A 115,343-nucleotide genomic window follows, 5' to 3' on the forward strand; every position below is an offset into this window, starting at 1 on the left:
CTGGCCAAGGTGATCTCCTACGCACCGACCCGCCGGCAGTCGGCGCTGGTGCTCGCCGACGCGCTGGCCCGCGCCCGGGTGCACGGCCTGCGCACCAACCGTGAGCTGCTGGTGCACGTGCTGCGCCACCCTGCGTTCCTCGACGGTGCCACCGACACAGCGTTTTTCGATACCCACGGCCTGGCCGAACTCTCGGCGCCGCTGGCCGATGCCGAGACCGTCCGGTTGTCGGCGATCGCGGCGGCGCTGGCCGACGCCGCGCACAACCGCGCCACCGCCACGGCCTTGCCCGCGCTCCCCAGTGGCTGGCGCAACCTGACGTCGGGGTTCCAGGTCAAGACCTACCGGGATGACGCCGAGACCGAGCAGCGGATCCAATACCGTTACACCAGAACCGGATTGGCGTTGCCCGACGATCCGGGCGTGCAACTGGTCGCCGCGTCGCCCGACGAAGTGGTGCTGGCGGAGCACGGCGTGGCCACCGGTTTTCGGGTCGCCCGCTTCGGGGACGACGTCTACATCGATTCCGCGCGCGGACCGGTGCACCTCGTCGCGCTACCCCGCTATCCCGAACCGGAATCAGCCGTCGCGCAAGGCTCACTCATCGCACCCATGCCGGGCAACGTCATTCGCATCGGGGCCGAAGTCGGCGCCACCGTCACCGCTGGCCAGCCGCTGATCTGGCTGGAGGCGATGAAGATGGAACACACCATCACCGCACCGAACGACGGCGTCCTCGCCGAACTCAATGTCCAACCAGGCCGGCAAGTCGAAGTCGGCGCTGTGCTAGCACGCGTCGAAGCACCCGAATCAGAAGGGGATTCTCAATGACCGAAACCAGCTTCATCGAAAGCGAAGATCGTCAGGCACTGCGCAAGGCGGTGCGCGAATGGGCGTCCGGTTACGGTGCCGACTACTACCTGAAGAAGGCTCGCGCCCAAGAGCACACCAACGAATTGTGGACTGAGGCAGGCAAGCTCGGCTTTCTCGGGGTGAATCTGCCCGAGGAGTACGGCGGTGGCGGCGCCGGCATGTACGAGCTGTCACTGGTGATGGAGGAGATGGCAGCGGCGGGCAGCGCGTTGCTGCTGATGGTGGTCTCGCCCGCCATCAACGGCACCATCATCAGCAAGTTCGGCACCGAAGAACAGAAGAAGCGTTGGGTGCCCGCCATCGCCGACGGTTCCTTGACCATGGCGTTCGCCATCACCGAACCCGACGCCGGCTCCAACTCGCACAAGATCACCACCACCGCCCGCCGCGACGGCAGCGACTGGATCCTCAAGGGGCAGAAGGTCTACATCTCCGGTGTCGACCAGGCGCAGGCCGTATTGGTGGTGGGCCGGACCGAAGAGGCCAAGACCGGCAAGCTGCGCCCGGCGTTGTTCGTGGTGCCCACCGATGCTCCGGGCTTCACCTTCACGCCCATCGACATGGAGATCATCAGTCCCGAGCGTCAGTTCCAGGTGTTTCTGGACGATGTGCGACTGCCCGCCGACGCGCTGGTCGGCGCCGAAGACGCCGCCATCGCACAGCTGTTCGCCGGACTGAACCCGGAACGCATCATGGGCGCGGCCAGCGCCGTCGGCATGGGACGTTTCGCGCTGGACAAGGCAGTCGAATACGTCAAGACCCGCCAGGTCTGGGGCACTCCGATCGGCGCGCACCAGGGGCTGGCGCACCCGTTGGCGCAGTGTCACATCGAGGTGGAACTGGCCAAGCTGATGATGCAGAAGGCTGCGACGCTCTATGACGCCGGCGACGACGGTGGCGCCGCCCAGGCGGCCAACATGGCCAAGTACGCAGCCGGCGAGGCCTCGACGCGCGCGGTCGACCAGGCCGTGCAGTCCATGGGTGGCAATGGGCTGACCAAGGAGTACGGCGTGGCCGCCATGCTGACCGCATCCCGGCTGGCGCGGATCGCGCCGATCAGCCGGGAAATGGTGCTCAACTTCGTCGCCCAGACCTCGCTCGGTCTGCCCCGTTCGTACTGATGGACACCCTCGTCGAGTACGCCCGCGACGGTGCGGCCGCCAGGCTGACGCTGAACTCGCCGCACAACCGCAACGCCCTGTCGACCGCCCTGGTCAGCCAACTCCACGACGGCCTGCGGGCCGCCGCCCAAGACCCGGCGGTGCGGGTGGTGGTACTCGGCCATGCCGGTGGCACGTTCTGCGCGGGCGCCGACCTCAGCCAGGGCGCCAGCGGCGACCCCTTCGACCTCGCCGTGGCGCGGGCACAGGAGATGACCAACCTGCTGCGCGCGATCGTCGCCTCGCCGTTGCCGGTGATCGGTGCCATCAACGGGCACGTGCGCGCAGGGGGGTTCGGTCTGATCGGCGCGTGCGACATGGTGGTCGCGGGACCCCGCAGCACCTTTGCCTTGACCGAAGCCCGGATCGGGGTCGCCCCGGCGATCATCTCGCTGACGTTGCTGCCGAAACTTTCCGCCCGGGCGGCAGCCCGCTATTACCTCACCGGTGAAACGTTCGGCGCCAGCGAAGCCGCCGAGATCGGGTTGATCAGCCTGGCCGCCGACGACGTGGACGCCGCGGTGGCCGGGCTGGTCGCCGACGTCAGCCGCGGGTCTCCGCAGGGTCTGGCGGCGTCCAAGGCGCTGACCACAGCCGCCGTGCTCGAGGGGTTCGACCGCGACGCACAGCGCCTCACCGAGGAATCGGCCCGATTGTTCGTCTCCGAGGAAGCCCGCGAAGGCATGCTCGCATTTCTGCAGAAACGCGCGCCGAGCTGGGCTTCTTCGTCCTGAGACGGCGTTTCGCAGCGGACGAACGTTGCAGTTTAGCCAACACCTCTTGCAGCAAAATCGTGAAGTCGTAAGCTCGCGGGTGAGATGACCAACCCAGCCCAGCATGACGTTCAAACCTCGCGCGACGATATGGCGCGCGCGGCCGACACCGACCGCATCCAAGTCGCGCAGCTGCTGGCCTACGCGGCCGAACAGGGACGCCTGCAACTCAACGACTACGAAGATCGGCTAACCAAGGCCTACGCGGCGACGACCTATCAGGAGCTCGACGAACTGCGCGCCGACCTGCCCGGTACGGCAGTGAGCTCGCGCCGCGGCGGCAAATGCAATCCGGCGCCGTCGACGTTGCTGCTGGCCATCATGAGCGGCTTCGAGCGCCGCGGCCGGTGGAACGTGCCGAAGAAGCTGACCACCGTCACATTCTGGGGCAACGGTGTGGTCGATCTGCGTTACGCCGACTTCACCTCCACCGAGGTCGAGATCAGGGCGTACTCGATCATGGGCGCGCAGACCATCCTGTTGCCACCGGAGGTCAACGTCGAGATCGACGGCCGGGGGATCATGGGCAACTTCGATCAATCGGTGGTCGCCGGGGGCAGCCCGGGAGCGCCGAACGTGCGGATCCGCGGGTTCTCCTTCTGGGGCGGCGTGGGAATCCGGCGCAAGGCGCGCAAACCGCGTAAGTAATCCACAACGCCATTTCGGTATCCACACGGGCCACTCCTGGTGAGTGGTCCGCTGTTTTGTGCTCTGCCAATCTTTCGCCCAAAGTCACCTCGGCAGACGGGCAGATATGGCAGAACAACTACGGGCGATTCCCGACGAGCTCATCCGGGTCGGCACCGCGCTGGCCGACCACGGTCAGGTGTTGTGGAACCTGCAACAGGTGTGCCACCGCGACGCCGACGGTGCCCAGGCGGGGTGGGTAGGTTCCTCGGCTACCGCCTTATCGGCGTTGCTGGACCATTGGGCGGCGGCCAGCGATGTGCACATCGGCCGACTCGGCGAACATTCCGTCGGCTTGCATGTCACCGCCGCCGGCTTCGCCGAGTCCGAGCAGCACAGCGCTGCGCGCCTGGCCGGCCCGTCGGCGTCATGACGGTCACCCTGGCCGACGTCGACCGCTGGGATCCCGAGGCGATCCGGACGGTGTTCGATGCCGCGATCCGCCGCGCACACGGCACCCGCACCGCATCGGCCGCGGTCGCGGAGATGATGGGGCTGCTCAACTTCGGCGGTGTCGCCGCCGAAGCCGCGCAGGCGGCTACCCAGCACACCAACGTCGTCCTGGACGACCACGCCGGCGCTTGCGAAGCTGTCGCACGGGCGGCTGAACAATCCGCCGACGAAGTGACCGGCATCAAGTCTCGGCTGCGGGCGATGCGCGACTTCGCAGCGGAAAACCAGCTGGCCATCGACGACCAGACCGGCGCGGTCCTGCCACCGTCCAACGTGTATTCGCGGTCCGCCGCAGAACTGCAACGCATATTCGACGCAGCGCTGCGGCTGGCCGAAGATCTGCGCACCCTGCTGGCGGCCGCCGAGCTCGCCGACGAGGATCTGGCCGCGGCGATCCGCGGCACCGACGGCGACCTCTCGCCGACTCAGATCGACGCGCAACTTAGCCACCAGCTGCCTGCGGTCCCTGCGGTACCCCCGGACCACAGCACCGCCGATCAGGTGAGCCGGTGGTGGCATGCACTGCTGCCCGGCCAGCAGGATCAGGTCAGGGAATGCCTTCCGTCCGCCATCCGCAACCTCGACGGTATTCCGGTCGCTGTCCGCAGCCGGCTCAACAGGACTGAGCTGCAACACGAAATCACCCGGCTGGGGCAGGGATGGTACGACGGGGCCGGATACTGGCGCACCGATCCCGAGAAGCTGGCCGACCTGCAAGCGCTGCGGCACACCCTGGAGACCGTTCCCGAGTCCGGTCTGATTCTGCTGGACACCACGGGGATTCCGGGGAAGGTGTTGGCGGCGGTCGGAGTCGGCGATGTCGACAACGCCGAATGCGTGGGGGTCATGGTGCCCGGCCTGAACTCCAGAGTCAGCGCCACTGCCGCAGATTTAACCAATCAGGCTGCCCTGCAACGGGATAAGGCGCGCGACTTGCGGGCCTCGGCACACCGGCGCAACCCCGGTGCTGTCGCATCGATCGCCTGGTTGGGTTATGACGCACCGGACAGTCTGCGGGATGTGACGCACGACTGGCATGCCCGCGACGGTGCGCGCCGGTTGAACAGCTTCTACCAGGGCTTGGCCGCGGCGAGCAACGTTGCAGACCAACACATCACGGCGTTCGGGCACTCCTACGGCTCGCTGGTCACCAGCCTGGCGTTGCAGCAGGGTGCGCCGGTGAGCGACGTGGTGCTCTACGGTTCGCCCGGGGGTGAGCTCAGCAACGCCTCGCAACTCGGTGTGCAACCCGGTCATGCCTACTACATGATCGGTCGCGAAGACGTGGTGGCAGAGACCATTCCCGGCTTCGGCGCATTCGGCGCCGGGCTGCAGGACGTGCCCGGCATGGTGCCCTTGTCGACGGCCACGGGGGTAGCGCCGCCGAACGCGTACGGCGACGGGCAACTGCACGAGCGGGCCTACGGTCACTCGGATTACGGCCGGCTGGGCAGCAACGGGCAGCTGCGGATGAGTGCCTACAACATGGCGGCGGTGCTGGCCGGTCTGCCCGACGACCTCATCCGGCCACCCGCGCTGGGCCCGCGCTAGTCAGCGGCGTCGCCGCGACCGCAGGTAGTCGCCCACCACGGCGGCCCCCAGCCCGTCCAGGTCGGGCACCACGACGCGACCCTCCACCCGTCGGGCAACCTGATCGATGAAGCGGGCCAGGCCCGGATCGCTGCCCAGCCGGAAGATGGTGACCTGCGCACCCAGCCGGGCCATGTCGTCGAATCCGCGCACCGTGTGCGCGATGGTCCGCGGATGCGGCGGGTAATCGAAGAAGACCGACGTGCCCTCGCCGCCGAGGTCCTCCAGGTGTGCGGTGGGTTCGCCGTCGGTCACCACCAGCAGCACGGGTTGCGCGTTCGGGTGGCGGCGCAGATGACGTCCGGCCAGGGCCAGCGCATGATGCAGGTTGGTGCCCTGTTCGTACACACCCTCCAGGCCGGTCAGCTCCGCAGCGGTGACGGTGCGGGCATAACGGCCGAATGCGATGATCTGCAGGGCATCCGAGCGGAACCGGGTGGACACCAGATGATTCAGCGCGATAGCCGTCTGCTTCATCGGCAGCCAACGATTCTCCATCACCATCGAGAACGAGGTGTCCACCAGCAGCGCCACCGCGGCCTGGGTGCGGGTCTCGGTCTCGGAGATCTCGACGTCGTCGACGGTGATCTTCAGCGACGGGCGGGCACCGTCCAGCGTGTGGGTACCCGCTTGGCGCAGTACAGCATTGGTGAGGGTGCGGGGGATGTTCCACGGCTCGGTGTCCCCGAACTGCCAGGGCCGGGTCCCGCCGGTCAACTCCCCGGCCGCCCCCGCACGCCGGTGGTCGCGCTCGCCGTGCCGACCGGAAAGCTGTTGCGCCACATCGCGTAACGCGGTCTCACCCAATCGGCGCATCGCTTTCGGGGACAGCCGCCACTGTCCGTCGGTACCGCGATCCAGAAAGCCCTGGTTGAGCAGCGCGCGTTCGAGTTCGGATAACGTCCGGGCGTCGAGGGCAGCTTCCTCACCCAGTTGCCGGGCCAGCGCGTCGAGGTCGACGTCGTCCATCGTGGCGCCGGGATAGGCCTGCGACAGCTGCTCGGCCAGTTGTTCGAGCTCACCGATGTCAGCCAGCGCCTGGGCCCCCTCACCCATGCCGAACGGGTTGTCGCCGGAGAACTGCTGGGATCCGGTCCAGTCTTCGCCCGGACGCGCGGCCTGCAGGTGGGAGTCCAGGCGGCTCAGTGCCTGCATCAACGACGGTGAGCCGAACGCCTGCTGCGCCAACGCATCCAGCTCGTCGCGCTGCTCTTGACTCAAACTGTTGCGGAATCGCTGCGCAGCGGCGGCCCGTTTTGCCAGCGAGTCCAGCAACTCGTCGACGTCCTTCGGGTTCTCCGGAAAGAACTCGCCGTGGGAGTCCATGAAGTCTTGGAAGTCCTGCTGGGTGTCCTCACCCCGAGAGTGCTTGTCCAGCAGGTTGTTCAGATCGTCGAGCATCTCGTTGACGCGCTGGCGGTCCTCGTCGGTGGCACCGGCCAGCGCCTCCTTCATGCCGGCGAACCGCTGGTCCAGCATCTCGCGGCCCAGCAGGTCCTTGATCTGCTCGTACTTCTGCCGCGCCTCGCCGCTGCGCCAGTCGTATTGGGAAAGTTCCTGGACCGCTTTGGCGGGCGACGGCGGCAACGCCTCCAGTTGCAGTTCGCTGAACCGGGCGTCGTCGTCCAGGGCGCGGGCCAGCTCCTTGCGCTCGGCGAGCACGGCCTCATCCAAGAGTTTCTTGATGTCCTGCAGCGTGCCATCTAAGTTATTGCGCCGCAGCAGATCCCGGCGGCGACGATTCGCTTCGGCGGCCAGCCGGTCGGCACCCCGCATGTTCTCGGTGCCGCGACGCAGCAGCTCGGACAGCGCCCGTCGCGGCGAGGTGCCCGCCATGACGTCCTGCCCGATCGCTTCGAGCGCCTCACGCAGATCCACCGGCGGAGCCAGCGGGTCGGGCCCGCCGGTGTACGCCGAATACCGCGCGGAGTGCCCGCTGCTAGCCATAGACGGTCTGCCCTTCCCCGGACACCTTGTCGACCCGCTTGGCCAGGTACAACGCCTCCAGAGCCAATTCCAATGCCGCCGCGCGCTCCCCTTCGGATTCCGCGCCCAGTTTCGCTGCGATCTTGTCCACCACCGGCAGGCCCGGCACGGCGGCCAGCACATCCTTGGCCGACACCCGCTCACCCGTCGTCACCGCGGAACCGCGTTCGACGGCGGTCACCAGGGTGGCGACGTCGATACCGCCCAGCACCCGCGACGCAGTGTCGGCGGTGGCGCGACGCAGCAAGTGCTCCAGCACGGCCTGTTCGCGGCCCTCCTCGCCGGACTCGAATTCCAGCTTGCCGCGCAGCACGTCGATCACGGTGCCCAGATCGACCACCCGCGCCACCGGATCGGACTCGCCCAGGATCGCCGCGCGGTGCCGGGCCGCGGCGGCGACCGTCTCGGCCGCTGCGATGGCGAATCGGGCGGAGACGCCGGAGCGCTGATCGACCGAGCTGGACTCGCGCAGATACCGCGCGAACCGGGCGATCACCTGCAGCAGGTAGTCGGGAACCTGCGCGCTCAGGTGCGCCTCCTGGGCGATCACGCCGATCTCGGCGGACAGTTCCAGCGGATAATGGGTGCGGATCTCCGCACCGAACCGGTCCTTGAGCGGGGTGATGATGCGGCCGCGGTTGGTGTAGTCCTCGGGGTTGGCGCTGGCGACCACCAGGACGTCGAGCGGCAGCCGCAGCGTGTAACCGCGGACCTGGATGTCGCGCTCCTCCATCACATTGAGCATCGACACCTGGATGCGCTCGGCGAGGTCGGGCAGCTCGTTGACCGCCACGATGCCGCGGTGTGCGCGCGGGATGAGGCCGTAGGCGATGGTCTCGGGGTCGCCCAGGCTGCGCCCCTCGGCGACCTTGATCGGGTCGATGTCACCGACCAGGTCGGCGACGCTGGTGTCGGGGGTGGCCAGTTTCTCGGTGTAACGCTCGCTGCGGTGTTTCCAGGCGATCGGCAGATCCTCACCGGACTGGGCAGCCCGCTTGATCGACTCCGGGGTGATCGGGGTGTAAGGGTGCTCGCCGAGTTCGGCCCCGGCGATCACCGGCGTCCACTCATCGAGCAGACCGGTCAGCGCGCGCAGCAGGCGGGTCTTGCCCTGGCCGCGTTCGCCCAACAGGACGAAGTCGTGGCCGGCGATCAGGGCCCGCTCCAACTGCGGAATCACGGTGTCGTCGAAACCCAGAATCCCGGGCCACACGTCGTCGCCGTCGGCCAGTGCGGTCAACAGGTTCTCGCGGATTTCCTGCTTGACCCCTCGCTCGCGATGACCGGAAGCGCGCAGCTCGCCGACGGTGCGGGGCAGATTGTTCGGTGAAGTCACCTCTCCACGCTACGGCGGTGCGATGGATTCGGCACAGGCGCGCTGGCCGGAATGCACTGAAGGCCCTAGACGGACGACAAGGGTTCAGTGCGCGAAATGGCGCGCCCCGGTGAGGTACAGCGTGATCCCGGCGTTGGCTGCCGCGGCGGTGACCTCGTCGTCGCGCACCGAGCCGCCCGGATGCACGATCGCCTGGACGCCGGCGGCGGTCAGGGTCTCGAGGCCGTCCGGGAACGGGAAGAACGCATCGGAGGCCGCCACCGCGCCCCTGACCCGATCGCCGCCGCGTTCCACCGCGAGCCGGGCGGCGTCCACCCGGTTGACCTGACCCATGCCGACGCCGATGGTGGCACCGCCGGCGACGATGACGATCGCGTTGGACTTCACCGCCCGGCAGGCCCGCCAGGCGAAAACCAGGTCGGTCAGTGTGTCCGGCTCGGCGGGATCCCCGGTGGCCAGGGTCCAGTTGTTCGGGTCGTCGCCGGGGGCGTCGAGCTGGTCGCGCTGCTGGATCAGCAATCCACCGCTGATCGGCCGCAGTTCGTGGCCACCGGCCAGCGGTTCGGAGGCCACCAGCACCCGGATGTTCTTCTTGCGCGTCAACACCTCCAGGGCACCCTGTGCATAGGCGGGCGCCACGATCACCTCGGTGAAGATGGTGCTGACGTATTCCGCCATCTCGACGCTGACCTCGGTGTTGGCCGCGATCACGCCGCCGAAGGCGCTCAGCGGGTCGCATTCGTGGGCCTTGCGGTGCGCATCGGCGACCGACACATCGGAGATGGCGATGCCGCAGGGGTTGGCGTGTTTGATGATCGCCACACACGTTTGTTCGTGGTCGAAGGCGGCCCGCCAGGCCGCGTCGGCATCGGTGAAGTTGTTGTAGGACATCTCTTTTCCGTGCAACTGCTCGGCCTGCGCCAGACCCGGCCACGCCGCCGGGTCGGAGTACAGCGCGGCCTGCTGGTGCGGATTCTCGCCGTAACGCAGCGTCGCCTCGCGCTGCCAGTTGCGGGCAAAGAAATGCGGGAATTCCTGCGCGGGCTCCTCAGGCGCCAACGTCGACTGCATCCAGGTCGCGACGGCGATGTCGTATTCGGCGGTGTGCTGAAATGCCAGCGACGCCAACTTCTTACGCTCACCGAGGGTGAATCCCCCGGCGCGGACCGCGGCCAGCACACCGTCGTAGCCGCGTGGATCGGTGACCACGGCGACGCTGGGGTGATTCTTGGCGGCGGCGCGCACCATCGACGGACCGCCGATGTCGATCTGTTCGACGCACTCGTCTTCGGACGCCCCGGATTCGACGGTCTGGGTGAAGGGATAGAGGTTGACGACGACGAGCTCGAAAGCCTGGATGCCCAGTTCGGCCAGTGCCGCCTCGTGCTGGGGCTTGCGCAGATCGGCCAGCAGCCCGGCGTGCACCCGAGGGTGCAGCGTCTTGACCCGGCCGTCCAGCACTTCCGGGAAACCGGTCAGTTCCTCGACCCGCGTCACCGGAATCGCTTTATCAGCAATGGTTTTCGCCGTTGATCCGGTTGACACGATTTCGACACCGGCGGCCGCGAGACCTTGGGCGAGGTCGATCAGGCCGGTCTTGTCGTACACGCTGATCAGTGCGCGACGGACCGGTTTCTTGCCGATGCTCATGTTGTGCTCATCCCTAGGGTCGCCTTCCTCGCCGTCACCGTCACGCCGCGTGTCGCTATTGCGGCCACCACGTCCACCAGCAGTCGCCGCTCCACGACCTTGATCCGTTCGTGCAGGGTCTCCGGATCGTCACCGTCGAACACCTCGACGGGTTGCTGCGCCAAAATCGGTCCGGTGTCCACGCCGGCGTCCACCAGGTGCACGGTACAACCGGTGATCTTGACACCGTATGCCAGCGCTTCGGCCACACCGTGTGCGCCCGGAAAGGCCGGCAGCAACGCGGGGTGGGTGTTCAGGGTGCGCCCGTTGAACCTCGAAAGAAATTGCGGTCCAAGGATTTTCATGAATCCAGCGGACACCACCAGGTCTGGGCGGTGGGCAGCGGTGGCTTCGGTGATCGCCGCGTCCCAGGCATCGCGGCTCGGATAGTCGCCGACGCGCACGGTGAACGACGGTACCCCGGCGTCCGCGGCGACCCCGGTGGCCCGGCAGTCGCGATCCACCCCAACCGCCACGACGCGCGCCGGGTAGTCACCCTGGGCCGCATCCAGCAGAGAGTTGAGCAGCGATCCGGTCCCGGACGCCAGGACTACCAGCCGCGCCGGTGCACTCGGGGGCACACGGAGCGGTTCTGGCACACGGCGACAATACTCAACTCTCGCGCGGCTGTTCCTGTCGCTCCTCGGCGTCCTCGTCGCTGGGCGTTTCGTCCTCCTCGGCCAGATCGGCCGACTCCCCCGGCTCCAGATCGTCGTCGAACGATCCCAGCACCGGTTCGGCCACCGGTGTAGGTCTGGGCCGTCGCGGGCGCCGCCTGATCCCGCCGGCCATCACCACCGTCATCGCACCAACGACCACGAACCAGAAGAGCGCGCCGAGGAACAGGCTGCTCAACTCCACGCCGACGTCGCCGAAATTGCCCAACCGGCCACCCCCGCCGTACCCGAGCACCGTGATCGCCGATGCCCCCACCAGCGCGGCGACCAGCAATTTGGCGATCGCGGCGACCAACGGCAGCGCCCGGCGCGCGCATTGCTGCCCCAGTGCCACCCCCGAGGCCGCGCCGATGATCAGCAGCGCAACCCACACCGGCCCGAGGCGGGGGGTGGGCACGGCGGCCAGGATCGGCAGGGCCGGCACGTCGCCGCCGAACACCGTGAAGGAGCTGAAGGTCGCGTAGCCAATGTGCGCGCTGGACCCGACCGCGATCGCCGACGCGCCGACAATGACGTTGGGGGCGTACAACAGTGACAGCACCGTCAGATTGAACTGGCCCCAGATGGAGTCGGTGATTGCGAACAGGTCCTGCATGGTCGACCAATGGACCACCAGCGAGCCCGTCGTCACCACTCCGGACAGGCCCAGCAACGCCAGCACCCCGGCGACCGCGGCGCGTAGCGAATCGCCCAGCCATCCCGGCAACGGGGAGGCGGCCAGCGCTCGTCGTCCCACCCGGGACCACACCCCGATCGCGGCCCCGATGGCATGCACCACCAGCACGCTGGTGAACGCGCGCAGCGCGCTGGGCGTCTGCAGTTCGGTGAGCACCGAGGACGCGTCGTGGATGACCGCCAGCGCGATGGCCGTCATCAACAGCGGCCCGCCCAGTGCTGAGGCGATCACCCACCGCACCACCAGGAACGACGAGTATCGCGTGGTCGCCCGCGCCGTGGTGCGAGCCGTCCCCCACACCATCAACAGCGCCGGCAGCAACGGCATGACGCCAAGCTCGCGGCCGGCGATCGAGATCGGCACCTGGTGCACACCGAGCCACATGCTGGCGACGGCGCCGAGCGCACCGGTCATGTCGCTGTTGGCGATCAACAATTCCAGCAGCGTGACCGCGGCGATGACGACCAGCGCCACCACGGCGGGCGCAAACGCGACCCTGGCCAGGTCACGTGCCTGACGGGCACCCGCGGTCCGGTTGTCCTCGCTTGCCGACACCCTTGTCACTCTTCGCGCGCGAACCGGGCTGGGCGCGAGAGCGCAGGCTTAGACCGGTGCCCCACCAGGCGACTGCTGACCCTGCCCGTAGGACTGCGGTCCGCTGGGGGGGTTGGAGTAGTTGACCGGCGCTGAACCAGCCTGCGATCCGCCGCCGGCGCTGACCGGAGGTGGCGGGCTGAAGCTGGGGAACCCGGTGGGCGGTGTGTGACTGGCCGGCGGCTGGTGCTGCGGCTGGGACACCACCTGGGTGGCCTGCTGCGCCGGGAAGCCGCCGGACTGCGGGTTCGGTCCCGAGTAGCCGCCGTACTGCGACCCGTACCCGGGCGGCTGCGCCCCCTGGGCCGAGTTCGGCGCGGACTGCTGTGCACCCGGCTGACCGTAGTACCCGCCCGGCTGACCGCCGTACTGGCCATACTGTCCGTACTGCTGGTAGCCGCTGAACGGGTCATACTTGGGCCGCGGAGTCGGCGCGGTGATGACGCCCGCTTCCAGCAGCAGCGCGGCCACGGCCGCCACCGCCTGGAACACCACGCACGCCAGCACGATCCACAGGGCCCAGCCGGCGGAGTAAGAGTCCGGCCGACTGAACGTGAAGGAAATGACCATCAGCACGCTCACGACCGAGAGCACCGCAGATATCGCGACGTAACTCCTGGCCTTGGGTAGCAGTCCCACTCCGGCCAGCAGCGCTGCCACCACGGCCACCGGTACCGCGTAACCGACGTCACCGGACACGTCGCTGCCGATGCCGCCCATTTCAGACTTGAAGGTGAAGATCGGGCCGAAGCTGAAGAAGTAGGCCAACAGACCCAGCGCCGCCACCGCGATGGACAGGTACAGGCCGAGCTTGCTTTCCGCCGGGGTGGCGGGCTCGGCCTGCCCGGACGCTGCGGCCGGGGCGCCAGAACCGTAGGGGCCGGCTGGCTGGCCGGGCGGGTAGCCGGGGCTACCAGGCGATAAGGTCATGGACTCCTCCTGTTGCTTCCGGTGCCTTCGGCTGCCGGGCGGCGTCGGTGCGCATGCTGCCGTGCGACGCCATTCGATCAACCACGCTAGCGCACCCCGGAAAGTTAATGCCCGTAGCCGCGCGCCGCTGTCGGCCTGCATCTGCGCCGAGACGGCAGGGGCGGCTGCGGACAAAATTAGAACACGTTCTAAATTGAGGCATGGACTACGGCCTCGTTCTGTTCACCAGCGACCGCGGCATCGCCCCGGCGCCCGCCGCCAAACTCGCCGAGGAACACGGATTCCACACGTTCTACGTGCCCGAACACACCCACATCCCGATCAAGCGCGAAGCGGCCCACCCCACCACAGGCGACTCCTCGCTGCCCGACGACCGCTACATGCGCACGCTGGATCCCTGGGTGAGTTTGGGCGCGGCATCGGCGGTGACCTCCCGCGTCCGGTTGTCAACGGCCGTCGCGCTGCCCGTCGAACACGACCCGATCACCTTGGCGAAAAGTATCGCCTCGCTGGACCATCTGTCCGGCGGGCGGGTCAGCCTGGGCGTCGGCTTCGGCTGGAACACCGACGAACTTGCCGACCACAACGTGCCGCCCGGGCGTCGGCGCACCATGCTGCGCGAATACCTCGAGGCGATGCGGGCGCTGTGGACTCAGGAAGAAGCCGAATACGACGGCGAGTTCGTCAAGTTCGGTCCGAGCTGGGCGTGGCCCAAGCCGGTGCAGGCGCACATTCCGGTGCTGGTGGGCGCAGCGGGCAACGAGAAGAACTTCAAGTGGATCGCGCGCAGCGCCGACGGCTGGATCACTACGCCGCGTGACGTCGATATCGACGAGCCGGTGAAACTGCTCCAGGACACGTGGGCTGCTGCCGGGCGTGCGGGGGCGCCACAGATCGTCGCGCTGGACTTCAAGCCGGACGCCGAGAAGTTGGCGCGCTGGGCCGAGCTGGGCGTCACCGAGGTGCTCTTCGGCATGCCGGACAGCGACGAGGCCAAGGTTGCCGCGTATGTGGAACGGCTGGCCGGGAAGTTGGCTTCGTTCTGACCCTTGCGATCGATTTCGCGCCGAGCGTCACACCAGCGCGACCCCAACGCCGAACGTCACACTGGCGTGAGCTCTCCCGCAAGCGGCGGCGCCCCCACGATCGGTTCGCGGGCCGAGCGTCACGCCAGCGTGACGCCGCACGCCGAACGTCACGCTGGTGTGGCCCCCACAAGCGGCGGGGCGCGCCCGCGATCGGTTCGCATGCCGAGCGTCACGCCAGCGTGACGCCGCACGCCGAACGTCACGCTGGTGTGGCCCCCACAAGCGGCGGCGCCCCCGCGATCGGTTCGCGGGCCGAGCGTCACGCCAGCGTGACGCCGCACGCCGAACGTCACGCTGGTGTGGCCCCCACGAGCGCCGGGGAGGGTGGGATCGAGCGCCGGGGAGCCGTCAGCGCGGCAGGCAGCGGTTTCCGTAGTCGAACGACTTCACCTGCACGGCCGACCCGAGGGGTTCGCCGTCGGTCAGCAGCGAGATCAGGTCGTCGTCTTCGGTCGTCGCCAGGAAGCGGCTGCCGTCGCTGACCAGCCGGCCGATAACAATCCCGGTCAACCGCCCGTTGTCGCGGCGCACTGTGTAGGTCTCGACGGTGCCGACGCCGTCGGCGTTCTCGGTCACCGGCACGCGGGGCGCACCATCGATCTGCGCCTGTAGCTCCGCGCTGCGATCCGCACGCCAGGGTCCCGGCGCGGTGGAATAGATCCCGACCGAATACTTGCTCTGAATGCCACCGTTGGCGCCGACGAACCCGAATTGTCCTGGCGCGCTTCGCATCCGCGCGACCGTCTCGGCCACGCCGTGCATCGAGTAGTTGTTGCCGGCGCCGCCGAAGAACGGCAGTCCACCGGTCAGCGTCAGGCCACGCGGGTCGTCGGGGGCGATGCCCAGTCCGTCGCAGATGTTGAAGACCGGCACCGCAAAGCAGCTGTACAGGTCGAACGTCGCGACCTCGTCGACGCCGATGCCGGCCACGTCCAGCGCCTCGCGGGCGGCCAGCACCGCCGACGGCGCGTGCCCGAGGTCCGGACGGTCGAGAAACGGCGGCGCTTCCAGGTCCGCGTGACCACGCAGGTACACCCACTTGTCTTCCGGCACACCCAACCTGCGCGCCGCCCCGACCGACATGAGCAGCGCTGCCGCGCCCTGGTTCACCTGGTCGCGGGCGACCAACAGTCGCGGATACGGCTCGGTGATCATCCGGTTGCTGTCGGTGACCGTGATCAGTTCGTCGACGGTCCGTTCCACCGGTGAAGCCGAAAACGGGTTCGCCGCAGCAACTTTGGTGAACGGCGCGAACAATTCCCCGATGCGGCGCAGATACTCGGCCGGGCTCAGCCCGGTGCCCGCGCGGCGGGCGTTCTCCATCAGGGCGTACTGGGTCGGTGCGTCGACCAGACCGTGGATCACCATGTAGCGGTTGATCAGCTTTTCGATGCCGGACCCGCGGTCCTCCAGGTCCCCGTCGATGGTCTCGCTGAAGTCCGGCTTGTCCTCGCGGTCCGCGAAATACCGCAAGGTCGACGTCGCGTCCGACCCGAAGATGAGCGCGACCTCCGAGCGGCCGCCGGCGATGTCACCGGCCAGCTCGGTGATCAGGTGCTGAGGCCCCTGCCCGCCGATGATCTCCAGGATCGCCCGCCGCGGTTCGGCGCCGACCCGCTTGGCCACCGACCGGGGGTAGTTGTTCGATCGGCCCAGCGGGGCGGTGGCCACCGGTCCGGAGATCTCGAACTGCCGGATGGCCGCGATCGTGTCGATCTCGGCGGCGACAGCCTTCGCGTCGCAGTCGTCCAGCGCAGCCTGCGCCGCGGCGGCGGCCAATTCCACCGGCGACATCGCCCGGTAATCCGGATCGTCGATGCGCTCGGCAGCCTGCCCGACGCCGACGACGACGGGCGTCCGCGGATCAAGATTCATAGATCTACTATCTACCGCAGTGCCGAGCAGACGCAAAATCGCCCCGGAGCACATGTTCCAGGGCGACTTTGCGTCTGCTCGCCGGCAGTTCTCGCGCCAGCACGGGCGCCAGCGGGTGCTACAGGCTCTGCAGGATCTCCCGGGCCAGCGCCGCCGTCTCCGACGGTGTCTTACCGACCTTGACCCCGGCCGCTTCCAGCGCTTCCTTCTTCGCCGACGCGGTACCCGAGGAACCGGACACGATCGCTCCCGCGTGACCCATCGTCTTGCCCTCCGGCGCGGTGAATCCCGCGACATAGCCGACGACCGGCTTGGTCACGTTGGCCTTGATGAAGTCGGCTGCCCGCTCCTCGGCGTCGCCGCCGATCTCACCGATCATCACGATGAGCTTGGTGTCGGGATCTTTCTCGAACGCCTCGATGGCGTCGATGTGGGTGGTGCCGATCACTGGGTCACCGCCGATGCCGATCGAGGTGGTGAAGCCGAAATCGCGCAGCTCGTACATCATCTGGTAGGTCAGCGTGCCCGACTTGGACACCAGCCCGACCGGCCCCGGCCCGGTGATGTTGGCCGGGGTGATGCCGACCAGCGACTGTCCGGGGCTGATGATGCCCGGGCAGTTGGGGCCGATGATGCGGGTCTTCTGACCCTTCGCGACGTTGTACGCCCACGCATAGGCGCTGTCCTGCACCGGGATTCCCTCGGTGATGACCACCAGCAGCGGGATCTCGGCGTCGATGGCCTCGGTGATCGCGTCCTTGGCGAACTTCGGCGGCACGAAGATGATCGAGACGTCCGCGCCGGTCTTCTCGATGGCCTCGACGACGGTGCCGAACACCGGCAGTTCGACGTCGTTGTCGTCGGCGTCCTTGTGCGCGACGGTGGTGCCGGCTTTACGGGCGTTGACGCCGCCGACGATCTGGGTACCCGCCTTGAGCATCCGCGCAGTGTGTGTGGTGGCCTCGGCTCCGGTGATGCCCTGGACGATGACCTTGTTGTCCTTGTTCAGGAAAATAGCCATGGGTCGGTTCTCCTCTGCTCAGGCGTTCGCCAGCTGGGCGGCTTTGTCAGCACCGGCGTCCATCGTCTCGGCCTGGATCACCAACGGGTGATTGGCCTCGGCCAGGATGCGCCGACCCTCCTCGACGTTGTTGCCGTCCAACCGCACCACCAGCGGCTTGTTGGCCTCGTCGCCCAGGATCTCCAGCGCCTTGACGATGCCGGTGGCCACCGCGTCGCAGGCGGTGATGCCGCCGAAGACGTTGACGAAAACGCTCTTGACTTCGGGGTCGCCCAGGATCACGTCCAGTCCGGCTGCCATCACCTCGGCCGAGGCGCCACCACCGATGTCCAGGAAGTTGGCCGGCTTGACGCCACCGTGCTTCTTCCCGGCGTAGGCAACGACATCCAGCGTCGACATCACCAGGCCGGCACCGTTACCGATGATCCCGACCTCGCCGCTGAGCTTGACGTAGTTGAGGTCGTGCTGCTTGGCCTTGAGCTCGAGCGGGTCGGTGGCCTCGCGGTCCTCGAACTCGGCGTGACCGGGTTGGCGGAAGTCGGCGTTGGCGTCCAGCGTCACCTTGCCGTCCAGCGCCAGGATCTTGTCGTCGGGAGTGCGTACCAGCGGGTTCACCTCTACCAGCGTCGCGTCCTCGCCCACGAACACGGCCCACAGCTTCTCGATCGTGACGGCCGCGGCGTCGAGCACCTCAGCGGGCAGGTGCCCCTGCTCGGCAATGGACCGCGCGAAGTCCCGGTCGACGCCCTTGACTGCGTCGACCGCCACCTTGGCGAGTCGGTCGGGCTTGGTCGCGGCGACCTCTTCGATCTCCATACCACCTTCCACCGAGCACATGGCCAGGTAGCTGCGGTTGGCCCGGTCGAGCAGGAAGGACAGGTAGTACTCCTCGGCGATGTCGCTGGCCTCGGCGACCAGCAACTTCTTCACGATGTGGCCTTTGATGTCCAGGCCGAGGATGTTCTTGGCGTGCTCGTAGGCCTCGTCCGGGGTGGCTGCGTACTTCACACCCCCGGCCTTGCCGCGGCCGCCGGTCTTGACCTGCGCTTTGACCATGACGGGCTTGCCGACTTCCTCGGCGATGGCGCGCGCGCCCTCGGCGGTGTCGGTCACCCGGCCTTGCGTACCGGGCACCCCGTGCTTGAGGAACAATTCCTTGGCTTGATACTCGAACAGATCCATGGGCGTCACTGCCTTTGCTCGGCTAACTTGCTAGTCCACTAGGGCGGCGGTGGCCCCAAATCGGCACCGCGCCCGGAGGAACTGTATCGACACCCGAAATGGTCTCCGCCGCCGCATCCACCGCTGTGGCGCAGGTCACCGAATGTATCCTCGCCCGAAACCGTGATCCAAGTCACAATTTCGACGGGATTCCATACCGAGGTTGCTAGTTTTACCCCTCAGCCGTTACCGTCTCATGGTCCAGATAACGTTATGGTCACGATCCGAGGACATCCCAGCTTTGTCCCAGCACCGAATTTCCCGCGCTGCCAGCGCAGTAGCGGCTCGCCCGTCCCGGGACCGCTGGCTGCGTCACCACCCCAACGAAGTCACCGAGATCATCCCGTTAGATGGCTTTGATGAACTCGACGACATGGAACTCGCCGATCTCGACGAGCTCGACTTCGGGGAATCCGAGTTCGACGTGTCAGAGCAGCTGCTGCACGCGCCCGAGCTCGACGATCTGGATGACACCGACGACCTGACGCCGCTGTGGCTGGCCGCTCCCGTCACCGAGGTGCTCGCCCGGGTCATCATCCCCGCGCCGGAGCCGGTCTCGGTCCGGTCGCTCACGACGGACGTCCCGTCGGTTCCGCGCCGGGGCGGCAGTCACCGCAAGCAGCCGACCAGCGCGGCCAAGGGTCGGCTACTGATCGGCGCGATGGCCGCCGGTGCGGCCGCTGCTGCCACGCACACCGCACTCACCCAATCCGAGACGCCCAACATCGAGACGGTGCTGACCGCGAATGCGTCGTCGATGTCCGGCGGGTCCGGGGCGACCGCGCCGCGGGGCGCCCAGGTGATCGCCGCTCAGCCCGGCAACGTCAGCGTGCACAACGAGGAATTCGCCCGCGGCGTGGCCTTCGCACAGGAACGCGCCCAGCGTGAGGCACGGCTGCAGCAGCCGCTCTACGTCATGCCGACCAAGGGAATCTTCACCTCCAATTTCGGCTACCGCTGGGGTGTATTGCACGCCGGCATCGACCTGGCCAATTCGATCGGCACCCCGATTTACGCGGTCTCCGACGGTGTCGTCATCGACGCCGGACCGACCGCGGGCTACGGCATGTGGGTCAAGCTGCTGCACGCCGACGGCACCGTCACCCTGTACGGCCACGTCAACACCACGTTGGTCAGCGTCGGGCAGCGGGTGATGGCGGGTGACCAGATCGCAACGATGGGCAACCGGGGGTTCTCCACCGGTCCGCACCTGCACTTCGAGGTTCACTTGAACGGCTCTGAGCGCATCGACCCGGTACCGTGGCTGGCCAAGCGCGGGCTGTCGGTCGGTAATTACGCCGGCTGACCGGTGAGCGCGCCGACCGACCCTGCCGGACGCGAACCTCCCGAACAGCCACGAACCCGGATCATTCGCCGCGCGCCCACCGAGCCGCTGCCGGTGGTGCCCGACTCAGCGCAGCCCACGCAGATCATCCGGCGTGCGCCATCCTCCGGTGCCGCCGCGGCCCCGGTGGACCCCATTGCCGCGCTGCCCGGTCTCCCGCAGCCCAGCCCCCGTACTGCGGTCGCGGCCGGCGCCGTGAGCATCGTCAGCGGATGGGCCACCTCGGTGGTGGCCACCGACCTGATCGCCGGCTGGTGGCGCACCGACCGGCTGTTCTGCATCGCGGTCGGGTTCCTTGCCCTGGTCTTTGCGATCACCACCGTCTCCGGGGTGATCGCGCTGCTGTTGCGCCGGCCGGTCGGGCGTCACCTGATCACGGCCGGAGCGGTGGTCGCGCTGCTCACTTACCTCGGCGTGTTCATCGCGGGCGCCCGGGTGGCGTGGTTGGTGCACGCGCTGCCGCTGCTGCCGGTCGCCAGCGCGGTCCTGGCGGCACTGCCGGAGACCAAACGGTGGACCGACTGAGCTTCAGCAGCGACGAACGTCTGGCCCGCCGGTGGCCACCGGCGGCAGCCGTCACCTGAATCCGGTCTGTTTCCCCGGGGCGGGTCAGAGCTTGCCGATCGGGGCGTGGTTATGCATCAGCTTCACCCGCCCGGCACTGCCGAAATCGATCAACGACATCGCCGATTCGCCGGTGCCGGTCACCTCTTCGACCCTGCCCAGGCCGTACTTGTCGTGCGTCACCCGGTCGCCGGGCTCGAGCACGATGAGCGGGCGCTTGCTCGCACCCGAGCGGGTCGGCGCGGCACGCGGCGTGCCGAACCGGCCCGCACCGCTGACCGGCGCGCTGAACGACGGCTTAGGCGCGGTTCGTCGCCAGTCGATGAGCTGCTGGGGAATCTCGCGCAGGAAGCGCGATTCCGGATTGAGCATCGGCTGCCCCCAGGACGAGCGGACGATGGCCCTGCTCAGGTAGAGCCGCTGCCGGGCCCTGGTGATCCCGACGTAGGCCAGCCGGCGTTCCTCGGACAGCTCGCCCGGGTCATCCAGCGCCCGCATGTGCGGGAACATGCCGTCCTCCCAGCCCGTGACGAACACCACCGGGAACTCCAGCCCCTTGGCGGTGTGCAGCGTCATCAACGTGACCAGACCCGCGCCGTGCTCGGGGATCTCGTCAGTGTCGGCGACCAGGGAGACCCGTTCCAGAAAAGCCGCCAGGATTCCGGTGTCCGGCACGTCCTCGTCGTCGGTGTCGCCTTCGGCTGCCAGTGCCGCCGCGTTTGCCCGATCGATGCTGAATTCGTGTGCGACGCTGACGAGTTCGTTGAGGTTGTCCAACCTCGCGAGCTCCTGCGGATCGGTCGACGACTCCAGCTCGCGGCGGTACCCGGTGCGTTCGAGCACCGCCTCGACCAAGTCGCCGAGATCGTCGTCGAGGTGCCCCCGCAGCTCGTCGAGCAACTCCACGAAGCCGGCGATGCACTTCTCCGCGCGGCTGTTGAGCATCGGCACTTTGCCCGCGGCCGCCGCCTGCAGTGCGTCGGCGAAGCTCGCGCCGGTGTTCTCGGCGTACACCGCCACACACGCCTCGGCGCGGTCACCGATGCCGCGGCGCGGGGTGTTCAGGATGCGCCGCATGCTGACGGCATCGCCGGGATTGTCCAGTACCCGCAGGTAAGCGACGATGTCGCGAATCTCCTTGCGTTCGTAAAAACGAACTCCCCCAACGACTTTGTACGGAATCCCGGCGCGGATGAACACCTCTTCCAGGGATCGCGACGAGTTGTTGGTGCGGTAGAAGACCGCGACGTCGTTGTAGGTGATGTCGCCGCGGTCGGCCAATGCGTCGATTTCGTCGGCGACGAACCTGGCCTCGTCGTGCTCGTTGTCGGCGACGTAACCGACGATCAGTTCACCCTCGCCGGCGTCGGTCCACAGCCGCTTCTCGCGGCGCCCCGTGTTGCGGGCGATCACCGAGTTCGCCGCGGACAGGATGTTCTGCGTCGAGCGGTAATTCTGTTCCAGCAGAATCGTTCTCGCGTCCGGGTAGTCACGTTCAAAGTCTTCGATGTTGCGGATGGTGGCACCGCGGAACGCATAGATCGACTGGTCGGCATCCCCGACGACGCACAACTCCCCGGGTGGCACACCATCCTCGGTGTCGCGACCGACCAATTCCCGCACCAGCATGTACTGCGCGTGGTTGGTGTCCTGGTACTCGTCGACCAGAACGTGGCGGAACCGGCGTCGGTAGTACTGCGCGATGTCGGGGAATGTCTGCAGCACCGCGACGGTCTCGCCGATCAGGTCGTCGAAGTCCAAGGCGTTGGCCGCCCGCAGCCGTCGCTGATACTCCCCGAAAACCGATGCCACGGTGCGGGACAGGTCGTCGGACTCGTCGGTGAGGTTGGACACCGCCTGGTGCGGATCGATCAGCTCGTTCTTGAGGTTGGAGATGGCGTTGGCCAGCAGCCGGGGCGAATACCGCTTGATGTCCAGGCCCATGTCGCGGCCGATCATCTGCAGCAGCCGGCGGGAATCGTCGGCGTCGTAGATGGAGAAGTTGGAGTTGAGCCCGTCGATCAGCGATGCCTGGTTACGCAAGATCCGCACACACGACGAGTGGAACGTCGACACCCACATGTAGCGGGCCCGCGGACCGACCAGGTTGACCACACGTTCACGCATCTCGGCGGCCGCTTTGTTGGTGAACGTGATCGCCAGGATCTGACCGACGCTCACACCGCGCTCAGCGACCAGGTAGGCGATGCGGCGGGTGAGCACCGCCGTCTTGCCCGAGCCGGCACCCGCGACGATCAGCAGGGGCGAGCCCTCATGGACCACCGCCTGGCGCTGTTGCTGATTGAGACCGTCGAGCAGTTGCTCGGCTTCGGATTTTGCGTCAGTCGCGTGCACACTCATGTCCGTCCAAACTTACCGCCGCTGCCCGACACCCACGCCCTTCCCGCCACGAATTGCCGAGTTTTTGCGTGCGTGCGGCCATTGGTGGCACACTCGGTTGGTGCTCAACGTGCAGCCCCGATTTTTCTACGGGTACCCGTCAGCGGTGCCCGTGGCGTAGCTGCTTTCGCAGAGCCCCGTGGTCCGCTTCGGCGATCGGGGCTCGTCTTTCGTGTGAGGCCCGAACCGGATGAGACCAGACCCACCACCTCACGAAAATGCGGAGATAGCAGAAATGAACACCGAGACCATCGATACCGCAGAGCTCGATATCGACGAATTGCGCGAAGAGATCGACCGGCTCGACGCAGAGATCCTTGCCGCCGTCAAGAGACGCGCCGAGGTGTCCCAGGCGATCGGCAAAGCCCGGATGGCATCCGGCGGCACTCGGCTGGTGCACACCCGGGAGATGAAAGTCATCGAACGCTACAGCGAGTTGGGTCCGGAAGGAAAAGACCTCGCGATGCTGCTGCTGCGTCTGGGCCGGGGACGACTCGGCCACTAATCGGTTACTCCTGCCGTTACATTCGGCAGTTTGCTGATTTGCCCCGGTAAGCTCCGCCGGACATGGCTGCGTCGTCAAGAGCTGCACTTTCACCGTTACGTCGGCTGATGTCGCTATCAGCCGCAGCGTTGCTCGCCGTCACGGGTGGGCTCTCGGCCAGCACGGCAATCGGTTCCGCTTGGTCCCGCCAGGGTCAACCGATCGAGTACCTGATGGTCCCCTCGCCGTCGATGAATCGCCAAGTCAAGGTGGAGTACCAGGGCCGGGCAACCGGCGGGAGCTCGCACGCGGTGTATCTGCTCGACGGGATGCTGGCCCGCGACGACTTCAACGGGTGGGACATCCACCTGCCGGTATTCGAGTGGTTCGGCCAGTCCGGCCTGTCGTTGGTACTGCCCACCGGTGGCATGGCGAGTTTCTATTCCGACTGGTACCGGCCGGCGGTCGGCAACAAGGGCACGTGGACCTACAAATGGGAGACTTTCCTGACCCAGGAGTTGCCGGCCTGGTTGGCGACGAACAAAGGCACCAGCCCCACCGGAAACGCCGTGGTGGGAGCCTCGATGAGCGGCTCAGCGGCATTGATCCTGGCCGCTGATCACCCGCAGAACTTCGTCTATGCCGCGTCGATGTCCGGTTTCCTCAACCTGTCCGCCGGCAATTGGCCCACCTTGCTCACCGCCGCCCAGCTGGGTGCCGGCGGCTTTCGCTCCGACGCCATGTGGGGGCCCGCCGGTGACCCCGCGTGGGCCGATCACGACCCCACGGTCAACGCCGCCAAGCTGGCCGCCAACAACACCCGCATCTGGATCTACACCGGCAACGGTGGCGAGTCAGACCTGGGCACCAAGCTGGACGCCAGCCTGCTGGAAAGCGCTACCCGTATCAGCAACAAGGTCTTCGCGGCCCGCTACAAACTCAAGGGCGGCCACAACGGCGTATTCAATTTCCCCGCCAACGGCACGCACACCTGGCAGTACTGGGGAGAGCAGTTGCAGGCGATGCTGCCGGATCTGCAGCAGGTGCTGGGCAGCTTCTAATGGATCGGACTTTCCCACCCTGGCCGATCAAGGGCGAGCCATCTGAGGTCGCGCGATGAATCACGCTTTTTTGCAACGCCTTCAGGTCGTAGACAACAATAGGGACTAATCAACCGAACTGCCGGCCGGCCGTGCAGCAGACCGGACGCATCGAGGAAGACGGTACTGAGACCATGCAGTTGATTAAGTCTCGAATCAGTAGTAAGCCAGCGTCTATTGGGCTTGGGGTAGACGGTCAAGGTATCTACGTCGGTTGGAAATCTGATGTCGTCGCCATTCTTCGAAATGCTGCGGACCCAAACGACCTATTGACCGAATTGAACGATCGCACTAATAACTTGGAGGGCGTTGTGGCGCATCCTTTGGATGCAGCCATTGTTCTGGCCAGCCTCCTTCCTGGGGCACCGCCTTCGAGTGCTCGCCCAGCACTGCTGAGTTAGACGGAGCTACTCATCAGGGTCGATGCGTGCACTGATTGCGGGTTTTCTATTCCGCCGTTTCAAATGTCCGCTCTCGTCGCTCGGCCAGCAGCTGCGTCTTGAGGTTGGTATCAGCAGATGCGTTCGATGCGTGCCAGCACTCGCGGTGACGCTTCGGCTGGCGAGACGTGAGACAGGAAATTGGTGGGACAGTTGTTCATCGCCCACGACGGACTCACCAATCTCGCCTGCGATGCGGTACTTATTTTCTGCGACGTCGACGGGGTAGGTCACTAATAATCTACTGGCAGGCTACCTACGAGCGTGCGTGCGACAGCCGAACTGAATGGTTGACTAGGGTCGACTTATGACCTCCGCGCCATCAGACATCACCGCCACCCCGGCCTGGGACGCCCTGCGCAAGCACCATGATCAGATCGGAGAAACCCACTTACGGCAGTTCTTCGACGACGATCCGGACCGCGGTCGCGAGCTCACCCTGACGGTGGGAGACCTCTACATCGACTACAGCAAGCATCGGATCACCCGCGAGACGGTCGGACTGCTGATCGACCTCGCGCGCACAGCCAAGCTCGAGGAGCGCCGGGACGCCATGTTCGCCGGTGAGCGCATCAACACCTCGGAGGATCGGGCGGTGCTGCACACCGCGCTGCGGTTGCCGCGTAATGCCGACCTGATCGTCGGGGACCAGAACGTGGTCAGGGATGTCCACGAAGTGCTGGACGCGATGGGCGACTTCACCGACCGGCTGCGCAGTGGGGACTGGAAAGGTGCCACCGGCGAGCGGATCCGCACCGTGGTCAACATCGGCATCGGCGGTTCCGACCTGGGCCCGGTGATGGTGTACCAGGCACTGCGCCACTACGCCGACGCGGGCATCTCGGCCCGCTTCGTCTCCAACGTGGATCCCGCCGACCTGGTCGGTGTACTGGCCGACTTAGCCCCTGCCACAACACTTTTCATCGTCGCGTCGAAGACCTTTTCCACTCTCGAGACGCTGACCAACGCGACGGCGGCCCGCCGCTGGCTCACCGACAAACTCGGGGATGCCGCGGTGGCAAAGCATTTCGTGGCCGTGTCCACCAACAAGCGTCTCGTCGACGAATTCGGGATCAACACCGACAACATGTTCGGGTTCTGGGACTGGGTGGGTGGCCGCTACTCGGTGGATTCCGCGATCGGGTTGTCGGTGATGGCGGTGATCGGCCGAGAAGCGTTCGCGGACTTCCTGTCCGGATTTCACATCGTCGACGAACATTTCCGGACGGCACCGCTGGACGCCAATGCGCCTGCGCTGCTTGGGCTTATCGGGCTGTGGTACAACAACTTCTTCGGCGCCCAGTCGCGGGTGGTACTGCCCTACGCCGATGATCTGGCGCGGTTCGCGGCCTATCTGCAGCAGCTGACCATGGAGTCGAACGGCAAGTCGACGCGCGCCGACGGCACTCCGGTCACCACCGACACCGGCGAAATCTATTGGGGCGAGCCGGGAACCAACGGCCAGCACGCGTTCTACCAGTTGCTGCACCAGGGCACCCGACTCATACCTGCCGACTTCATCGGCTTCAGTCAGCCCCTCGACGACCTGCCGACAGCAGAAGGCGACGGCAGCATGCACGATCTGTTAATGAGCAACTTCTTCGCCCAGACCCAGGTCCTGGCATTCGGCAAGACGGCCGACGAGATCGCTCAGGAGGGCGCCCCGGCCGGGGTGGTGCCGCACAAGGTGATGCCCGGCAACCGGCCGTCGACCTCGATCCTGGGCACCCGGTTGACACCGTCGGTGCTGGGCCAGCTGATCGCGCTCTACGAGCACCAAGTCTTCACCGAGGGTGTCATCTGGGGCATCGATTCCTTCGACCAGTGGGGTGTGGAACTGGGTAAGACGCAGGCCAAGGCGCTGATCCCGGTACTCACCAGCAACGAATCCCCGGCCAAGCAGTCGGACAGCTCCACCGACGCGTTGGTGCGCCGCTACCGCGCCGAGCGGGGCCGCGCGGAATAGCGATTCGCCTGCTGTTGCGCCGAGTGTGCATCCCACGACGCGACACGCCGCTCAGGTGTCGTGGATTGCACAGTGGGCCTCAGAAGGGTCAGGCGAAGCGCTTGGTCAGCGGTGGTGGCATCACCCGCAGCAGCTGGACCAGCGGTACCCACGGCCAGCGCGGCACCACGGCGCGGCCCGGCTCGCGTTCGATGGCGGCGACGAGTGCCTTGACGCCGGTTTCGTTGTCCACCATCAACATTGTGCTGTTGGATTTGGCCGTCATCTCCGACTCGATGTAGCCCGGCTCGATGGAGGTCACCCTGATGGGACCTTTGGCGTACTCGGCGCGCAGCGACTCGCCCAGCGACGTCAGCCCAGCCTTGCTGGCGCAGTAGGCGGCTTTGACGCCCGGCACACCGCGGTTGCCCAGCACCGAGGAGATGAGCACCAGGTGACCGGATCCGCTCTTGTTGAAGATCTCCAGCGCGGTCTCGATCTGCACCAGCGCGGCGATCAAATTGGTCTCCAGCGTCGCCTTGTTCGCCCACACCTTGCCCGAGCCCAGCTTGGCGCCCTTGCCGATACCGGCATTGACGATTACCCGGTCGATACCGCCCAGCGCGTCGCTGAGTTCGGCGAACACCTTCGGCACCTGTTCGTGGTCGTTGACATCCAGCGCCGCCAGCGCGATCTTGACCGACGGATACTGCTGCGACAGTTCGGCTTTCAATTCCTCGAGCCGGTCGGTGCGGCGGGCACACAAGGCCAGGTCGCGGCCTTTGGCGGCGAAGGCGCGGGCCATGCCGGCGCCCAGGCCGGAGCTGGCTCCGGTGATCAGGATTCTCTGGCGAGTCACCCGGGCAGCATATCGGGGCTATTTGAGCAGCCGGGACATGCGCCGGTCGGCCAGCACTTTGCCGCCGGTCTGACAGGTCGCACAGTATTGAAAAGACTTGTCCGCGAACGACACTTCGCGCACGGTGTCGCCGCAGACCGGGCAGGGCAGTCCGGTGCGGGCGTGTACCCGCAGCCCAGAGCGCTTCTCTCCTTTGAGCATGGCAGCGCCCTGCCCGACGGACCGGCTCACCGCGTCGGTGAGGACGGAAATCATCGCGTCGTGCAGGACGGTGAGCTGCTCGTCGGACAGTTTCGCCGCGGTCGCGAACGGTGAGATCCGCGCGACGTGCAGGATCTCGTCGCTGTAGGCGTTGCCGATGCCGGCGATCACCTTCTGGTCGGTGATGACGGTCTTGATCCGCCCGGTGTTGCCGGCCAGGATGCGGGACAGGTCATCGGGGCCGAGTTCGAGCGCATCGGGTCCGAGTGCGGCGATCTGCGGCACCTGCCGGGGATCGTTGACCAGCCATACCGCGAGCCGTTTCTGGGTGCCGGCTTCGGTGAGGTCGAAGCCTGGCGCCGTACCGGGGGTGCCCAGATGCACCCGCAGCGCGATCGGCCCCTTGCCCGGCCGTAACGCAGCCGCGGCCAGTTTGTCCGACCAGCGCAGCCAGCCGGCCCGCGACAAATGCGTGATCAGCCAGAGGTCGCCGGCCTGCAGGCCCAGGTACTTGCCCCACCGGCCGGCGGTGACGACGGCGCGGCCGTGCAGCGCGTTGACGGGCGGATCGAAGGTCTTGAGCACACTCAGCGCGGCGACGTCGACCCGGCCGACGGTCAAGCCGACGGCATGCCGGCGCAGATGATCAGCCAGCGCTTCGATCTCGGGGAGTTCGGGCACCGGTCCAGTGTGCCCCTACAGGGGCGCGCCCGGTGTTCCGGCGGTCCCCGAAATCAAACCCATATTGCCGCCGGCAGCCGGCGGGTTGCCGTGACCGCCACGGCCGCCGTTGCCGTACAAGCTGGCGTTGCCACCCTGGCCGCCGCTGCCGTTGGCGCCGGTGTTGCCGATATACGTCGTGCCATTCACCGTTCGCTGGCCCGGGACCCCTCCCTTGCCGCCATCGCCGCCATCGCCGCCGTTGCCGATCAACCCTGATGCCCCACCCGCGGCGCCGGAGCCGGCGAGGCCACCATTGCCGGGCACGGGAGTGATGGCGGCGCCGCCCGGGTTGCCCCCTTGTCCACCGCCTCCACCGAATCCGCCCGCACCGCCGTCGCCGAGGAAGTAGCCACCCCGGCCGCCAAGTCCGCCGTTGCCACCGGCACCGCCGTCGCCTCCGTCGTAAGACGTCGCACCGACACTGACACCGGCCGCACCGAGGCCCCCATTACCGCCGGCACCTCCCCTGCCAAACAACCCGGCGTTGCCTCCGGCTCCGGCCCTCAGACCGGCCGATCCACCATTGGCACCGTCAACTGCCGGAATCCCGCTGGTGTTGGCGCCGCCACCAGCACCGCTGTCCCCGCCTCGACCGCCGTTGCCGGATAGCCATCCGCTTTGACCACCGTCGCCGCCCAGGCCGCCGGTCCCGCCGGTGCCCGCCACCGCGGAAGGACTGTGACTTGTGGCGCCGGTTGCCTGCCCGCCGGCACCGCCGGCCGCCCCACGGCCACCGTCACCGAAGAACAAGCCGCCGCGACCACCGGCCCCACCGTTGCCGCCGACGCCGCCGTTGGCTCCAGATCCCCCACTGCCGCTGCTGAACTCAGTCGCGTTTCCCCCGACGCCGCCAAGTCCGCCGCTGCCGCCGTTGCCCCACAGCCAACCGCCGGCACCTCCGACGCCACCGTTGCCACCGGCCAGGCCCGCCGAACCCGCAGTGGCACCGTTGGCACCCGCTCCACCGGCTCCCCCTGACCCGCCGTTGCCGAAGAAGCCAGCTGAGCCGCCGTTGCCACCGCTTTGGCCGGCCGCGCCGATCGCACCGTTCCCGCCGTTGCCCCAGAGGATGCCGCCGTCCTGACCGTTGGCTCCGGGGGTGGCGCCGTTGGCGCCATTGCCGATCAGCGGACGGTTCAGCAACGCCATCGTGGGCGCGTTGACAGCGCCGAGCACTTCCTGCTCCGCGGTCTGCAACACATTGGCCGCCTCAGCGGCCGCGTACTGCGCCGCACCACCGCTCATCAACTGGACAAACTGCTGGTGAAACTGCGCCGCCTGGGCACTCAGGGCCTGGTAAGCCTGGGCGTGGGCACCGAACATCGCGGCGATGGCCACCGACACCTCGTCCGCGCCGGCGGCGAGCACGCTCGACGTGGGGAACGCGGCAGCCAGATTCGCCTGGCTGATTGTCGATCCCACACCGGCCAGATCGGACGCGGCTGCCGCGACCAGTTCCGTGGCAGCGTTCACAAACGACACAAGCGGACCTCCTCAACCGATCCGCATGCTACGGCGATCAAGGATGATGTGTGGGCCGATTCGCCTGAATTCGTTCGCGCTTAACAGAATTCGGCGCCACATCGTTCGCTTTGCGAACTAGGTCTGACCCGGCTGTCCGTTCTGGCCGAACAGCGCGCCACCAGTGCCAGCCCGGCCACCCGGCTGCCCATTGGCGCCGTCGCCGCCGTCACCGCCGTTGCCGATCAGCTGTGCATTACCGCCGCTGCCGCCGCGTCCGTCCGGACCGATGCCCACCGGGCCGGCGTTGCCCCCGGCACCCCCGTCGCCGTAGAACAGACCGCCGTCGCCACCGTTTCCGCCGTTACTGCTCGAAGCCAGGACGCTGCCGCTGCCCGTGGTACCGCCGGCGCCCCCCGCGCCGCCGCGACCGACCAACGCGGCGTCTCCACCGTCACCGCCGTTGCCGCCGGGCGCCGCGAAGCTGGGACCGGTACCGAAGAAGTTTCCGCCGTTGCCGCCGCCGCCGCCGTTCCCGGCGCTGCCGAACAGGCCGGCCGAGCCACCGTCACCGCCGAAGCCGCCGCGGGCACCGGAACCGGAAAGCGACGGATTCGTAGCCAGCCCGCCGGTACCGCCGGTCCCGCCGCGGCCGCCGTCGGCGCCGTTTCCGTAGAGCCAACCACCCCTGCCACCTTGACCACCGAGCGCGCCCTCGCCGCCGTCACCACCGGTGTTCGTGCCGAGTGCGCCGTTGCCGCCCAGCCCGCCGTTGCCGCCGGCACCACCGTTACCGAAGAAGCCGGCGTCGCCACCCCTGCCGCCCAGCACGCCGGTGTTCGAACCGCCATGCGCGCCAACAAGTACCGCGGGGCTGTTGTCCAGGCCGTTGCCGGCGTCGCCGCTGTTGCCACCCGCGCCCCCGTCACCGGAGAACAGGCCGGCCCGCGCGCCGTCGCCACCGGAACCACCGGCTCCGGCTTCGCCCCCGAATGAGCTGGACGTCAGAGCGCCGGTGCTGGCGCCGCCCTTGCCACCATCTCCTCCGGCGCCGCCATTGCCGACCAGCAGTCCCGCGCGACCGCCGACTCCACCGTCACCGCCCTGTCCCCCGTTGTTGCCTGCGCCGGACGGGCCGGCATCGCTGGCTTGGCCGCCGACACCACCGGCACCACCGGCTCCGCCGGCGCCGGTGAAGAACCCGCCGGCACCACCGGCGCCACCGTCACCTGCCGCACCACCGGCTTGACCAGGGGCGCCGATTCCGCCGTTGCCGCCGAAACCGCCACTACCGCCCGCGCCGTAGAGCCAGCCGCCGGTACCGCCGGTGCCGCCGGTGCCACCAGCCACGCTGGCGACTCCGGTCATTCCGATCCCACCGGCTCCGCCGCGGCCGCCGTTACCCAACAAGCCCGCGTTTCCGCCATTGCCACCGCTCTGGCCGACGCCACCGGTTGCACCGTTGCCGCCATTCCCCCAAAGGATGCCGCCGTCCCTGCCATCGGCTCCGGCGGTCGCGCCGTCCGCGCCGTTACCCACCAGTGGACGGTTGAACAGCGCCATAGCCGGTGCGTTAACAGCACCGAGGACGTTTTCTTCGAGGGACTGTGTGCTCACGTTAAGGGCTTCAGCAGCGGCGTATTGCGTCGCTCCGCCGCTCATCAGTTGCACGAACTGCTCGTGAAAGAGCGCCGCCTGGGCACTGAGTTGCTGGTAGGCCTGGGCGTGCGCGCCGAAGAGCGCGGCGATCGCCGTGGACACGTCATCGGCGCCGGCAGCCAGCACCGACGCTGTGGGCGCGGCCGCGGCCGAGGTGGCGGCGTTGATCGACGAACCGATGCTCGCCAAGTCCGTTGCCGCAGCAGTGACCCACTCCGGCTGAGCGAACACGTAGGACATACGCCGACCCTTCTCAACCCTACGACGAGCCCGCGATTAGGCACGTGTTTAGCACACTAGAGGGGATCGTAACCCGTCACCCGGAATCCGGAGCACGTGTTCTTGCCGACACGTCAAATTCGCGGCAGGAAATCCGCGACGCACCAGCCGGCGCAGCTGTACAGAAGTGTCGACGGGGCCTTGCACGCCAACGGCTAAGCCGGTTGGCCGGGGGGCCGCAACAGATAGGTATCCATGATCCAGCCGTGCCGCGCTCGGGCCTGCGTGCGCTGCTCGACGATGCGCGCGCCCACCTCGCCGACGGGTCCCGCCATCAGCATCTCGTCCGCGGTCCCCAGGTACGCGCCCCACCAGATCCAGGTGTCGGGCGCACAGGTCTGGAACGAGCAGTCCGCGTCGAGCATCACCACGGCCGCACCGGTCAGCCCGTGGGCACGCAACTGCCGACCGGTGGTGACGAGCACCGGTTCGCCGACGTCGTTGAGCGGAATGCGGTGACGCGCGGTGAGTGCCTGTATCGCGGTGATGCCGGGTATCACGTCGTAGCTGATCTGCACCTCGGCGGCGACGAGATCCAGGATGCGCAGTGTGCTGTCGTAGAGCGACGGATCACCCCAGGCCAGGAAGGCTCCGACGCCGTCGGGCTCCAGTTCTTCGGCGATGGCAGCCGCCCAGAGCCGGGCGCGCGCCGCGTGCCAGTCCGACACGGCGGCCCGGTAGGCGGTGGCGGTGGATCGCCGCGGATCCGGCAGCTGGACGAACCGATACCCGGGCTCGCGGATGAACCGCGCGCAGATCTGCTGGCGCAGCGCGACCAGGTCGCTCTTGACCTCTCCCTTGTCCATCGCGAAGAACACCTGGGTGTCGTTGAGCGCCTCGATTGCCTGGACGGTCACGTAGTCGGGGTCGCCGGCACCGATCCCGATCACATGGATGTGCCGACTCATGCAGCTCAACCTAATTGAGACCGCGCGCCATCTACCGGGGACCGTCGGTACCCGGTACCGTGGGTATTGACTAGAGAATGTGATCTGCCTAACGTCTGAATCAGCCCCCGGCCACCGGGACACGAAGGGACGCCAACGATGACCACTGCGGTGCGACCAAGCGGACCGAGTCGCGAAGAATTCTCCGAGCGTCTGCTCAAAGGGTCGGTCAAGAAGTCTTACGAACCGGTCGTCGACATCGACTGGGACGCTCCCCTGGACCCGGACAAGTTCTTTCTGCCCGCCAAGCTGGTGTCGCTGTACGGCACACCGATGTGGGAGGAGATGTCCCGCCAGCAGCAGATCGAACTGTCCCGTCAGGAACTGGTCAACACGCTATCGGCCGGTATCTGGTTCGAGAACATGCTCAACCAGTCGCTGCTGCGCACCATCCTGCACGAGGACCCCACCAGCCGGTCCACGCATTACAAGCTGACCGAACTGGGCGACGAAACCCGCCACATGGTGATGTTCGGCAAGGCCATCGAGCGTATCGGCGCAAAACCGGTGCGGCCCACCCGGTTTCATCGCTACATCATCAATCTGCTGCCGCTGGCGTTTCAGCGCGGCTCGATGCTGTGGGTGGCCGCGCTGATCGGTGAGGAGATCTTCGACTCGCTGCAGCGGCAGATGATGGACGACCCCGAACTGCAACCGATCATCCAGCGGCTGATGCGGATTCACGTCACCGAAGAGGCCCGCCACATTCAGTTCGCGCGCGACGGTGCCCGCAAACGGGTTGCCGAGATGCCGCGGCTCAACCGGTGGTTCATGGCCAACATCAACGGTCTCGGCGGATATTTCTTCAACTACCTGTTCAGCAACCGCGTGCAGTACGCGCGCGCCGGCCTGGACGTCAAACGGGCACGACACCTCGCCCGCACCAGCGCACACCGCCGAGAGGTTCAACAGGCCGGATTCGCGCCGCTGGCAGCGTTTTTGACCGAGGTAGGCCTGATGGGCCCGATCGCGCGCCGCGGCTGGAAACGCAGCAGGTTTCTGTGACACTGGTCGTCGGAGCGGGCGCCGCCGACCTCGCCTCCACGCTGCACACCGCCGGTCTCACCGAGGTCGCGACGCTCGAGGCCGAGATCTCGCATTCTGAGTTTCACGACGACGCGTGGGTGCTGCACACCGCGGCCGGCGAGCACGTCCGAGCTGATGTGGTCATTGCCACGAACCCCCGTTTGTTCGTCCCGTGGGTGCCGGACATCAATGGCCGCAACGACTTTCAAGGCGAGTCTTTCCATGCGGCAGCCTGGGACCCCCGGTTCCGCCCGGCCGGCAAGTCCATTGCACTGGTGGGCACCGACTCCTGGGCCGCGCACCGCCTCAGCCAACTTGTCCGAGCCGCGGGAACGGTGACCGTGTTCGCGCACGCGCCCCGGCGCATGGTCTCCAGCGCCCGGCCCTGGACGCCGCCCTGGCGCCGCCGCCCACAGCCCGGACCACCAGTGGTGACGTCGGCGATCGACGCCATCACGGCGACAACCATCCGGACCCGCGACGGCGTCGAGCACCCGGTCGACGCGATCATCTACGGCACCGGATTCGCAATCGGTGACCAGGCGGCGGTCGGTGAGTCCGTCCGCGACAACTGGGTCGACGGGATGGAACCCTTCCACGGCGTGGCCGTGCGCGGTCTGCCCAACTACTTCTTCCTCACCGGGCCGGACACCGCGGCGCAGGCGCGCTGCGTCGCTTCCTGCCTCGACGTCATGGAGCGCACCGGCAGCCGTCGTATCGAGGTGCGCCGTTCCAGCCAGCAGGTGTTCAACGAGCGGGTCCAACTCGCTCCGGCCCAGCCCCCCGCGGTGCTCGGAGCGTTCGACACATTCGACTTGTCGTCGAGCGCACCCGACTACGAGGACACCTACGACGGCGCCGCGACGCTGGAGATCGGCGGCGCCCGCTATCCGGTGCGCGTCCGCCTGGTCGGTCACCTCGACCCACTCGACGGCAACTACCACTGGCAAGGGACCGTGCTGGACGCGGTGCCCGACTCCCTCACACGGGCGCGGGCGGTCACGCTGAGCGTTGGCCAGCACAGCGTGCCCGCCCGCATCGTCGAACAGACACCCTGGGGCACCCACTCGGTCGCCGGCGTGGGCACACCCCCGTACGCACTGGCCTGAGACTCTGGGCGTCCTACCGGCGATTCGTGGGCCGGGGATTGACTGTCGGCGACGCTGGGTAATTAGCCATAGGTGTGCGCGCTGGGCAGCAACGATGAGTTCGGCGCAGCAGCGGTCGGGCGCCAGGCACGACATAGCGAGGCGGACCGGTTTCGCACCGGATACTGCTTCGCGGTCTTCGATGTCCGACCCGTTCCCCTTTCGCAATGGGGGATGTTTACCCGAAGATGGAGCTCTCAATGTCGCGGCAAGGCCGGTGACGTGGGGGACCAGTAGACGGCGGGGAAGGTGTTCAAGGAGCGGGACATGGAACCGGATGACATGGCGCAATCGGCACGCGACCTGAGGGTCCGCTGCCAGGGAGGGACCATATGAGTTCGGTGGCGAAATCGTCCAACTCCCTCGCGGTGGTATCTCGGGCCGAGGAATCAGTGGTGTTGTTGACCGCCGACGGCGTGCTCGACGCCAAGAACACCGCCGAGCTGCGTGACGCGGTCACCAGAGCCACCCTTGACGTGCCCACCGCGGTCATCGTCGACGTCAACGCCCTGCAAGTTCCCGACGAGGCAGGCTGGTCGGTGTTCACCAGCGCGCGCTGGAATATGGACGCCCGCCCCGACGTGCCGATCGTGCTGGTCGCCGCGAACCGCGCCACCCGCGAGGCGCTCGAGCGCAGCGGAGCGGCCCGCTTCATGCCGGTCTATCCGACGGAGAAGGGAGCCACTAAGGCCGTCACCCGACTTGGGCGCCGCAAGCTGCACCACGCGCAGGCGAAGCTGCCGGCCAATCTGACCAGCCTTCGCGAGTCTCGCCAGCTGGTCCGCGAGTGGCTCACCAACTGGTCGAAACCGGGACTGATCCCCGTCGCACTCGTGGTGGTCAACGTGTTCATCGAAAACGTGCTGGAACACACCGGCAGCGAACCGATGATGAGGATCGAGTGCGACGGCCAGGCGGCGACCATCGCGGTGTCCGACACCAGCACCGCGCCCGCGCTTCGCCTGGCAGCCCCGCCCAAAGGTATCGATGTGTCCGGTCTGGCCATTGTCGACGCGTTGTCGCGTGCCTGGAGCAGCACGCCGACATCGACGGGCAAGACGGTCTGGGCGATCATCGGTCCCGAAAACCAGCTCTGAGATGCGGTTCAGTTACGCGGAGTCGTTGACCGACCCGCAGTTTTACATTCCCCTGGCCAAAGCAGCGGAAGCAGCTGGCTACCACAGCATGACCATTGCCGACAGCCTCGCCTACCCCTTCGAGTCGGACTCGAAGTATCCGTACACGCCCGACGGCAGCCGCGAGTTCCTGGACGGCAAGGAAATCGTCGAAACCTTCGTGTTGACAGCTGCTTTGAGTGCGGTGACGACGACGCTGCGGTTCAACTTCTTCGTCCTGAAGTTGCCGGTGCGGCACCCGGCGCTCACCGCCAAGCAGGCCGGTTCACTGGCGGTGTTGAACGGCAACCGGCTCGGTCTGGGCGTGGGCACCAGCCCGTGGCCCGAAGACTACGAGCTGATGGGTATTCCATTTGCCAAGCGCGGCAAACGAATCGATGAATGTATCGAGATCGTCCAAGGCCTGACCACCGGCGACTATTTCGAGTTCCACGGCGAGTTCTACGACATCCCCAAGACCAAGATGAGTCCCGCACCCACTCAACCGATCCCGATCCTGGTGGGCGGACATGCCGACGCCGCGCTGCGCCGGGCTGCCCGCCTGGACGGCTGGATGCACGGCGGCGGCAGCGATCCCGACGAACTGGACCGACTCATTGCCCGGGTCAAACAGTTTCGTGACGAAGCGGGACAGACTGGACCGTTCGAAATTCACGTCATCTCGGCGGACGCCTACACCGTCGACGGCATCAAACGACTGGAAGACAAGGGCGTCACCGATGTGATCGTCGGGTTCCGCTGGCCCTACGTTGAGGGACCCGACCCCGAACCGTTGCAGACCAAGATCAAGAACCTGGAGAAGTACGCCGAGAAAGTGATGTCGAAAGTCTAAGTTTCACAACGTATCCCAATTTGGCGCCCGCTTCTCGCGATGCGCCTTGGCCGCTTCGGCAGGGTTGTTGGTAAAGCCGGTCAGGATCTGGGTGCGGTTCTCGATCTCGATCGCATGCCGCAGGCTCGGTGCATCCAGTGCCGCGTTCAGGCCGATCTTGGTCTGCCACACACCGAATGCGTTGTTGCCGGCGATCTCGCGGGCTTTGTTCACAGCGGCGGCCATCAGATCCTCGGCGGGCACCACCTCGTGCACCAGCTTGATGCGGTACGCCTCGTCGGCGTCGATCATCCGCCCGGTCAGCATCAGTTCCCGCGCCACCCCGGCACCGACGATCTTCGGCAACAGGTAACTGGTGCCCATGTCCATCGAGGAAAAGCCGGCCTTGATGAAGGCGGAACCGAATCGTGCCGTCTCCGAAGCGATCCGGATGTCGGAGTGCAACGCGAACGCCAGCCCACCGCCCACCGCGACGCCGTTGACCGCGGCGATCACCGGGATCGGCAGCTCGTAGAGACGGGTGAACAGGTCCGCCAGGCGCACCTGCGCGTCGTAGCTGACCTTGAAACCCGGAGTCGACGGTTTGACCTCGGTCCACGCTTCGCCGGTACCGCTCAGGTCGGCGCCGGCGCAGAAACCGCGCCCGGCCCCGGTCAGGATCGCCACCCGGTGCTCACCGCTGCTCAGGACATCCAGGGCGTGGTCGGTGGCGTTGATCAACGACCCGTCGATCGCATTCAGCAGCCTGGGCCGGTTGAGGGTGACACAGGCGATGCCGTCGTCGATGGTTTCCAGCAGCACTGCGGGTTCGGATGCCATACCGGAACGGTAGGCGACTGCTGAGGAGTCCCGGAACCGGGCCTGTTTTCCTGGATGTCGCTAATTCTGCCGCTTGGCCAACCACTCCGCCTGCATCGCGAACAGCCCCAGCAACTCGGGCTGCGGGGTGTCGGGATCGAGTTCGCAGTACCGCCGGAACATGTTGACCACGATGCGTTCGGAGTCCAGCCACGACGCATACTCGCCGAGGTCGACGGTGTCGATCGCTTCGGCCAGTGACAGGCCTTTCCCGTGAGCCGCGTCGGCCTGCTCGATGAGGTGCACGAAATAGCCTCGCACGCCGCGGATTCCGTCCGGGTCCGTGATCGGACCGTGCCCCGGCACCACCACCGGCGCATCCAGCGCAATCATCGCGTCACATGCCGCGATCCAGTTGGCGATCGGCCCGGCCCACACGATCGGTGTGCAACCGATGAACAGCAGGTCCCCGCCGAACAGCACACCGGCGTCGGGCACGTGCACCACCGAGTCGGCGGCGGTATGCGCGGGCCCCAGGTTCAACAGATCGACCCGGCGGCCACCGACGTCGATGCTCATCGAACGGTCGAAGGTCTCGTCGGCGTTGCGCACAGCGATGCCACTGAAATCGAAGTGGCCGAATCGATCTCGGGCAAACGACGTTGCGACCGGTCCGAGGTCTGCCAGCTGGATACCCCGGAGCCGGTCGGTGCCTGTTTCCTGCGCGATCTCCTCGGCGGTGCCGCGCGCCGCGATGATCCGGACCGCGGCGTCCAGTAGCTGATTGCCGTGCGTGTGGTCCCCGTTGGAATGGGTGATCAGCGCATCGGTGATGGGCGCACCGTCGGTGATGGGCCGCATCGCCGCGAGCATCTCCCGGGTCAGACTCAGGTCGAACAGTGTGTCCACCAACAGCGACGCGCCGTCGCCGGCCACCAAACCCGCGTTGCTCCAACCGTATCCGCCGTCGGGCAGGGTCCAGGCCCACACCCGGTCGCCCACCTGGTGCAACCCGCGCACGTAGGGCACCTTCGCCGGTGCCGGGTTGACCCGTTGCGGGCCGGGGGCCGTCGCCGGATTGAGCCGCGGCGCCAGCGGATACGGCGCCGGCGAAGCCCGCACCGTCTGCCGGGTCTCCCCCAGCGCCTGCACCTGCAGCCGCACCTCATCCCCGTCGCGCAGCCAGCCCGGGAAGCTCGGCTTGGTCAAGTGCTCGACGAGTGTGCACGTCGGCACCGTGCCCGAGCCGATCACATCACCCGGGCGCAACGGCACACCGCGCGAGATGTAGGAGATGACCTCGCCGAAGGTCCAGTCCATGGTGCCGGTCGATCCGGACCCGACGACGGTGTCGTTGACCAGCGCCGTCACCTCCAGGTTCAGTCTGCCGTCCCGGCTGAAAGGGGCCAGCTCATCGGCGGTGACCAGGTACGGGCCCAACGTGACACCGCTGTCCTTCCCCTTCGCCTGCCCGATCCGCAGTTGCCCCTCGAACGTCTGCAGGTCGCGTGCGGACCAGTCGTTGAAGATCAGGTAGCCGACGATGGCCTGTTCGGCCTGCTCGACGGTCAGGTCCTTACCGGCGGTCCCGATCACCGCGGCAATCTCCAACTCGAAGTCCTGCCACACGCTCCCGGGAGCCATCGGTGCGTCGTCATATGGGCCCAGTACCGTTGCCGGACAGGCGAAGTAGAACGCCGGGATGCGATACCAGGTGTCCATCAACACCCGGCCGCCGCCGGTGGCCTCCTGGCAGTTGCGCATGTGGTCCAGAAAGCACAGCGTGTCGCGGATCGACGGTGGGCGCGGGATCGGGGCTGCCAGCGACACATCGGTCAGAGCCACGACATCCGTCGGCGAACGCAGCGCCGTCTCACCGGCCGCATGCAGACTACCGCTCTCGAGCAATGCCAAAAGCGTTGCCCCCGAGGGCAGTGCGTGAATATCTGTCCCGGAGAGCACCCCGACGCGTTCGTCATCTCCGTCCCGGTAGGTCACCCACTTCATTCGCGCACCACCTCACTTGGTTTCTTGTCCGGTCGCAACCCACGCCAGCTCGATTGCCGCAACCGGTTGTCCGGAGTCCACTCGCTGTAGCGCACTTCGCCCACCAGCACGGGTTCGACATAGGTCACCCCGCGTGCCTCCCGGGCCGGAAGCTTCGGGTGGAACGGTGATTCGTCGGTCTGCAGGGGCGCCAGCGTCTTCTTCAAACTTGCCAGCTCGAGATCGGTGAATCCGGTGCCCACCCGTCCGGCGAACTGCAGTCCGTCCGGACCGGGAATTCCCAGCACCAGCGCCCCGATCCCGCTGCTGCGTCCCCCCTCCCCGACCCGCCAGCCACCGATCACCACTTCCTGGGTGTTCCAATGCTTGTCCTTGATCCAGGACGCCGAACGGCGGCCCGGCTGATAGCTCGAGTCGCGCCTCTTGGCGACCACACCTTCCCACCCGTGCCGGCGGGAATAGTCCAGCGCCTCGGCGCCGTCACCGGGCAACAACGCCGGAACGATGAGATCCCCTGCACTACCCAGGGTTTCCAGCAGCTTGCGCCGGTCGGCGTACTTGGCGCGCAACAATGAACGCCCGTCCAGGTAGAGCAGATCGAAGGCCCAGAATTCGATTCTGGTGGCGCGCACCCGGTTCTGCATCTCGTTGAAGCTGGGCACTCCCGCATCGTTGAGTGCCACCACTTCGCCGTCCAGCACCACGTGGTGGTCAGCGAGATCTGCTGCCAGTGCGCGTAATTGGGGGTACTCGTGCGTCATGTCCCGACCGCTGCGCGAGCGTAGCCGCAGCGCACCGTGCTCGGCGTCGACCAATAACCGGTAGCCGTCCCACTTACCTTCGAATGCCCACTGGCCCGGTTTGAGACCTGCCACCGACCCGTGGGTGGCGAACATCGGTGCCAGCCCGTCGAAATCGAAGACTTTCTGGTCCTTCATCCGGTGCGCCAGCCACTGGTCACCGTTGGTCTGGATCAGTGCGTACCGGCCGGAGATCTTGCTGCCATGCAGGTTGACGATGACTTCGTCGTCCAGGAACTTCTCCGCCTCATAGGTGCCGGAGTCCCAGATGACCACCTTGCCCGCGCCGTATTCCCCTTTCGGGATGGAGCCCTCGAAGCTGCCGTACTCCAGCGGATGGTCTTCGGTGTGCACCGCCAGATGGTTCACCGACGTGGTCTCGGGCAGGTTCTTCGGCACCGCCCACGACACCAGGACGCCGTCTCGTTCCAGCCGGAAATCGTAGTGCAGCCGCCGGGCATGGTGCTCCTGGATGACGAACGTATTGTCCTGTCCGATAGCCGGTTTGGCGCGCGGCACCGGCTCCGGGGTCTTTGCGGCGTCGCGCATGCTGCGGTACTTGCTCAACCGGTCCGGCAACGGGACATCGGCATCCAACTCGGCGAGCAGGTCGCCGTCGCGGGCGACGCGCTCCAACACCTCGTCGTACCGCAGCTGCCGCAGTTCGGGGTCGTCCAGTTCGTCCCAGCTGCGGGGCGCGGCGACGGTGGGCTGTTCGCGGCCACGCAGTGAGTAGGGCGCGATGGTGGTTTTCGAGCCGCTGTTCTGACTCCAGTCCAGAAAGACCTTGCCCGCCCGCACGTTCTTGGCCATCACCGAGGTGACCAGCTTCGGCATCGACTTTTCCAATTGCTGCGCAACACGTTTGGCCAGAACCGTGGCCCCACGACTGCTCACCGGCTCGGCCAGCGGCGCATACAGGTGCAGGCCTTTGCTGCCGCTGGTCAGCGGGTGGACGGTGAGCCCGATGTCAGTCATCAGCTCCCGCACCGCGCGAGCCACCTCGGACAGTTGGGTCATCGTCACCCCCGGGCCGGGGTCCAGATCGAACACCAGGCGGGTGGCCGGCCCGGGTTTGAATTCTTCAGCGCCCTTCCGCGTCCATTCGGCGACGAACCGCCACTGCGGCACGTGCACTTCCAGCGCCGCCTGCTGCGCGATCCAGGCCAGCCCGTCCGCGCTGTCGATGATCGGGTATGTCGTGGTACCGGACCGGTGGGTGACACTGGCGCGCGGCAGCCACGCGGGCGCCGACGACGCCAGTTGCTTTTCGAAGAACGCCGGCTCGTCGACGCCGTTGGGCCAGCGCTTGCGGGTCGCCGCTCGCCCGGCGATGTGCGGCACCATCACCTCGGCGATGCTGGTGTAGTACTCGAAGATGTCCTGCTTGGTGGTCCCCGTTGCCGGATAGAGGACCTTGTTGGCATTGGTCAGCTTCACCTGCTGCGCCGGTGCCGAACCCATAGAGTCAACGTAACCTGTCCGACATGGGGCACGGCACGTGAAGGGCCTCGTGATCGGCGAAGCACTCATCGACATCGTCGCGGGGGCGAATCGCACCGAGCACGTCGGCGGCAGTCCACTCAATGTCGCCGTCGGATTGGCCAGGCTGGGACGCGGTGTCGACTTCCTGACCCACATCGGCGATGACCCGCCCGGCCGTCGAATCGCGGACTACGTCAAAGCTGCTGGGGTGCAGCTGGTTTCGGGCAGCGTCGACGCGGCCAGGACGTCCACCGCGGTGGCCACGATCGGCGCGGACGGGTCGGCGACGTATTCGTTCGACCTGGATTGGCAACTGTCGGGCACCCCACCGGTCCCGCCGCCGCTGTTCGTGCACACCGGCTCCATTGCCGCCGTGCGCGAGCCGGGCTGCCTGGCGGTGGCCGCGCTGCTGGATGCCTACCGGGTCTCGGCCACCATCACCTTCGACCCGAATGTTCGGCCGTCGTTGATCGTCGACCGCGAGCAGGCCAGAGACCGCGTCGCCAAGTTCGTGCAGCGCAGTGACCTCGTCAAGGTCAGCGACGAGGACCTGCATTGGCTCGCACCCGACCGTTTACCGCGGGACACCGCGCGCGGCTGGCTGGCCTCCGGACCCGCGGTGGTGGTGGTGACCATGGGCGCGCAGGGCGCGCTGGCGCTGTGTGCCGCCGGCGAGGTCGCGGTGCCGGCGCGTCCGGTGCAGGTGGTGGACACCGTCGGCGCCGGCGACGCGTTCATGGTCGGCCTGCTCGACTCACTCTGGGAGCACGGGTTGCTGGGCGGGGACCGGCGAAATGCCCTATACCAGATCGGACTCGACGCGCTGACATCGGCTCTCGATGCGGCGGCCCTGAGGTCGGTGCTGGCCATCGGGCACGCGGGCGCGCACTGAGCAGGCATGCCCACCTGACGCGGGTGGCCGTCAAGTAGCGGCATACTGGCCAAATGCGCTCCATTTGGAAGGGCTCGATCGCGTTCGGGCTCGTCAACGTCCCGGTCAAGGTGTACAGCGCCACCCAGGACCACGACATCAAGTTCCACCAGGTGCACGCCAAGGACAACGGCCGCATCCGCTACAAGCGGGTCTGCGAGGTGTGTGGCGAGGTCGTCGAATACGGCGACATCGCGCGTGCCTTCGAATCCGACGACGGTCGGTCGGTGGTGATCACCGACGATGACATCGCCACCCTGCCCGAGGAGCGCAGCCGCGAGATCGAGGTACTGGAATTCGTGCCGGCCAGCGAAGTCGACCCGATGTTGTTCGACCGCAGCTATTTTCTGGAGCCGGACTCCAAGTCATCCAAATCGTATGTGCTGCTGGCGAAAACGCTCGCCGACAGCGACCGGATGGCGATCGTGCACTTCTCGCTGCGCAACAAGACCCGACTGGCCGCGTTGCGCGTCAAAGACTTCGGTAAGCGCAACGTCATGGTGATCCACACCCTGCTGTGGCCCGACGAGATCCGCGACCCCGACTTTCCGGTGCTGGACAAGGAAGTGGAGGTCAAGCCGGCCGAGCTGAAGATGGCCGGTCAGGTGGTGGAGTCCATGGCCGACGAGTTCGACCCCGATCGCTACCACGACGATTACCAACAGCAGTTGCAAGAATTGGTCGACGCCAAACTCGAAGGGGGGGAAGCGTTTACCGTCGACGAAAAGCCCACCGAGCTGGACGAGACCGAGGACGTCTCCGATCTGCTCGCCAAGCTGGAAGCCAGCGTCAAGGCGCGCTCGGGTGACAGCACGGCTACGGCCAAGAAGTCGGCAGCCAAGAAGACGCCCGCGAAAAAGACGGCGGCCAAGAAAACACCGGCCAAGAAAGCCCCCGCCAAGAAGGCGGGTTCCAAAGCGGCTTCGAAATCCTGATAGACCTTGACCGGCACGGGGTCACCAGTGACATCCTGAGTTCACCTTCAGAGGGTCGGCTGTTCACATAAGCCCGTCGCGTGCTGCCGGCCCTGAGTCTGCAGAGGAGTTGCCGTGAAGTTCACCCGATCTGGCGTCGCACTCAGCTTGCTGGTGGTCAGCGCACTGCTGCTCGCCGGTTGTGGCGGCAGTTCCAACAAGGCGACGTCGTCGGGTTCGGCAACTCCCGTCGTACCGGTGGACTGCGGCGGCAAGAAGAAGATTCTGGCAGCAGGATCCACGGCACAGAAGAACGCGATGGAACAGTTCGTCTATGCGTTCATTCACGCGTGTCCGGGTCACACCCTGGACTACAACGCCAACGGGTCGGGCGCCGGGATGGCATCGTTCATCGGCGGCCAGACCGATTTGGCCGGTTCCGACTCCCCGATGAACGCCGACAAAGGTGAGCCCGACCGCGCGCGGGAACGCTGCGGTTCGCCGGCCTGGGACATTCCCGTCGTGTTCGGCCCGATCGCGGTCACCTACAACATCAACGGCGTCAGTTCGCTCAGCCTGGACGGTCCGACCATCGCCAAGATCTTCAACGGCGCCATCACCAAGTGGGACGACCCCGCGATCAAGGCGCTGAACACCAACACCGCCCTACCCGCGACGCCCATCCACGTCGTCTTCCGTGCCGACAAGTCCGGCACCACGGACAATTTCCAGAAGTACCTGGACGCGGCGTCCAACGGCGCCTGGGGCAAAGGCGCCGGTCAGGTGTTCAACGGCGGCGTCGGCGAAGGCGCCAACGGTAACGACGGCACCTCGCAGGCCATGAAGCAGACCGACGGTTCGATCACGTACAACGAGTGGTCCTTCGCCGAGGGCCACCAGCTCAGGAAGGCCCAGATCATCACCTCGGCCGGCCCCCAGCCGGTGTCGATCAGCGCGGAGACGGTCGGCAAGACGATCAGTGGAGTCAAGTTCAAGCCCGGCAGCGACGAGCGCGACCTGATCGTGGATACCTCGTCGTTCTATCTGCCGACGACACCCGGTGCCTATCCGATCGTGTTGGTCACCTACGAGGTCGTGTGCTCGAAGTACCCCGACACCCCCACCGGGCAAGCGGTAAAGGCGTTCATGCAGGCCACAATTGGCGACGGCCAAGTCGGTCTGGACGAATACGGTTACATCCCGCTGCCGGAATCGTTCCGCTCGAAACTGGTGCCGGTCGTCAACGCGATCGCGTGATCGGCCACCGCGGCGACGGACCCCGGCTCAACGACGTTGCATCCGAACGGCTTTGGCCATCTGCCGCGTATGTCGGCCATGGTCGGCGCCATGCCCCGCCGCCGGCATTGTCCGGGTCCGTTACGCACTCGTGATTCGAAATTCACGTCGAGTCCCGAGATTGTGTTGTGTGCCTGCTCTCCTAGGATTTACCGTGTGTTAACCATCAGTTTGGGTGCGACCTGCGCTGACCGCGTCCGAATGTCGTCGCTGCCGTAGCGGTCACGCCGCCGGGTGGCCGGGGAAGGGAGCAGCGAACGGTGACCAGTACCGGGTCGGAATCGCGGGTGGGGTCGCAGTTTGGGCCCTACCAGTTGGTGCGTCTCATCGGTCGCGGCGGCATGGGCGAGGTGTACGAGGCCGAGGACACCCGCAAACACCGCGTCGTCGCGCTCAAGTTGATCTCGACGGCCTACTCCGACAACCCGGTCTTCACCGCCCGGATGCAGCGCGAGGCCGACACCGCCGGCCGGCTGACCGAGCCGCACATCGTGCCGATCCACGACTACGGCGAGATCAACGGTCAGTTCTATGTGGAGATGCGCCTGATCGACGGGGTGTCGCTGCGCTCAATGCTGACCCAGTACGGCCCGCTGACCCCGGCGCGGGCGGTGGCTATCGTCAAGCAGATTGCCGCCGCGCTGGACGCCGCCCACACCAGCGGCATCACCCACCGCGATGTCAAACCCGAGAACATCCTGATCGCCAACAACGACTTCGCCTACCTGGTGGACTTCGGCATCGCCCGCGCCGCCCACGACCCGGGCCTGACGCAGAGCGGGATGGCGGTGGGGACCTACAACTACATGGCCCCGGAACGGTTCACCAGCGACGAGGTCACCTACCGGGCTGACATTTATGCGCTGGCCTGTGTGCTGGGCGAGTGTCTGACGGGTGCACCCCCCTACCGGGCGGACAGCGTCGAACGACTGATCGCCTCGCATCTCATGGAGCCGGTGCCACGGCCCAGCGTGCTGCGGCCGGGTCGCGTGCCGGAGGCGTTGGACCAGGTGATCGCCAAGGGCATGGCCAAGAACCCCAACGAGCGCTACTTGACCGCCGGGGATCTGGCCAGCGCCGCCCACGACGCGCTCACCACGCCCGAGCAGCGCCAGGAAGCCACCATCCTGCGGCAGGGCGACAACCAGACGCTGATCGCGCCGGTCGTGGACCCGAGTTTGAACGGCGGCTGGAACAGCCAGAGCGGCGCAGTTCCGCAGTCGTCGGGTGCGCAGACCATGCACTCACCTGCCCCCGGCTACCACACCGGAGGAGAAACCCAGCGCACCCCGGTTCCGCCGTTCCCCACCGGCGATCAGACACTGCGGACCCCGGTTCCGCCGTTCCAAAGCGGCGATCACACCCAGCGGTTGCCGGCCGCCCAGTATCACAGCGGGGACCAGACCATGGCCCAGCCGTTGCCGTCGAATGCCGGCGGCTGGCCTCCCGCCCCGGCCGGCAACTCCGAGCAGTTCACGCAGGCCGCCCCGGTGGGAGCGGGCTGGGCAAGCCAGCCCGGAGCCGCCGCCGGACGCGGCGAGAGCGGCCCGCCTGCGTACCACCAACCGTCCGGCCCCCATGCCACCACGACGCCACCCCCGGCCGGCAAGTCGCGCAAGCCGCTGATCATCGGCGCGGCGGCGGCCGCGGTCCTGTTGGTGGTGGCGGCCGTCACCGGGTTCCTGCTGTTCGGAAAGGACGACGGCGGGGCGGGCGGCGACTCGGGGCAGGCCAAAGGCCAGGTCGTGATGCCGTTCAACGGCCTGAATTTCCGGTTCGCGCCGGGCGGGGTTGCCGTCGACCCGAGCGGCGCCGTCTACGTCACCAACCAGACCATGTACGGCAAGGTGGTGACGTTGCCCGAAGGCTCGTCCTCACCGACGGTCAAACCGTTCAACGGGCTCTACGAACCCCAGGGCATCGCGGTGGATGCCTCCGGGAAGGTCTACGTCAGCGACTTCAACAACCGGGTGGTGTCGTTGTCGGCCGGCTCCAACAACCAGGTGGTGGTGCCGTTCAAGGGCCTGAGCTACCCCGAAGGTGTGGCGATCGATGCTCAGGGCAACGTCTACGTCGCCGACCGCGGCAGCAGCAAGGTGTGGAAGATGCCGGCCGGTGCCACTGAGCAGGTCGAGGTGCCGTTCAACGGGTTGAAGAGCCCCGACGGGGTGGCGGTGGACAGCGACGGCAACATCTACGTCACCGACACCGACAACCATCGAGTGCTGAGGTTGGATGCGGGGACCACCAACCAGGTGGAGTTGCCCTTCACCGGGTTGACCGCGCCGTGGGGGATCGCGGTCGACGGTGCCGCCAACGTCTACGTCACCGACCACGACAACAACACGGTGCTGAAACTCCCCGCCGGCGCCACCACATCGGTGGAGTTGCCGTTCACCGGTTTGAACACGCCGTTGTCGGTCGCGGTGGACAAGAAGGGCAACGTCTACGTCGCCGACCGCGGCAACGGCAGGGTGCTGCGCATCGCGCAGTGACCGATCAGGCTCGCCTGGTGGAAAGGAACCGCACCACCGCGGCTACCACGTTGATCACCGCAACGATGATGATCAGGGTGAGCGCGGCTCCCCAGACCCGCAGAAATCCGGCGCGCTGGGGATTGGTGAGCTCGGTGTAGATCAGCAGCGGCAGCGAGGCCATGTTGCCGCTGAAGATGTCGGTGTTGATCGATCGGGCGTACCCGACCAGCACCAGCACCGGCGCGGTCTCCCCGATCACCCGGGCGACCGCCAGCAGCACGCCCGACACGATGCCGGGCATGGCGATGGGAGTCACGATCCGCACGATCGTCTTCCACTTCGGAACGCCCAGCGCGTAGCTGGCTTCGCGCAGTTCGTCGGGGACCAGCCGCAGCATCTCCTCGGTGGAGCGCACCACCACCGGCAACATCAGCAGCACCAGCGCCAACGACACGGCGAATGCGCTCTGCTGAAATCCCAGGGTCGCGATCCAGAGGCTGAAGATGAACAGGGCCGCCACGATCGAGGGCACCCCGGCGAGCACGTCGACCATGAAGGTGGTTACCCGCGCCAGCCGGCTGGTGCCGTACTCCACCAGGTAGACGGCCGTCATCAGCCCGAGCGGCACCGCGATGACGGCGGCCATCCCGGCCTGCACCAATGTGCCGTACAGGGCGTGGTAGACGCCCCCGGTGAACTCTTCGGGCAGCACACCGCGCAACGAATGGGTCCACCATTGCGGACGGATGACTGCGTAGTAGCCGCGGATGACCACTACCCCGAGCAACCAGATCAACGGCACCAGGGCGATCAGGAAGGAGGCAAAGAAGAAGACCGTCGCCGCAGAGTTCTTGACCCGACGCGCGGTGCTCAACGGGCGGAAGACGACGGCCTTGACCGGCCGCTCGAGCGCGTCGGCGCTGAGCTGGCTCATCCGTTGACCTTTCCGCCGGCGATGGCGCGAGCGGCGGCGTTGACCAGGAAGGTCAGCACGAACAGCGCAAAACCCGCGGAGATGTAAGCACCGGTAGGCAGCGGCCGGCTGAATTCGGCTGCCGCCGAGGCGATCTTGGAGGCAAACGTGTGGCCGCCGTCGAACAGCGACCAGTTGCCCGGGCGGGCACCGGCACGCAGGATGACCAACACCGCGACGGTTTCTCCCAAGGCGCGGCCCAGCCCCAGCATCGAGGCGGCCACCACGCCGCTTCGACCGAACGGCAGCACGGTCATCCGCACCACCTCCCACTTCGTGGCACCGAGCGCCTGCGCGGCTTCGATCTGCATCAGCGGTGTCTGCCGGAACACCTCGCGCGACACCGACGTCACGATCGGCAGGATCATCACGGCAAGCACGATGCTCGCGGTGAAGATCGTGCCACCGCCGGCCAGCGACACATTGCCCTGCTTGAACAGGAAGAGCCACCCCAGATTCCGGTTCAGGAACCTCGCGATCGGCTCCAAATAGGGCGCCAGTACGGCGATGCCCCACAACCCGAAGATGATCGACGGAACCGCCGCCAGCAGATCCACGATGGCGCTGAACGGGCGGGAGAGCCGGTTCGGCGCGTACTGGGTGACGAACACCGCGATGCCGACGGCGATCGGCACCGCCAACGCCAGCGCGGTGACCGAACTGAGCACGGTGACCATGAACAGGTCCCGGATACCGAACGCCAGTTTGCGGTCGCTGGCGGTGTCGAACTGCGCGCTGGTGAAGAAGTTCACCGTGTTCACCCGCAGCGACGGAATCGCCTTGATCAACAGAAATACCGCGATCAGCACGATCGCCACCACGATGGTGGACCCGGCGGCCGCGGCGGCCGACTTGAACAGACGGTCGGCCCGCCGCGCCGCGCGAGCGTTCACCTCCGCTAGCGCTTCTTTTGCCAGCGGGGCTGTGGTCATGTCAACTCAGCTCAGGAGATGGCGTTGACGGCGGTCGACAACCTCGGCTTGAACGAGTCCGGGATCGGGACATACCCGTTGTCCGCCAAGCCATTCTGGCCGGCACCGATGGTCGATTGCAGGAAGGCCTTCACCGCCATCCCGACCTGAGCATCAGGGTACTTCGAGCAGACGATCTCGTAGGTGGCCAGCACGATCGGGTACGAACCCGGCTGGGTCGGCCGGTAGAACGAGATCGTGTCCAGCACCAAGTCGTTACCCTGGCCCGCGATCGTGGCTCCGGCGATCGTCTTGCCGACCGATTCGGTGCCGATGGTGACCGGATCCGGACCCGCCGACGTGATGATCTTGGCGATGCTCAGCTGCTGGGCCTGAGCAAACGACCACTCGACGTAGGAGATCGAACCGTTGGTGGTCTTGACCGCCTGTGCGGTGCCGTCGTTCTTGGCCGCACCCTCACCGACGCCACCCTTGAATGCCTTGCCGGCGCCCTTGCCCCAGGCACCGTTGGAAGCAGCGTCCAGGTAACGCTGGAAGTTGTCCGTCGTTCCTGACTCGTCACTGCGGAAGACGACGTGGATCTCGGTGGCCGGCAGGTTGGTCCCCGAGTTGAGCGCAGCGATCGCGGGGTCGTTCCAGGTCTTGACCTCGCCGCTGAAGATCTTGGCCAGGGTGGGCCCGTCCACGTTCAGCGAACTCACGCCGTCGAGGTGGTACGTGACTGCGATGGGCCCGAACACCACCGGCAGGTTCCACGCCGGGGATCCGCACCGCTGCTGCGCCGCGGCCGCTTCATCCTTACTCAGCGGCGAGTCCGAACCGCCGAAATCGGTTTGGTTGCCGTTGAATTCACTGATGCCGGCGCCCGAGCCGTTGGATGTGTAATTCAGGGTCTGGCCGGGACATGCCGTTTCGAAGGCTTTACCGAAGCGGGTCATCGCGTTGTTCTGCGCGGAGGAACCGCTGGCCTTCAGCGCCTTTTTCCCGCCGCAACTGACGTTGCCCGAGGACGAGCTCTGGCCTCCCCCGCCTGCGTTGTTATTGTCGCTGCCGCACGCCGACAACACGAGTGAGCCTGCGGCCAGGACACTCAGCGCGGCACCAAATCGGTTGAGTTTCAATCCAGTTCCTAACGGTAGTGATGAAACATATCAGATGCCGCCCACCCGTCGCGGCTCGCAATAACCCCTTTCATTGCAGCCTTTCAGCTACATTAACAACAGGTTACGCAGGGTGAAAGAGTCGATGATTCCCGATCCTCGGTATCCGGCCACGTCATCTTCACCTGTGACGCCGGTTGTTGTGGGCCGCAACGGTATTGGCAGCCCGAACGCCCGATACCGCGCCACCGGCCGCCGGTCCGAGCCGCTGTGCGAAACTAGAACCTGTTACAGAACTCCGCCGACGTGGTGGCGAGCCCGCCGTGGCGGCCGACAGTGAAACGAGACCGCAGTGATCCTCGACAGCTTCCGCCTCGACGACAAGGTCGCCGTCATCACCGGCGCCGGACGCGGTCTGGGTGCGGCCATCGCACTGGCGTTCGCCGAAGCCGGAGCCGATGTCGTCATCGCCTCACGGACTCAGTCCCAACTCGACGAGGTCGCCGAGCAGGTCCGCGCCGTGGGTCGCCGCGCGCATGTCGTCGCCGCCGACCTCGCCCACCCCGAGGACACCGCGCAGTTGGCGGCACAGGCGATCGACGCGTTCGGGAAACTGGACATCGTCGTCAACAACGTCGGCGGCAGCATGCCCAACACGCTGCTGACCACCTCGACAAAGGATCTCCGGGACGCCTTCACGTTCAACGTGGCCACCGCGCATGCGCTCACCGTTGCCGCGGCGCCATTGATGCTCGAGCACTCCGGTGGCGGCAGCATCATCAACATCACCTCAGCCATCGGCAGGCTGGCCGGCCGCGGTTTCGCGGCCTACGGCACCGCCAAGGCCGCGCTGTCGCACTACACCCGGTTGTCGGCGTTGGACCTGTGCCCGCGCATCCGGGTCAACGCGATCGCGCCCGGGTCGATCCTGACTTCAGCGCTCGACGTGGTGGCCGGAAACGACGAGCTACGTACGCCGATGGAGCAGGCCACACCGTTGCGCCGGCTCGGCGATCCTCTCGACATCGCCGCTGCCGCAGTCTATTTGGCCGCACCAGCCGGCAGCTTCCTGACCGGCAAGACGCTGGAGGTGGACGGCGGTCTGACCTTCCCCAACCTGGAGATCCCAGTCCCGGACCTGTGACGGGTAACCCGGGCCAGCCCGGCCGCTGGCTACGCCCGGCTGGTTTCGGATACCCTCACTTTTTTATTCGGTCATGTGGATCAAGAAGGGGTGGTGAGTTGGCGCAGGTAACAACCACCCCGGGCAAGGCGAGCTGGTACCTGCTGGGTCCGGCGTTCGTTGCCGCGATCGCCTACGTCGACCCGGGTAACGTCGCCGCCAATGTCAGTTCGGGCAGCCAGTTCGGCTACCTGCTGCTGTGGGTCATCGTCGCGGCCAACGTGATGGCCGGGCTGGTCCAGTACCTTTCGGCCAAACTCGGCCTGGTGACCGGGCACTCGCTGCCCGAGGCGATCGGCCAGCGGATGGGGCGGCCGGCCCGACTGGTGTTCTGGGCACAGGCTGAGATCGTGGCCATGTCCACCGATGTCGCCGAGGTGATCGGCGGGGCCATCGCGTTGCGCATTCTGTTCGGTCTGCCGTTGCCGCTCGGTGGGCTGATCACCGGCGTGATCTCCCTGCTGTTGCTGATGATCAAAGACCGACGGGGCCAGCGCCTTTTCGAGGTGGTCATCACCGGGTTGTTGCTGGTGATCGCGCTGGGCTTCACCGCCAGTTTCTTCGTCGCCACCCCGCCGGCCGCCGACGTGCTGTCCGGGTTGGTGCCGCGCTTCCAGGGCACCGAAAGCGTGTTGCTGGCCGCAGCCATCCTGGGCGCCACCGTGATGCCGCACGCGGTGTACCTGCACTCCGGACTGGCGCGCGACCGGCACGGCCAACCCGACCCCGGCCCGCCCCGGCGCCGGATTCTGCGCATCACCCGCTGGGACGTGGGTGTGGCGATGGTGATCGCCGGCGGGGTGAATGCCGCCATGCTGCTGGTGGCCGCGTTGAACATGCGCGGCCACGGTGACGTCGGGTCCATCGACGCCGCCTACGCCGCGGTCCGCGACACCTTGGGCCCGAGCATCGCCGTGCTGTTCGCCCTCGGGCTGCTGGCCTCCGGTCTGGCTTCCTCGTCGGTGGGCGCCTACGCCGGGGCGATGATCATGCAGGGTTTGCTGAACTGGTCGGTCCCGATGCTGGTGCGCCGCCTCGTCACGGTGACTCCCGCGGTCGCACTGCTCGCGCTGCACGTCGACCCCACCCGCACCCTGGTGCTTTCCCAGGTGGTGCTGTCCTTCGGCATCCCGTTCGCGGTGCTGCCCCTGGTCAGGCTCACCGCCGACCGTGGGCTGATGGGTGTCGACGTCAACCACCGGGTCACCACCGTCATTGGCTGGGTGGTCGCAACGATGATTAGTCTGCTCAACGTGGTGCTGATCTATCTGACGGTGACCGGCTGAATGCCGGTCCGCCGGCACCCCTACTTCGCATACGGATCCAACCTGTGCGTACAGCAGATGGCGGCACGCTGTCCCGACGCAGGCCGCGCACAGCCGGCAGTGCTGTGCGACCACAACTGGTTGATCAACGAACGCGGAGTGGCCACCGTCGAGCCGCGGGCCGGCGGCGAAGTACACGGCGTGCTGTGGTGGCTGTCCGACTATGACCTGGCGCGCCTGGACAGCGCCGAAGGAGTGCCGGTGCGCTACCGGCGGGACCGACTGACCGTGCAGACCCGCGGCGGACCGGCACCGGCCTGGGTGTACATCGACCCGCGGGTGACGACCGGCCCGCCGCGGCAGGGCTACCTGCCGCGCATCCTCGACGGCGCCGTCCACCACGGCCTGCCGCAACATTGGATCGACTTCCTGCGCCAGGTTTCTTCGGACTAGATGGAGGTTATTGGTGGCCAAGGATTTTCGCTTCGGGTTGAGCATGCGTTTCTTCAAGTCCCGCGATGCGCTGGTGGACACCGCCCGGCGTGCCGAAGATAACGGATTCGACATCCTCTGTGTGCCAGATCACCTCGGCGCCGCAGCACCCTTCCCGACGTTGACCGCGGTCGCCATGGTCACCACCAGGCTGCGGTTGAGTATGTACGTGCTCAATGCCGCCTTCTACAAGCCCGCCCTGTTGTCGCGCGACCTGGGTGGGCTCGATCTGATCAGCGGGGGGCGGCTCGAGGTGGGCCTCGGAACCGGTTACGTGCGAGAGGAATTCGAGGCCGCCGAGTTGCCGTATCCCAGTGCCGGGGCACGGGTCGATTACCTCGGGCACATGACGAGGTATCTGAGCGAGCACCACCCGCAGATGCCTATCCTGATCGCCGGCAACGGAGACCGGGTGTTGACGTTGGCCGCGCGGCACGCGCACATCATCGGGCTGACCGGAGCCCGGGTGCGCGATGTCGAGGACCCGTTGGCCGAACGGGTCGAGTTCGTCCGTGCCGCGGCCGGCGACCGCTTCGACTCGCTGGAATTGAATCTGGCGGTCACGTCGATGCCTCGGGACGGCGAAACTCAACCCGACTTGGCGATGACGCGCCGGTACACACCGGGCCTGTCCGACGAAGAACTGCTGGCGTTGCCCTCAGTGCTCAGCGGGTCGCCACGCGAGATCGCCGACACGTTGCGGCAATACCGCGATATCTACGGAATCACGTCTATTACCGTGCAGGACAACAACATTGAGAACTTCTCCAAGGTGATCGACGAATTGCGCTGACGCTGCACGGCCATGACCGCCGTCCCCGACCGTGGATATCGCGGCACGACACGCCGAGTCGGCGGCGCGCCGTTCACGCTGGGCGCCGCCGCGGCACGAAGTTGCCGTGGAATCCCTGCGGGATGTGCTGGGTGAGTTGGGCGCTGGCGATCGGGCCACGGCCGGGGTCCCTGGCGTCGAAGATGACCAGCCGGGACACGTGTTGACCGGCCTGGTACTCGACGGTCAACAACCAGCCGTCGTCCTCGCTGTCCGCCTGCGGACGGGGCACGAAAACCGGTTCGCAGAAACTGTTTCCGGGCCCGGTGGCGGTGAACGTCGTCTCAGTACCGTCGTCGAGGTCGAGTTTGGTGACGGAGTCGTACAGCGACGACAGCTCCCGGCGGGTGTTGAGATATGCGTAGCGGTACGGGCGGCCCTCGCGGTCCGGATGGTGACGCGGAAACTCACAGACGCTGTTGCTCAACCTATCTCGGATGACGCGGCCCGACCTGGTGAGACGGAACCGGGTGAATTCCGACGGCGACCCACGCAGCGGCGTGGTCTGGAACCGCGCGATGCTACGCAATAGGCGCGGGTTCTCGTAGGTGATGACGTCGACGACGACGTCGTCGCCGTCGTCGTAGGCGTTGCTGAGGTGAAATTGCAGCACCGCCGGTGTGTCGATGTGACGGATCCGGCCGCCGTCGCGCGGCACCAGGATGAAGGCGCTTCCCCGTTCCGGCCGGTAACACAACGCATCGCCGATCGGCTTGCGGCCCAACCCGATGTCCAGCAGATTGGCGACTATCGGCGAAACCAGGAAGACCAGGTAGCGCTGCGTGATGGCGAAATCGTGCACCATCGCCAGATAGGGCAACCGGGCCGATCGCTCATGTCGCAGGGCACCTCGCGGATCGGCGCGGTAGATGCGCAGGTGCGGCCGCGGCAGGAATTCGACACCGAAGTTGAACATGTCACCGCTGTCCGGACAGACGCTGGGATGCGCCGAGAACGTCGCCATCGGGCGTAGTTGCCCGTCGAATCGGCATACCCCGACCGTCTCCAACGATTCGGGATCGATCTCGTAGGGAGCGCCGCCCTCCCACAGCGCATAGATGTGCCCGGCATGCTCGATCACGTTGGTATTGGCCAGGTTTGGTGGCGTCTTCGCAATATTCGCTCGCCAACCGCCCGGCGCTGCGGTGCCGAGATGGGTGGTTCCGGACCTGCCCCGGTAGTGGCGGGTACGCACGTAGCGGTTTCGATAGTGGACACCGCCGTCGCCAATGGTGAAGGCGGAGAGCATGCCGTCGCCGTCGAAGAGGTGGTGAAGTGGTCGGCCGGCGTGGTCCTCCCAGCGTCCGGGACCGTTGCGGTACAGGGTGCCACGCAGGTCCGGAGGGATGGTCCCCTCGACGTCCTCCACCTGGTAGTCGTATTCGGTGTACTGCGGTTCGCTGACGCCGAGACTGAGCAGGTCTGCGCTGGACAGCGCTGCGAGTCGGTCGGTGGCCTGCGCCTTTTCACCTGGTGACAGCGACGCCAGGTAGCGGCGCAGCGCCGGCAAGTCCGTCAGGTCGAGGTCGGGCGTCTGCGTCGAGTTGACCACCAGGCAGACTCCTCGCTGCTAGTTACTGAGACTGATGTCGACGTTAGTCTCAGCAGGAGTGGCCGTCAACAGTCCGCCACCGGTGTCCTGCGGTACAAATACCGGTGATGGCCTCAACCCGTTCGTCCGAATCCCTGCGACAGGCGACGCTGGTATTGATCGCCGAAAGCGGCATCGATTCCCTGACCCTGAGCCAGGTGGCTGCGCGCGCGGGCGTCTCCCGCGCCACCGCTTATCGCGAATTCGGCGACAAAGACGGATTGATCTCCGCGGTGGCCCAGCACGAAATTCAGCACATGGCCGTCGATGTGATGACCAGGGTCGGTACGGACGCGGATCCGATGACGATAGTCTCGTCGACCGTCCTTGCGGCGCTGCGGTACCTGCGAGACCACGCCGCCTTCAGCTATGTGCGCGACCACGAACCGCACTGGTTGCTGCAGGCAGTGCTTCGGATCGGCGACGCGAGGCTGAACGTCGTCCAGACGGTAGCTGCCACCGTGGCCCCGGCGATTGCCGCCACGGAATACCCGCGTCCCTTATTGCCGGCCATGCAGGCGGCCGAAATCATCGTTCGCACAGTGCTTTCACACACGCTGATCGAACGCAGCACGCTCACCGACGACGAGGTCGCCGCCGCGGTGACACGCGCGATCACCGTCGGTTGAACCGGCCCGGTTCGTCGCCGGCGGTGTCTGAGGTGGGGACGGGCTGCGCCGACCCGGCAGCGCTACGACGCCCGCTGGCGGTACGCTGAGGCCGCACGCCGCGACGCGAACGTCGCGGAGTGCCGCAACGCAAATCGATCAGTCGGGCGTTTGCCGCCAGTCCGACGGTCGCCCCGCCCTCGTAGCTCAGGGGATAGAGCACGGCTCTCCTAAAGCCGGTGTCGCAGGTTCGAATCCTGCCGGGGGCACCAAATGTCGGTATCGCGTTGCGCGACAGGCGCTAACGTGTCGAGGTCCGCGCCTCACCGGGCTTGTTGCGGACGCACCGCCCGACGCCGCCGAGCGCCCTGACGGCTGACCGCCTCGGTACTCACCGTCCCCTGGACACGATGCGGCGACCTGCGCTGCTGCGGAGTCGCGGACCGCCGCCTGCGGGACCCACCACTCTTGGGAGTCTGCACTGCCACCGGTGCCGCCGGAACGAACGGCCGTAACGGGGCAACCTCACCCACCAGGGCATGCACCGGCGCGGAATCAACGGTGACTTGTTGCGGCCGTACGTCGATACCCGCCTTACGCATCAACAACTGGTGTTCTCTGCGCTGTTCAGGAAGCACCACGGTGACCACGTCGCCGGCGTTGCCGGCGCGCGCGGTACGACCGGAGCGGTGCAGATAGGCCTTGTGGTCGGCGGGCGGATCCACATGCACGACGAGTTCCACCGCGTCCACGTGCACGCCCCGCGCTGCGATGTCGGTGGCCACCAGGACGCGCGCCGCGCCGGTGGTGAAAGCTGCCAGGTTGCGGTCCCGCGCAGGCTGAGACAGGTTGCCGTGCAGGTCAACTGAAGGCACGCCGGCCTCCGTGAGCTGCTTGGCCAGTTTCCGGGCCTGATGCTTGGTCCGCATGAACAACACCCTGCGGCCGTTGCCGGAGGCAAGTCGATGCACGAGCTCTCTTTTGGCTGTCACGCCGTCGACGTGGAACACGTGATGGGTCATGGCTGGTACCGGCGAGTCGGCAGCATCGACACTGTGTGTCACCGGGTTGCGGAGGAATCGCCGGACGAGTTTGTCGACGTCGTTGTCCAGCGTCGCAGAGAACAACATCCGGTGGCCGTCCGCCGGCGTCGCGGCCAGAATGCGCGTGACGGCCGGCAGGAAACCCAGGTCGGCCATGTGGTCGGCCTCGTCGAGCACCGTGACCGCGACCGCATCGAGACTGACCAGCCGTTGCTTCATCAGGTCTTCGAGTCGGCCCGGGCACGCGACGACGATGTCGATGCCGCCCCGTAGGGCTGCCACCTGCCGGCCTTGGGGCACCCCACCGAAGATCGTGGTGACCTTCAGTCGGTGTGCGGCTGCCAACGGTTCGAGGACCGCGGCGATCTGGGAGGCCAATTCCCGGGTGGGCGCGAGCACCAGTCCTCGTGGTCCGCGGGACGGGCGCTGCTGGGCCACTCGCTCCACCAGCGGAATGGAGAAGGCCAGTGTCTTACCGCTTCCGGTCTTGCCGCGACCGAGCGCGTCCCGACCGGCCAGCGTATCGGGAAGCGTCGCAACCTGAATGAGAAACGCAGTGGTGATGCCGCCGGCCGCGAGCGCGCGGACAATCGGCTCGCCGACACCGAGGTCGGCGAAGGATGGAGTTGTCGTCATAGGAGAGTGCTTTCAGAGTCTTCGGTTCGGACCGAGGTGGCGAGATTGCCGGTGGGCAAAATCGATCGCCGCAATAGCGCCGAAGCGGTTGCCCGGCAACTACGTTCAAAGCTTCGAGGGCTGGATGATTGGATAAACCCAGTTTCGCCAGCGAGAGAACGGTCTACGACGCGCAGGCGATTGGCACGTCAGACGGTTAACTGCACGCTATCACGATTGCCCACGCCCGGCCTGCGGTAGGTAAGCATTGTCACAGCCGGTCCGCTCAGTTGGCCGGGACCGATTCGACGGCGTCGTCGCGCTGGTCATCGCGATAACTGCGGCTGTACAGCACGCTGGCGACCGCTACCGCGACGCAGGAGGCCGCCGGTATCAGCAGGGCGTGCACGCCTATCCGGGCGCCGAACAGCAGCCCGATCACGCCACCGGCGAGAAACAGCAACAGCGTGGTGGACAGGATCGCCGCCTTCCACTTGTCGATTCCGTGCTCGCGACTGCGGCCGAGCAGCAGCCCGAGGTCGGTCACGGTTCCGGTGAAATGGGTGGTGCGCACCGACATTCCGCGGATGCTCGATGTCAAACCGTTCTGCAGGCCGAGTGCCGCGGCCGCCAGCATCGCCTGCACGGACGCGGGCTCGATGGGGGTCGCGGCAATGAAATCTTTGATCGGGCGCAACTCCACCCCCACCACGGCGAGCACCAGCAGCACCGCCTCGAGAATGAGCAACACGGCATGCCGTCGACCGGTGAGAGCCTGGGTGGGCGCCAGCAGCACCCCCGCGAGCGTGGCGCCGCCCAGGAATCCGACCAGAATGGCGGCCAGGATGTAGCCCTCGTAGAGCCACGGGTTGGCGGTTTTCATGCCCAGCTGGGTCGTTACTGCTGTGAGATTGCCCACCGGGAAGGCCAGGATCAGCAACGCCACCGCGTTGACGAAGCCGGCGATCAGCGCCAGAACCGCGGTGTAGCCCAGCGTCAGCCCACGCGGCGGCGACCCGGACTCCCGGGTTTTGGACTGCGGCATTACCGATGCATACCCGGTGATGCCGTCCGGTGAAACACCGCCGCCTGGCGAACTCGCTAGCCCAGGGACGAAATCATAAGCCACCCTTGTGTTTTCGTCGCAGGTATTTCCTCGACCTCAGGGTCGACCTAGGCGGCCCGACCGACCGGACGCGGACTGCCGACGTTCAACTCGCCGGCGATGGTCCGCACTGCTCGGCGCGGGAAATCGTTGGGCAACGAGAGCTTGAAGACCTTCTTCCACGCCGACGCCACCTGACGCGGCAGGCTACCGGTGGTGTAGGTGAGCCCGTAACGCTCGAACAACTCCTGCACCTTCGGTGCGATCTCCTGGTAGCGATTGCTGGGCAGGTCGGGGTACAGGTGGTGCTCGATCTGAAAGGACAGGTTGCCGGTCATGAAGTGCAGGAAGGCATTCCCGCTGATGTTCGCCGAACCCAGCATCTGGCGCAGGTACCACTGACCGTGGGTTTCGCCGTCGATGGACGACTTTTCGTAGGTCTGCACGCCGTCCGGGAAGTGCCCGCACATGATCACCGAATGGGTCCACCAGTTGCGGATCAGGTTGGCGGTCAGGTTTGCGGTCAACGTCGTCACCGCTGCGGGTCCGGACAACAGCGGGTGCAATACATAGTCGCGGGTCAGGTGCTTGCGCACTTTGGCCAGCACCTGCCTGCCCTGGCGGCGGAACTCGTCCTTGTCGCTGCGGCCTTGCAGATACTTGCCGATCTCCAGATCGTAAGCGGCGATCCCGTATTGGAACAGGCAGGCGTTGATGAAGTTCCACAACGGCTGGGCCAAGTAGAACGGCTTCCACCGCTGATTCTCGTCGACCCGCATGATGCCGTAACCGAGGTCGTGGTCCTTGCCCAGCACGTTGGTGTAGGTGTGGTGCACCTCGTTGTGCGAGTGCTTCCACATGGACGCCGGCGATGCGTTGTCCCATTCCCAGGTGGTGGAATGAATCTTGGGATCACGCATCCAATCCCACTGTCCGTGCATCACGTTGTGTCCGATTTCCATGTTCTCCACGATCTTGGAAATCGCCAGGCCGGCCGTGCCGATCACCCAGGCCGGCGGAAACAACGAGAACAACAGTATTGCGCGACTGGCGAGTTCGAGTCTGCGCTGACCGGTGATGACCCGGCGGATATAGGCGGCGTCCCGTTCGCCGCGGCTGGCCAGGATGTGTTCGCGGATCGCGTCGAGTTCGCGGCCCAGCTCCTCGATGTCGCGGTCGGACAGGTGAGCGGTCGGGTCGGTCTGGGACACAGTCATATTGGCTCCTCTAAAGTTCGAGCTCGCAAGCGCCGGCGGCAGCTGACACGCAGGTCTGGACCTGCACCCGGGATCCGGGGTCGCCGCCGTCGTCGGTGGCCATGGTGATCGCGCCGTTACGCAGATCGCGTACGGCACCCTTGTTGAGGGGGACGACGCAGCCGAAGCAGATGCCCATCCGGCACCCGGAAGGCATCAGCTCTCCGGCCCGCTCCCCGGCGTCGAGCAACGTCTGGGAACCGTCGGCCTGCACGACCCTGCCGCTCTTGGCGAATGTGACGGTGCCACCTTCTCCGGTGGCGACGACGGCCGGGCGGAATCGTTCGATGTGCAGCCGGTCGGGGATCCCGTCAGCGGCCCAACGCTGCTGGATCGCGTCGAGCAACCCGGCTGGACCGCACGCCCAGGTGTGGCGCTCGGATAAGTCCGGGACCACCTCGGCCAAGCGCGCCACGTCCAGCTTTCCGTCGGTGTCGGTGTGCCTCTCCACCAAGCGAATTCGGCCCTGCCGCGCCAGCATCCGCAGATCCCAGCCGAAGATGACGTCGTCGGCCGTGGGTACCGAATGCACCACCACGATGTCGGGGCTGCCGTCACCGACGTCGGCCATGTTGCGCAACATCCCCATCACCGGTGTGATGCCGCTGCCCGCGGTCAGGAACAGAATCTTGGCGGGCGGCCGATCGCCGAGGGTGAAATCACCGGCAGCCCGGTCGAGGTGGATGACGGTGCCGACGGTGGCGCGCCGCACCAGATGGTTGCTGACGACGCCACCCGGGATGGCCTTCACGGTGATCGCGAAGCAGCCGTCCCGCCGGTGAATCGTGGAGGTCAGCGAGTAGGCCCGCCACTGTCGCACGCCGTCGACATCGACCCCGACCCGCACGTACTGACCGGGCAGGTGCGGGCGCCAGCCCCGACCGGGCTTGATCACCAGGCTGGCGGCGTCGCGCGTTTCTGGGTTGATCGCGACGATCCGACCCCGCAGCGTCGTAGCCGAGCGGAGCGGGTCGATGACGTCGAGGTAATCGGCCGGGACCAGCGGCGTGGCGAGCGGCATCGCGATCCGCTCGGCAAACTTCATCACCCGCGAACGCAATGCACCGCCGACGTTGGGTCGAAGCGCCGTGATTGTCATGACTCCATCGTCGTTGTGCCTAGATGTAAAGTCTTGACTCACCTGAATGAATATTCAGGACATATTTGTTCGAAAGGAACAATCTTGCCGGATCTGTCCCCCCGGCTGACCGGGCTGCACCTGGACGAGCCCGTGGTCAGAGCGTTGGAAGCGACGTTGCCGGCCATGGCCGAGCGAACAGTGACAGCGATCACCATTGAAGTGCCCAGTTATGCTCGCGCGTTCAGCGGGCGGATGGGCCAGAACATCGAGGACGCGGTGCAGACCTCGCTGGGCGTCTTCCTGCGCCTCGCGACCCGGGCAGACGACGCCGATCCCGGTCCGCCGCTGTCGCCCGCGCTCGATGGTGCCTATGAGCTCGGTCGCGGGGAGGCGCGCCAGGGCCGCTCGATCGATGCCCTGCTGTCAGCTTTCCGGGTGGGCGCGCGGGTGGCCTGGCGCGAGTTGTCCACGACCGCAGTGGCAGCCGGTGTGCCCGCAGACACTATCGCCAGATTCGCCGAGTTGGTGTTCGCCTACATCGACGAACTGTCCGCGTCCAGCGTGTCCGGCCACGCCGACGAACTGGCGACATCGGGACGCGTTCGACAGCGCTACCTCGAACGGCTGGCCCAGGATCTGCTGGTCGGCCAACCCGAGTTGACGCTGCTCGCCGACGCGGAGATGGCGGGCTGGCAGCCGGCCGACACGCTGACAGCCGTGCTGCTGCCGCAGACCCAGACGCGCGGTCTGGCCGCGCAGTTCGGCCAGTCGACGCTGCAATTGTCCGAGGACCTGCCCGGGGTGGACAGGTCAGAAGCCCTGGCAGTGTTGCTGGTGCCAGACATGGCGGGAATCCAGCGACGTCACCTGCTGTCGGCGGTGACGAACCGCAGGGCCGTGGTGGGGCCGGCGCGACCGTGGCATCGCGTCCAGGTGTCCTACCAGCGCACGCTGCAGGCCCGCACGCTGGTGAGCACCCACACCGCGGTCGACACCGACGACCACCTGGTGGAAATCGTGCTCGGCGCCGACCCGGAAGCTGCTGACGATCTCAGCGCCCGCGTCCTGGCACCGCTGTCCGGGCTGTCGCCGAACACCGCCGCACGGCTCACCGAGACGCTCCGTTCTTGGGTGCTGAACCAGGGTCGGCGCGAGGCGATGGCCGCCGATCTGTTCGTCCACGCCCAGACCGTTCGCTATCGGATGACCCAACTTCGCGAACTGTACGGCGACCGGCTCAGCGACCCCCGCACCGTGCTGGAGCTGACCGTCGCCCTCGGCGGACACGCGTAATCCCTTGCCATAGCAGCAGATACCAGCGTTCCGCCTCGAAGGTCGGCAGACCAACTGCACCGGCACCCCGATGCGAGTTCGTTAGCCAGAGAAATCACCCAACATGTTTGTCAATCGACATTGCTGGCAATGACCCAAAAGAGGTGGGCATATCGGCCGGCCAATATGCCCACCGAGGTCCCGTCGGTTCAGCCCGAGAGCCGACGGGACCGCTTTAATTTTCGGCCCCTTCGTCGGGTCGGGCGAAGCCCCGATCAGGTCCTGCACGCGGGAGTACCGTGCCGGTATGGACGGTGTCACCGGCGTGTGGGTTCTGGGCGGCTACCAGAGCGACTTCGCTCGCAACCTCACCCGGGAGCGGCGTGACTTCGCCGCCCTGACCGCCGAGGTGGTGCGCGCCACGCTGGCTGCGGCGCGGTTGACGGCGGCCGACATCGGCGTCGTGCACGTCGGGAACGCATTCGGCGAGATGTTCGCCGCCCAGGGCCACCTGGGTGCCATGCCGGCCACGGTGTGCGACGGGCTGTGGGACACACCCGCCTCCCGGCACGAGGCCGCGTGCGCCTCAGGCAGCATCGCCGCCCTAGCGGCGATCGCCGACCTGCGATCCGGGGCCTACGACACCGCGCTCGTGGTCGGGCTGGAATTGGAAAAGACCGTTCCGGGCGATACCGCCGCGCAGTATCTCGGCGCGGCGGCCTGGACCGGGCATGAAGGGGCCGGGGCGCGCTACCTGTGGCCCTCGATGTTCGCGCAGGTCGCCGATGAATACGACCGGCGGTACGGGTTGGACGACACGCATCTGCGGGCACTCGCCCAACTCAACTTCGCCAATGCGCGTCGCAATCCGAACGCCCAGACCCGCGACTGGGCCGTCCCGAACCCGATCACCGACGACGACGAATCCAACCCGGTGACCGAGGGCCGGTTACGCAGGTTCGACTGCAGCCAGATGACCGACGGTGGCGCGGGTGTGGTGCTGGTCAACGATGCCTACCTGCGCAAGCACCCGTCGGCCCGGCCGATCGGGCGAATCGACGGCTGGGGGCATCGCACCGTCGGCCTGGGACTGCGGCAGAAGCTGGACCGTGCGGCCGAGGATCCCTACGTGCTGCCGCACGTGCGGTCGGCGGTGCTCGACGCGCTGCGCCGCGCACAGGTGAGCCTCGACGAGGTCGACGGGTTCGAGGTGCACGACTGCTTCACACCTAGCGAATACCTGGCCATCGACCACATCGGGCTGACGGGGCCGGGTGAATCGTGGAAGGCGATCGAGAACGGTGACATCGAGATCGGTGGCCGGCTGCCGATCAACCCCAGTGGCGGCTTGATCGGTGGGGGGCACCCGGTCGGGGCGTCCGGGGTGCGGATGTTGCTGGACGCCGCCAAACAGGTCAGCGACGCAGCCGGCGACTACCAGGTGGAAGGCGCGCGGAGATTCGGCACCCTCAACTTCGGGGGCAGCACCGCTACCACGGTCAGTTTCGTTGTCAGCAGAGGCGTTTGACGATGGATGTGGACATCGTCGGGAAATATCTGTCGACGCTGCCCGAGGACGATGACCACCCGTACCGCACGGGTCCGTGGCGACCGCAGACCACCGAATGGGATGCCGACGACCTGACTGTGGTCGAAGGTGCGATTCCCCGCGACTTGGACGGCATCTATCTGCGTAACACCGAGAATCCGTTGCACCCGGCGTTCAAGACCTATCACCCGTTCGACGGCGACGGCATGCTGCACGTCGTGGGGTTCCGCGACGGCACCGCCTTCTACCGCAACCGGTTCATCAAGACAACCGGATTCCTCGCAGAAAATGAAGCGGGTGAACCGCTTTGGCCCGGACTGGCAGAGCCGGTGCAGTTCGCCAAGCGGGAAACGGGTTGGGGTGCAAGGGGGTTGATGAAAGACGCGTCCAGCACCGATGTGATCGTGCACCGCGGCGTCGCGTTGACCAGCTTCTACCAGTGCGGTGACCTGTACCGGGTGGACCCCCGCTCGGGAAACACGCTGGGCAAAGAGAACTGGAACGGCGCCTTCCCGTCCGACTGGGGGGTGTCGGCACATCCCAAGGTGGACAGCACCACCGGCGAACTGCTGTTCTTCAACTACAGCAAGCAGGATCCGTATCTGCGATACGGCGTGGTCGACGCGAACAACGATCTGGCTCACTACGTCGACATCCCGCTGCCCGGCCCGCGGCTCCCGCACGACATGGCGTTTACCGAAAACTACGCCATCCTCAACGATTTCCCGCTGTTCTGGGATCCCCGGTTGCTCGAGCATCAGGTCCACCTGCCGCGCTTCTACCCGGACATGCCGTCGCGGTTCGCCGTGATACCACGCCGCGGCGACACTGCCGACATCCGCTGGTTCGAGGCCGACCCGACGTTCGTGTTGCATTTCACCAATGCCTACGAGGACGGCGACGAGATCGTGCTGGACGGCTTCTTCGAAGGGTCTCCGCAACCGCTGGAGAGCGGTGCCGGGCCAAGCGGCAAGTGGGAGAAACTGTTTCGCTTCCTCGCCTTGGATCGCATGGAGGCCCGCCTACACCGGTGGCGGTTGAATCTGGTCACCGGCCAGGTGCGGGAAGGTCCGCTGTCCGAGTCGATCACCGAGTTCGGGATGATCAACGCCGACTACCTGACCCGCGACTACCGCTACGTGTATGCGGCCAGCGGCAAACCCGGTTGGTTCCTGTTCGACGGGCTGGTCAAACACGATCTGCGTACCGGCAATGAGGAGCGGTTCGACTTCGGCGACGGTGTGTACGGCAGCGAAACCGCCATGGCACCACGGGTGGGCGGTGCCGGTGAGGACGACGGGTACCTGGTGACGTTGACAACCGACATGAACGCCGACGCATCGTATTGCCTGGTGTTCGACGCGGCCCGGGTCAGCGCCGGACCCGTCTGCAAACTCGCACTGCCCGAACGTGTTTCCAGCGGCACGCATTCGACGTGGGTGGCCGGCGCGGAACTCCGCCGGTGGGACGATGTGGAGTCGGCAGCATCAGCGATCGGGCTGTGAGCCTCGTCGGGTTCTCCTGCGAATCGGTGATGTCACCGCCGGACTACCGTTCGGACCGACCCCCCAACGTCGCCGCGACCACCGCCCACAGTGCGCACACCACCGCGCCGGCAGCAGCGCCCGCTGCGACGTAGAGCCCGTACTCGGCCGATACCTGCGCGCTGACATTGCGCTGGTAGTAAAGCACCAGCGAGCCACTGATGAGCAATGAAATCACAAGTGCTGCAACCGAAGCCGCCCGCGCCGACAAATCCCGGCCAACCATCGCACCGGCCACCAACAGCGCCGAGGCCAGCAACACGATGAGCTGGCCGGCGCCGAATCCGCGCGGCAGCTCCAGGCTGCCGTGGGTGCCGCCGATCGCGTTCGCCCAGCCGCCGCCGTTGACCTTCGTCGTCAACCACGGCATCCAGGTGCTGGCCGAGAGCACCACGGCACACAAGGCCACCATCCAGCCGGGGCGCGGGCGGCGACTCATGGGTGCGAGGTTATCTGACGCGATCCGCGCCGCCGGGTGTCAGCCCTGCAGCGACGACAAGTTGAACCCTGCACCGGTGTGGTCGGTGACAGCGGCGAGTCGCCCGTAGGGAGTGTCCTCGGCCGGCCGCACCACCGCCCCACCCTGGTCGACGACCATCTGCAGGGTTTTGTCGACATCCTCCGCGCCGAAGAAAATGCTCCACTGCGACGGCGTGCCCGCGGGCAGGACCGCAGCGCCGTCCATCACACCGAGCAGCTGTTGATCACCGAACCACGCGGTGGTGTAACGGAATTCGTCGGTGTCGCTTTCCTGCTGAGTGTGCCAGCCGAAGACCTCGCGGTAGAAGTCGACGGCGGCGCGATAGTCGCGGGTGGTCAACTGATGCCAGACCGGAGCGCCGGCCTCGCCGATCACCTCGAAACCGCGGTGCTCGAGGGGTTGCCACAAACCCAGGGTCGCCCCCGACGGGTCAGTGCCCACGGCCATGAAGCCCTGGTCGGGCACCTCCATCGGTTCCAGGCATCCCTGGCCACCGGCGGCCTTCAGCGCCGCGACGCCGGCCTGGATATCGGCGGTGTGGAAGTACGTGGCCCAGGTGTCGGGCATCTGCAATTCCGGGTTGTTGGCCATCATGCCCGCTACCGGGCGACCGTCCTTGGCGGCGTTGATGTAACCGCCGTAGTCGGGTCCGGCGGACTCGAAGGTCCAGCCGAACACGGTGCCGTAGAAGTCCTGGGCGCGGTCGACGTCCGATGTCGTCAGGTCGATCCAGCAGGGGGCGCCCAGCGGGGCGTCGGTACGGGTTGGCACGAGTTTCCTCCTCGGTCGGTTGGGGGTCGCAAGTAGTGACTCGGCCCGACCCGGAAACTCATCGACAGCTCAGCGCTGCGCGACTCGATCGCCGTTCATACCCGGGTCGGGACGGGTGAACACCCGGACGAAATTCTGCAGCGAGTCCCGGATGTCGCTGCGCAGTGCCGCAGCCACCACCATGCCGATCGGTCCGAACAGTGCCGGGCCGCCGAGGTGCACGTCGAAGCTGACCACGGAGGTCCCGTCGTCTTTGGGTGCGACCTTGGCGATCAGCTTGACCTTCACACCGCCCACGCCGTCACCGTTGAGCGTCATGCCTTCCGGCGGCTTGTAGCGCACGATCGTCCATTTGATCCGGTTGGTCATCCCTTTGACCTCGACGTAGGACTCGAGGACCGTGCCCTTCTCGATCACCTCGGGCAGCTTGCTGCGCCAGACCTTGTGGATGGTCAGCCAGTCCTTGTACCGCGTCAGGTCCGAGGCGTGCCGCCACGCCTCGTCGGGCGAAAGCGGGACGTCGATGGCCCCGGAAAGTTTCGCCATCTGCCGCTAGCCCTGCCGGCCGCCGGGGCCGGCCGCCTTCTTGGCCCCCTCCTGCACCTTGTGGATGGTGTCGGAGTATTTGTGCTGCGTCTTTTCGTTCACGAAATCGCCGGCCTTGTCGATCACGGTCTCGACCTTGTCGGCGTTCTGCGACAGCAGGTCCTTGGCTTTGTCGATGAATCCCATGCCATTTCCCTTTCCCAGGGTCTCCTACCCGGGGAAACCCTGATTCGCCGGTCCACCCTACTTGCCGCCGCTATCGATGCCACACCTGCGGTTTGACGCCGAGGATCCGGGCCCGCAGCCACCAGATCGCCTCGATTGCCGCCGCCCCCAGCGCACCGATACCCAGCGCTCTGGTCGTCGCCCAGAGATTCGAGGGATCGAGGAAGAACTTCTGCTGCGCCCACGGCAGGCTGAAGATCAGCACGTAGGCCAACGCCGAAACGATCACCAGCGCCAACCGCCACCATTTATAGGGTCGCGCCGCCACCGCGAGCACCCACACCGCGGTGACCAGCAAGGTGATCAACGCCGTGGTCGACGCTTGGTCCTGCTGTACCCCGGTCGCGTGGCGGCCGTGATAGGCGGTCAGATACGAGGTGAAGGTCGCGATTCCGACCACCAGGCCGGACGGCAACGCCGACGTCACCACCCGCCGAACGAAACCCGGGTAGGCACGCTCGTCGTTGGGCGCCAGCGACAAGATGAACGACGGAATGCCGATGGTGAACCAGGCCGCGATCGTGACGTGAATCGGTTGGAACGGAAACAGCAGCGGATCGGCCCCCAGCGGCTTGGCGAGCAGGCACTCGATCCCCACGAGCAAGGCCAGCAGCGCCGAGTACACCGTTTTGGTCAGGAACAGACTGGCCACCCGCTCGATGTTGCCGATCACCCGGCGGCCTTCGGCCACCACATACGGCAACGTCGCGAACCTGTTGTCCAGCAACACCAATTGGGCCACCGCGCGTGCCGCGGGACTGCCCGCTCCCATCGCTACGCCGATGTCGGCGTCCTTGAGGGCGAGCACGTCGTTGACCCCGTCGCCGGTCATTGCCACGGTGTGCCCGCGTGTCTGCAGGGCGTGCACCATGGTGCGCTTCTGGTCGGGCCGGACCCGGCCGAAGGTGGTGTGGGAATCCAGCGCGTCGGCCAGTTCAGCGGGTTCGGAGGGCAGGCGACGGGCATCCATCGTCTCGCCGTGCAAGCCGAGTGCGCCGGCCACCGCGCCCACCGACACGGCATTGTCGCCGGACATCACTTTGACCGTGACACCCTGGGCGGCAAAGTATTCCAAGGTCTCGCAGGCATCCGGACGTACCTTCTGCTCCAGCACCACCAGCGCAGCCGGGGTGACGGCGCCCGGCGCGTCAGGATCGTTCACCGCGGTGGCGCTCGCCCCCAGCAGCAGCACCCGCAAGCCCTGCCCGCCGATCTCCTCGGCCCGCGCGGCGGCAGCCGAATCCGGTTCGAGCAACACATCGGGCGCACCGATCACCCAGTCGCCGTGGTCGCGGTAGGACACCCCGCTCCATTTCGTCGCGGACTTGAAAGGCGCTGTGGCCGTGGCGGTCCAATTCGGTGCGGTGGGATACGCCTCGGCGATCGCCTGCATGCTGGCGTTGGGGCGGGGGTCGGCCGCGGCCAGGGCGGCCAACACCTCGTCGAGGCTCTCCCCGGCGGGGTCCAGCTCTTCGACGTCGGCGACCCGCATGCCGTTTTCGGTCAGCGTTCCGGTCTTGTCGGCGCAGACGACGTCGACCCGGGCCAGCCCCTCGATGGCGGGCAATTCCTGGACCAGGCACTGCCGCCGGCCGAGTCGGACGACGCCGACCGCGAACGCGATCGAGGTCATCAGCACCAGACCTTCCGGCACCATCGGCACCAGCGCTCCCACGGTCGCCAGCACGGACTGGCGCCAGCCCACGTTCGTGGTGAACATCTGCGTGTAAATGGTGAGCAGGCCTGCCGGTATCAACAGGTAGGTGATGAACTGCAGAATTCGGTTGATGCCATTGCGCAGTTCGGATTTCACCAGGGTGAACTTGCTGGCCTCGGCGGCCAGGCGGGCAGCGTAGGCATCGCGGCCGACCTTGGTGGCGCGGTAGGATCCGGTGCCGGCGACGACGAAACTGCCCGACATCACCGGGTCTGCGGGTTCCTTAACGATCGGGTCCGCCTCGCCGGTCAACAGCGATTCGTCGACCTCCAGGTTGTCGGCTTCGAGGATTTCGCCGTCGACCACGATCTGGTCGCCCGGGCCGACCTCGATGACGTCGTCGAGCACCACCTGGTCGGGAGGGATCTCGCCAGTCCCAGACTGCCTGCGCACCAACGGCTTTGCCTGACCCACGATGGCCAGCTTGTCCAACGTCTGCTTGGCGCGGATCTCCTGGAACATCCCGATGACGCTGTTGGCGACGATGAGCAGCCCGAACAGCCCGTTGATCACCGAGCCGGTCACCAGCACGATGGCGAACAGCACACCCAGGATGGCGTTGATCCGGGTGAAGACGTTGGCCCGCACGATGTGCGCGATGCTGCGGGTGGCGCGTTCCGGGATGTCGTTGCTGCGGCCGTCGTTAATCCGTTGTGCCACTTCGGCATCGGTGAGTCCGGCGACGGACGGCGGGGCGGTCATCTGTGGAAGGTTCCGAGTTTGTCGGAGTCGTAATACTCCAGGTTCAGTTCGCCGCCGGTAAAGGTGGCCTTGGAAATCGTTCCGGGCAATGCGTTTTCGTTCGAGAGCCCGAAGGTGAAGATGTCGCCGTCCCAGTGCGACAGGTCGTATGTCTGGTTCTTCGACCCCAGCATCAGCTGCAATCGGCCGTCGTGATCGGTCACGGTGGCGGGCCCCCAATAGTCGCTCGCGTACACCCCAACGTACTCGCTCAGCGGCCGGGCCGGGGCAGGGCTGACCGGTGGTTGCTTACCGACCAGGGAACCGTCCGGATTGTTCATCGGGGCGAGTTGCTGACGGTACAACGTGGCCCAATCCTCCCGCACCTGGCCATACTGCACGAGATCCATGAACTCGGCGGTGAGCGCCTCCGGCACGCCGTACGGGGCCGCGTTGGTCAGGGCGACGATGGCGATGTCCTCGGCCGGCAGCGCTACGAAATTCGTTGCGGCGCCGAGTCCGAAAGCGCCGGAATGGCTGTACTCGGTGCGCCCCGACGAGGTCACCGACACGTTGAATCCGTATCCGTAGGCGCCGGACCGTGCCTTCGGGTTCCGCGCCTTGGTCGAGATCACCTGCGGGGTGTACGCGGAGAGCAACGCTTCGGGCGAGGCGATCCGTTGCCCGTTGTAGGTGCCGCCGGCCAGCAGCATGGTCAGCCAGCGCGCCATGTCGTTGACCGAGGAACTCACCCCGCCCGCCGGGGTCTGGGCATCGGGGTCGCGCTGGAAGCGGGCCTCCCATTTGTCACCGACCTTGAGGTGGCCGACCGCCCGGTTGGGGCGGGCCAGGAAATCGGCGAACCGCGAACTGGTCGACTCCATGCCCAGGGGCCGGTAGAGCACCTCGCGGGACAGGTCTTCCCAGGACTCACCGGCCGCAGCGGCTACCGCGCTGGCGGCGGCGGTGACACCGAAATTGGTGTAGGCGTAGCTGTTTCGAAACGACGCCAGGGGCAGGTACTTCAGTCGTTCCAGCACCTGCCGACGGTCGTAACCCAAGTCCTCCAACGCATCGCCGGCGTGATCGGGCAGCCCGGAGCGATGCGAGTACAGGTCAGCGACGCTCACGTGCTCGGTGACGTAGGGGTCGCTGAGCGCGAACCACGGCAGCTTCGAAACCACCGGGGTGTCCCAGGTGATCGAACCGGTGGTGACTTCGTGCGCCACCACCGTCGCACCGACCGACTTCGAGATCGAGGCCAGCTGGAACACCGTGTCGGCGTCCACCCTGTTCTCCGGGCTGTCCGGTCTGCCGGCATCTCTGATACCGAAGCCCTTGGCGTACAACGTCTTTCCTCCGTGCACGATGGCCACCGCCAACCCCGGGATACCGCTGTTCTTCATCAGCTCGGCCACCAGGCCGTCCACCCGGGCGACGGCTTCGTCGATGCGGCTGGCCGGGATCTGCAGGCCCGAGAATTCGTTGGGGGGCACCTGGGGCAGCGGAGACGAGGGGTTGGCCGCCGGCTGCCCGGGCCCGCATCCGACGAGAGCCGCCATCAGCAGTACGACTGCGGCTGCCGCCGCGCGATTCGTCATGGCCGCACACTAGCCCGACGACGATGCGCGCCGGCCACGGCGCACATCACTTACCGACTCAGAGCCGCCACCACGGGTTGAACCGCACCGGCGAGACCGTGTCGATCCGCTGTCCCGGGTTGGGTACCGCAACCTGAACCCCATCGGGCTCGGCCGCTTTGAGTACCCGCTCGACCGGCTCGGACCACGGATGCGGCGCCAACCGGAACGTCCCCCAGTGAATCGGCACCAGCAGGCCCGACCCGGAGTCGGTGACATCCAGATGGGCCCGCACTGCCTCTTCGGGGTTCATGTGGATGTCCGGCCACGCGGTGTTGTAGGCACCGATCGGCATCAGAGTCAGGTCGAACGGTCCATGCTCGGCGCCTATTTCGGCGAAGCTCTTGGTGTAGCCGGTGTCGCCACCGAAGTAGGCACGACGTGATGGCCCGACGAACGCCCACGACGCCCACAGGGTGTTGTTGCGGCTGAGGAAACGCCCGGAGAAGTGCCGCGCCGGCACGCAGACGATGGTCAGCTCGTCGACCTGGGCACTCTGATTCCAGTCGAGTTCGACGATGCGCTGCTCGGGGATGCCCCAGGAGCGCAGGTGTGCGCCGACACCGAGCGGTACGAAGAACGGCGCCCGCTGCATGCGGGCCAGCGCGAGCACGGTGTCGATGTCGAGGTGGTCGTAGTGGTCGTGGCTGATCACCACGGCGTCGACCGCGGGCAGGCCTTCCACCTGCACCGGCGGCGGATGCAGCCGTTGCGGGCCCACCAGATCCGACGGTGAACACCGGTCGCTCCACACCGGGTCGGTGAGCACGCGGTAACCGTCGATTTCCAGCAGCGCCGTCGAGTGACCGAACCAGCTGACCGCCAGCTGCGCCGGCTCACCCTGATAGATGGCGGGCGAGGCCAGCGGGATGGGACGCGCGGGGCGGCTGTGCACGCGCGCTCCCACCAGCTCCCAGGCGATCTGACGCAGCTGTTCACGGTTCATGACGTACAGCGAGCCGGGGTCGATGTTGACGAAGGCCCCGTCGCGGTAGTTCGGTGACCCCGCTGCGGCGGCTTCGAGGGCCGCGGGGTCGGCGCCCAACGCCGAGGGTGCACCGTGCAGGGCCCGCATCAACCAGCCACCTGCCGCCAGCGAGGCGGTGCCGGCGGCCAGTCGCAGCGCCCGGTTCGTCATGTCCGTCAAGCTCCCTGGAATTTCGGTGGCCGCTTCTCGATCCTGGCCACCTGCGCCTCGATCACATCCTGGCTGGCCCAGGCCTTGTCGAAGAGTTCCTTGTGCTCCGGTGAGGGTTGCTCGATGGAGCCGTCGTCGTTGAGTACCCGCTTGGCATGCTGGATAGCCAGCGGTGCCAGTCCGGCGATTTCGGCGCCCCACGCCTGCGCGTCGGCCACCGTGCCGATCCGGTTGGCCATTCCGGTCTGCAACGCGGTGTCGGCGGTCAGCTTCTCCGCGGTCAGCAGCATCGACCGGGCCCGTCCGTGGCCGACCAGCGACGACAGCCGTCGGATGCTCCAGTTGTCCAGCGCCAGACCGTATTTCGAGGTCGGAAATTGAAAGAAGGCATCCGGCGCGACCACTCGCAGGTCGCATTGCATGGCCAGCTGCAGCCCGGCGCCGATCGCGGGGCCGTTGATGGCGCCGATCACCGGGATCAATGTGGCGTCCATGACCCTGTGCAGCTCGACGAGCCGGTCGGGATAGTCGGCGGCGAAAGCGTCGCCGGACAGGTCGGCGCCCGCGCAGAAGGCGGACCCCTGGCCGGTCAGCACGATCGCCCGTACCGACCCGTCGCCCGCCTTGAGCAGCGCCTCGCGCAGCTCCTCGACGAGCTGGGAGTTCAGCGCGTTACGCCGGTCCGGCCGCTGCAGCTCAATGGTCAGGACGGCTTCGGTCCGGGTGATACCGATCATGGGCACCACGATATATAGCCTCATCTGTGTGAGCCGTATCACGACCGATCAACTGCGTGATGCGGTCCTTGACCAGGGTTCGTTCCTGAGCTGGGACAGCGCTCCGCCTGCATTGCCGATTCCGCCGGCCTATGCGCGTGAACTGGCCGAAGCCCGGTCGAAGTCCGGCCGCGACGAGTCGGTGTCCACCGGCGAGGGACGGGTGTTCGGACGCCGGGTGGCGGTGGTGGTCTGTGACTTCGACTTTCTGGCCGGCTCGATCGGGGTGGCCGCGGCCGAACGGATCACCTCGGCGGTAGAGCGGGCGACCGCTGAGGGGCTGCCGTTGCTGGCGTCGCCGTGCTCTGGTGGCACGCGCATGCAGGAGGGCACGGTCGCGTTCCTGCAGATGGTGAAGATTGCCGCCGCCGTCCGCCTGCACCGGCAGGCGCGGTTGCCGTATCTGGTCTATCTGCGCAATCCGACGACGGGTGGGGTCTTCGCGTCGTGGGGCTCGCTGGGCCATGTCACGTTCGCCGAACCGGGTGCCCTGATCGGGTTTCTCGGCCCGCGGGTGTACGAGTTGCTGTACGGCGAACCGTTCCCGCCGGGCGTCCAGACCGCGGAGAACTTGCAGCGCCACGGCGTGATCGACGACGTCGTTGCGATCGAGGACTTGTGCGCCACCCTGGACAGGGCGCTGACGGTGATCGCCGATCCAGCCCAACCGCCGCCGGCGCGCGAACCCTGCGAACCGTTGCCCGATGTGCCCGCCTGGGATTCGGTGCTGGCCTCCCGCCGCCCGGACCGCCCCGACGTGCGGGATTTGCTGCGACACGGCGCCACCGATGTGGTGCCGCTGTCCGGAACCGGCCGGGGTGTGGCGACACTGTTGGCATTGGCGCGGTTCGCCGGCCAGCCGGTGGTGGTGCTCGGTCAGCAACGAACTCAGGGCGGCAGTGGCAACGCCGTCGGACCGGCATCGCTGCGGGAGGCCCGGCGCGGTATGGCGGTAGCCGCCGAACTGCGTCTGCCGCTGGTGCTGGTGATCGACACTGCCGGGCCCGCGTTGTCCGCCGAGGCCGAGCAAGGTGGACTGGCTGGCCAAATTGCGCAATGTTTGGCCGAGCTGGTGACGCTGGACACCCCGACGGTGTCGGTGTTGATGGGCCAGGGCAGCGGCGGGCCGGCGCTGGCGATGGTGCCCGCCGACCGGGTGCTGGCCGCGCTGCACGGCTGGCTGGCACCGCTGCCGCCGGAGGGTGGCAGTGCGATCGTCTTCCGCGACGTCTGCCATGCGCCGGAACTCGCGGCAGCGCAGGGAATCCGGTCAACTGACCTGCTAGCGGCCGGGATCGTCGATGCCGTCGTACCCGAGCACCCCGATGCCGCCGACGAGCCGGTGGAGTTCGCGAAGCGGCTCTCGCGCGCCATCGCCGTCGAAGTGCACGCGCTGCGCGCGGTTCCCGACGCGGAGCGGCTGCGCGGGCGGTTGCGGCGTTACCGGCGCATCGGTCTGCCCGAAACGCGCTGACGCCAGCGGGTTGGCGGTCCGCTCATCACCGCGAGTGGCACAGGGATAATACAGATCACGTGTGGCACCGTATTCGTCAAGTAAGCAGATCGAGGAGAGGTTGAGTTGCCGACGTCAACCACCGCCGCCAAGACGCCGCGGGTAACCAAACGGCGTGCCGAGACCCGTGCCCGGCTGATGGACGCGGCATTCCGGGTGTTCGCCGATAAAGGCTACGGCCACGTGACCATCGAGGACGTGTGCGAAGCGGCCGGTTACACCAGGGGTGCCTTCTACTCGCAGTTCGACAGCCTCGAGGAATTGTTCTTCCTGCTCTATGACCAGTGGGCGGTCCGCACCGCCGACCAGGTCAGCGCCGCCATGGAAGGTACCGATCCCGTCAACGACCTGCCCGGAGCCGTCGAACGCATCGTGGACACCCTGCTCTTCGAACGTGACTGGCTGCTCATCAAGTTCGATTTCCTGCTGTATGCGGCCCGCAAGCCTGAGCTCGCGCACCGCTGGGAGAAGCATCGGGCGCAGTTGCGCCACGTCATCGAGGAGCGGATGGTCGCCAATGGCATCCCATTCCACACATCGATCGACAGCGTTGCCGACGCCGCACGCGCCATCGTCGCCGCCTACGACGGTGTCACTGTCCAGCTGCTGCTCGACAGCGACCCGTCGGCCGCACGCGCCTGGCTCACCCAGCTGATGAACGTCGTCCTGACGCGGTAGCCGACAGCGCGATGACCGGTCCGACCAACGACAGCGTCATCATGAGAAACGCGACCAGGGTGCCCATGGTGATCAGGCCGTGGCGCACCGCGTACGCCCCATGCCCCAGCAGCACCACCCCGGCAAGGTTGGGGATGACCTCCAGCACGGCCCGCCACGGCGCCGCCAGCGATTCGCTGCGGCGAATGGACTCATGTAGGTAGTACAGCATTATCGTGGCCGAGACCACCAACCCCAACGGCCAATACAGTGCCAACAGGCACCCCGTCACCACGGCGGTTTGCAGAACGTCGGCGGTGACCCGCGCGTGCGCGTCGAGCCGACGACGAACGGCGAACATCACCGTTTCGGACACCGCCAATGCGGTCGCCGCCGTGCCCAGAACCCACAGCCCACGGTGGTCGAGGTGTCGCACCGGTCCGTCGACCGAGGATCGCGCTATCAACGGAATCCCCACCGCCGCAACCAGAATGGTGATCACACCGGGCAGGGTCGGCCGCCACGGTGCGCGGTTCCGAAGGTGGCCGGCGATCCGGCGCCACCCGTCGGACACGGCGCGCTGGCCGACCGGCGACGGAGGCGGTGAGGCATTCAGCACGTCAGTCACGACGAATTCGTCTCCAGATCCCGTTTGCGCAGCGTTGACCGAAAAGCCAAGCGGATAATCGAGTTTCGGTCGCAACGCTGGATGTCGAGACCTGCCAACAGGATTCGATGATGGCATGTCGGTTGACGAACGGCGGTCGCTGCGCGGCGTCGAATCCGTAACAGTTGCCTGCCGAGTAGCTGCAACACCGGCGCGTGATGCGGGCTGTTGCGCCCGATCCCGCGATAAACTCGCGCCTCCCACCGCGGTCACCGACAATCAGGCAAGATAAACCCATGGACACTGGTGTCAACTCACCGCGGGTCTTGGTCGTCGACGACGATTCCGATGTGCTCGCCTCCCTGGAGCGCGGTCTGCGGCTGTCCGGGTTCGAGGTGTCGACGGCCGTCGACGGCGCCGAGGCCCTGCGCAGCGCCACCGAAACCCGGCCGGATGCGATCGTGCTCGACATCAACATGCCGGTGCTCGACGGCGTCAGCGTCGTCACGGCCCTGCGCGCCATGGACAACGACGTGCCGGTCTGCGTGCTGAGCGCGCGCAGTTCGGTCGACGACCGCGTCGCCGGCCTGGAAGCCGGCGCGGACGACTACCTGGTCAAGCCGTTCGTGCTGGCCGAGCTGGTGGCACGGGTGCGCGCGCTGTTGCGTCGCCGCGGCGCCACCGCGACGTCCTCGTCGGAAACCATCACCGTGGGCCCGCTGGAGGTGGACATCCCCGGCCGGCGGGCCCGGGTCAACGGGGTCGACGTCGATCTGACCAAGCGGGAGTTCGACCTGTTGGCGGTGCTGGCCGAACACAAGACCGCGGTGTTGTCCCGCGCGCAGCTGCTGGAGCTGGTGTGGGGTTACGACTTCGCTGCCGACACCAATGTCGTCGACGTCTTCATCGGTTACCTGCGGCGCAAGTTAGAGGCCAATGGCGGCCCGCGTCTCCTGCACACCGTCCGGGGAGTCGGGTTCGTCCTCCGGATGCAGTAGGGCCCTGCCGTTGTTGATGAACATCCTGTCGCGGATTTTCGCCCGCACACCGTCGCTTCGGACCCGGGTGGTGGTTGCGACAGTGATCGGCGCCGCGATCCCGGTGCTCATCGTCGGCGCCGTGGTGTGGGTGGGCATCACCAAGGACCGCAAGGAACGGCTGGACCGCCGGCTGGACGAGGCCGCCGGTTTCGCAATCCCCTTCGTGCCGCGCGGACTCAACGAAATTCCGTCCTCCCCCGACGACCGGGATGCCCTGATCACGCTGCGTCGCGGCGACGTGGTCAAGTCGAACTCCGACATCGAACTGCCCAAGCTGCAGTCTGACTACGCCGACACCTACATCCACGGGGTGCGTTACCGGGTACGCACCGTCGAGATCCCCGGTCCGGAACCGACGTCGATGGCCGTCGGCGCCACCTACGACACCACCTACGCCGAGACCAACAACCTGCACCGCAGAGTGCTGCTGATCTGCAGTTTCGCGATCGGTGCGGCGGCGGTGTTCGCCTGGCTGCTGGCGGCCTTCGCGGTGCGACCGTTCAAGCAACTCGCCGAACAGACCCGCTCGATCGACGCGGGCGACGAAGCGCCGCGGGTCGAAGTGCACGGCGCCAGCGAGGCCGTCGAGATCGCCGAGGCCATGCGCGGCATGCTGCAACGGATCTGGAACGAACAAAACCGGACGCAGGAAGCGCTGGCGTCGGCCCGTGACTTCGCCGCGGTCTCCTCACATGAACTGCGCACCCCCCTGACGGCGATGCGGACCAACCTCGAAGTGCTGGCCACCCTGGACATGCCCGACGACCAGCGCAAGGAGGTACTGGGCGATGTCATCCGTACCCAGTCGCGGATCGAAGCCACCTTGAGCGCACTGGAGCGGCTGGCTCAGGGCGAATTGTCCACCTCCGATGACCACGTGCCGGTGGACATCACCGATCTGCTCGACCGCGCCGCGCACGACGCCACCCGCAGCTATCCCGACCTCGAGGTGTCCCTGGTGCCGTCGCCCACCTGCATCATCGTCGGCATGCCGGCCGGACTGCGGCTGGCGGTGGACAACGCGATTGCCAACGCCGTCAAGCACGGGGGCGCTACCCACGTGCGGGTGTCGGCGGTCAGCTCGCGGGCCGGTGTGGAGATCGCCATCGACGACGACGGCAGCGGCGTGCCGGAAGAGGAGCGCCAAGTGGTGTTCGAACGCTTCTCCCGCGGCTCGACAGCATCGCATTCGGGCTCCGGGCTGGGCCTGGCCCTGGTGGCGCAGCAGGCCCATCTGCACGGCGGGACAGCATCTTTGGAGAGCAGCGCGATGGGCGGTGCCCGCCTGGTGCTGCGACTGCCCGGGCCGAGCTAGTCTTTTCGCGCGCTGTTGCGACCCGGCAGGAAAAACGCGCGCTTGGCGAAATCTTCGTTCTCGAACCAGACTTGGGCGACGAGTTCGTCGTAACCCGGATCATCGGGTCCGTAGAACAATCGAGAATCGGTGCGGCCCTTCACCAACCAACCCTGCGGCCCGGACCCGTCGGGTTCGGCGCGCATCGATCCGGGACCGTAGGGCGCGTAGGGCACCAACGGCGTCTCTACCGTCGCCGCATCACTGACCGGAATCTTCTCCGTCGCAACATCTTTCGCGACTGAGACCCGTCGCGTCGGATCTTTGGGCCTGACCTTCTTCGGCGGCAGCTTCTTGCCCGGGACCTTGGCGCCGGGAACCTTCTTCACCGCAGCCTTTTTGGCGGGCAGTTTCTTCGCCGGCCTGTTCGCGGCGATCGGTATCCGTTCGGTCACCGCATCGGCGGAAACCGGTCTGCGCTTCTTCGGCGGCGCTTTGGCGGCAGCCTTTCTCACCGGCCGCGGCCCGGCGACCGGAATGCGCTGTGTCGGGGCATCACTGGCCGAGACCTTGGCGGCCGGCTTGCGCCCTGGACCCGACGTCGGGTCGGCGAACACCCACGCCGGCATCTGAATCCTGGCCGGTCGCAACAACAACGCCAGGGTCAGCATCATGCCGAGCCCGAATGAGGCGGCGGCCGGCCACCAGTGCAGCTGGCCGCTCACCTTTTCGCCCCGATCTCCGACGACTCGGGCTCGGCGCGCTGCGCGGACTCGGCCGGCCGGACCGGCTCCGGTTGGATAGCCGGCTCAGCAACGGTCTCGTCCGGCCCTTCGGACTTGAACAGCAACGCGATCCCATAGGCAACGGCCGAACCGGCCACAAAGGCGACCAGGCAGACCAACCACTGGATCACGAAACCCATACCTGATGCCCCCTAGCCGACCACGATCTCGGCGCGGCGGTTCTTGGCCCGCCCCTCGGGAGTGTCATTGCCCGCGATCGGATTGGCCGAACCCAGGCCCTTGACGGTGACGCGGGCGCGGGCGACGCCGTTGGCGATGATGTATTCAGCGACGGCGGTGGCGCGCTGCGTGCTGAGCGGGATATTGATGGCCTCGCTGCCGGCGTTGTCGGTGTAACCGTTGACGGTCACCTTGGCGTCCGGACACGCTTTGAGCTTGTCGGCCACCCGGATCAGGATGTCGTTGTCCTCCGGTGTCAGACTCACGCCGTCGTTACCGAAGGCCAGCGGGCCCCCGGTGATGGCGTTGATGGCCGCCTGCACGTCGTTGCAGGACGCGGCCGGAGGGGGCGCGGGAGCAGGTGTGGCGGCACCCGGGGCGGTCGGCGTGATCTGTCCCCTGGTCACAATCCTGTTGGCGACGTTGACATCCGGCCAGGTACCGGCCGCCGCGCGCGCGACCGCCTCCTTCTGCGCGGGCGATGCGGCCGTACCGGTCAGCGTGACGGTGTCCCTTTCCACCTTGAAGGTGAGATCGGGGATGGGCGCCCCCGCGGTGAAAACCGGCTCTGCGCCGCCGAAGTCGAGTGCGTGCGTCAGCGGGTCGATGCGGATCTGATCGACCACGTTGACTCCCGGTGTCAACAATGCCTTGAGTGCCCTCATCAGGGCAGCTTTGGACGCGTCGTCGGGGCAATCGCCGATCAGCGTGATGCTGTTGCCGCTGCGACTGATCGTGAGCAGCGACAACTGCAGGCTCGGGGCCATCGTGATGCTCCCCGACGGCTTGGTGATCGTGGGCAGATCGCCGGCGGGGCCGTTGACGGCCATCGGTCGCTCGTATGCCCCGTAGCTGATCAGGGCGAGCAGAAACGGCAGCAGCGCCAGCGCGATCAGCCAGGGCCGCAGCAGTTGTTGTCGGCTGAACGGCCGGGTCGGCTGGGCCTGCTGCTCGGGCTCGACGGCCGTGGGCGATTCGTCGACCCCCACCTCTGAACCGGCCATCGCTCCTCACTCGTTCGCGCTCTTCCAGGCGATATGCAGCCTACCGAGTCCGAGGCCGTTCCCGAGGCAACGTCGGGCAGACTGTAGCAATGGCCACCGGAAGCACACCGCCGAACGCGCACATCGGTGACCGGGGTTGCGCCAACCGGTAGCCCGATGGCTGAGGCAACCGAACACGATGTCGTCATCGTCGGCGGCGGGCACAACGGCCTGGTCGCCGCCGGATACCTGGCCCGGGCAGGCTTACGGGTGCAGGTCCTGGAAAAGCGTGCACACGTCGGTGGCGCCGCCATATCGGCCCGGCCCTTCGACGGTGTCGACGTCCACCTGTCGCGCTACTCGTATCTGGTCAGCCTGCTGCCGCCGCGCATCCTCGAAGATTTGGGCGCACAGGTACGGCTGACTCGACGCGCGTACTCCTCCTATACCCCCGACCCCGCCAGCGGCGGTCGAACCGGCCTGCTCGTCGGGGCACCCGGCGGCTTCGACGCGATCGGCGCCGGGCGCGACGAGCAGGGGTTCGACGCGTTCTATCGGCAGTGCCGACTGCTGACCCAGCGGCTCTGGCCGTCGTTGCTCGAACCGCTGCGCACCCGCGCCGAGGCGCGCCGGCTGGTGCTGGACGGGGGTGATCGGGACGCCGCGACCGCGTGGCGGGCCATGGTCGACGAGCCCATCGGGCGGGCGATCGCCGACGCCGTCGACCACGACGTCGTCCGCGGAGTGGTAGCCACCGACGCTTTGATCGGCACTTTCGCCCGCCTGGACGAGTCCTCACTGCAACAGAACGTCTGCTTGCTGTATCACGTGCTGGGCGGCGGCACCGGAGACTGGGATGTCCCGGTCGGCGGCATGGGCGCGGTGTCCTCGGCGCTGGCTGCTGCCGCCACCGGTCACGGAGCTGAAATACTCACCGGCGCAGATGTTTTCGCTGTCGACCCGGACGGCGAGGTGCGCTACCGGAGCCGCGGGGACCAGTGCGTGGCTCGGGGCCGGTTCGTGCTCAGCGGGGTGGGTCCGGCGGTGCTGGCCGACCTGCTGGGTGAACCGCGACCGATGCTGGCGCCCGGTTCCCAGGTCAAGGTCAACATGGTGCTGCGCCGGATGCCGCGGTTGCGCGACGAGCGCGTCACCCCGCAGCAGGCTTTCGCCGGCACGTTCCACGTCAACGAAACCTGGTCCCAACTCGACGCCGCCTACCTGCGGGCGTCGAGCGGCGAGTTACCCGACCCGCTGCCGTGCGAGGCCTACTGCCATTCGCTGGCCGATCCGAGCATCGTGTCGCCGGCACTCCCGGGGGTGCAGACCATGACGGTATTCGGTGTGCACACCCCGCATTCACTGACCGCCGATGCCGGCGCGCTCACCGAAGCCGTGCTGGCATCACTGAATTCCGTTCTGGCCGAACCGATTCAGGATGTTCTGCTGCCGGATGCGCAGGGCCGACCGTGCCTGGAGACCACGACCACCGGCGACTTGGAGCGGACACTGGGAATGACGGCGGGCAACATCTTCCACGGCGGATTGTCCTGGCCGTTCGCCGACGACGATGATCCGCTGGACACCCCGGCGCGCCGGTGGGGGGTCGCCACCGGGCACGCGCGGATCATGCGGTGCGGGTCCAGCGCGCGCCGCGGCGGGGCGGTGTCGGGCATCGGCGGGCACAACGCCGCGATGGCGGTGCTTAGCGAGTGGGCGGGCGGCTAGCGGCCGTCGATGGCGGCGTAGTCGCGCTCGGTGTAACCGGTGTAGATCTGGCGCGGACGGCCGATCTTGCTGTCGCCCTCGTCGTGCATCTCGCGCCAGTGCGCGATCCAGCCGGGCAGCCGGCCCAGGGCGAACAGCACGGTGAACATGCGGACCGGGAAGCCCAGTGCCCGGTAGATCAGGCCGGTGTAGAAGTCCACGTTCGGGTACAGCTTGCGCTCGATGAAGTAGTCGTCGGTCAGCGCCGCCTCTTCCAGCTGGATGGCGATGTCGAGCAACGGGTCCCCGCCGAGCTTGGCCAGGATCTTGTCGGCCTGGTCCTTGACGATGCGGGCGCGCGGGTCGTAGTTCTTGTACACGCGGTGGCCGAAGCCCATCAGCTTGACGCCCGCCTCGCGGTTCTTGACCTTGCGGACGAACTCGCCGACGTCGTCGCCGCTCTCCTTGATCTGTTCGAGCATCTCCAGGACGGCCTGGTTGGCGCCGCCGTGCAGCGGGCCCCACAGGGCGTTGATGCCGCCCGAGATCGACGTGAACAGGTTGGCCTGCGACGACCCCACCAGGCGCACCGTCGACGTCGAGCAATTCTGCTCGTGATCGGCGTGCAGGATCAGCAGCATGTCCAGCGCCCGCACCACTTCGGGGTCTGCTTCGTAGGGTTCGGCGGGCAGCCCGAACGTCATCCGCAGGAAGTTCTCCACCAGCGTGAGCGAGTTGTCCGGATAGAGGAAAGGCTGCCCCACCGACTTCTTGTACGCGTAGGCGGCGATGGTGGGCAGCTTGGCCAGCAACCGGATCGTCGACAGTTCGACCTGGGTGTTGTCCGTGGGGTCCAGCGAGTCCGGGTAGTACGCGGAGAGCGCGTTGACCGTGCTGGACAACACCGGCATGGGGTGCGCGTTGCGCGGGAAGCCGTCGAAGAACCGCTTGAGGTCCTCGTGCAGCATCGTGTGCAGCTGGATCTTCTGGGTGAACTCGGCAAGCTGGTCGCTGGTGGGCAGCTCACCGTAGATCAGCAGGTAGGAGACCTCGATAAAGGTCGACTTCTCCGCCAGCTGGTCGATCGGGTAACCGCGGTAGCGCAGGATCCCGGCGTCCCCGTCGATATAGGTGATGGAACTCTTGCAGGCGGCGGTGTTGACAAAGCCGTTGTCGAAGGTGGTGTGACCGGTCTTGGAGAGCAGTGAACCGAGCGCAATGCCGTCGGCACCTTCAGTGGCGTGGACGACCTTCAGGTCGATATCGCCACCCGGGTACTTCAGAGTTGCGGTGTCGTCGGTGTCGCCCACGAGAACCCCTTTGCGCTCAGGCTGATATGGCTGCCCGCCCTAGGTGCGTGCAGGTGCACTAGGTGCGTATAGGTGAAGGTAGTCGTTCTCGCGATGGCGTGCCTGCCCGGGGTCGGGTCTGCAGGTCTGGCGGCGGGCCGCGCCCGGATGCCGCCGTCGCCGTCCCCGCCTTTGACGCCGAACGTCACGCCAGCGTGGCACTCGGCGTCGAGCGTCACCCCAGCGTGGCGCCCGGTTGGCCTCCCGGCGTCCGGTACCTGATGAACGCCGGCGCGATCAGGGCTGCGATGACGACCCCCACCACCACCAGTGCCCCACCCCCGGCTGCGGCCGCGGTGGTGCCGACGGCCGCCGCAGCGGCGCCGTGCAGCGTGTCGGCCAACCGGGGCCCACCGCCGACCACCACGGCGAACACCCCCTGCAGCCGGCCCACCACATCGTCGGAGGCCGCCTGTTGCAGCATCGTCGAGCGGAACGCGGCCGATACCATGTCAGCCGCACCGCCAAAGGCCAGGAACGCCAACGCGATCCACAGCATCGGGCCGGCCCGCCCGTGCGCCATGCCACTGGTGAGGCCGAAACCCACCATGGCAAGACCCCAGGCGACGATCGCGACGACGATGGTCAGGCCCTGGCGCCGGACCCGGGGGAACCAGCCGGAGAACACCCCACCGGCCACCGCGCCGACGGCGATGGCCGCCGACAGCAGCGCCATCGCCGAGCCCCCCTCGATGGGACCGCCGAAGCTCTCGTGGGCCAGCTGCGGGAACAGTGCCCGTGGCATGCCGAAGATCATCGCGATCAGGTCCACGACGAAGGACATCAGCACCACGGTGTTGCCGGCCAGGTAGCGAAAACCGTCCAGCACCGCACCGAGACCCCAGCGTCGGGTCTCGTCGACCGCCACCGCGGGCATGGGCGCCAACCGGACGGTCGCCCAGATCGGCAACAGACAGGTGATCGCATCGATCAGATACAGCGCGGACAGGTCCACCCAGTTCAGCAGCACCCCGGCCAGCATCGGACCGGCGATCGCGCCGAACTGGCTCACCGTCATGTTCAGTGCATTGGCGGCAGGCAGCTGCTCCCCCGCCACCATCCGCGGAATCGCCGCCGAGCGTGCCGGCGAGTTCACCGCGAAGAACGCCTGCTGCACCGCCAGCAGGCACAACACCACCCAGACGTCGTTGACTGCCAGCGCGGCCTGCAGCCACAGCAGCAGCGACGCCACCGCCAGCCCGCAGGAGGCGACGATCAACAACACCCGGCGATCCATGGCATCGGCCCAGGCACCCCCCAGCAGCCCGAACACCACCAGCGGTACCAACGAGAACAGCCCGGCCAGTCCCACGTACGCGGAGTTCTGCGTCAGCGCGTAGATCTGAACCGGGACCGCGAAGATCGTCAGGTTGGCCCCGATGACGGTGGGGATGCCCGCCACCCAGAGCCGGCGGAAATCGCGGGTGCGCAGCGGCGCGGTGTCCGCGAAGAGGGGCATCGCCGACGAGGGTATCCCGCCCCAAATTGAGGTAGTCGACTACCTAAGCAGTCCCCGCTGTGCCGAGCCAGTCTGGGACTACGCGATATCCACTCACTTCGACGCAGGGGTACCGACATGTCGTTTGTAATCACGTCAACCGAGCTAATGTCATCGGCTGCAACGGATTTGGCCAGGATCAATGACGTGCTGCGCATCGCCAGCACGGGTGCGACGGCCCAGACGACGGCGCTGCTGTCCGCGGGCGCCGATGAGGTGTCAGCGGCCGTCGCCGCGCTGTTTTCCACCCACGGCCGGCAATACCAGGCGATCAGCGCTCGCGCAGCAGCCTTTCACGACCAGTTCGTGCAACTGATGAACGTGGGGGCGGGGCAGTACGCGGCGGCCGAAGCCGCGGCCGCCCAACAGCTACCGGCGGCGAGCGTGCAGGAGACCCTGCAACAGTTGCTGGCCAATCTGGGCCTGGGCAACAAGGGCACCGGCAACCTCGGCAACGGCAACACCGGCGACGGCAACTTCGGGATCGGGAACAAGGGCAGCCAGAACATCGGCAGCGGAAACAACGGCAACGCCAACTTCGGCAGCGGCAACCTCGGCAGCCGAAACGTCGGCATGGGAAATCTCGGTGACGACAATTTCGGTTTCGGCAATATAGGGTCCTCGAGCTATGGGCCGGGCAGTCACAACGTCGGGATGGGCAACACCGGCCACGATAACGTCGGCATCGGCAACACCGGCACCGGAAACCGGGGCGGCGGCAATACCGGGAATTTCAATATCGGCGGCGGGAACACGGGAAACAACAATCTCGGCTTCGGCAACTCCGGCAACAACAACATCGGTATCGGGCTGCGGGGCGACAACCAGGTCGGAATCAACCTCGCCGGACTGCTGAACTCGGGCAGCGGCAATATAGGTTTCGGAAACTCCGGGACCAACAACATCGGATTCTTCAATTCGGGTAGCGGCAACGTCGGCATCTTCAACTCCGGTACCAACATGGGGGAACTTCCGGGTCCCCACAGCAATTTCGGCATCGGGAACTCCGGCGGGGGCAATTTCGGCATCGGCAACTCGGGTGCCCTCAACACGGGCATCGGTCAATCGGGACTCATCAACACCGGGATCGGAAACTCCGGCGGCTACAACACCGGTGCCGGTAACTCGGGTTTCGCCGACACCGGTTTCTGGAATGCGGGCAGCTACAACACCGGTAACGGGAATTCGGGTGACACTAATACCGGCTTCTGGAATTCGGGAAACGTCAACACCGGCGTCGGATCCGCGATCAATACCGGCCTGATCAATTCGGGCTTCAACAACACGGGCACGAATGTCTCGGGCATCGGTAACACCGGCGACCAGATGTCGGGCCTGCTCAACACCGCCAGGGGCAGCGCCGCCGCGAACAACGGCGTGTCGGGCATCTCCAACCTGGCCACCGGCGGGTCGGACGTCGACGGCCGGATGTCCGGATTCTTCAACACCGCCTTCACTGCCGCAATTTCCGGCAAGCCCGCCGGCTACTACAGCGGCTTCACCTCGGGCCTGTTGAACTTCGGCACCGGGCTGGCGGGACTGTTCAACCTGGCCCGCCTCTAGATTGGCGATCCTTTACCCGACCTTGACCGCGCGTTGAATCGTCTTACCGACGATGGTCAACATGACTACCCTTCAAGGCGTGGAACTGGGGGTTTTGGGGCCTCTGCAGGTCCGGCAGGGCGGTACTCCCGTCATGATCCCGGGCGCCAAGCCGCGCGCCCTGCTCACCATGCTGGGCCTGCGCAACGGCTCGGTCGTTCCTGCGGACACGCTGATCGAGTTGCTCTGGGGCACCGCTCCGCCCCGCACCGCCGCCAAGGCTCTGCAGACCCACATCTCTGCCCTGCGCCGCGCCTTGGGCGACGGTTTCGTGCTCACCGAAGGGGCGGGCTGGAAGCTCGCCGAAGCGGCGGTCGACGCCGCGACTTACACATCGGCCGCCCGACGAGGTCGCGACGCCGCGGCCGCCGGCGACAGCCGCCAAGCGGTGGTCCTGTTCGAGGAAGCGCTGGGCCTGTGGCGCGGTGTCCCCGAGCTGCCCGACGGCCGGCGCGGCTTGTCGGAAAAGACGCGGTGGCTGGAGGGTCACTCCGCGCTGGTCGAGGATCGGGCGGACGCGCTGCTCGCGACCGGTCGCGCCGCGGAGGTGGTCGGCGACCTGGAGGCGGCAGTCGCCGAGGCACCGCTGCGGGAAAAGCGATGGTGCCAGCTGATGCTCGCCCTCTACCGTGCCGGCCGCCAGGGAGAGGCCCTAGGCGCGTATCAGCGCGCCCGGTCGTTGCTGGCCGACGAACTGGGCGTCGACCCCGGCCCGGAGCTGCGCCGACTCGAAGCGGCCATCGTCGCTCAGGACTCATCGCTGGATATCCCAGCCGCCCAACAGGTTTCGTCGGTGATGCGGGCTGTGACCTTTCTGCTCACCGACATCGAGGGATCGACCGCAGCCTGGGAAGCAGATGCCGCCGCCATGGCGACAGCGCTGGCCCGCCACGACGAGTTGATCGAACAGGTCGTCACATCACGCGGTGGACGGCTGATCAAGACCCGTGGCGAGGGTGACGCAACCTTTTCGGTCTTCGACCGGCCGTCAGCAGCCGCCGCCGCTGCCATCGAGATGCAAGAGGCGATCGCGCGGGAGCCCTGGGCGCTGGCTGAGCCGATGCGCATCCGGATCGCGCTGCACACCGGCGAGGTCGAGCTTCGCGACGGCGACTACTTCGGCAGGGCGGTCAACCGAGCAGCGCGACTGCGGTCGTTGGCCGCGGGCGGGCAGATCCTGTGTTCGGGTGCGGTCGCCGAGCTCGTCATAGACACGCTGGCCGACGACGTGTCGCTCGCCGACCTGGGCATGCGGCAACTGAAGAACCTGGCGCGTCCCGAGCATGTTTTCGAGTTGCGGTTCGACGCCGATACCAGCACTCCCGAACCTGCGGTGACGCCGCTCCAGCGTCCCGCTCTGCCTGCAGTGTTGATCGGGCCCGGACCGTTCGTGGGCCGTGGCCCGGAATTCGAGCAACTCGTCTCCGCGTGGCCGACCCACGCCACGCATGCGGTGTTGATCGCCGGTGAACCGGGTGTCGGCAAGACCCGCCTGGCCGGCGAATGGTCCCAACGCGCACATGCAGAAGGTGCGGTCGTGCTCTACGGGCGGTGCGACGAGGACCTTGGCGCGCCCTACCAGCCGTTCGCCGAAGCACTACGCGCACTGGTGCCGTGCGTCGGCGCGCGGCGGCTGCGCGGTTTGCGCGGTGTTGAGGCACTGCTGCCGTTGGTACCCGGACTGCCCGACGTCATGGCCGATCTGGCTGCCCCGCCCCGGGCGGACCCGGACACCGAACGCTACGCACTGTTCGACGCCGTTGTCGCGCTACTCGAAATCGCTTCCGCCGCAGCGCCGGTCGTCCTGATTCTCGACGATCTGCATTGGGCGGCCAAACCGACATTGCTGCTGCTGCGGCACCTGCTGCGCTTCGGCGACCACGCCCGCGTCCAGATCGTGGGAACCTACCGCAGCACCGACCTGGACCGCTCGCATCCGTTGGCGGCCATGCTGGCCGATCTGCACCGCGATGGCACCGCCAGCCGGCTGAATCTCGCCGGGCTCGACGAGAACGACGTGACCGCCTACGTCGCGGAAGCCGGCTACGACGACGAGGAACTCGCCCATGCGCTGGCCTCCGTCACCGGCGGCAACCCGTTCTTTCTGATCGAGGCGCTGCGGCACGTCGACGAGAGCGGTGGCGTGTGGGATCAGAGCACGCTGCCTCAGGGAGTGCGAGAAGCTGTGAGCCGCAGGCTTTCCCGGCTCTCGATGGAAACGAATAAGGCGCTGTCGGCGGCGGCGGTCGTCGGCAGCCGGTTCGCGTTGGATCTGGTGGAACACGTGGTCGGCGACGATCTCATCGACGCGTTCGACGAAGCATCCAAGGCCGGCATCGTCATCGAGGAAACCGGCGGCCACTACCGGTTCAACCATGCCCTGGTCCGGCAGTCGTTGCTGGCCGAGCTGGCGTCGGTACGACGCATGCGGCTGCACCAGCGCATCGCGGTGACCTTGGAAAGCCAGGCCGGGGGTGACGATGAACTGCTGGCGGAGTTGGCGCACCACTACTTCGAATGCGCCTGGGCGGGAAACGCAGCCAAGGCGGTCGAGTACTGCCGGCGGGCCGCGGACCAGGCGATGACCCGGCTGGCCTACGAAGGTGCGGCCGACCTGTACGACCATGCGCTACACGCGCTCGAGGAGATTGACGACGAACTTCCCGACCGAGACGACCAGGTTGCCACGCTGCTGGTGGCGCGGTGTGAGGCCCTGCTGGCTGCCGGCGATGTCACATCGGCGGCGGGTGCGGTATCTCAATTGCAATCGGCGACAACAGATTCAGCTCGACTAGCGGCCTGGGCGACGTGTTTCGACGGCCAATTGTCGATGCTGATACACCCTGAGCGGCTGGATGAGGTCGAAGCCGCGCTGGGTGCTGCTGCCGAGAGGCTGGCCGGCCTGGACGACGCCGCCGGTGAGGCCAACGCCCACACCGTGCGGGCCGGGTGTCTGGCCCGGCTCGGGCGCATCGCGGACTGCGAAGTCGCCTTGGACAACGCGCTGAACGCCGCGCGGCGCGCCCGTGAGCACCGACGGGTGAATGCCGTGTTAGCGGGAGCGCCGCTGGCCGCGTTGTGGGGCCCCAACCCGGTTCCACGGGCGGGCGGACGGTGCCTCGATGTGGTGCGGCTGCTGCGCATCACCACCGACTCGCCTGCGGTCGAGGCCACCTCGACACAGTGTCAGGCCGTGTTGGAGGCGTTCCGCGGCCGCGCTGCCGCCGCGCGGCGAATGATCGACTCGGCCCGACGCGCGGTCACCGAGCTCGGCTTGCGTCACGCCCTGTGTGAAGTCGAACAGTTCGCCGGCATCATCGAACTCGTTGCCGACGAACCCGGCGCGGCCGAGCCACTCTTTCGTAAGGCTTACAATGGTTTTCGCCGTATGCGTTTGGAAGCTGACACCGCCGAAACCGCCGCACTGCTCGGTCGCACCTGCCTGGCACTCGGCCGAGAGGCCGAAGCAGATGAATTGTGCCGCGAGAGTGAGCGCCTGGCCGGGCATGCGCTGAAGGCGTCGATCGCGTGGCGGACGTTGCGGGCGCACCTATTGTCACGCGACGGTGAGCACGACGAGGCCCGGCGGATGGCTGAGAGCGCGGTGACGCTGGCCGAACGCACCGACGCGCTGGTCGACCACGGCGATGCATGCCTGACGTTGGCGAGGGTTCTGAGCGTCGCCGGTGATGTCGCAGGAGCGCGATCTGCCGCCGAACGAGCGGTCGGCCTGTACGAACGGAAAGGCGCTGTAGCACTTGTCGAGACGGCTCGGCAACCGCTCGGGATTCGTGACCCCTCGTCGGCCTTGGGAGCACTTGAAGCATCGGGCAGCGAGCCTGACAACGAATGCGTACGCGTCGCACGCCGAGTCGCGGACGCTGTCGATCGTGAAGCTTGGGACGACGCGGACCAAGTGTTTGCGCCCCAGGTAGTCGTCGAGAGCCGTCCCGCCCACATTGAACTCGTAGAACCGCAGCCAGGGCCGGAAACCGCTGCTGCTCGCGTATGTCGTTGTATCAACTCATATCTGCTAGCCGGTGACCTGCCATCGGTTGCAGATTCGTTGGCTGATGACATCACCCAGGACGATCGCCGGAAGGTCATCGGCTCCGGACTCCGTCAAGGCCGCGACGCCGTGATGGCCGAGATTGTGATAACCGCTCCGGCAGTCAAGAGAATGACGACCGACACCATCGCCACCCGGGGTGAGCGCCTGGTACTCAATCGCGTCCGATCCGCGTTCCGCGACGACGAACCGGACGCGTTCGGCATCGACGTCCTCGCCGTCGTCGAGATCGACGCCGACGAGCGGGTGTCGGCACGCACCGTGTTTGACCTCGACGACTTCCGCAGCGCCACCGCCGAGCTCGACGCGCGGTATCTCGCCGGGGCAGCGGCACGGTACGCGCACACCTGGTCGGTAATCGCGGCGGCATGCAACGCACTCAACTGCCACCAGGCACCACCGACGACAGCAGATTGGATCAACGTCGACCACCGAGTGGAGGCGGCGTTCGGACCCGGTGACCTGATCGACTACTTCGGCGCCGGGAAGGACTTCGAGCAGGACATCAATATCTATGTCCAGGAGGTGCATTCGCTGAGCAACGACGGTGCAGTAATCACCTACGCGGCGCAGGAGACCTCGCGAGAGGGTCTCAATGCCGAATGGCGAGGCATTGCACTGCTACTCGTGGATGGCGAGATGATCAGGCGTTGCGAGGTCTTCGACGAGATCGACCTTGTCGCCGCAGACGAAAGATTCAAACAGTTAGACCGACCAGTTCGGCTATCCGAAAACGCGGCCAGCGCAATGCATGAGCGCATCGAGGTGCTCTTCGCCGCCCGCGACTGGGACGCGCTGTCCGATCTCATGGCCGACGATTGTTCTTCCGACGATCGGAGACGGGCGTTGAACTCCGGCACCCGATCCGGCCGCGATGCCCTGGTCACCGAGATTGTCAGTCTCACCGAAATCGGTGTGAGAGCGATGACTTCGGATGTCATTGCTACGCGTGGAAATCGCCTGGCGCTCAGCCGGGCGCAGACGTGGGGACGCGTCCGGTCACCGGCGGCGTTCCACACCGACGTTCTCGACGTGCTGGAGGTCAATGCCGAGGGCAAGTTCTCGGCACGGGTCGTGTTCGACCTCGACGACTTCGATTCCGCACTCGCTGAGCTCGATAAGCGCTACCTGGCGGGTGAAGCGGCCCGCCACGCGCAGGTCTGGTCGGCGGTCAGGCGAGGTTTCGCCGCACTCAATCGACGGGAACTGTTCGCGACGACTGAAGATTGGGTCAACATCGACCACCGGAGCGGAACATCGATCGCGCCCGGTGAGATGACCGCCCTTCTCGAAGTCACTAGGAACCTCGCCTCGGACATTACCTATTTCGTCGCGACGGTAGATCGGTTGACCGACGCCGGTGCGGTCGTGACGCACATTTCGCGTGAGACCACCCCAGGGGGATTCCAGGCCGAATGGCGGGTTGTCAGCGTCATTACCTTCGACGGTGACCTGGTCAACCGCTGCGAGGTCTTCGACGCGGACGACCTCGACGCCGCACTGGCACGCTTCGATCAACTGGTCCATCGGCCGCTCCGACGCCTGGAAAATGCCGCGAGCCGAATGGGTGAGCGCTTCCTGACGCTCTTCGCCGCGGGTGATTGGGACGCAATAGAGCGGCTGCTGGCTGACGATTTCGCCAACGATGATCGACGCCGAGTTGTGGGCAACGCAGTTCAGGTCGGCCGAGAGGCGCAGCTAGCGAGCATGCGGGTGGTCGCCGAGCTGTGGTCGTCGAGTGTCACACCAACCGTCATTGCCACTCGCGGCGAGCATCTCGTCCTCGATCGCCTTTGCTTCTCGCGCCGCGACGATGAGGCACCGGGGTTTCTCACCGAGGTGCTCGGCATTCTGGAGATCGACGGCGACGACCGGATCATCGCCGCCGTGTTCTTCGACCTCGACGACATCGACGCCGCCGTCGCCGAACTCGACGCACGATATCTGGCCGGCGAAGCGGCCACCCACGCAAATACGTGGTCAGTGATCGCCCGCAACTTCGCCGCGTTCAATAGACACGAGCTCCCCTCGGTGACACCGAACTGGGTGAATATCGACCACCGCCGAGCACGAGCATTCTCGCCCGGTGAGCTCTTCCCCTACGTCCGCGCCACCTGGGAACTCACGCCACAAGCCAAGATCTACGCCCATGCGGTGCATCGCCTGGGTGACTTCGGCGCGGTCCTCACCCAGGCAACGTATGGGACGTCGCAGGCCGGCTTCGACGTCGAGTGGCGAGAGGTCACCCTATTCACCGTCGACGGTGACTTGATCAGCCGCTGTGAGATTTTCGACGAGGTGGACCTTGACGCCGCGCTGGCCGAATTCGATGAGCTATGCCGTCCCGCACCGCAACTGGAGAACGCAGCCAGCCGCGCGCTTAGGCGCTATTTGGCAGCATTCGCAGCCCGTGCGTGGCAGGTCCTGCCGCAATCCCTTACGGAGGACTTTTACATCGACGATCGTCGGCGTGTGGTGAACGCCGGGATCCGCCATGGTCAAGAGGCCGAGATCCAGGATATGCGGGCGGCTGCGGACGTCGGTATGGCATTCACGATCCGCGGTGTGGTTGCGACTCGCGGCAATGACCTCGCCCTACTACGCGTTGAAATCACCGGACGTGATGCTGAGACTGTGAAATACGATGTGCTACAGCTTATTCAGATGCACAAAGGCCGGGCGAAGGCAGCGGTCGTATTCGATGCTAACGACTTCGATGCGGCGGTGGCCGAACTCGACTCCCGATACCTCGCCGGGGACGCAGCTTCTTACGCACTTGTGTGGCAGACCATCTCCGGTACCTATGCCTCCGTCAGACGCGGTGAGCTGCCCACGCTGACCGCCGACTGCGCAAGTGTCGACCACCGCCGGGGGGCCGCGTTCGCTTCCGGCGAGTTGAGTGAATACACCAGCAAGGGTTGGGATCTCGACCGACCAATCCGGCCTCATATCGTGGCTGTACATCAGCTCAACGAACTGGGTGCGGTCGTGACTTATGTGGCACACGGAAACTCACCTGCGGGCTTTGAAGCAGAATGGCGAGAAGTTGCCCTGTCGACGGTCGAGGGCGACAAGGTGAATCGCTGTGAGCTTTTCGACGAAACAGACCTGAAGGCGGCGCTGGCTCGGTTCGCGGAATTGCACCGCCCCGCATGGCGCCTCGAAAACTCGGCCAGCCGGGTGAACGGACGGCTCTGGGCGTACTGTGCCGCTCGCAACTGGGATGCGGTGGCCGCGACACTATCCGTTGACTATGCCCACGACGATCGACGTCGAATGGTGGGCGCCGGGACCATCCGCGGTCGGGATGCCGGAATGCGCGATATGAAGACGATCGCTGAGATCGCGGTCCACTGGGACGCCACGGCGAACATGTTCGCTGACGACTACTGCAACGAAGACCGCCGCACGGTCGTCAATGCCAATGTTCGACACGGTCAGGACGCCGCAATCGAAGATCTTCGAGTCGGCGTCGAGGTCGGATTACTGACTGACATCGCGGCTCCGATCATCGCCACCCGCGGAGACCGTCTTGTCCTCACCCGCATTCGTGCCTCAGGGACCGAGCGCGCTGAGATCCAGCTCGACGCACTGCAGGTCGTCGAGCTCAACGCGGACGACCAAGTTGCCGCCGTCGTCATCATCGATGGTGACGATATGGCCGCTGCAACAGCGGAACTCGAAGCGCGATTCATCGCCGGCGAAGCTGCTGCCCACGCGCACACTTGGTCGGTGATCGTCACAGGTTATGCCGCGCTCAACAAACACAAGATCTCTCCGGGGCTGTCGCGTTGCGTGACCATCGATCACCGGGTCCACAGCACGTTCGAAGGGGATGATCTGAATGCGTATATCCGTAGCGGGTGGGACCTCACGCCCAACATGGAGATATACGTCGAGTCGGTGCATCGACTCGGCAGCCTCGGAGCCGTTGTCACCCACACCGCCTGCGGGACATCGCCGGACGGCTTCAGTGCTGAGTGGCGAATGATTCAGCTTCTGCAGGTCAGCGGCGACCGTGTGCACCGTTGTGAGCTGTTCGATGAGGCTGACCTCGACGTCGCTCTCGCGAAGTTCGACGAATTGCACGCACGGGCGCAAGAACCGCATAACGCCGCACACCGAGTGGCTGAGCGCTTCGTCGCGAGTCACGCAGCTGGCGACCGGAACGCCATGGCGGACATGCTTGCCGACAACTTCGTGAGCGACGATCGCCGTCGGTTGGTGGGTTCGGGAATACGGCAGGGCCGGGATGCCCAGATGGCAGACGTGCAAGCCGTCGCCGACCTGTCCCTCACAAATGTAGCGTCAACAGCGATAGCGACGCGTGGCGAACGTCTGCTCCTCGTACGCAACAGATTCACCGACCGCGCACCAGGACCCGAGGCTGACCTCACCGAGGCACTCAGCGTCATCGAGATCACCATCGACGAGCGGGTTTCCGCGTTGATCACCTTCGACGTCGACGACCTCGAGGCCGCCGTCGCCGAACTGGATGCCCGCTACCTGGCAGGCGAAGCCGCCGCACACGCTCACGCGTGGTCAGTCCTCACTCGGGCGTACGAATCACTCAATCGGCGCGAAATTCCGGCGACAGCAGACGATTTCGTGGATATTGACCACCGCAACCTGGCGCCGGTCGGGCCTGGTGACCTCAAGGCTTACCTTCGCGCTGCGTTGAATGAAACGGCGCACAACCGCATCTACGTCGAGACGGTTCATCGGTTGACTGAGAACGGCGCGGTCGTCACTCACGTCGCCAGCGGGACTTCGGCTGCGGGCTTCGAGGCCGAGTGGCGCATTAGCGACATCTTCATGGTTGAAGGCGACCTACTCTGCCGTTGTGAGATGTTCGACGAGGCAGACCTGGACCGAGCGCTGGCAAAGTTCGATGAACTCTCGCGGGGCACACCACTCGGCGAAAATCCGCCGCGCGAATGACACCGATCCGGTTCGCAGTTCACCGGGTCAGGGCTGCAACCGCTCCACGACGCCGCCGGAGATCCGAATCCTGTTGTGCACCCGGTCTTCTCGCCCTTGCCAGAACTCCACCACCTGGGGCGCGATCAGGTAGCCGCCCCAGTTCGGCGGCACCGGGATGTGCTCGGTGTCGGCGAATCGCGCTGTCACTTCCGCTAGTTGGTCGAGCAGTGCGGCGCGCGAGGCGATGGGCTTCGACTGGTGCGACGCCCAGGCGCCCAGCTGTGACCCGCGCGGCCGCTTGGACCAGTAATCGGCGGTGGTCTGCGGCGCGACCTTGCTGACCGGCCCGCGGATATGAACCTGCCGTCCCAGCAGATACCACGGGAAGGTCGCCGACGCGTAGGGCGTCGTCGCCAGCTCGGTCCCTTTCGCCGAGTCGTAGTTGGTGTAGAAACTGATCCCGCTCTCGTCGGCGTTCTTGCACAGCACCGTCCGGGTCACCGGGCGGCCCTCGGCGACGGTGGCCACCACCATGGCATTGGCCTCGGCAACCCCGGCCTGCCACGCGTCGTCCATCCACCTGCGGAACAAGGCAAGCCAGCCCTCGGCAAGCCAGTCCGCATCCAGGTCAGGGCTGCCGTCCTTCTCGGCGGACCCGTACTCCACCCGCATCCCGGCCAGCGACTGCCGGTCTGATTCTGTCACCGTCCCAACGCTACTCGGACGTTGTTACCGGCCGGTAGGAACCGCCCAGGCCAGTAGTGCAAGAATCTGCCCATGACTGTGGTTCCAGAAGATTTCGTCCCAGGTCTGGAAGGCGTCGTGGCCTTCACGACCAAGATCGCCGAGCCGGACAAAGACGGAGGATCGCTGCGCTACCGCGGCGTCGACATCGAGGATCTGGTGGGCCAGGGGGTCCACTTCGGCGACGTCTGGGCGTTGCTGGTCGACGGTGAATTCGGCCACGGACTGCCCCCGGCCGAGCCGTTCCCGTTGCCGATCCACACCGGTGACGTGCGGGTCGACGTGCAGGCCGGCCTGGCCATGCTGGCGCCCATCTGGGGGTACAAGCCGCTGCTGGACACCAACGAGCCGACCGCTCGCGACCAGTTGGCCCGCGCATCGGTGATGGCGCTGTCCTACGTCGCGCAGTCCGGTCGCGGCATTTACGTGCCGGCGGTCCCGCAGCGCCTCATCGACGAGTGTTCAACAGTCACAGCACGTTTCATGACCCGGTGGCGCGGCGAGCCGGATCCCCGACACATCGAGGCCATCGACGCTTATTGGGTGTCTGCTGCCGAACACGGCATGAACGCCTCGACATTCACCGCGCGGGTGATCGCATCCACCGGCGCCGACGTGGCAGCGGCGTTGTCCGGTGCGATCGGCGCTATGAGCGGCCCCCTGCACGGCGGTGCGCCGGCCCGGGTGCTGCCGATGATCGAAGAGGTCGAGCGCACCGATGATGCCCGCGGTCTAGTCAAGGGCATCCTGGACCGCGGCGAGAAGCTGATGGGTTTCGGACACCGGGTCTACCGCGCCGAGGACCCGCGCGCCAGAGTGTTGCGGGCGACCGCCAAGCGGCTGAACGCACCCCGCTACGACGTCGCGGTGGCGCTGGAGCAGGCGGCCCTGGCCGAGTTGCGGGAGCGTCGGCCGGACCGCCCGATCGAGACCAACGTCGAGTTCTGGGCGGCGGTCATCCTGGACTTCGCCGAAGTGCCGGCCAGCATGATGCCGGCGATGTTCACCTGTGGTCGCACCGCAGGATGGTGCGCCCACATCCTCGAGCAGAAGCGACTCGGCAAGCTGGTCCGCCCGTCGGCCATCTATGTAGGGCCGGCGCCGCGCCGAGCCGACTCCGTGAACGGCTGGGACAAGGTCCTCACCACCGTATAAGCGCTGCCCGCGGTTGGTAAGTCCGACGAGTTGTCGGTGCTCGGCATTAGCGTCGCGGATGCGCGATGAGTTCTGCCGGCCCGCCCGGTCAGTACATGTGAGCCCGAGCGGGCAGTACCCACCACCAGAGGAGTGACCACATGGCCATCACTGTCGAACCTGCAGTGTCCCCCCATCTCGTCGTCGACGACGCCGCGGCCGCGATCGACTTCTACGTCAAGGCTTTCGACGCCGTCGAGCTCGGCCGGGTGCCCGGCCCGGACGGCCGGCTCGTGCATGCCGCAGTGCAGATCAACGGCGCCACGGTGATGCTCAACGACGACTTCCCGGAGATGTGCAGCGGCACGTCGGTGACCCCGAAGTCACTGGGCGGTACGCCGGTCACCATCCACCTCACGGTCAACGACGTCGACGCGAGGTTCCAGCAGGCACTGGAGGCCGGGGCCACGATCGTGATGCCGCTCAGCGACCAGTTCTGGGGTGACCGCTATGGCGTGGTCGCCGATCCCTTCGGGCACAACTGGTCGTTGGGTCAGCCGGTGCGGGAGGTCAGCTACGACGAAATCCAGCAGGCGATGACCGCGGAGGCCGGCTAGCCGCGTTCGCGCAGTCGCCGCAGCAGGCCGGACACCCGAGACCGCCGCGCCCGCGGTGCGGTGGCAGCCACGGCGAGCATCTCGGCGACATCGGTGAACTTGGCGCGCGGACGTCCATCCTCACCGCCGCGGGCGACCTCGGCGGCGTCGATGGCGCGCCAGCCCGCGGAGTCGACGACGTCGGGTTGGCGGTCAGCGACCAGCCGGTCCAGTGCCGACGGTCCAGCGACGGGGTCGGTCAGCTTGCCGGCATTGAAATCGGCCACCAGTGCCTGCACGGTCTGGAATGAGCACGATTTGTTGGTGCCGATGAACCCGGTCGGTCCGCGCTTGATCCAGCCCGCGACGTAGGCGCCCGGAACGGGCCGGCCGGTGCCGGGGTCGATGACGCGGCCGCCGTCGCTGGGCACCACGGCGGCATCCTGGTCGAACGGCAGATCGCGAATGAGCTTGCCGCGGTAGCCGATCGACGTCAGCACCAAGCCGGCGTCGAGCCGACGGACCTCGTCGGTGCCGGTCACCCGGAACTCCATCCCGGTGGCGCGCTGCTCGCCGAGCACACGCTGCGGCGTCAGCCCATAGGCCAGCCGCACCCGCGGTCGCGACGCCGGCGCTGAGCCGTCACCCCGTGTGCGGAGGATCTCCAGCTTGGCCTTGGTCAACGGGTCGGACACCGTGGCCAGGTCCGCGAGCACCCGTCGATGATCGTCGGGATCGAGGACCACATCGCAGGACTCGGTGAGCCCGACCAGCTCCGGCAGCGTGAACGCCGATTCGGCGGGTCCGCGGCGCGCCACGATCACCACCTCGCGGACCGCGGACTTGCGGAACCGCTTCAGCGCGTGATCGGCGATATCGGTGTGGGCCAGATCGTCCGGATCGGCGGTCAGCACCCGTGCGACATCCAGAGCGACGTTGCCGTTGCCGACGATCAACACCCGCTCATGGCTGAGATCGACTGGCAGATCGGTGTACTCGGGGTGCCCATTGATCCACGCGACCAACTCGGTCGCGGTGCCGGTGCCCGGCAGACCCATCCCGTCTACATCGAGCCGCCGGTCGTCGGGCGCACCGACCGCATACAACACGGCGTGATGGTGCGCCAACAGCTCGGCGTGACTCACGTGCGTGCCGACCTCGACGTTGAGGAAGAACCGGAAGCGGCGATCGCCGGCCACCCGGTCGAACAGCCTGGTGACCTTCTTGGTGTGCTGGTGGTCGGGCGCGACCCCGGCACGCACCAAACCATAAGGCGTGGGCAGCTTTTCGAACACATTGACCCGGACGTCCGGCTGGATCAGCAACTCGTCGGCAGCGTACATCGCCGCCGGCCCGGACCCGACAATGGCCACCGTCAACGGCTTGCCCTGCGCGCGCACCTCAGCGGCCGGGATCACCGGTGCCAGCTTCGAGGTCGGCGGCAACTTCTCATGCGCAGGGCGTTCCGGATAGAACGACGCGTTGATCGCCACGAACGGCAGTTGCCGCACATCGAGCTTGCTGTCCGGGACGATCGCGCCGACCGGGCAGGCACTGACGCAGGCGCCACAGTCGACGCACGCCACCGGGTCGATGTAGAGCATCTCCGACGTCGCGTAGCCCGGTTCGTCCGGGGACGGGTGAATGCAATTGACCGGACACGCGAACACGCAGGACCCGTCATTGCAGCACGACTGGGTAATCACGTGCGGCATAAGCAAACTCGCAGACAGTTAGGCAGCGGGCACAGCGGCCAGGTGCTGACGCTGCGGCTCACTGCGATAGCGCGACGGCTTGCCGTTGATCTTACAGATCCGCCACATCAGCCGGGCCGAACGGTTCTCCATCAACCCGGTGTCGTATGCCAGCATGCGGACGTCGGAGAACATGTCGCGCAGCCACTTCCGCGATTCCGGCGACCGAAAGAACAGTTCCTTCTTCACCGAACGCGGAATGTCGAACTCCTGCCAGAAGGCTTTGGGCGGGATAAGAATGGCGTTGCACAGAATCCGCATGGTCAGCGGGAAGTACAGCGACACCCAGAACTTCTGCCAGCGGGTCAGGTGCGGCAGCCGTCGGCGCAGGAACTCGTGTGCGAACGAGATGTGTCGCGCTTCCTCGGCGACGTGAATGGCCATCACCCGCTCCATGATCGGGTGCAACGCCTTGCCTTCGCGCAGCACCTGCTTCTGGGTGTGGTCGATGGGCTCCTCACCGGCGAGCACCCCGATGAAGAAGGCAACCGGCAGTGGGCCGGCCACCAGCGGGACGAACGGCGAGAGCCACTTCAGCCGGCGCGGCATGCCGGGGACATCGGCGCCGACCCGGTTCACCATCTCCTGGAACATCATGGTGTGGTTGCACTCTTCGACCGATTCGTGCAGGCAGTACCGGTACTCCGGGGACCCGTTGGGCACCCAGAAGGTGTAGGTCATCAGACCGCGGATCAGGATGGACTCGAAGTGCAGGCCCACCTTCGCCACGTTGGCCTGACGCCACATGCCGATCTTGATCTTGGTCTCGTCGGACTGGGCCCGGTACCACGGGTGACGGCCCAGCGGGTCCGTCGCCGGGAGGATCCACCGGGGATCGTTGTCGGTGACCGCGAACTCCGGTGACTCCCAATCGATGTCGGTGTACGGGTTGAAGTTCCGCCGCACCGACCCCTCGGACAGTGTGGCGAGCATGTCCACGTACTCCGTGTCGTCGCGCACCTCCATATTGCGGCGCCAACGTCGAACCATGCGCGTCCTAGCCTTCAAAGCCATGAAAAGCCTCCCCAACGAGGTTGCATTCGGACGTGTAATTAATACGGTACCGCCGGTACTGGGAATTATCCAGACTTCATCCGCCTGCTGTGGCCCAGCCCGCTTGCACCCAGCGACTGTGTGCTAGCTCACATCAGCGCCGTCACCAGGCGTTATGTCCCCCGCGTCGTCGGGAGCCAGACCCTGCTCACTACCCTGATCTCCATGGCCGACCAGACTTCTCTCGAGATTCCCGACGACCTCAAGCCACGCGACGGACGGTTCGGCTGCGGGCCCTCCAAGGTGCGGCCCGAGCAACTTCAAGCGCTCACCGGCAGCGCGGCAGCCCTATTCGGCACCTCGCACCGCCAGGCGCCGGTCAAGAACCTGGTGGGCCGGGTCCGCAGCGGGCTGGCCGAACTGTTCACCACGCCCGACGGGTACGAGGTCATCCTGGGCAACGGCGGCGCCACCGCATTCTGGGACGCCGCGGCGTTCGGATTGATCGACAAACGCTCGCTGCACCTCACCTTCGGCGAGTTCAGCGCGAAGTTCGCCGCTGGCGTCGCCAAGAACCCGTTCGTCGGCGATCCGATCATCGTCAAAGCGGACCCGGGCAGCGCGCCTGAACCTCAGTCCGACCCGTCGGTCGACGTGATCGCCTGGGCGCACAACGAGACGTCGACGGGCGTCGCGGTACCGGTGCGCCGACCCGCCGACTCCGGAGATGCGCTGGTGGTCATCGACGCCACCTCGGGCGCGGGCGGACTGCCGGTCGACATCACCGACGTCGACGCCTACTACTTCGCGCCGCAGAAGAACTTCGCCAGCGACGGCGGCCTGTGGCTGGCCGTCATGAGCCCGGCTGCGCTGGCCCGCGTCGAAGCCATCGCCTCTTCGGGTCGCTGGGTGCCCGACTTCCTGTCGCTGCCGATCGCGGTCGAGAACAGCGTGAAGAACCAGACCTACAACACCCCGGCGATCGCCACGCTCGCCCTGATGGCTGAGCAACTCGACTGGTTGCTCGGCAACGGCGGCCTGGACTGGGCGGTCAAGCGCACCGCTGACTCCTCGCAACGGTTGTACTCCTGGGCCGAGGAGCGATCGTTCACCACTCCGTTCGTCGCCGACCCGGCGTTGCGGTCGCAAGTGGTGGGCACGATCGACTTCGTCGACGACATCGACGCGACCACAGTGGCCAAGACGCTGCGGGCGAACGGGATCGTCGACACCGAGCCGTACCGCAAGCTCGGCCGCAACCAGTTGCGCATTGCGATGTTTCCGGCGGTCGACCCCGACGACATCAGTGCGCTGATCGCCTGCATCGACTGGGTTGTGGAGCGGCTCTGACCCGCGCCCGCGTGTCAACGAGGTTAACGACGTCTGGCGCACTAGAGTGCGCAGCTGACGGGTCCGTCGCTGACCTGCACGGAGCCTGCGAGGAGAAGCCATGCGGGAACTCAAAGTGGTTGGGCTCGATCCCGACGGCAAATACGTCCTCTGCGAGGGGGCCAGCTCCGCCGAGAAGTTCAGACTTCCGGCCGACGACCGCCTACGGGCCGCATTGAACGGGGAAGAGCTGCCGGTCGAGCAGCCCGCGCTCGACATCGACGTGACGAACATGTTGAGCCCCAAGGAGATTCAGGCCCGAATCCGCGCCGGCGCCTCAGTCGAACAGGTCGCTGCCGCATCGGGATCCGACATCGCGCGGATCCAGCGATTCGCCAACCCGGTGTTGCTGGAACGTTTCCGCGCTGCCGAACTGGCAACTGCCGCCCACCCGATCCTGGCCGACGGACCCGCCGTGCTGACGCTGCTGGAGACCGTGACCGCCGCGCTGGTGGCGCGCGGCCTCAACGCCGACCGGCTCAGCTGGGACGCCTGGCGCAACGAGGACAGCCGCTGGACGGTGCAGCTGGGCTGGCACGCCGGACGGTCGGACAACCGTGCGCATTTCCGCTTCACCCCCGGGGCGCACGGCGGTGTGGTCAGCGCGATCGACGACGCGGCCAGCGAGCTCATCGACCCCGACTTCAAGCCGCGGCAGCTGGCGCCGGTGGCGCATCTGGCCTTCGAGCCCACCCCCGAGGCCGCGCAACCGGAACCGGCCGCACCCAGTGCACCGGTCGCACCGGAGACACCCGCCGACCAACCGACCGGTAGCCGCCGGGGCAAGCCGGCCATCCCGGCCTGGGAGGATGTGCTGCTCGGGGTGCGATCAAGCGGGCACCGCTAGCCCAGGCCGCCCAGCAGCGTCACCGCGATCAGTGCCAACCAGGCGCCGACCACACCGGTTCCCGCGCCCAGCACGAACCATCTCAGCACCAGAGTCCGCCGCCATCCCCAGAACGTGGGCGCCAGCCCGCCGACCGCCACGATGTTCAGCCCCACCGCCAGCAGCGGATGCACCCGCAGCAACCCGAGGCTGAGCACCACGATCGCGGCGCCGGTGACCGCGGCGACAAATGCGGCCACCCCTAAACCCGTGCCCCACGGGACGGATTCGTCGGTCATGCAGGCAGCCTAACCCCCGCTCGGCGCCAACCGGATCCGCTCGTAGAACGCCAGTGCCGCCGCGGTCGCGACGTTCAAGGAGTCGGTGCCGCGCGACATCGGGATGCGCACCCGTGCGTCGGCGATGCGCAGCGCTGCCGACGTCAACCCCGGCCCCTCGGCACCGACCAGCAGCGCGACCGGCTGGTTGGCGACCGCAGCCATGGCCTCGGCCAGCGGACGAGCATCGCGGTGCGGCGTCAGCGCCAACACCCGGAAGCCGCGTTCCTGCAGCCCGACGAGGTCGGCGGGCCACTGCGCGGTGCGGGCATAGGGCACCAGCAGCGCGTGCCCCATGGAGACCCGGACCGCGCGGCGATAGAGCGGATCGGCACAGCCGCTGCCGAAGATCACCGCGTCGACGTCCAGGCCCGCCGCATTGCGGAAGATCGAACCCAGATTCTCGTGATCGTTGACACCTTCGAGCACGGCGACCGTGCGGGCGCCCTCGACGACGTCACCGACGCTGGCCTCCGCGACGCGACCCGCAGCGGCAAGGACGCCGCGGTTGAGGTGGAATCCGACGACCTGGGCCATGACGTCCGGGGTAACCCGGTAGTAGGGCGCCGCGGTGCCGGCCAGATCGTTTTCCAGTTCGACCAGCCGGCGATCGGTGCCCAGCAACCCGCGCGGAGTGAATCGCGAGGCCAGCATCCGTTGCACCACCAGCACGCCTTCGGCGATCACCAGGCCTTTACCGGTCGGCAGGTCGGGACGACGATCCACGCTGTTCAGGTCGCGGAAATCGTCGAGGCGTGGGTCGTCGGGATCGGTGATGTCGCGGACGTCGACGTCCGGGGCCGTCACGGGCTTTCGTCGACCAGCGCCGACATCAGGTCGGCGGCATTGCGCAGGACGTCCTTCTGGCCATCGTTGAGGGTGCTGAGCCGATCGGCCAGCCACTCCTGACGGGCCCGCCGCGCCGCTTTGACCAGCTCGGCACCCGACTCGGACACCGAAACCAGCACCTGGCGACCGTCGACCGGGTGCGGGGCCCGATCCACCAGCCCCTCGTCGGCCAGCGAAGCGATGACCCGGGTCATCGACGGGGGCCGCACGCGTTCGCGAATCGCCAGCGCACCGGGGGTCATCGCACCCTCGTTGGCCAGCGTCGTCAGCGCCGACAACTGGGACAGCGACACCGGCGACGACGGATTCCGGAAACGAAGTTGGCGTGACAACCGCATGACTGCCAACGACAAGTCGGCAGCCAACCGCGCATCCCTGTCAGGCACAGCGCGAGGTTACAACGGAACCCGGGAAACGTGAACGAGAAACGACGAACCCGGCGCTGACGGACCCCACACCCTCGACAGGGTCCGGATTGCCCGACGCGTTATGTTGAGACGCGATGAGCACCGAGACCGATCCGCAGCCGCCGCCGTTGCCACCGGCACTGCTCGAGGTCTGGCCGGTCATCCTGGCCGGTGCTCTGGCCTGGGCCATTGCCGCGGGTGTGGCCTTCGCGGTGCCCGGCGTAGCGAGTTGGCGACCGATCACCGTGGCCGGCCTGGCCGTGGGAGTACTGGGCACCAGCATCTTCGTGTGGCAGCTGGCAGCTGCCCGACGCGGCGCTCGCGGCGCCCAGACCGGGCTCGAGAAGTATCTCGAGCCGAAATAAGACACACCCTCGGAGGACAAATGGCCAGCCCGCTCTTGCAGGCACAGATCGACATCGACGCGCCGCCGGCGAAGGTATGGGAGCTGATCTCAGATTTCCAGCGGATGCCGGAGTGGAGCCCCCAGTGCCGGTGGATGCGGCCGTTCGGACCGCTGCGCGTCGGCACCCGCACCCTGAACATCAATCGCCGCAACCGGTTGTTCTGGCCCACCACCAGCACGGTCGTCGACGTCGTCCCGGAGCAGCGGCTGGCATTCCGGGTCGATGCCAACCGGACCATCTGGAGCTACGAACTCGAGCCGCAGGGCCAGGGCACCCGCCTCACCGAGAGTCGGCACGCCGAGAACGGCGTATCTGCGTTCTCGAGCATGACCGTCAAAGCCCTGCTCGGCGGCAACACCAGCTTCGAACGGGAATTGGTCGAGGGTATGAACACCTCGCTGGCCAAGATCAAGGCCGCCGCCGAGAAAAGTTAGTCGGATTGGTCGCCGGTAGCGGCAGGCGGGTCAGCACCGGGCTCAGCAGCGCCGGCAGGCTCCTCCGGTACGACCGGCTCGTCCGGCACTGACTCCTGCGGCACGACGGGCTCCTCGGCGTCGGCGGGCTCTTCGGCGACGACCGGCTCGGCCGCAACGCTGGCGGGCTCGGTCACCGGCTGCTCCGATACCTCGAGGACGCCGTCGTCGAACGGCTCGTACAGCGGCGAACCGGTGCCCGCCGGGGTCGGCGTGTCCGAGTGGGCGCCACACCCGTAGAGCTTGTCCACGACGTGCCCGTCAGCGGACAGTTCGTTGCCGCACACGCCGAACATCGAGCCCAGCGACCCGGCCAACGGCAGGAAGAAACCGCAGTCACGGCACACCCGCTTGGTGGACCGCGACATCGCCGAGTCGGGTCCGTAGTCACCCTCATGCCAGCGTTCAGCGGCATCCGCGCGACCCCACGGGCTCATCAACCAGCGTCTGCCCAGCCCGAGCTCGACGGCAACCTCGTCCAACTGCGGGTCACCGGTGGCGGTGTAGCCGGGCACCAGTCGCGGGTCGTCGTTGACCGGCGCAAGCAGGTCACCCGGACCCAGATCGCCGGGTCGCACCCGTTGTTCCCACGGCACCCACTCCGGCGCCAGCAGCGCCGACGGTCCCGGGATCAGCACCACCTCGCTGATCGTGGCATGGTCGGCTCCGGGATAGCTGGCGACGACGACAGCCCACTGCCAGCCCTGGTAGCCGGGCAGATGGGCCAGGAAGCTGTGCGTTGCGGTGTTCGGATCCTCGTAGCTGACACCCAGGTACTCGCCGACAGCCGTTGACCCACTGAACTCGGCAACGGCGGCGCGCGCCTGATCGACGGCACCCGTGAGCACCCCGGCAAGGTCCTCCGGCCATGCCGCCACGGTCACGGCACCGGCACCTTGCCCGGTCTCCTCAATGGGTCCGGTCACACTCTCCCCTCTCTGCGACACAGCACTAATACTGCCGGAAGACACGTCCGGCCAGCCACACCGGTTGGCTACACCAGCAGTCCGCATAGGACAGAATTGAACCGTGTCTGGACGGCGGCGTGATCATCCGGGCCGGGTGGCCCCACCTCCGGGCCGCCGGACCCACAGCGACCCGGGCGGCGCTGGGCAACATCCCGGCATGGCGAACTACCCGGCGGGCGATGTCGACCCCCGCCGCCCCCGCCGCCCACCACCGATGCCCAGCTCCAACCGTTATCTGCCGCCGCTGGGCGCCGAACCACCACCCGGACGCGACATCCCGCCCGAACCGTCGCGCGGTTTCGCCAACGGTGAGCGCATCACCGTCACCCGTGCCGCGGCGATGCGCAGCCGCGAAATGGGGTCCCGGATGTACTGGATGGTGCAGCGGGCGGCCACCGCGGACGGCGCCGACAAATCCGGTCTGACCGCGCTCACCTGGCCGGTGATGGCGAACTTCGCCGTCGACTCCGCCATGGCGGTAGCGCTGGCCAACACCTTGTTCTTCGCGGCAGCCACCGGCGAAAGCAAGTCGAAAGTCGCGCTGTACCTGTTGATCACCATCGCGCCGTTCGCCGTCATCGCACCACTGATCGGACCGGCGTTGGACAAGCTGCAGCACGGCCGGCGCGTCGCGCTGGCGATGTCGTTCGCGCTGCGGACCGCTCTGGCGCTGGTGCTGATCATGAACTACGACGGCGCCACCGGCAGCTTCCCGTCCTGGGTGCTCTACCCCTGCGCACTGGCCATGATGGTGTTCTCCAAATCATTCAGCGTGCTGCGCAGTGCAGTGACACCCCGGGTGATGCCGCCGACGATCGACCTGGTGCGGGTCAATTCCCGCCTGACCGTATTCGGCCTGCTGGGCGGCACCATTGCCGGCGGTGCCATCGCCGCCGGCGTCGAGTTCGCGGGTACGCACCTGTTGAAGCTGCCCGGCGCGCTGTTCGTGGTCGTCGGGATCACGATCGCCGGCGCGCTGCTCTCGATGCGGATCCCCAGCTGGGTCGAGGTGACCGCCGGTGAGGTCCCCGCCACGCTGAGTTATCACCGCGACAGCGACACCGCGCGGCGCAGCTGGCCCGAAGCCGCGAAGAAGCCCGGCGGAAAACTCCGACAACCGTTGGGCCGCAACATCATCACTTCGCTGTGGGGCAATTGCACCATCAAGGTGATGGTCGGTTTCCTGTTCCTGTATCCAGCGTTCGTCGCCAAGGCGCACGACGCCGACGGATGGGTGCAGCTGGGAATGCTGGGGCTGATCGGCGCTGCGGCCGCCCTGGGCAACTTCGCCGGCAACTTCGCCAGCGCACGATTGGAACTGGGCCGCCCGGCCGTGCTGGTGGTCCGCTGCACTGTGGTGGTCACCGCGTTCGCGCTGGTGGCCGCGGTGGCCGGGAACCTGGTCCTGGCCGCCGTCGCCACCCTGGTCACCTCCGGGTCGAGCGCCATCGCGAAGGCATCGTTGGACGCGTCGCTGCAGCACGATCTACCCGAGGAGTCGCGCGCATCGGGATTCGGGCGCTCGGAGTCCACCCTGCAGCTGGCCTGGGTGCTGGGCGGGGCGGTCGGGGTGCTGGTGTACACCGAGCTCTGGGTAGGGTTCACCGCGGTCAGCGCCCTGCTGATTCCGGGGCTGGCGCAAACCATCGTCAGTTTCCGGGGACGTTCGCTGATCCCCGGCCTCGGGGGTAACCGGCCGGTGATGGTGATGCAGGAAGGGACGCGTCACGGCGCGGCAGGGATGCCGCAGTGAAGCCCCGGGTCGTCGCAGTGCTGGCAATCGTGGCCATGCTGGCCGCCGGGGCAGGTGTCGGAACGTTTCTGCTGATGCGCCGTCAGGGCCCCCACTTCCCCACCGTCAGCGCCTATTCGAACGGACACCTGACTCGGGTCGGGCCGTATATGTATTGCAATGTGCTCAACCTGGACGACTGCCAGTCGCCGCAGACCCAGGGCGAACTGCGGGTGAGCGAGCGACTTCCGGTGCAGCTGTCGGTGCCCGAAGCCATTTCCCGCGCACCCTGGCGCCTGCTGCGCATCTATGAGGACCCCACGAACACCACCACCACACTGTTCCGCCCCGACACCCGACTGGCGCTGACCATCCCCACCGTCGACCCGCAGCGCGGCAAACTGACCGGGGTGGTCGTGCAGCTGCTGACGCTGGTAGTGGACAACGGGGAACTGCGGGAGGCCCCGCATGCGGAATGGTCCATCCGCCTGGTCTCCTGAGGCAGTTTGGGATCGATGTCTCCAACACGTTGCGCTGCATGCCTTTTGCGCCGTCGCGCGCGCATGTTCGAGCACAGTTGCGTCGGTACGACGGTGCGGTCGCCGTGCGGCAGATGAGCGGGTTGCTGCTCCAGTGGTGGCGCGAGGGTGATCATTTCGACCAGCTGAGTTCGCACCTCGAGGCGCGCGGAATGACCCGCGCGATTCGCGCCCGCGTCTCGTTCATAGCGGGATCGCTGAGCCTGGTGGCGATCGGATCGATTTGGAGTCCGGTCGGGCCGCACGGGACCGTGCCGATCGCGCTGGCGCTGATCGCCGGCGTCTGCGCCGCTGCCAACGCCCTGTTGTGGGCACTTCGGTGGCCGACCCGCCGCCAGGCGACCGGGTTCGCCATCGCATCGAGCACCGGGATCGCGCTGGTGGTGCTGGCGCAGAGCAATCCCGCCGCGGCCATGTTGGGCTGCACGACGTTCACGGGCCTGGCCATCCATCAGTCGCTGTTCCACTCCGCTCGCGTCATTGCGTACAACTTCTGCTGCGCCCTGGTCGTGGCGTCGGTGAAGACGGTTGGGCTGGTCGCCCAATTCGGCCTGGCCGGTGCTCTTGTCGCGTTCTGGTTGGTGGTGTTGCTCAATATCTCCGCGCCACTCGCGCTCTATGTTGCGGGTCAGATCCTCGGGCCGGACGCGTATCGGGCCGATCGTGATTCGCTGACCGGTCTGTTCAACCGGCGAGCTTTCTATCTGCATTCGCAACGCATTTTGCAAGAGTGTGCCGGCCGTGCCACCGATCTGGTGATCGCGGTCATCGACCTCGACCGGTTCAAGCAACTCAACGACAGGTACGGCCACGCAACCGGGGACGCGGCACTGGTGTCCGTGGCGCAGACGTTGCGGGACGGTACCGGCGAGAAGGCGGTGATCGGTCGACTCGGCGGCGAGGAGTTCGCCTTCGCCGACGAGTGGCCGCCCGGCGAAGTAGCCGAACGGGCGCAGCGATTGTGCACCGCGATAGCCGAATTGCCGTTCGGGATCACCGCCAGCATCGGCACGACCACCTTCCGGGTGGAAGGCGCTACGCCCCAGGCCGATATCGATACTGTGTTGGCCGATCTGGTGTCGCTGGCCGACGCGGCGATGTACAGCGCAAAGGGCAAGGGCGGCAACCAAGCCGGACATCACCGCCGAACCGGTGACCAAGACCCGGCACCGGTCGATCAGGACGGCTCAGCCTGATCCGCACCGTGGCCGGTCGGTACCCGCTCGCCGTCGGCCACCGGGCCGGGCGGGGTACCGTCCCCGAATGGCCTGCCGCCCAACGCTTCACGTCCGTGTGGGGAAAGCCAGTTGGTGAGGTCGGGACCCTTGGGCACGATGCCGGTGGGGTTGATGTCTGAGTGCACGATGTAGTAGTGCTGCTTGATCTGGACGAAATCGGTGGTGTCACCGAAACCCGGCGTCTGGAACAGATCTCGGGCATAGGCCCACAGCACCGGCATCTCGGACAATTTGCCGCGGTTGCACTTGAAGTGACCGTGGTAGACCGGGTCGAAGCGGGCCAGCGTGGTGAAGAGTCGCACGTCGGCTTCGGTGATGGTGTCTCCCACCAGGTATCGCTGATTCTCGAGCCGATCGCTCACCCAGTCCAGGGCGGTGAACAACCGGTCGTAGGCGGCTTCGTAGGCGTCCTGCGACCCGGCGAACCCGCATCGGTACACGCCGTTGTTGATCTCGGTGTAGATCCGCGTGCTCACCTCGTCGATCTCATCGCGCAACCGTTCAGGGTAGAGCTGGGGTGCCCCCTCACGGTGGTATGCCGTCCATTCCGTGGAGAAGTCGAGCGTGATCTGCGCGAAGTCATTGGTGACCACCGCGCCGGTGGGGATATCGACGATGGCGGGGACGGTGATCCCTTTGGCGTAGTCCGGGTCGCGCTTGAAGTAGGCATCCTGCAGCCGCGGGATCTTCAGCACCGGGTCCACCCCGCCCGGATCGAGATCGAAGGTCCAGCTGCGCTCGTCATGGGTGGGACCGCAAAATCCAATGGACAGAACCGGTTCCAGGCCGAGCAGTCGGCGAACGATGATCGTGCGGTTGGCCCAGGGACAGGCCCGGGCGACCACTAACCGGTATCTGCCCGGCTCGACCGGATAGCCGTCGCGTCCGTCCGCGGTGACGCGCGTGGTGAGGTACGTGGTGTCCCGGTTGAATTCGCCTGTTCCGGCGACATACTCGGCCATCGTCGCACCCTAGACCTTTGCTTCGGTCGGGTGGGGCACGACTTTGCGAGCCAGATTCTCGGCACTGGACGGGCCTGGCTCCCAGGGCGCAATCCACGGGCCGGTGCCTTCGGACTGGTCCAGAATGCCGTTCTCCAGCCAGGTGTAACGCCCGTCCAACACATCGTTGGTCACCCGCACGTCGCTGCTGTCGGTGTTGGTCCACAGTGCGTCGAACAGTGCCTCCACCCGCAAAGTTGCTTGCTGACAGAATATTTCGGCAAGTTCATGAGCTTGCTTCCCGAGTGCCGGGTCGGACCCGCGCTGGGCTTCGGCTCGCACGCACACCGCAGCCATCGCGAAAAGCTCGGCGCCGATGTCCACGATCCGGCCCAGGAATCCTTGCTTCTGCTCCAGTTTCGCCTGCCAGCGCGCCATCCCGTAGAAGGTGTTGCGGGCCAGCTTGCGGCTGGACCGTTCGACGAAGCGTAGGTGGGCGGCCAGCTGACCGAATTCGTGGTAGGCGGTCGGTCGTTGTCCCTCGCCAAAGACCAGTTTGGGCAACCACTTTGCGTAGAAGCCGCTCGCCCCGACCGCGGCCGCCGCTTTCTGTCGCAGGTCGGAATCGGCCTTGGCGAGATCACCGGCAGCACTGAGGTGCGCGTCGACGGCTTCCCGCGCGATGAGCAGCCGCATGATCTCGCTGGATCCCTCGAAGATACGGTTGATCCGCAGATCCCGCAACGACTGCTCCACCGGCGCGGCCCGCTCCCCGCGCGCGGCCAGCGACTCGGCCGTCTCGTAACCCCGGCCGCCCCGGATCTGCATCAGATCGTCGGCGATGACGCACGCCATCTCACTGCACCACAGCTTGGCCAGCGCGGCTTCGATCCGGATGTCGTTGCGGTCTTCGTCTGCCATCTGACCCGACAACTCGACCACTGCATCGAGGGCGTACACGGTCGCGGCCATGAACGAGATCTGACGGGCGACTGCTTCGTGTTTGCCGATCGGCTTGCCCCACTGCACCCGCTCGCGCGACCATTCCCGCGCGATCTTCAACGACCATTTCGCCGAGCCGGTCACCATCGCGGGCAGCGCCAGGCGCCCGACGTTGAGGGTGGTCAGCGCGATCCGCAGACCGTCGCCTTCCCGGCCGATCAAGTTCTCCGCGGGTACTCGCACGCGGTGCATCCGGGTCAGGCCGTTCTCGATGCCGCGCAGCCCCATGAACTGGTTGCGCCGCTCAACGGTGATTCCGGGCGAATCCGCCTCCACCACGAAGGCACTGATGCCGCCGCGGTGTCCCTCGCTCTTGGGCACGCGGGCCATCACCACCAGCAGCTCGGCGATCACCCCGTTGGTGGTCCACAGCTTCACGCCTTCGAGTTCGTAGGCCGCGCCGTCGTCGACCGGTGTTGCCGTGGCACCCAACCGTGCCGGATCGGACCCGACGTCGGGCTCGGTGAGCAGGAAGGCCGAGATGGCGCCCGCGGCACACCTCGGCAGGAACTTCTGTTTCTGCTCCGCGGAGCCGGCGAGCTTGAGTGGCTCGGGCACCCCGATCGACTGGTGTGCGGACAGCAACGCGCCGAGGCTGGGGTGCACGGTGGTGACCAACATCAGCGCGCGGTTGTACGCCACTTGGGACATACCCAGACCGCCGTACTCCGTCGGAATCTTCATCCCGAAGCAGCCCAATTCGGCTAGACCGGTGATGTATTCGTCGGGAATCCGGGCGTCTCGCTCGATGACGCTGCCGTCCACGTCGACCAGGAATCCGCGTAGCTTCGCCAGGAACTCCTCGGCGCGCGCCTCGTCCGCCTCCGCCGGCTTGGGGAAAGGGTGGATGAGCTCCAGCGGAAACCGGCCCAGGAACAGCTCCTTGGCGAAAGACGGCTTTTCCCATCCGCTTTCGCGGGATTCTTCGGCGACAGCCCGGGCTTGTTCTTCGCTGACCTGCGCTTGCTGTGCCATCGCCGCCTCCTCGTTGACGCCATCACGACGAGAGGTGGATACCCGCTTCGGGCGTGGCTACGCCGGGTCGAGAGCCCCTAGGCCTCGAACTCGCGCGCCACCGCCTTGACCACCTCGGAGATCTGACGTGCCGTCTTGCGGTCCGGGTAGCGGCCTTTACGCAGTTCCGGTTGCACGGTGCTTTCCAGCAGCGTGATCATGTCCTCGACCATGCCGTGCAACTCGTCGGGGCTGTGCTTGTGCTCGGCCGGCGCATCCCGGCGCGAGGCTTCCCGGCGCGTCCTGGACAGGCTGGGCGGAGGATCGAGCAGCTTCAGACTGAGCGCCTGCGGACCGCGCCGCCCCGAAGCGATGCCGAACTCCACCTTCTGGCCCGCTTTGAGCCCCTCGACACCCGCGGGCAACGCCGACGAGCGGACGTAGACGTCCTCGCCGTCCTCCTGCGACAGGAAGCCGAACCCCTTCTCGGAGTCGTACCACTTCACTTTGCCGGTCGGCACTGCACTCACCTGCTTGTCTGATGGATCCTGCTTGTCTGATGGATCATTGGCTACACAACATAAAGACGCGTCCCGCATGCGCAGGACGCGCTGACGATCACAGATCCTACTCGGCTGATCATCCGCTCAGCATCCGGTTTACCCGGCACTCGGTAGGCTGGCGATACCGCTGGAGGAGATATGCGCCTGATCCTGAATGTCATCTGGCTGGTTTTCGGTGGGCTCGTGCTCGCACTGGGATACCTGCTGGCCGCGTTGGTCTGTTTCCTGCTGATCGTCACCATCCCGTTCGGTTTTGCTGCGCTGCGCATCGCGTCCTATGCGCTGTGGCCGTTCGGCCGGACCATCGTGGAGAAGCCGGGGGCCGGGGCCGGCTCCGTGGTCGGCAATGTCATCTGGGTGCTGCTGTTCGGGCTGTGGCTGGCGCTCGGCCACCTGACCACCGCCATCGCGATGGCGGCCACCATCGTCGGGATCCCGCTGGCGCTGGCAAACCTGAAGCTGATCCCGGTCTCGCTGGTTCCGTTGGGCAAGGAGATCGTCCCCGTCGACCGGCCCGCGCGCATGCCGGCATGACGCTGACCACCCTGGGAGTGCCGACGGTCCCCGGCGCCAGCAAACAAGGCCAGGCACCGCGCACCGGCCCGCTACTCGACACCTATGGCCGCGCCGCCACCGATCTGCGGATCTCGCTCACCGATCGCTGCAATCTGCGATGCACCTACTGCATGCCGGCCGCAGGTCTCAACTGGCTGCCGGGCGAGACGCTGTTGCGTCCCGACGAACTGGCCAGGCTGATGCGCATCGCGGTCACCCGCCTGGGCGTCACCGGGGTGCGGTTCACCGGGGGCGAGCCGCTGCTGGCGCGCCACCTCGAAGAGGTTGTCGCCGCGGCTGCCGGGCTCACGCCGCGCCCGGAGATATCTCTGACGACCAATGGCGTCGGTCTCGCGCGGCGGGTCGACGCGCTGGCCGACGCCGGGCTGGACCGCGTCAACGTGTCCCTGGACAGTGTGGATCCCGCGCACT

Annotated in this window: 93 protein-coding genes, 1 tRNA gene and 4 pseudogenes (2 of these 98 running past the window's edge); 47 read left to right on the forward strand and 51 right to left on the reverse strand. The window is 66.8% G+C overall.

The features are described 5' to 3' along the window. The 6 genes from AC5Y5Z_RS08960 to AC5Y5Z_RS08985 form a co-directional block, all read left to right on the forward strand. On the forward strand, window positions 1-831 hold the 3' end of the coding sequence (locus tag AC5Y5Z_RS08960; protein WP_499924720.1) for an acetyl/propionyl/methylcrotonyl-CoA carboxylase subunit alpha. 1,152 nt of this gene lie to the left of the window's left edge; only the last 831 of its 1,983 coding nucleotides appear in the window; its start codon lies off the left edge, out of view; the stop codon is at window positions 829-831. Continuing rightward, entirely contained in the window at window positions 828-1,994 is a 1,167-nt protein-coding gene (locus AC5Y5Z_RS08965; protein WP_463827402.1) for an acyl-CoA dehydrogenase family protein, read from the forward strand. Before AC5Y5Z_RS08960 ends, AC5Y5Z_RS08965 begins: the two co-directional genes overlap by 4 nt. Further along, window positions 1,994-2,767, forward strand: coding sequence for an enoyl-CoA hydratase family protein (locus tag AC5Y5Z_RS08970; protein WP_463827401.1), 774 nt, complete (start codon window positions 1,994-1,996; stop codon window positions 2,765-2,767). The genes AC5Y5Z_RS08965 and AC5Y5Z_RS08970 overlap by 1 nt, the downstream gene beginning before the upstream one ends. Window positions 2,768-2,851: 84 nt before the next feature. After that, on the forward strand, window positions 2,852-3,454 hold the full coding sequence (locus tag AC5Y5Z_RS08975; protein WP_463827400.1) for a DUF1707 SHOCT-like domain-containing protein: 603 nt from the start codon (window positions 2,852-2,854) through the stop codon (window positions 3,452-3,454). Window positions 3,455-3,560: 106 nt separating this feature from the next. After that, window positions 3,561-3,866 carry a WXG100 family type VII secretion target gene (locus AC5Y5Z_RS08980; RefSeq protein WP_499924722.1) on the forward strand — a complete coding sequence of 102 codons (306 nt, stop codon included), beginning with the start codon at window positions 3,561-3,563 and terminating at the stop codon, window positions 3,864-3,866. Further along, window positions 3,863-5,497: an alpha/beta hydrolase gene (locus AC5Y5Z_RS08985; protein ID WP_499924724.1), complete on the forward strand. Its 1,635-nt coding sequence runs from the start codon at window positions 3,863-3,865 to the stop codon at window positions 5,495-5,497. The genes AC5Y5Z_RS08980 and AC5Y5Z_RS08985 overlap by 4 nt, the downstream gene beginning before the upstream one ends. Here AC5Y5Z_RS08985 and AC5Y5Z_RS08990 read toward each other — a convergent pair whose 3' ends face one another. The 6 genes and pseudogenes from AC5Y5Z_RS08990 to AC5Y5Z_RS09015 form a co-directional block, all read right to left on the reverse strand. Beyond that, the gene (locus AC5Y5Z_RS08990; RefSeq protein ID WP_499924725.1) at window positions 5,498-7,483 is read right to left on the reverse strand and encodes a vWA domain-containing protein; all 1,986 of its coding nucleotides are present in this window, start codon (window positions 7,481-7,483) and stop codon (window positions 5,498-5,500) included. It abuts the gene before it with no gap. After that, entirely contained in the window at window positions 7,476-8,858 is a 1,383-nt protein-coding gene (locus AC5Y5Z_RS08995; protein ID WP_463827396.1) for a sigma 54-interacting transcriptional regulator, read from the reverse strand. Before AC5Y5Z_RS08995 ends, AC5Y5Z_RS08990 begins: the two co-directional genes overlap by 8 nt. 84 nt (window positions 8,859-8,942) lie before the next feature. Then, on the reverse strand, window positions 8,943-10,508 hold the full coding sequence (gene purH / locus AC5Y5Z_RS09000; protein WP_499924727.1) for a bifunctional phosphoribosylaminoimidazolecarboxamide formyltransferase/IMP cyclohydrolase: 1,566 nt from the start codon (window positions 10,506-10,508) through the stop codon (window positions 8,943-8,945). After that, window positions 10,505-11,146: a phosphoribosylglycinamide formyltransferase gene (gene purN, locus AC5Y5Z_RS09005; protein WP_463827394.1), complete on the reverse strand. Its 642-nt coding sequence runs from the start codon at window positions 11,144-11,146 to the stop codon at window positions 10,505-10,507. Before purN ends, purH begins: the two co-directional genes overlap by 4 nt. 145 nt (window positions 11,147-11,291) lie before the next feature. Beyond that, a pseudogene (locus AC5Y5Z_RS09010) lies at window positions 11,292-12,464 on the reverse strand (cell division protein PerM); the annotation flags it as partial. 39 nt (window positions 12,465-12,503) lie between these two features. Next, window positions 12,504-13,424 (reverse strand): DUF5336 domain-containing protein, encoded by a 921-nt coding sequence (locus AC5Y5Z_RS09015; protein ID WP_463827393.1) that lies wholly within the window; start codon window positions 13,422-13,424, stop codon window positions 12,504-12,506. 200 nt (window positions 13,425-13,624) lie between these two features. Between AC5Y5Z_RS09015 and AC5Y5Z_RS09020 the strand changes: the two genes are divergently transcribed. Further along, window positions 13,625-14,470, forward strand: coding sequence for an LLM class F420-dependent oxidoreductase (locus AC5Y5Z_RS09020; protein ID WP_499924729.1), 846 nt, complete (start codon window positions 13,625-13,627; stop codon window positions 14,468-14,470). 390 nt (window positions 14,471-14,860) lie between these two features. Here the strand turns inward: AC5Y5Z_RS09020 and AC5Y5Z_RS09025 are convergent, their stop codons facing one another. The 3 genes from AC5Y5Z_RS09025 to sucC all read right to left on the reverse strand — a co-directional run bounded on the left by AC5Y5Z_RS09025 (window position 14,861) and on the right by sucC (window position 18,590). Beyond that, complete coding sequence (locus AC5Y5Z_RS09025; RefSeq protein WP_499924731.1) at window positions 14,861-16,387, reverse strand: acetyl-CoA acetyltransferase; 1,527 nt, start codon at window positions 16,385-16,387, stop codon at window positions 14,861-14,863. Between the two features lie 118 nt (window positions 16,388-16,505). Then, window positions 16,506-17,408, reverse strand: a complete 903-nt coding sequence (gene sucD / locus AC5Y5Z_RS09030) for a succinate--CoA ligase subunit alpha (RefSeq protein ID WP_463827390.1) — start codon at window positions 17,406-17,408, stop codon at window positions 16,506-16,508. 18 nt (window positions 17,409-17,426) lie between these two features. Continuing rightward, the gene (gene sucC, locus AC5Y5Z_RS09035; RefSeq protein WP_499924734.1) at window positions 17,427-18,590 is read right to left on the reverse strand and encodes an ADP-forming succinate--CoA ligase subunit beta; all 1,164 of its coding nucleotides are present in this window, start codon (window positions 18,588-18,590) and stop codon (window positions 17,427-17,429) included. A gap of 235 nt (window positions 18,591-18,825) precedes the next feature. Here sucC and AC5Y5Z_RS09040 point away from each other — a divergent pair, with 235 nt between their 5' ends. Further along, window positions 18,826-19,935, forward strand: a complete 1,110-nt coding sequence (locus AC5Y5Z_RS09040) for a M23 family metallopeptidase (protein ID WP_473139696.1) — start codon at window positions 18,826-18,828, stop codon at window positions 19,933-19,935. Window positions 19,936-19,938: 3 nt separating this feature from the next. Next, complete coding sequence (locus AC5Y5Z_RS09045) at window positions 19,939-20,499, forward strand: hypothetical protein (RefSeq protein WP_463827388.1); 561 nt, start codon at window positions 19,939-19,941, stop codon at window positions 20,497-20,499. Window positions 20,500-20,583: 84 nt separating this feature from the next. Here the strand turns inward: AC5Y5Z_RS09045 and pcrA are convergent, their stop codons facing one another. After that, window positions 20,584-22,899 (reverse strand): DNA helicase PcrA, encoded by a 2,316-nt coding sequence (gene pcrA / locus AC5Y5Z_RS09050; RefSeq protein WP_463827387.1) that lies wholly within the window; start codon window positions 22,897-22,899, stop codon window positions 20,584-20,586. Window positions 22,900-23,128: 229 nt separating this feature from the next. On the opposite strand from pcrA, the gene AC5Y5Z_RS09055 reads away from it, so the two are divergent. From AC5Y5Z_RS09055 to pgi, 3 genes are all read left to right on the forward strand, one after another. Next, window positions 23,129-23,443 carry a chorismate mutase gene (locus AC5Y5Z_RS09055; RefSeq protein ID WP_463827386.1) on the forward strand — a complete coding sequence of 105 codons (315 nt, stop codon included), beginning with the start codon at window positions 23,129-23,131 and terminating at the stop codon, window positions 23,441-23,443. Window positions 23,444-23,550: 107 nt separating this feature from the next. After that, the gene (locus AC5Y5Z_RS09060) at window positions 23,551-24,483 is read left to right on the forward strand and encodes an esterase family protein (RefSeq protein WP_499924739.1); all 933 of its coding nucleotides are present in this window, start codon (window positions 23,551-23,553) and stop codon (window positions 24,481-24,483) included. A 786-nt stretch (window positions 24,484-25,269) separates the two neighbouring features. Further along, a complete protein-coding gene (gene pgi, locus AC5Y5Z_RS09065; RefSeq protein ID WP_499924740.1) occupies window positions 25,270-26,928 on the forward strand; it encodes a glucose-6-phosphate isomerase in 1,659 nt (552 codons plus the stop codon). 88 nt (window positions 26,929-27,016) lie between these two features. Here the strand turns inward: pgi and AC5Y5Z_RS09070 are convergent, their stop codons facing one another. The 6 genes and pseudogenes from AC5Y5Z_RS09070 to cobF all read right to left on the reverse strand — a co-directional run bounded on the left by AC5Y5Z_RS09070 (window position 27,017) and on the right by cobF (window position 32,997). Continuing rightward, window positions 27,017-27,766 (reverse strand): SDR family oxidoreductase, encoded by a 750-nt coding sequence (locus AC5Y5Z_RS09070; RefSeq protein WP_499924743.1) that lies wholly within the window; start codon window positions 27,764-27,766, stop codon window positions 27,017-27,019. Window positions 27,767-27,784: 18 nt separating this feature from the next. Then, window positions 27,785-28,252, reverse strand: coding sequence for a zinc finger domain-containing protein (locus AC5Y5Z_RS09075; protein WP_499924956.1), 468 nt, complete (start codon window positions 28,250-28,252; stop codon window positions 27,785-27,787). A 153-nt stretch (window positions 28,253-28,405) separates the two neighbouring features. Further along, window positions 28,406-28,648, reverse strand: a pseudogene (locus AC5Y5Z_RS09080) (DNA-formamidopyrimidine glycosylase family protein); the annotation flags it as partial. A 15-nt stretch (window positions 28,649-28,663) separates the two neighbouring features. After that, window positions 28,664-30,172, reverse strand: a complete 1,509-nt coding sequence (locus AC5Y5Z_RS09085; RefSeq protein WP_463827382.1) for a PE family protein — start codon at window positions 30,170-30,172, stop codon at window positions 28,664-28,666. Window positions 30,173-30,289: 117 nt separating this feature from the next. Then, the gene (locus AC5Y5Z_RS09090) at window positions 30,290-32,050 is read right to left on the reverse strand and encodes a PE family protein (protein WP_499924744.1); all 1,761 of its coding nucleotides are present in this window, start codon (window positions 32,048-32,050) and stop codon (window positions 30,290-30,292) included. A gap of 194 nt (window positions 32,051-32,244) precedes the next feature. After that, a complete protein-coding gene (gene cobF, locus AC5Y5Z_RS09095) occupies window positions 32,245-32,997 on the reverse strand; it encodes a precorrin-6A synthase (deacetylating) (protein ID WP_499924746.1) in 753 nt (250 codons plus the stop codon). Window positions 32,998-33,135: 138 nt separating this feature from the next. On the opposite strand from cobF, the gene AC5Y5Z_RS09100 reads away from it, so the two are divergent. From AC5Y5Z_RS09100 to AC5Y5Z_RS09115, 4 genes are all read left to right on the forward strand, one after another. Next, window positions 33,136-34,041 (forward strand): AurF N-oxygenase family protein, encoded by a 906-nt coding sequence (locus tag AC5Y5Z_RS09100; protein WP_463827379.1) that lies wholly within the window; start codon window positions 33,136-33,138, stop codon window positions 34,039-34,041. Between the two features lie 197 nt (window positions 34,042-34,238). Further along, window positions 34,239-35,171 (forward strand): DUF4873 domain-containing protein, encoded by a 933-nt coding sequence (locus AC5Y5Z_RS09105; protein WP_499924957.1) that lies wholly within the window; start codon window positions 34,239-34,241, stop codon window positions 35,169-35,171. A 371-nt stretch (window positions 35,172-35,542) separates the two neighbouring features. After that, window positions 35,543-36,307 carry an STAS domain-containing protein gene (locus AC5Y5Z_RS09110; protein WP_499924747.1) on the forward strand — a complete coding sequence of 255 codons (765 nt, stop codon included), beginning with the start codon at window positions 35,543-35,545 and terminating at the stop codon, window positions 36,305-36,307. 1 nt (window position 36,308) lies between these two features. After that, entirely contained in the window at window positions 36,309-37,178 is an 870-nt protein-coding gene (locus AC5Y5Z_RS09115) for a TIGR03619 family F420-dependent LLM class oxidoreductase (protein ID WP_499924748.1), read from the forward strand. Between the two features lie 3 nt (window positions 37,179-37,181). On the opposite strand, the gene AC5Y5Z_RS09120 is transcribed toward AC5Y5Z_RS09115, so the two are convergent. From AC5Y5Z_RS09120 to AC5Y5Z_RS09130, 3 genes are read right to left on the reverse strand one after another with little or no spacing between them, the layout of a single operon-like run. Further along, window positions 37,182-37,997: an enoyl-CoA hydratase/isomerase family protein gene (locus AC5Y5Z_RS09120; protein WP_499924750.1), complete on the reverse strand. Its 816-nt coding sequence runs from the start codon at window positions 37,995-37,997 to the stop codon at window positions 37,182-37,184. Between the two features lie 60 nt (window positions 37,998-38,057). After that, window positions 38,058-39,983, reverse strand: coding sequence for a fumarylacetoacetate hydrolase family protein (locus tag AC5Y5Z_RS09125; RefSeq protein ID WP_499924751.1), 1,926 nt, complete (start codon window positions 39,981-39,983; stop codon window positions 38,058-38,060). Beyond that, window positions 39,980-42,247, reverse strand: a complete 2,268-nt coding sequence (locus tag AC5Y5Z_RS09130; RefSeq protein WP_499924752.1) for an ATP-dependent DNA ligase — start codon at window positions 42,245-42,247, stop codon at window positions 39,980-39,982. Before AC5Y5Z_RS09130 ends, AC5Y5Z_RS09125 begins: the two co-directional genes overlap by 4 nt. 37 nt (window positions 42,248-42,284) lie before the next feature. Between AC5Y5Z_RS09130 and AC5Y5Z_RS09135 the strand changes: the two genes are divergently transcribed. The 4 genes from AC5Y5Z_RS09135 to AC5Y5Z_RS09150 all read left to right on the forward strand — a co-directional run bounded on the left by AC5Y5Z_RS09135 (window position 42,285) and on the right by AC5Y5Z_RS09150 (window position 47,904). Continuing rightward, on the forward strand, window positions 42,285-43,160 hold the full coding sequence (locus tag AC5Y5Z_RS09135) for a carbohydrate kinase family protein (RefSeq protein ID WP_499924754.1): 876 nt from the start codon (window positions 42,285-42,287) through the stop codon (window positions 43,158-43,160). A gap of 53 nt (window positions 43,161-43,213) precedes the next feature. Further along, window positions 43,214-44,134 carry a non-homologous end joining protein Ku gene (gene ku / locus AC5Y5Z_RS09140; RefSeq protein ID WP_463827372.1) on the forward strand — a complete coding sequence of 307 codons (921 nt, stop codon included), beginning with the start codon at window positions 43,214-43,216 and terminating at the stop codon, window positions 44,132-44,134. A 114-nt stretch (window positions 44,135-44,248) separates the two neighbouring features. Beyond that, window positions 44,249-45,370: a phosphate ABC transporter substrate-binding protein PstS gene (gene pstS, locus AC5Y5Z_RS09145; RefSeq protein ID WP_463827371.1), complete on the forward strand. Its 1,122-nt coding sequence runs from the start codon at window positions 44,249-44,251 to the stop codon at window positions 45,368-45,370. Window positions 45,371-45,669: 299 nt separating this feature from the next. Next, on the forward strand, window positions 45,670-47,904 hold the full coding sequence (locus tag AC5Y5Z_RS09150; RefSeq protein WP_499924757.1) for a serine/threonine-protein kinase PknD: 2,235 nt from the start codon (window positions 45,670-45,672) through the stop codon (window positions 47,902-47,904). Between the two features lie 4 nt (window positions 47,905-47,908). Here the strand turns inward: AC5Y5Z_RS09150 and pstA are convergent, their stop codons facing one another. The 3 genes from pstA to pstS (AC5Y5Z_RS09165) are packed head-to-tail and all read right to left on the reverse strand — an operon-like array spanning window position 47,909 to window position 50,912. Continuing rightward, the gene (gene pstA / locus AC5Y5Z_RS09155; RefSeq protein ID WP_463827369.1) at window positions 47,909-48,820 is read right to left on the reverse strand and encodes a phosphate ABC transporter permease PstA; all 912 of its coding nucleotides are present in this window, start codon (window positions 48,818-48,820) and stop codon (window positions 47,909-47,911) included. Further along, window positions 48,817-49,791 (reverse strand): phosphate ABC transporter permease subunit PstC, encoded by a 975-nt coding sequence (pstC, locus tag AC5Y5Z_RS09160; protein ID WP_463827368.1) that lies wholly within the window; start codon window positions 49,789-49,791, stop codon window positions 48,817-48,819. Before pstC ends, pstA begins: the two co-directional genes overlap by 4 nt. An 11-nt stretch (window positions 49,792-49,802) precedes the next feature. Then, a complete protein-coding gene (gene pstS / locus AC5Y5Z_RS09165) occupies window positions 49,803-50,912 on the reverse strand; it encodes a phosphate ABC transporter substrate-binding protein PstS (protein WP_463827367.1) in 1,110 nt (369 codons plus the stop codon). 331 nt (window positions 50,913-51,243) lie between these two features. On the opposite strand from pstS (AC5Y5Z_RS09165), the gene AC5Y5Z_RS09170 reads away from it, so the two are divergent. The 4 genes and pseudogenes from AC5Y5Z_RS09170 to AC5Y5Z_RS09185 all read left to right on the forward strand — a co-directional run bounded on the left by AC5Y5Z_RS09170 (window position 51,244) and on the right by AC5Y5Z_RS09185 (window position 54,624). Continuing rightward, window positions 51,244-52,035 carry an SDR family oxidoreductase gene (locus AC5Y5Z_RS09170; protein WP_463827366.1) on the forward strand — a complete coding sequence of 264 codons (792 nt, stop codon included), beginning with the start codon at window positions 51,244-51,246 and terminating at the stop codon, window positions 52,033-52,035. A 65-nt stretch (window positions 52,036-52,100) separates the two neighbouring features. Then, window positions 52,101-53,360, forward strand: coding sequence for an Nramp family divalent metal transporter (locus AC5Y5Z_RS09175; protein WP_499924958.1), 1,260 nt, complete (start codon window positions 52,101-52,103; stop codon window positions 53,358-53,360). Then, a pseudogene (locus tag AC5Y5Z_RS09180) lies at window positions 53,361-53,774 on the forward strand (gamma-glutamylcyclotransferase family protein); the annotation flags it as partial. Between the two features lie 31 nt (window positions 53,775-53,805). Continuing rightward, window positions 53,806-54,624 (forward strand): LLM class F420-dependent oxidoreductase, encoded by an 819-nt coding sequence (locus tag AC5Y5Z_RS09185; RefSeq protein ID WP_499924759.1) that lies wholly within the window; start codon window positions 53,806-53,808, stop codon window positions 54,622-54,624. Between the two features lie 73 nt (window positions 54,625-54,697). Here the strand turns inward: AC5Y5Z_RS09185 and AC5Y5Z_RS09190 are convergent, their stop codons facing one another. Further along, window positions 54,698-56,215, reverse strand: coding sequence for a carotenoid oxygenase family protein (locus AC5Y5Z_RS09190; protein ID WP_499924761.1), 1,518 nt, complete (start codon window positions 56,213-56,215; stop codon window positions 54,698-54,700). Between the two features lie 107 nt (window positions 56,216-56,322). Between AC5Y5Z_RS09190 and AC5Y5Z_RS09195 the strand changes: the two genes are divergently transcribed. Together AC5Y5Z_RS09195 and AC5Y5Z_RS09200 are read left to right on the forward strand one after the other, a co-directional pair. Continuing rightward, a complete protein-coding gene (locus AC5Y5Z_RS09195) occupies window positions 56,323-56,883 on the forward strand; it encodes a TetR/AcrR family transcriptional regulator (RefSeq protein ID WP_499924762.1) in 561 nt (186 codons plus the stop codon). A gap of 175 nt (window positions 56,884-57,058) precedes the next feature. Continuing rightward, window positions 57,059-57,134 (forward strand) — tRNA-Arg (locus AC5Y5Z_RS09200). A gap of 51 nt (window positions 57,135-57,185) precedes the next feature. Here the strand turns inward: AC5Y5Z_RS09200 and AC5Y5Z_RS09205 are convergent. The 4 genes from AC5Y5Z_RS09205 to AC5Y5Z_RS09220 all read right to left on the reverse strand — a co-directional run bounded on the left by AC5Y5Z_RS09205 (window position 57,186) and on the right by AC5Y5Z_RS09220 (window position 61,980). Continuing rightward, window positions 57,186-58,541 carry a DEAD/DEAH box helicase gene (locus tag AC5Y5Z_RS09205; protein WP_499924764.1) on the reverse strand — a complete coding sequence of 452 codons (1,356 nt, stop codon included), beginning with the start codon at window positions 58,539-58,541 and terminating at the stop codon, window positions 57,186-57,188. A gap of 265 nt (window positions 58,542-58,806) precedes the next feature. After that, a complete protein-coding gene (locus tag AC5Y5Z_RS09210; protein WP_499924766.1) occupies window positions 58,807-59,565 on the reverse strand; it encodes a YoaK family protein in 759 nt (252 codons plus the stop codon). 128 nt (window positions 59,566-59,693) lie between these two features. Continuing rightward, window positions 59,694-60,842 (reverse strand): fatty acid desaturase family protein, encoded by a 1,149-nt coding sequence (locus AC5Y5Z_RS09215; RefSeq protein WP_499924768.1) that lies wholly within the window; start codon window positions 60,840-60,842, stop codon window positions 59,694-59,696. A gap of 10 nt (window positions 60,843-60,852) precedes the next feature. Beyond that, window positions 60,853-61,980, reverse strand: a complete 1,128-nt coding sequence (locus tag AC5Y5Z_RS09220) for a ferredoxin reductase (protein WP_499924770.1) — start codon at window positions 61,978-61,980, stop codon at window positions 60,853-60,855. 84 nt (window positions 61,981-62,064) lie between these two features. Between AC5Y5Z_RS09220 and AC5Y5Z_RS09225 the strand changes: the two genes are divergently transcribed. From AC5Y5Z_RS09225 to AC5Y5Z_RS09235, 3 genes are all read left to right on the forward strand, one after another. Next, window positions 62,065-63,255, forward strand: coding sequence for a PucR family transcriptional regulator (locus AC5Y5Z_RS09225; protein ID WP_499924772.1), 1,191 nt, complete (start codon window positions 62,065-62,067; stop codon window positions 63,253-63,255). 286 nt (window positions 63,256-63,541) lie between these two features. Further along, on the forward strand, window positions 63,542-64,762 hold the full coding sequence (locus tag AC5Y5Z_RS09230) for an acetyl-CoA acetyltransferase (protein ID WP_499924773.1): 1,221 nt from the start codon (window positions 63,542-63,544) through the stop codon (window positions 64,760-64,762). A 2-nt stretch (window positions 64,763-64,764) separates the two neighbouring features. Continuing rightward, window positions 64,765-66,288, forward strand: coding sequence for a carotenoid oxygenase family protein (locus tag AC5Y5Z_RS09235; RefSeq protein ID WP_499924775.1), 1,524 nt, complete (start codon window positions 64,765-64,767; stop codon window positions 66,286-66,288). Window positions 66,289-66,331: 43 nt separating this feature from the next. Here AC5Y5Z_RS09235 and AC5Y5Z_RS09240 read toward each other — a convergent pair whose 3' ends face one another. The 8 genes from AC5Y5Z_RS09240 to AC5Y5Z_RS09275 form a co-directional block, all read right to left on the reverse strand. Continuing rightward, entirely contained in the window at window positions 66,332-66,766 is a 435-nt protein-coding gene (locus tag AC5Y5Z_RS09240; protein ID WP_499924777.1) for a hypothetical protein, read from the reverse strand. Window positions 66,767-66,805: 39 nt separating this feature from the next. Then, window positions 66,806-67,579, reverse strand: coding sequence for a VOC family protein (locus AC5Y5Z_RS09245; protein ID WP_499924779.1), 774 nt, complete (start codon window positions 67,577-67,579; stop codon window positions 66,806-66,808). 69 nt (window positions 67,580-67,648) lie between these two features. Further along, complete coding sequence (locus AC5Y5Z_RS09250; protein ID WP_463827353.1) at window positions 67,649-68,125, reverse strand: type II toxin-antitoxin system Rv0910 family toxin; 477 nt, start codon at window positions 68,123-68,125, stop codon at window positions 67,649-67,651. Window positions 68,126-68,131: 6 nt separating this feature from the next. Then, window positions 68,132-68,311, reverse strand: coding sequence for an antitoxin (locus tag AC5Y5Z_RS09255; protein WP_463827352.1), 180 nt, complete (start codon window positions 68,309-68,311; stop codon window positions 68,132-68,134). Between the two features lie 70 nt (window positions 68,312-68,381). Beyond that, a complete protein-coding gene (locus AC5Y5Z_RS09260; protein WP_499924781.1) occupies window positions 68,382-70,769 on the reverse strand; it encodes a cation-translocating P-type ATPase in 2,388 nt (795 codons plus the stop codon). Then, window positions 70,766-72,349 carry a serine hydrolase gene (locus tag AC5Y5Z_RS09265; protein ID WP_499924783.1) on the reverse strand — a complete coding sequence of 528 codons (1,584 nt, stop codon included), beginning with the start codon at window positions 72,347-72,349 and terminating at the stop codon, window positions 70,766-70,768. The genes AC5Y5Z_RS09260 and AC5Y5Z_RS09265 overlap by 4 nt, the downstream gene beginning before the upstream one ends. Window positions 72,350-72,407: 58 nt before the next feature. Beyond that, the gene (locus AC5Y5Z_RS09270; protein WP_463827349.1) at window positions 72,408-73,526 is read right to left on the reverse strand and encodes an MBL fold metallo-hydrolase; all 1,119 of its coding nucleotides are present in this window, start codon (window positions 73,524-73,526) and stop codon (window positions 72,408-72,410) included. A 5-nt stretch (window positions 73,527-73,531) separates the two neighbouring features. Continuing rightward, entirely contained in the window at window positions 73,532-74,263 is a 732-nt protein-coding gene (locus tag AC5Y5Z_RS09275) for an enoyl-CoA hydratase (RefSeq protein WP_463827348.1), read from the reverse strand. Window positions 74,264-74,291: 28 nt separating this feature from the next. Here AC5Y5Z_RS09275 and AC5Y5Z_RS09280 point away from each other — a divergent pair, with 28 nt between their 5' ends. Both AC5Y5Z_RS09280 and AC5Y5Z_RS09285 read left to right on the forward strand, forming a co-directional pair. Next, on the forward strand, window positions 74,292-75,776 hold the full coding sequence (locus AC5Y5Z_RS09280; RefSeq protein WP_499924785.1) for a carboxyl transferase domain-containing protein: 1,485 nt from the start codon (window positions 74,292-74,294) through the stop codon (window positions 75,774-75,776). A 105-nt stretch (window positions 75,777-75,881) separates the two neighbouring features. Then, entirely contained in the window at window positions 75,882-76,493 is a 612-nt protein-coding gene (locus AC5Y5Z_RS09285) for a TetR/AcrR family transcriptional regulator (RefSeq protein WP_463827346.1), read from the forward strand. On the opposite strand, the gene AC5Y5Z_RS09290 is transcribed toward AC5Y5Z_RS09285, so the two are convergent. Further along, complete coding sequence (locus AC5Y5Z_RS09290; protein WP_499924786.1) at window positions 76,459-77,100, reverse strand: 6TM ABC transporter family protein; 642 nt, start codon at window positions 77,098-77,100, stop codon at window positions 76,459-76,461. The two genes, AC5Y5Z_RS09285 and AC5Y5Z_RS09290, sit on opposite strands and share 35 nt — an antisense overlap. Window positions 77,101-77,375: 275 nt before the next feature. Here AC5Y5Z_RS09290 and prrA point away from each other — a divergent pair, with 275 nt between their 5' ends. Together prrA and AC5Y5Z_RS09300 are read left to right on the forward strand one after the other, a co-directional pair. Continuing rightward, on the forward strand, window positions 77,376-78,077 hold the full coding sequence (prrA, locus tag AC5Y5Z_RS09295; RefSeq protein WP_036364553.1) for a two-component system response regulator PrrA: 702 nt from the start codon (window positions 77,376-77,378) through the stop codon (window positions 78,075-78,077). Window positions 78,078-78,093: 16 nt separating this feature from the next. After that, window positions 78,094-79,434: a HAMP domain-containing sensor histidine kinase gene (locus tag AC5Y5Z_RS09300; protein WP_499924959.1), complete on the forward strand. Its 1,341-nt coding sequence runs from the start codon at window positions 78,094-78,096 to the stop codon at window positions 79,432-79,434. Here AC5Y5Z_RS09300 and arfC read toward each other — a convergent pair. Genes arfC through arfA form a run of 3 tightly spaced genes read right to left on the reverse strand, consistent with a single transcriptional unit; the run spans window position 79,431 to window position 81,382 of the window. Beyond that, window positions 79,431-80,087, reverse strand: a complete 657-nt coding sequence (gene arfC, locus AC5Y5Z_RS09305; RefSeq protein WP_499924961.1) for a channel accessory protein ArfC, sunset domain variant — start codon at window positions 80,085-80,087, stop codon at window positions 79,431-79,433. The two genes, AC5Y5Z_RS09300 and arfC, sit on opposite strands and share 4 nt — an antisense overlap. A 47-nt stretch (window positions 80,088-80,134) precedes the next feature. After that, window positions 80,135-80,338, reverse strand: a complete 204-nt coding sequence (gene arfB, locus AC5Y5Z_RS09310) for a channel accessory protein ArfB (RefSeq protein ID WP_463827344.1) — start codon at window positions 80,336-80,338, stop codon at window positions 80,135-80,137. A 12-nt stretch (window positions 80,339-80,350) separates the two neighbouring features. After that, window positions 80,351-81,382, reverse strand: a complete 1,032-nt coding sequence (gene arfA, locus AC5Y5Z_RS09315) for a channel-forming protein ArfA/OmpATb (RefSeq protein ID WP_463827343.1) — start codon at window positions 81,380-81,382, stop codon at window positions 80,351-80,353. 156 nt (window positions 81,383-81,538) lie between these two features. Between arfA and AC5Y5Z_RS09320 the strand changes: the two genes are divergently transcribed. Continuing rightward, window positions 81,539-83,089 (forward strand): phytoene desaturase family protein, encoded by a 1,551-nt coding sequence (locus tag AC5Y5Z_RS09320; protein WP_499924788.1) that lies wholly within the window; start codon window positions 81,539-81,541, stop codon window positions 83,087-83,089. Here AC5Y5Z_RS09320 and AC5Y5Z_RS09325 read toward each other — a convergent pair. Both AC5Y5Z_RS09325 and AC5Y5Z_RS09330 read right to left on the reverse strand, forming a co-directional pair. After that, the gene (locus AC5Y5Z_RS09325) at window positions 83,086-84,378 is read right to left on the reverse strand and encodes a citrate synthase (RefSeq protein WP_463827341.1); all 1,293 of its coding nucleotides are present in this window, start codon (window positions 84,376-84,378) and stop codon (window positions 83,086-83,088) included. The two genes, AC5Y5Z_RS09320 and AC5Y5Z_RS09325, sit on opposite strands and share 4 nt — an antisense overlap. Window positions 84,379-84,592: 214 nt before the next feature. Further along, window positions 84,593-85,876 (reverse strand): MFS transporter, encoded by a 1,284-nt coding sequence (locus tag AC5Y5Z_RS09330; RefSeq protein WP_463827340.1) that lies wholly within the window; start codon window positions 85,874-85,876, stop codon window positions 84,593-84,595. 117 nt (window positions 85,877-85,993) lie between these two features. Between AC5Y5Z_RS09330 and AC5Y5Z_RS09335 the strand changes: the two genes are divergently transcribed. Next, a complete protein-coding gene (locus AC5Y5Z_RS09335) occupies window positions 85,994-87,478 on the forward strand; it encodes a PE domain-containing protein (RefSeq protein WP_499924790.1) in 1,485 nt (494 codons plus the stop codon). Between the two features lie 61 nt (window positions 87,479-87,539). Then, window positions 87,540-96,527 (forward strand): ATP-binding protein, encoded by an 8,988-nt coding sequence (locus AC5Y5Z_RS09340; protein ID WP_499924791.1) that lies wholly within the window; start codon window positions 87,540-87,542, stop codon window positions 96,525-96,527. A 27-nt stretch (window positions 96,528-96,554) separates the two neighbouring features. Here AC5Y5Z_RS09340 and pdxH read toward each other — a convergent pair whose 3' ends face one another. Further along, entirely contained in the window at window positions 96,555-97,181 is a 627-nt protein-coding gene (gene pdxH / locus AC5Y5Z_RS09345) for a pyridoxamine 5'-phosphate oxidase (RefSeq protein WP_463827504.1), read from the reverse strand. Between the two features lie 105 nt (window positions 97,182-97,286). Between pdxH and AC5Y5Z_RS09350 the strand changes: the two genes are divergently transcribed. Next, window positions 97,287-98,408, forward strand: coding sequence for a citrate synthase 2 (locus AC5Y5Z_RS09350; RefSeq protein WP_463827338.1), 1,122 nt, complete (start codon window positions 97,287-97,289; stop codon window positions 98,406-98,408). Between the two features lie 140 nt (window positions 98,409-98,548). Continuing rightward, window positions 98,549-99,004 (forward strand): VOC family protein, encoded by a 456-nt coding sequence (locus tag AC5Y5Z_RS09355; protein ID WP_499924793.1) that lies wholly within the window; start codon window positions 98,549-98,551, stop codon window positions 99,002-99,004. On the opposite strand, the gene AC5Y5Z_RS09360 is transcribed toward AC5Y5Z_RS09355, so the two are convergent. Beyond that, window positions 99,001-100,698: a 4Fe-4S binding protein gene (locus AC5Y5Z_RS09360; protein WP_499924794.1), complete on the reverse strand. Its 1,698-nt coding sequence runs from the start codon at window positions 100,696-100,698 to the stop codon at window positions 99,001-99,003. The genes AC5Y5Z_RS09355 and AC5Y5Z_RS09360 overlap by 4 nt on opposite strands. Before the next feature lie 18 nt (window positions 100,699-100,716). Then, complete coding sequence (locus AC5Y5Z_RS09365) at window positions 100,717-101,751, reverse strand: AurF N-oxygenase family protein (RefSeq protein ID WP_463827335.1); 1,035 nt, start codon at window positions 101,749-101,751, stop codon at window positions 100,717-100,719. A gap of 204 nt (window positions 101,752-101,955) precedes the next feature. On the opposite strand from AC5Y5Z_RS09365, the gene serC reads away from it, so the two are divergent. Both serC and sepH read left to right on the forward strand, forming a co-directional pair. Beyond that, entirely contained in the window at window positions 101,956-103,080 is a 1,125-nt protein-coding gene (gene serC / locus AC5Y5Z_RS09370) for a phosphoserine transaminase (protein WP_463827334.1), read from the forward strand. Between the two features lie 100 nt (window positions 103,081-103,180). Further along, window positions 103,181-103,966: a septation protein SepH gene (gene sepH / locus AC5Y5Z_RS09375; protein ID WP_499924795.1), complete on the forward strand. Its 786-nt coding sequence runs from the start codon at window positions 103,181-103,183 to the stop codon at window positions 103,964-103,966. On the opposite strand, the gene AC5Y5Z_RS09380 is transcribed toward sepH, so the two are convergent. The 3 genes from AC5Y5Z_RS09380 to AC5Y5Z_RS09390 are packed head-to-tail and all read right to left on the reverse strand — an operon-like array spanning window position 103,963 to window position 105,518. Further along, entirely contained in the window at window positions 103,963-104,244 is a 282-nt protein-coding gene (locus AC5Y5Z_RS09380) for a DUF2537 domain-containing protein (protein ID WP_463827332.1), read from the reverse strand. The genes sepH and AC5Y5Z_RS09380 overlap by 4 nt on opposite strands. Window positions 104,245-104,253: 9 nt before the next feature. Continuing rightward, window positions 104,254-105,090, reverse strand: a complete 837-nt coding sequence (locus AC5Y5Z_RS09385) for a TrmH family RNA methyltransferase (protein WP_463827331.1) — start codon at window positions 105,088-105,090, stop codon at window positions 104,254-104,256. Continuing rightward, a complete protein-coding gene (locus tag AC5Y5Z_RS09390; RefSeq protein ID WP_463827330.1) occupies window positions 105,087-105,518 on the reverse strand; it encodes an Rv0880 family HTH-type transcriptional regulator in 432 nt (143 codons plus the stop codon). The genes AC5Y5Z_RS09385 and AC5Y5Z_RS09390 overlap by 4 nt, the downstream gene beginning before the upstream one ends. Window positions 105,519-105,634: 116 nt before the next feature. On the opposite strand from AC5Y5Z_RS09390, the gene AC5Y5Z_RS09395 reads away from it, so the two are divergent. After that, window positions 105,635-105,904 carry a DUF2530 domain-containing protein gene (locus AC5Y5Z_RS09395; protein WP_463827329.1) on the forward strand — a complete coding sequence of 90 codons (270 nt, stop codon included), beginning with the start codon at window positions 105,635-105,637 and terminating at the stop codon, window positions 105,902-105,904. A 20-nt stretch (window positions 105,905-105,924) separates the two neighbouring features. Further along, window positions 105,925-106,380 (forward strand): SRPBCC family protein, encoded by a 456-nt coding sequence (locus AC5Y5Z_RS09400; protein WP_499924797.1) that lies wholly within the window; start codon window positions 105,925-105,927, stop codon window positions 106,378-106,380. A gap of 176 nt (window positions 106,381-106,556) precedes the next feature. Here AC5Y5Z_RS09400 and AC5Y5Z_RS09405 read toward each other — a convergent pair. Further along, window positions 106,557-107,345: pseudogene (locus AC5Y5Z_RS09405) on the reverse strand (DUF3027 domain-containing protein); the annotation flags it as partial. Window positions 107,346-107,481: 136 nt separating this feature from the next. On the opposite strand from AC5Y5Z_RS09405, the gene AC5Y5Z_RS09410 reads away from it, so the two are divergent. From AC5Y5Z_RS09410 to AC5Y5Z_RS09420, 3 genes are read left to right on the forward strand one after another with little or no spacing between them, the layout of a single operon-like run. Next, window positions 107,482-109,140, forward strand: a complete 1,659-nt coding sequence (locus tag AC5Y5Z_RS09410) for an MFS transporter (protein WP_499924963.1) — start codon at window positions 107,482-107,484, stop codon at window positions 109,138-109,140. 35 nt (window positions 109,141-109,175) lie between these two features. Continuing rightward, window positions 109,176-109,619 (forward strand): DUF2771 domain-containing protein, encoded by a 444-nt coding sequence (locus tag AC5Y5Z_RS09415; RefSeq protein ID WP_463827502.1) that lies wholly within the window; start codon window positions 109,176-109,178, stop codon window positions 109,617-109,619. Between the two features lie 38 nt (window positions 109,620-109,657). Then, window positions 109,658-110,854: a GGDEF domain-containing protein gene (locus AC5Y5Z_RS09420; protein ID WP_463827327.1), complete on the forward strand. Its 1,197-nt coding sequence runs from the start codon at window positions 109,658-109,660 to the stop codon at window positions 110,852-110,854. Here AC5Y5Z_RS09420 and AC5Y5Z_RS09425 read toward each other — a convergent pair. The 3 genes from AC5Y5Z_RS09425 to AC5Y5Z_RS09435 form a co-directional block, all read right to left on the reverse strand. Then, window positions 110,836-111,858, reverse strand: coding sequence for a glutathione S-transferase family protein (locus AC5Y5Z_RS09425; protein ID WP_499924799.1), 1,023 nt, complete (start codon window positions 111,856-111,858; stop codon window positions 110,836-110,838). The genes AC5Y5Z_RS09420 and AC5Y5Z_RS09425 overlap by 19 nt on opposite strands. A 9-nt stretch (window positions 111,859-111,867) precedes the next feature. Next, a complete protein-coding gene (locus tag AC5Y5Z_RS09430; protein ID WP_499924801.1) occupies window positions 111,868-113,814 on the reverse strand; it encodes an acyl-CoA dehydrogenase family protein in 1,947 nt (648 codons plus the stop codon). Window positions 113,815-113,891: 77 nt separating this feature from the next. Next, window positions 113,892-114,314, reverse strand: coding sequence for a cold-shock protein (locus AC5Y5Z_RS09435; RefSeq protein WP_463827324.1), 423 nt, complete (start codon window positions 114,312-114,314; stop codon window positions 113,892-113,894). A 180-nt stretch (window positions 114,315-114,494) separates the two neighbouring features. Between AC5Y5Z_RS09435 and AC5Y5Z_RS09440 the strand changes: the two genes are divergently transcribed. After that, window positions 114,495-114,890 (forward strand): YccF domain-containing protein, encoded by a 396-nt coding sequence (locus tag AC5Y5Z_RS09440; protein WP_463827323.1) that lies wholly within the window; start codon window positions 114,495-114,497, stop codon window positions 114,888-114,890. Beyond that, on the forward strand, window positions 114,887-115,343 hold the 5' portion of the coding sequence (moaA, locus tag AC5Y5Z_RS09445) for a GTP 3',8-cyclase MoaA (RefSeq protein ID WP_499924803.1). It continues 614 nt past the right edge of the window; 457 of the gene's 1,071 nt are visible here — the first part of the coding sequence; the start codon lies at window positions 114,887-114,889; its stop codon lies off the right edge, out of view. Before AC5Y5Z_RS09440 ends, moaA begins: the two co-directional genes overlap by 4 nt.

This window comes from Mycobacterium sp. NGS29 (assembly GCF_059812965.1).

Coding starts and splice junctions, on each gene's coding strand:
- ku (WP_463827372.1), top strand. CDS start 43,214: ATGCGCTCCATTTGGAAGGGCTCGATCGCGTTCGGGCTCGTCAACGTC.
- AC5Y5Z_RS09220 (WP_499924770.1), bottom strand. CDS start 61,980: ATGACAATCACGGCGCTTCGACCCAACGTCGGCGGTGCATTGCGTTCG.
- AC5Y5Z_RS09360 (WP_499924794.1), bottom strand. CDS start 100,698: ATGCCGCACGTGATTACCCAGTCGTGCTGCAATGACGGGTCCTGCGTG.
- cobF (WP_499924746.1), bottom strand. CDS start 32,997: ATGAGTCGGCACATCCATGTGATCGGGATCGGTGCCGGCGACCCCGAC.
- AC5Y5Z_RS09110 (WP_499924747.1), top strand. CDS start 35,543: ATGAGTTCGGTGGCGAAATCGTCCAACTCCCTCGCGGTGGTATCTCGG.
- prrA (WP_036364553.1), top strand. CDS start 77,376: ATGGACACTGGTGTCAACTCACCGCGGGTCTTGGTCGTCGACGACGAT.
- AC5Y5Z_RS08975 (WP_463827400.1), top strand. CDS start 2,852: ATGACCAACCCAGCCCAGCATGACGTTCAAACCTCGCGCGACGATATG.
- AC5Y5Z_RS09265 (WP_499924783.1), bottom strand. CDS start 72,349: ATGACGAATCGCGCGGCGGCAGCCGCAGTCGTACTGCTGATGGCGGCT.
- AC5Y5Z_RS08990 (WP_499924725.1), bottom strand. CDS start 7,483: ATGGCTAGCAGCGGGCACTCCGCGCGGTATTCGGCGTACACCGGCGGG.
- AC5Y5Z_RS09415 (WP_463827502.1), top strand. CDS start 109,176: ATGCTGGCCGCCGGGGCAGGTGTCGGAACGTTTCTGCTGATGCGCCGT.
- AC5Y5Z_RS09260 (WP_499924781.1), bottom strand. CDS start 70,769: ATGACCGCCCCGCCGTCCGTCGCCGGACTCACCGATGCCGAAGTGGCA.
- AC5Y5Z_RS09350 (WP_463827338.1), top strand. CDS start 97,287: ATGACTGTGGTTCCAGAAGATTTCGTCCCAGGTCTGGAAGGCGTCGTG.
- AC5Y5Z_RS09440 (WP_463827323.1), top strand. CDS start 114,495: ATGCGCCTGATCCTGAATGTCATCTGGCTGGTTTTCGGTGGGCTCGTG.
- AC5Y5Z_RS09380 (WP_463827332.1), bottom strand. CDS start 104,244: ATGACCGACGAATCCGTCCCGTGGGGCACGGGTTTAGGGGTGGCCGCA.
- AC5Y5Z_RS09055 (WP_463827386.1), top strand. CDS start 23,129: ATGAGACCAGACCCACCACCTCACGAAAATGCGGAGATAGCAGAAATG.
- AC5Y5Z_RS09255 (WP_463827352.1), bottom strand. CDS start 68,311: ATGGGATTCATCGACAAAGCCAAGGACCTGCTGTCGCAGAACGCCGAC.
- arfA (WP_463827343.1), bottom strand. CDS start 81,382: ATGGCCGGTTCAGAGGTGGGGGTCGACGAATCGCCCACGGCCGTCGAG.
- pgi (WP_499924740.1), top strand. CDS start 25,270: ATGACCTCCGCGCCATCAGACATCACCGCCACCCCGGCCTGGGACGCC.
- AC5Y5Z_RS09300 (WP_499924959.1), top strand. CDS start 78,094: ATGAACATCCTGTCGCGGATTTTCGCCCGCACACCGTCGCTTCGGACC.
- AC5Y5Z_RS09020 (WP_499924729.1), top strand. CDS start 13,625: ATGGACTACGGCCTCGTTCTGTTCACCAGCGACCGCGGCATCGCCCCG.
- pdxH (WP_463827504.1), bottom strand. CDS start 97,181: ATGCGGGTGGAGTACGGGTCCGCCGAGAAGGACGGCAGCCCTGACCTG.
- AC5Y5Z_RS08970 (WP_463827401.1), top strand. CDS start 1,994: ATGGACACCCTCGTCGAGTACGCCCGCGACGGTGCGGCCGCCAGGCTG.
- AC5Y5Z_RS09230 (WP_499924773.1), top strand. CDS start 63,542: ATGGACGGTGTCACCGGCGTGTGGGTTCTGGGCGGCTACCAGAGCGAC.
- AC5Y5Z_RS09215 (WP_499924768.1), bottom strand. CDS start 60,842: ATGACTGTGTCCCAGACCGACCCGACCGCTCACCTGTCCGACCGCGAC.
- AC5Y5Z_RS08980 (WP_499924722.1), top strand. CDS start 3,561: ATGGCAGAACAACTACGGGCGATTCCCGACGAGCTCATCCGGGTCGGC.
- sucD (WP_463827390.1), bottom strand. CDS start 17,408: ATGGCTATTTTCCTGAACAAGGACAACAAGGTCATCGTCCAGGGCATC.
- arfB (WP_463827344.1), bottom strand. CDS start 80,338: ATGGGTTTCGTGATCCAGTGGTTGGTCTGCCTGGTCGCCTTTGTGGCC.
- AC5Y5Z_RS09115 (WP_499924748.1), top strand. CDS start 36,309: ATGCGGTTCAGTTACGCGGAGTCGTTGACCGACCCGCAGTTTTACATT.
- arfC (WP_499924961.1), bottom strand. CDS start 80,087: ATGATGCTGACCCTGGCGTTGTTGTTGCGACCGGCCAGGATTCAGATG.
- serC (WP_463827334.1), top strand. CDS start 101,956: ATGGCCGACCAGACTTCTCTCGAGATTCCCGACGACCTCAAGCCACGC.
- AC5Y5Z_RS09090 (WP_499924744.1), bottom strand. CDS start 32,050: ATGTCCTACGTGTTCGCTCAGCCGGAGTGGGTCACTGCTGCGGCAACG.
- pstA (WP_463827369.1), bottom strand. CDS start 48,820: ATGAGCCAGCTCAGCGCCGACGCGCTCGAGCGGCCGGTCAAGGCCGTC.
- AC5Y5Z_RS09235 (WP_499924775.1), top strand. CDS start 64,765: ATGGATGTGGACATCGTCGGGAAATATCTGTCGACGCTGCCCGAGGAC.
- AC5Y5Z_RS09195 (WP_499924762.1), top strand. CDS start 56,323: ATGGCCTCAACCCGTTCGTCCGAATCCCTGCGACAGGCGACGCTGGTA.
- AC5Y5Z_RS09250 (WP_463827353.1), bottom strand. CDS start 68,125: ATGGCGAAACTTTCCGGGGCCATCGACGTCCCGCTTTCGCCCGACGAG.
- sepH (WP_499924795.1), top strand. CDS start 103,181: ATGCGGGAACTCAAAGTGGTTGGGCTCGATCCCGACGGCAAATACGTC.
- AC5Y5Z_RS09125 (WP_499924751.1), bottom strand. CDS start 39,983: ATGAAGTGGGTGACCTACCGGGACGGAGATGACGAACGCGTCGGGGTG.
- sucC (WP_499924734.1), bottom strand. CDS start 18,590: ATGGATCTGTTCGAGTATCAAGCCAAGGAATTGTTCCTCAAGCACGGG.
- pstC (WP_463827368.1), bottom strand. CDS start 49,791: ATGACCACAGCCCCGCTGGCAAAAGAAGCGCTAGCGGAGGTGAACGCT.
- AC5Y5Z_RS09120 (WP_499924750.1), bottom strand. CDS start 37,997: ATGGCATCCGAACCCGCAGTGCTGCTGGAAACCATCGACGACGGCATC.
- AC5Y5Z_RS08965 (WP_463827402.1), top strand. CDS start 828: ATGACCGAAACCAGCTTCATCGAAAGCGAAGATCGTCAGGCACTGCGC.
- AC5Y5Z_RS09335 (WP_499924790.1), top strand. CDS start 85,994: ATGTCGTTTGTAATCACGTCAACCGAGCTAATGTCATCGGCTGCAACG.
- AC5Y5Z_RS09210 (WP_499924766.1), bottom strand. CDS start 59,565: ATGCCGCAGTCCAAAACCCGGGAGTCCGGGTCGCCGCCGCGTGGGCTG.
- AC5Y5Z_RS09205 (WP_499924764.1), bottom strand. CDS start 58,541: ATGACGACAACTCCATCCTTCGCCGACCTCGGTGTCGGCGAGCCGATT.
- AC5Y5Z_RS09025 (WP_499924731.1), bottom strand. CDS start 16,387: ATGAATCTTGATCCGCGGACGCCCGTCGTCGTCGGCGTCGGGCAGGCT.
- AC5Y5Z_RS09240 (WP_499924777.1), bottom strand. CDS start 66,766: ATGAGTCGCCGCCCGCGCCCCGGCTGGATGGTGGCCTTGTGTGCCGTG.
- AC5Y5Z_RS09040 (WP_473139696.1), top strand. CDS start 18,826: ATGGTCCAGATAACGTTATGGTCACGATCCGAGGACATCCCAGCTTTG.
- AC5Y5Z_RS09355 (WP_499924793.1), top strand. CDS start 98,549: ATGGCCATCACTGTCGAACCTGCAGTGTCCCCCCATCTCGTCGTCGAC.
- pcrA (WP_463827387.1), bottom strand. CDS start 22,899: ATGAGTGTGCACGCGACTGACGCAAAATCCGAAGCCGAGCAACTGCTC.
- AC5Y5Z_RS09425 (WP_499924799.1), bottom strand. CDS start 111,858: ATGGCCGAGTATGTCGCCGGAACAGGCGAATTCAACCGGGACACCACG.
- AC5Y5Z_RS09060 (WP_499924739.1), top strand. CDS start 23,551: ATGTCGCTATCAGCCGCAGCGTTGCTCGCCGTCACGGGTGGGCTCTCG.
- AC5Y5Z_RS09330 (WP_463827340.1), bottom strand. CDS start 85,876: ATGCCCCTCTTCGCGGACACCGCGCCGCTGCGCACCCGCGATTTCCGC.
- AC5Y5Z_RS08985 (WP_499924724.1), top strand. CDS start 3,863: ATGACGGTCACCCTGGCCGACGTCGACCGCTGGGATCCCGAGGCGATC.
- AC5Y5Z_RS09130 (WP_499924752.1), bottom strand. CDS start 42,247: ATGGGTTCGGCACCGGCGCAGCAGGTGAAGCTGACCAATGCCAACAAG.
- purH (WP_499924727.1), bottom strand. CDS start 10,508: ATGAGCATCGGCAAGAAACCGGTCCGTCGCGCACTGATCAGCGTGTAC.
- AC5Y5Z_RS09320 (WP_499924788.1), top strand. CDS start 81,539: ATGGCTGAGGCAACCGAACACGATGTCGTCATCGTCGGCGGCGGGCAC.
- AC5Y5Z_RS09015 (WP_463827393.1), bottom strand. CDS start 13,424: ATGACCTTATCGCCTGGTAGCCCCGGCTACCCGCCCGGCCAGCCAGCC.
- AC5Y5Z_RS09275 (WP_463827348.1), bottom strand. CDS start 74,263: ATGATCGGTATCACCCGGACCGAAGCCGTCCTGACCATTGAGCTGCAG.
- AC5Y5Z_RS09420 (WP_463827327.1), top strand. CDS start 109,658: ATGCCTTTTGCGCCGTCGCGCGCGCATGTTCGAGCACAGTTGCGTCGG.
- AC5Y5Z_RS09400 (WP_499924797.1), top strand. CDS start 105,925: ATGGCCAGCCCGCTCTTGCAGGCACAGATCGACATCGACGCGCCGCCG.
- AC5Y5Z_RS09395 (WP_463827329.1), top strand. CDS start 105,635: ATGAGCACCGAGACCGATCCGCAGCCGCCGCCGTTGCCACCGGCACTG.
- AC5Y5Z_RS09365 (WP_463827335.1), bottom strand. CDS start 101,751: ATGGCTTTGAAGGCTAGGACGCGCATGGTTCGACGTTGGCGCCGCAAT.
- AC5Y5Z_RS09340 (WP_499924791.1), top strand. CDS start 87,540: ATGACTACCCTTCAAGGCGTGGAACTGGGGGTTTTGGGGCCTCTGCAG.
- AC5Y5Z_RS09270 (WP_463827349.1), bottom strand. CDS start 73,526: ATGACGAACCGGGCGCTGCGACTGGCCGCCGGCACCGCCTCGCTGGCG.
- AC5Y5Z_RS09100 (WP_463827379.1), top strand. CDS start 33,136: ATGACCACTGCGGTGCGACCAAGCGGACCGAGTCGCGAAGAATTCTCC.
- AC5Y5Z_RS09430 (WP_499924801.1), bottom strand. CDS start 113,814: ATGGCACAGCAAGCGCAGGTCAGCGAAGAACAAGCCCGGGCTGTCGCC.